The 115,343-nt window shown below is 44.2% G+C and carries 111 protein-coding genes (2 of these 111 running past the window's edge); 59 read left to right on the top strand and 52 right to left on the bottom strand.

What is annotated here, in order from left to right; translation table 11 throughout:
- The 4 genes from ACKLNH_RS08625 to ACKLNH_RS08610 all read left to right on the top strand — a co-directional run.
- Window positions 1-1,150 carry the 3' portion of a TldD/PmbA family protein gene (locus ACKLNH_RS08625; RefSeq protein WP_413111856.1) on the top strand. Its footprint begins 239 nt before the window's first position, so only the last 1,150 of its 1,389 coding nucleotides appear in the window; the start codon falls outside the window, past its left edge; it ends in the stop codon at window positions 1,148-1,150.
- Entirely contained in the window at window positions 1,147-2,490 is a 1,344-nt protein-coding gene (locus ACKLNH_RS08620; RefSeq protein ID WP_413111855.1) for a TldD/PmbA family protein, read from the top strand. The genes ACKLNH_RS08625 and ACKLNH_RS08620 overlap by 4 nt, the downstream gene beginning before the upstream one ends.
- A 229-nt stretch (window positions 2,491-2,719) precedes the next feature.
- Entirely contained in the window at window positions 2,720-3,253 is a 534-nt protein-coding gene (locus tag ACKLNH_RS08615) for a cytochrome b (RefSeq protein WP_413111854.1), read from the top strand.
- On the top strand, window positions 3,250-3,813 hold the full coding sequence (locus tag ACKLNH_RS08610; RefSeq protein ID WP_413111853.1) for a YceI family protein: 564 nt from the start codon (window positions 3,250-3,252) through the stop codon (window positions 3,811-3,813). Before ACKLNH_RS08615 ends, ACKLNH_RS08610 begins: the two co-directional genes overlap by 4 nt.
- A 44-nt stretch (window positions 3,814-3,857) precedes the next feature.
- Here ACKLNH_RS08610 and ACKLNH_RS08605 read toward each other — a convergent pair whose 3' ends face one another.
- Window positions 3,858-4,064 carry a hypothetical protein gene (locus ACKLNH_RS08605; RefSeq protein WP_413111852.1) on the bottom strand — a complete coding sequence of 69 codons (207 nt, stop codon included), beginning with the start codon at window positions 4,062-4,064 and terminating at the stop codon, window positions 3,858-3,860.
- A 243-nt stretch (window positions 4,065-4,307) separates the two neighbouring features.
- Between ACKLNH_RS08605 and ACKLNH_RS08600 the strand changes: the two genes are divergently transcribed.
- The 7 genes from ACKLNH_RS08600 to ACKLNH_RS08570 all read left to right on the top strand — a co-directional run bounded on the left by ACKLNH_RS08600 (window position 4,308) and on the right by ACKLNH_RS08570 (window position 10,224).
- Complete coding sequence (locus tag ACKLNH_RS08600) at window positions 4,308-5,789, top strand: SulP family inorganic anion transporter (RefSeq protein WP_413111851.1); 1,482 nt, start codon at window positions 4,308-4,310, stop codon at window positions 5,787-5,789.
- A 12-nt stretch (window positions 5,790-5,801) separates the two neighbouring features.
- Window positions 5,802-6,656: a universal stress protein gene (locus tag ACKLNH_RS08595; protein ID WP_413111850.1), complete on the top strand. Its 855-nt coding sequence runs from the start codon at window positions 5,802-5,804 to the stop codon at window positions 6,654-6,656.
- A gap of 80 nt (window positions 6,657-6,736) precedes the next feature.
- Window positions 6,737-7,666 (top strand): precorrin-2 dehydrogenase/sirohydrochlorin ferrochelatase family protein, encoded by a 930-nt coding sequence (locus tag ACKLNH_RS08590; RefSeq protein WP_413111849.1) that lies wholly within the window; start codon window positions 6,737-6,739, stop codon window positions 7,664-7,666.
- Window positions 7,667-7,728: 62 nt separating this feature from the next.
- Window positions 7,729-8,655, top strand: coding sequence for a polyprenyl-phosphate transporter (locus ACKLNH_RS08585; protein WP_413111848.1), 927 nt, complete (start codon window positions 7,729-7,731; stop codon window positions 8,653-8,655).
- Between the two features lie 136 nt (window positions 8,656-8,791).
- Window positions 8,792-9,220 (top strand): hypothetical protein, encoded by a 429-nt coding sequence (locus ACKLNH_RS08580; protein WP_413111847.1) that lies wholly within the window; start codon window positions 8,792-8,794, stop codon window positions 9,218-9,220.
- Window positions 9,217-9,801 carry an SCO family protein gene (locus tag ACKLNH_RS08575; RefSeq protein WP_413111846.1) on the top strand — a complete coding sequence of 195 codons (585 nt, stop codon included), beginning with the start codon at window positions 9,217-9,219 and terminating at the stop codon, window positions 9,799-9,801. Before ACKLNH_RS08580 ends, ACKLNH_RS08575 begins: the two co-directional genes overlap by 4 nt.
- Before the next feature lie 153 nt (window positions 9,802-9,954).
- Window positions 9,955-10,224 (top strand): Lpp/OprI family alanine-zipper lipoprotein, encoded by a 270-nt coding sequence (locus ACKLNH_RS08570; RefSeq protein WP_413111845.1) that lies wholly within the window; start codon window positions 9,955-9,957, stop codon window positions 10,222-10,224.
- Window positions 10,225-10,254: 30 nt separating this feature from the next.
- Here the strand turns inward: ACKLNH_RS08570 and ACKLNH_RS08565 are convergent, their stop codons facing one another.
- The 3 genes from ACKLNH_RS08565 to ACKLNH_RS08555 all read right to left on the bottom strand — a co-directional run bounded on the left by ACKLNH_RS08565 (window position 10,255) and on the right by ACKLNH_RS08555 (window position 12,942).
- Entirely contained in the window at window positions 10,255-11,124 is an 870-nt protein-coding gene (locus tag ACKLNH_RS08565) for a L,D-transpeptidase family protein (RefSeq protein ID WP_413111844.1), read from the bottom strand.
- Window positions 11,125-11,301: 177 nt separating this feature from the next.
- Entirely contained in the window at window positions 11,302-12,423 is a 1,122-nt protein-coding gene (locus ACKLNH_RS08560) for an acyl-CoA desaturase (RefSeq protein WP_413111843.1), read from the bottom strand.
- 96 nt (window positions 12,424-12,519) lie between these two features.
- Window positions 12,520-12,942 carry a hypothetical protein gene (locus ACKLNH_RS08555; RefSeq protein ID WP_413111842.1) on the bottom strand — a complete coding sequence of 141 codons (423 nt, stop codon included), beginning with the start codon at window positions 12,940-12,942 and terminating at the stop codon, window positions 12,520-12,522.
- 154 nt (window positions 12,943-13,096) lie between these two features.
- Between ACKLNH_RS08555 and msrP the strand changes: the two genes are divergently transcribed.
- The 3 genes from msrP (at window position 13,097) to ACKLNH_RS08540 (ending at window position 15,406) form a co-directional block, all read left to right on the top strand.
- The gene (msrP, locus tag ACKLNH_RS08550) at window positions 13,097-14,098 is read left to right on the top strand and encodes a protein-methionine-sulfoxide reductase catalytic subunit MsrP (RefSeq protein WP_413111841.1); all 1,002 of its coding nucleotides are present in this window, start codon (window positions 13,097-13,099) and stop codon (window positions 14,096-14,098) included.
- A gap of 17 nt (window positions 14,099-14,115) precedes the next feature.
- The gene (locus ACKLNH_RS08545; protein ID WP_413111840.1) at window positions 14,116-14,727 is read left to right on the top strand and encodes a protein-methionine-sulfoxide reductase heme-binding subunit MsrQ; all 612 of its coding nucleotides are present in this window, start codon (window positions 14,116-14,118) and stop codon (window positions 14,725-14,727) included.
- A 157-nt stretch (window positions 14,728-14,884) separates the two neighbouring features.
- Window positions 14,885-15,406 (top strand): hypothetical protein, encoded by a 522-nt coding sequence (locus ACKLNH_RS08540; RefSeq protein WP_413111839.1) that lies wholly within the window; start codon window positions 14,885-14,887, stop codon window positions 15,404-15,406.
- Between the two features lie 311 nt (window positions 15,407-15,717).
- Here the strand turns inward: ACKLNH_RS08540 and ACKLNH_RS08535 are convergent, their stop codons facing one another.
- The 3 genes from ACKLNH_RS08535 to nhaD form a co-directional block, all read right to left on the bottom strand.
- The gene (locus ACKLNH_RS08535; protein WP_413111838.1) at window positions 15,718-16,017 is read right to left on the bottom strand and encodes a hypothetical protein; all 300 of its coding nucleotides are present in this window, start codon (window positions 16,015-16,017) and stop codon (window positions 15,718-15,720) included.
- A gap of 312 nt (window positions 16,018-16,329) precedes the next feature.
- Window positions 16,330-16,962 carry a hypothetical protein gene (locus ACKLNH_RS08530; protein ID WP_413111837.1) on the bottom strand — a complete coding sequence of 211 codons (633 nt, stop codon included), beginning with the start codon at window positions 16,960-16,962 and terminating at the stop codon, window positions 16,330-16,332.
- 96 nt (window positions 16,963-17,058) lie between these two features.
- The gene (gene nhaD, locus ACKLNH_RS08525; protein ID WP_413111836.1) at window positions 17,059-18,492 is read right to left on the bottom strand and encodes a sodium:proton antiporter NhaD; all 1,434 of its coding nucleotides are present in this window, start codon (window positions 18,490-18,492) and stop codon (window positions 17,059-17,061) included.
- A 267-nt stretch (window positions 18,493-18,759) separates the two neighbouring features.
- Here nhaD and ylqF point away from each other — a divergent pair, with 267 nt between their 5' ends.
- A complete protein-coding gene (ylqF, locus tag ACKLNH_RS08520; RefSeq protein WP_413111835.1) occupies window positions 18,760-19,707 on the top strand; it encodes a ribosome biogenesis GTPase YlqF in 948 nt (315 codons plus the stop codon).
- An 87-nt stretch (window positions 19,708-19,794) separates the two neighbouring features.
- On the opposite strand, the gene ACKLNH_RS08515 is transcribed toward ylqF, so the two are convergent.
- Together ACKLNH_RS08515 and ACKLNH_RS08510 are read right to left on the bottom strand one after the other, a co-directional pair.
- The gene (locus ACKLNH_RS08515) at window positions 19,795-21,492 is read right to left on the bottom strand and encodes an SgrR family transcriptional regulator (protein ID WP_413111834.1); all 1,698 of its coding nucleotides are present in this window, start codon (window positions 21,490-21,492) and stop codon (window positions 19,795-19,797) included.
- Window positions 21,493-21,559: 67 nt separating this feature from the next.
- The gene (locus ACKLNH_RS08510; RefSeq protein ID WP_413111833.1) at window positions 21,560-22,579 is read right to left on the bottom strand and encodes a histidine kinase; all 1,020 of its coding nucleotides are present in this window, start codon (window positions 22,577-22,579) and stop codon (window positions 21,560-21,562) included.
- A 300-nt stretch (window positions 22,580-22,879) separates the two neighbouring features.
- On the opposite strand from ACKLNH_RS08510, the gene ACKLNH_RS08505 reads away from it, so the two are divergent.
- Window positions 22,880-23,353, top strand: coding sequence for a hypothetical protein (locus tag ACKLNH_RS08505; protein WP_413111832.1), 474 nt, complete (start codon window positions 22,880-22,882; stop codon window positions 23,351-23,353).
- Window positions 23,354-23,590: 237 nt separating this feature from the next.
- Window positions 23,591-23,947, top strand: a complete 357-nt coding sequence (locus ACKLNH_RS08500; RefSeq protein ID WP_413111831.1) for a DUF805 domain-containing protein — start codon at window positions 23,591-23,593, stop codon at window positions 23,945-23,947.
- A 58-nt stretch (window positions 23,948-24,005) separates the two neighbouring features.
- Here the strand turns inward: ACKLNH_RS08500 and ACKLNH_RS08495 are convergent, their stop codons facing one another.
- The gene (locus ACKLNH_RS08495; RefSeq protein WP_413111830.1) at window positions 24,006-25,187 is read right to left on the bottom strand and encodes an amino acid aminotransferase; all 1,182 of its coding nucleotides are present in this window, start codon (window positions 25,185-25,187) and stop codon (window positions 24,006-24,008) included.
- Between the two features lie 419 nt (window positions 25,188-25,606).
- Window positions 25,607-26,320, bottom strand: a complete 714-nt coding sequence (gene pdsO / locus ACKLNH_RS08490) for a sortase-associated OmpA-like protein PdsO (protein WP_413111829.1) — start codon at window positions 26,318-26,320, stop codon at window positions 25,607-25,609.
- 178 nt (window positions 26,321-26,498) lie between these two features.
- Between pdsO and pdsR the strand changes: the two genes are divergently transcribed.
- The 3 genes from pdsR to ACKLNH_RS08475 all read left to right on the top strand — a co-directional run bounded on the left by pdsR (window position 26,499) and on the right by ACKLNH_RS08475 (window position 29,945).
- Window positions 26,499-27,191: a proteobacterial dedicated sortase system response regulator gene (gene pdsR, locus ACKLNH_RS08485; RefSeq protein ID WP_413111828.1), complete on the top strand. Its 693-nt coding sequence runs from the start codon at window positions 26,499-26,501 to the stop codon at window positions 27,189-27,191.
- Complete coding sequence (pdsS, locus tag ACKLNH_RS08480) at window positions 27,191-29,332, top strand: proteobacterial dedicated sortase system histidine kinase (RefSeq protein WP_413111827.1); 2,142 nt, start codon at window positions 27,191-27,193, stop codon at window positions 29,330-29,332. The genes pdsR and pdsS overlap by 1 nt, the downstream gene beginning before the upstream one ends.
- Window positions 29,333-29,405: 73 nt before the next feature.
- Window positions 29,406-29,945 (top strand): hydrolase, encoded by a 540-nt coding sequence (locus ACKLNH_RS08475; protein WP_413111826.1) that lies wholly within the window; start codon window positions 29,406-29,408, stop codon window positions 29,943-29,945.
- Between the two features lie 49 nt (window positions 29,946-29,994).
- Here the strand turns inward: ACKLNH_RS08475 and ACKLNH_RS08470 are convergent, their stop codons facing one another.
- Window positions 29,995-30,417, bottom strand: coding sequence for a hypothetical protein (locus ACKLNH_RS08470; protein ID WP_413111825.1), 423 nt, complete (start codon window positions 30,415-30,417; stop codon window positions 29,995-29,997).
- 398 nt (window positions 30,418-30,815) lie between these two features.
- On the opposite strand from ACKLNH_RS08470, the gene ACKLNH_RS08465 reads away from it, so the two are divergent.
- A complete protein-coding gene (locus ACKLNH_RS08465) occupies window positions 30,816-31,976 on the top strand; it encodes an MFS transporter (RefSeq protein ID WP_413111824.1) in 1,161 nt (386 codons plus the stop codon).
- A 116-nt stretch (window positions 31,977-32,092) separates the two neighbouring features.
- On the opposite strand, the gene ACKLNH_RS08460 is transcribed toward ACKLNH_RS08465, so the two are convergent.
- The 3 genes from ACKLNH_RS08460 to ACKLNH_RS08450 are packed head-to-tail and all read right to left on the bottom strand — an operon-like array spanning window position 32,093 to window position 35,504.
- Complete coding sequence (locus tag ACKLNH_RS08460) at window positions 32,093-34,066, bottom strand: flavohemoglobin expression-modulating QEGLA motif protein (protein ID WP_413111905.1); 1,974 nt, start codon at window positions 34,064-34,066, stop codon at window positions 32,093-32,095.
- Between the two features lie 19 nt (window positions 34,067-34,085).
- On the bottom strand, window positions 34,086-35,126 hold the full coding sequence (gene gshB / locus ACKLNH_RS08455) for a glutathione synthase (protein WP_413111823.1): 1,041 nt from the start codon (window positions 35,124-35,126) through the stop codon (window positions 34,086-34,088).
- A 3-nt stretch (window positions 35,127-35,129) separates the two neighbouring features.
- Window positions 35,130-35,504: a MaoP family protein gene (locus tag ACKLNH_RS08450; protein ID WP_413111822.1), complete on the bottom strand. Its 375-nt coding sequence runs from the start codon at window positions 35,502-35,504 to the stop codon at window positions 35,130-35,132.
- Window positions 35,505-35,641: 137 nt separating this feature from the next.
- Between ACKLNH_RS08450 and ACKLNH_RS08445 the strand changes: the two genes are divergently transcribed.
- Window positions 35,642-36,547 carry a LysR family transcriptional regulator gene (locus ACKLNH_RS08445; RefSeq protein WP_413111821.1) on the top strand — a complete coding sequence of 302 codons (906 nt, stop codon included), beginning with the start codon at window positions 35,642-35,644 and terminating at the stop codon, window positions 36,545-36,547.
- Between the two features lie 459 nt (window positions 36,548-37,006).
- Here ACKLNH_RS08445 and ACKLNH_RS08440 read toward each other — a convergent pair whose 3' ends face one another.
- The 3 genes from ACKLNH_RS08440 to ACKLNH_RS08430 form a co-directional block, all read right to left on the bottom strand.
- A complete protein-coding gene (locus tag ACKLNH_RS08440; RefSeq protein WP_413111820.1) occupies window positions 37,007-37,336 on the bottom strand; it encodes a hypothetical protein in 330 nt (109 codons plus the stop codon).
- A 119-nt stretch (window positions 37,337-37,455) separates the two neighbouring features.
- On the bottom strand, window positions 37,456-38,520 hold the full coding sequence (gene rsgA, locus ACKLNH_RS08435) for a ribosome small subunit-dependent GTPase A (protein WP_413111819.1): 1,065 nt from the start codon (window positions 38,518-38,520) through the stop codon (window positions 37,456-37,458).
- A 283-nt stretch (window positions 38,521-38,803) separates the two neighbouring features.
- Complete coding sequence (locus ACKLNH_RS08430) at window positions 38,804-39,142, bottom strand: zinc ribbon domain-containing protein YjdM (RefSeq protein ID WP_413111818.1); 339 nt, start codon at window positions 39,140-39,142, stop codon at window positions 38,804-38,806.
- A 187-nt stretch (window positions 39,143-39,329) separates the two neighbouring features.
- Here ACKLNH_RS08430 and ACKLNH_RS08425 point away from each other — a divergent pair, with 187 nt between their 5' ends.
- The 3 genes from ACKLNH_RS08425 (at window position 39,330) to ACKLNH_RS08415 (ending at window position 42,204) form a co-directional block, all read left to right on the top strand.
- A complete protein-coding gene (locus ACKLNH_RS08425; protein ID WP_413111817.1) occupies window positions 39,330-39,830 on the top strand; it encodes a glycine cleavage system transcriptional repressor in 501 nt (166 codons plus the stop codon).
- 175 nt (window positions 39,831-40,005) lie between these two features.
- Window positions 40,006-41,928, top strand: a complete 1,923-nt coding sequence (locus tag ACKLNH_RS08420; RefSeq protein ID WP_413111816.1) for a RecQ family ATP-dependent DNA helicase — start codon at window positions 40,006-40,008, stop codon at window positions 41,926-41,928.
- 90 nt (window positions 41,929-42,018) lie between these two features.
- Window positions 42,019-42,204, top strand: coding sequence for a DUF2986 domain-containing protein (locus ACKLNH_RS08415; RefSeq protein WP_413111815.1), 186 nt, complete (start codon window positions 42,019-42,021; stop codon window positions 42,202-42,204).
- Window positions 42,205-42,347: 143 nt separating this feature from the next.
- Here the strand turns inward: ACKLNH_RS08415 and ACKLNH_RS08410 are convergent, their stop codons facing one another.
- Complete coding sequence (locus tag ACKLNH_RS08410; protein ID WP_413111814.1) at window positions 42,348-42,872, bottom strand: chloramphenicol phosphotransferase CPT family protein; 525 nt, start codon at window positions 42,870-42,872, stop codon at window positions 42,348-42,350.
- Between the two features lie 416 nt (window positions 42,873-43,288).
- On the opposite strand from ACKLNH_RS08410, the gene ACKLNH_RS08405 reads away from it, so the two are divergent.
- The 4 genes from ACKLNH_RS08405 (at window position 43,289) to ACKLNH_RS08390 (ending at window position 48,093) form a co-directional block, all read left to right on the top strand.
- Complete coding sequence (locus ACKLNH_RS08405) at window positions 43,289-44,500, top strand: MFS transporter (protein ID WP_413111813.1); 1,212 nt, start codon at window positions 43,289-43,291, stop codon at window positions 44,498-44,500.
- A gap of 365 nt (window positions 44,501-44,865) precedes the next feature.
- Complete coding sequence (locus ACKLNH_RS08400) at window positions 44,866-45,876, top strand: ABC transporter substrate-binding protein (RefSeq protein ID WP_413111812.1); 1,011 nt, start codon at window positions 44,866-44,868, stop codon at window positions 45,874-45,876.
- A gap of 76 nt (window positions 45,877-45,952) precedes the next feature.
- The gene (locus tag ACKLNH_RS08395; RefSeq protein ID WP_413111811.1) at window positions 45,953-46,846 is read left to right on the top strand and encodes an ABC transporter permease; all 894 of its coding nucleotides are present in this window, start codon (window positions 45,953-45,955) and stop codon (window positions 46,844-46,846) included.
- Complete coding sequence (locus tag ACKLNH_RS08390) at window positions 46,846-48,093, top strand: quaternary amine ABC transporter ATP-binding protein (protein WP_413111810.1); 1,248 nt, start codon at window positions 46,846-46,848, stop codon at window positions 48,091-48,093. The genes ACKLNH_RS08395 and ACKLNH_RS08390 overlap by 1 nt, the downstream gene beginning before the upstream one ends.
- A gap of 74 nt (window positions 48,094-48,167) precedes the next feature.
- On the opposite strand, the gene glgC is transcribed toward ACKLNH_RS08390, so the two are convergent.
- The gene (gene glgC, locus ACKLNH_RS08385; protein ID WP_413111809.1) at window positions 48,168-49,388 is read right to left on the bottom strand and encodes a glucose-1-phosphate adenylyltransferase; all 1,221 of its coding nucleotides are present in this window, start codon (window positions 49,386-49,388) and stop codon (window positions 48,168-48,170) included.
- Between the two features lie 562 nt (window positions 49,389-49,950).
- Window positions 49,951-50,811, bottom strand: a complete 861-nt coding sequence (gene yghU / locus ACKLNH_RS08380; protein ID WP_413111808.1) for a glutathione-dependent disulfide-bond oxidoreductase — start codon at window positions 50,809-50,811, stop codon at window positions 49,951-49,953.
- Between the two features lie 242 nt (window positions 50,812-51,053).
- On the opposite strand from yghU, the gene ACKLNH_RS08375 reads away from it, so the two are divergent.
- Window positions 51,054-51,320 (top strand): hypothetical protein, encoded by a 267-nt coding sequence (locus ACKLNH_RS08375; protein ID WP_413111807.1) that lies wholly within the window; start codon window positions 51,054-51,056, stop codon window positions 51,318-51,320.
- Window positions 51,321-51,450: 130 nt separating this feature from the next.
- Here ACKLNH_RS08375 and ACKLNH_RS08370 read toward each other — a convergent pair whose 3' ends face one another.
- A complete protein-coding gene (locus ACKLNH_RS08370) occupies window positions 51,451-53,046 on the bottom strand; it encodes an ABC-F family ATPase (RefSeq protein WP_413111806.1) in 1,596 nt (531 codons plus the stop codon).
- A 239-nt stretch (window positions 53,047-53,285) separates the two neighbouring features.
- Between ACKLNH_RS08370 and ACKLNH_RS08365 the strand changes: the two genes are divergently transcribed.
- Window positions 53,286-53,657 (top strand): hypothetical protein, encoded by a 372-nt coding sequence (locus ACKLNH_RS08365; protein ID WP_413111805.1) that lies wholly within the window; start codon window positions 53,286-53,288, stop codon window positions 53,655-53,657.
- Between the two features lie 85 nt (window positions 53,658-53,742).
- On the opposite strand, the gene ACKLNH_RS08360 is transcribed toward ACKLNH_RS08365, so the two are convergent.
- Window positions 53,743-54,078, bottom strand: a complete 336-nt coding sequence (locus ACKLNH_RS08360) for a 4a-hydroxytetrahydrobiopterin dehydratase (RefSeq protein ID WP_413111804.1) — start codon at window positions 54,076-54,078, stop codon at window positions 53,743-53,745.
- Between the two features lie 34 nt (window positions 54,079-54,112).
- A complete protein-coding gene (gene phhA / locus ACKLNH_RS08355; RefSeq protein ID WP_413111803.1) occupies window positions 54,113-54,895 on the bottom strand; it encodes a phenylalanine 4-monooxygenase in 783 nt (260 codons plus the stop codon).
- A gap of 169 nt (window positions 54,896-55,064) precedes the next feature.
- On the opposite strand from phhA, the gene ACKLNH_RS08350 reads away from it, so the two are divergent.
- From ACKLNH_RS08350 to ACKLNH_RS08335, 4 genes are read left to right on the top strand one after another with little or no spacing between them, the layout of a single operon-like run.
- On the top strand, window positions 55,065-56,183 hold the full coding sequence (locus ACKLNH_RS08350; RefSeq protein ID WP_413111802.1) for a homogentisate 1,2-dioxygenase: 1,119 nt from the start codon (window positions 55,065-55,067) through the stop codon (window positions 56,181-56,183).
- A gap of 25 nt (window positions 56,184-56,208) precedes the next feature.
- Window positions 56,209-57,186 carry a fumarylacetoacetate hydrolase family protein gene (locus tag ACKLNH_RS08345; RefSeq protein WP_413111801.1) on the top strand — a complete coding sequence of 326 codons (978 nt, stop codon included), beginning with the start codon at window positions 56,209-56,211 and terminating at the stop codon, window positions 57,184-57,186.
- A gap of 11 nt (window positions 57,187-57,197) precedes the next feature.
- Window positions 57,198-57,824: a maleylacetoacetate isomerase gene (gene maiA / locus ACKLNH_RS08340; RefSeq protein WP_413111800.1), complete on the top strand. Its 627-nt coding sequence runs from the start codon at window positions 57,198-57,200 to the stop codon at window positions 57,822-57,824.
- A 6-nt stretch (window positions 57,825-57,830) separates the two neighbouring features.
- On the top strand, window positions 57,831-59,840 hold the full coding sequence (locus tag ACKLNH_RS08335) for an acetoacetate--CoA ligase (protein WP_413111799.1): 2,010 nt from the start codon (window positions 57,831-57,833) through the stop codon (window positions 59,838-59,840).
- A 173-nt stretch (window positions 59,841-60,013) separates the two neighbouring features.
- Here the strand turns inward: ACKLNH_RS08335 and ACKLNH_RS08330 are convergent, their stop codons facing one another.
- On the bottom strand, window positions 60,014-60,427 hold the full coding sequence (locus ACKLNH_RS08330) for a VF530 family protein (protein ID WP_413111798.1): 414 nt from the start codon (window positions 60,425-60,427) through the stop codon (window positions 60,014-60,016).
- Window positions 60,428-60,771: 344 nt separating this feature from the next.
- Here ACKLNH_RS08330 and ACKLNH_RS08325 point away from each other — a divergent pair, with 344 nt between their 5' ends.
- On the top strand, window positions 60,772-61,413 hold the full coding sequence (locus ACKLNH_RS08325) for a LysE family translocator (RefSeq protein ID WP_413111797.1): 642 nt from the start codon (window positions 60,772-60,774) through the stop codon (window positions 61,411-61,413).
- A gap of 110 nt (window positions 61,414-61,523) precedes the next feature.
- Here ACKLNH_RS08325 and fusA read toward each other — a convergent pair whose 3' ends face one another.
- A complete protein-coding gene (gene fusA, locus ACKLNH_RS08320; protein ID WP_413111796.1) occupies window positions 61,524-63,548 on the bottom strand; it encodes an elongation factor G in 2,025 nt (674 codons plus the stop codon).
- Window positions 63,549-63,840: 292 nt separating this feature from the next.
- Between fusA and ACKLNH_RS08315 the strand changes: the two genes are divergently transcribed.
- From ACKLNH_RS08315 to ACKLNH_RS08290, 6 genes are all read left to right on the top strand, one after another.
- On the top strand, window positions 63,841-64,032 hold the full coding sequence (locus ACKLNH_RS08315) for a hypothetical protein (protein ID WP_413111795.1): 192 nt from the start codon (window positions 63,841-63,843) through the stop codon (window positions 64,030-64,032).
- A 566-nt stretch (window positions 64,033-64,598) separates the two neighbouring features.
- Window positions 64,599-65,579 carry a galactose/glucose ABC transporter substrate-binding protein MglB gene (gene mglB / locus ACKLNH_RS08310; protein WP_413111794.1) on the top strand — a complete coding sequence of 327 codons (981 nt, stop codon included), beginning with the start codon at window positions 64,599-64,601 and terminating at the stop codon, window positions 65,577-65,579.
- Between the two features lie 59 nt (window positions 65,580-65,638).
- Window positions 65,639-67,162, top strand: coding sequence for a galactose/methyl galactoside ABC transporter ATP-binding protein MglA (mglA, locus tag ACKLNH_RS08305; RefSeq protein ID WP_413111793.1), 1,524 nt, complete (start codon window positions 65,639-65,641; stop codon window positions 67,160-67,162).
- A gap of 10 nt (window positions 67,163-67,172) precedes the next feature.
- Window positions 67,173-68,198 carry a galactose/methyl galactoside ABC transporter permease MglC gene (mglC, locus tag ACKLNH_RS08300; protein WP_413111792.1) on the top strand — a complete coding sequence of 342 codons (1,026 nt, stop codon included), beginning with the start codon at window positions 67,173-67,175 and terminating at the stop codon, window positions 68,196-68,198.
- Between the two features lie 150 nt (window positions 68,199-68,348).
- A complete protein-coding gene (locus ACKLNH_RS08295) occupies window positions 68,349-68,735 on the top strand; it encodes a DUF2750 domain-containing protein (RefSeq protein ID WP_413111791.1) in 387 nt (128 codons plus the stop codon).
- A gap of 13 nt (window positions 68,736-68,748) precedes the next feature.
- Window positions 68,749-69,102, top strand: coding sequence for a HopJ type III effector protein (locus ACKLNH_RS08290; protein ID WP_413111790.1), 354 nt, complete (start codon window positions 68,749-68,751; stop codon window positions 69,100-69,102).
- Between the two features lie 98 nt (window positions 69,103-69,200).
- Here ACKLNH_RS08290 and ACKLNH_RS08285 read toward each other — a convergent pair whose 3' ends face one another.
- Window positions 69,201-69,479, bottom strand: a complete 279-nt coding sequence (locus ACKLNH_RS08285; protein ID WP_413111789.1) for a DUF4242 domain-containing protein — start codon at window positions 69,477-69,479, stop codon at window positions 69,201-69,203.
- Window positions 69,480-69,739: 260 nt separating this feature from the next.
- Between ACKLNH_RS08285 and ACKLNH_RS08280 the strand changes: the two genes are divergently transcribed.
- Entirely contained in the window at window positions 69,740-70,639 is a 900-nt protein-coding gene (locus ACKLNH_RS08280; protein WP_413111788.1) for a DNA ligase, read from the top strand.
- A gap of 92 nt (window positions 70,640-70,731) precedes the next feature.
- On the opposite strand, the gene ACKLNH_RS08275 is transcribed toward ACKLNH_RS08280, so the two are convergent.
- Window positions 70,732-70,926: a hypothetical protein gene (locus ACKLNH_RS08275; protein WP_413111787.1), complete on the bottom strand. Its 195-nt coding sequence runs from the start codon at window positions 70,924-70,926 to the stop codon at window positions 70,732-70,734.
- Between the two features lie 94 nt (window positions 70,927-71,020).
- A complete protein-coding gene (locus ACKLNH_RS08270; protein ID WP_413111786.1) occupies window positions 71,021-71,320 on the bottom strand; it encodes a DUF1840 family protein in 300 nt (99 codons plus the stop codon).
- Between the two features lie 970 nt (window positions 71,321-72,290).
- Between ACKLNH_RS08270 and ACKLNH_RS08265 the strand changes: the two genes are divergently transcribed.
- The gene (locus tag ACKLNH_RS08265) at window positions 72,291-72,830 is read left to right on the top strand and encodes a CBS domain-containing protein (RefSeq protein ID WP_413111785.1); all 540 of its coding nucleotides are present in this window, start codon (window positions 72,291-72,293) and stop codon (window positions 72,828-72,830) included.
- Window positions 72,831-72,940: 110 nt separating this feature from the next.
- Window positions 72,941-74,470, top strand: coding sequence for a hypothetical protein (locus tag ACKLNH_RS08260; protein WP_413111784.1), 1,530 nt, complete (start codon window positions 72,941-72,943; stop codon window positions 74,468-74,470).
- 376 nt (window positions 74,471-74,846) lie between these two features.
- Here the strand turns inward: ACKLNH_RS08260 and ACKLNH_RS08255 are convergent, their stop codons facing one another.
- From ACKLNH_RS08255 to ACKLNH_RS08215, 9 genes are all read right to left on the bottom strand, one after another.
- Window positions 74,847-75,494, bottom strand: coding sequence for a GntR family transcriptional regulator (locus ACKLNH_RS08255; protein ID WP_413111783.1), 648 nt, complete (start codon window positions 75,492-75,494; stop codon window positions 74,847-74,849).
- Window positions 75,495-75,547: 53 nt separating this feature from the next.
- Entirely contained in the window at window positions 75,548-76,066 is a 519-nt protein-coding gene (gene citX, locus ACKLNH_RS08250; RefSeq protein WP_413111782.1) for a citrate lyase holo-[acyl-carrier protein] synthase, read from the bottom strand.
- Window positions 76,067-76,111: 45 nt separating this feature from the next.
- Window positions 76,112-77,512: a citrate lyase subunit alpha gene (citF, locus tag ACKLNH_RS08245; protein WP_413111781.1), complete on the bottom strand. Its 1,401-nt coding sequence runs from the start codon at window positions 77,510-77,512 to the stop codon at window positions 76,112-76,114.
- Entirely contained in the window at window positions 77,497-78,387 is an 891-nt protein-coding gene (locus ACKLNH_RS08240) for an HpcH/HpaI aldolase/citrate lyase family protein (protein WP_413111780.1), read from the bottom strand. The genes citF and ACKLNH_RS08240 overlap by 16 nt, the downstream gene beginning before the upstream one ends.
- The gene (gene citD, locus ACKLNH_RS08235; RefSeq protein WP_413111779.1) at window positions 78,380-78,652 is read right to left on the bottom strand and encodes a citrate lyase acyl carrier protein; all 273 of its coding nucleotides are present in this window, start codon (window positions 78,650-78,652) and stop codon (window positions 78,380-78,382) included. Before citD ends, ACKLNH_RS08240 begins: the two co-directional genes overlap by 8 nt.
- 11 nt (window positions 78,653-78,663) lie before the next feature.
- On the bottom strand, window positions 78,664-79,572 hold the full coding sequence (locus ACKLNH_RS08230; RefSeq protein ID WP_413111778.1) for a triphosphoribosyl-dephospho-CoA synthase: 909 nt from the start codon (window positions 79,570-79,572) through the stop codon (window positions 78,664-78,666).
- Window positions 79,573-79,576: 4 nt separating this feature from the next.
- Window positions 79,577-80,446, bottom strand: a complete 870-nt coding sequence (locus ACKLNH_RS08225) for a nucleotidyl transferase family protein (protein ID WP_413111777.1) — start codon at window positions 80,444-80,446, stop codon at window positions 79,577-79,579.
- A 44-nt stretch (window positions 80,447-80,490) separates the two neighbouring features.
- Entirely contained in the window at window positions 80,491-81,759 is a 1,269-nt protein-coding gene (locus tag ACKLNH_RS08220) for a 2-hydroxycarboxylate transporter family protein (RefSeq protein ID WP_413111776.1), read from the bottom strand.
- A 468-nt stretch (window positions 81,760-82,227) separates the two neighbouring features.
- Window positions 82,228-82,506, bottom strand: coding sequence for a peptidylprolyl isomerase (locus tag ACKLNH_RS08215; protein WP_413111775.1), 279 nt, complete (start codon window positions 82,504-82,506; stop codon window positions 82,228-82,230).
- Between the two features lie 210 nt (window positions 82,507-82,716).
- On the opposite strand from ACKLNH_RS08215, the gene ACKLNH_RS08210 reads away from it, so the two are divergent.
- Window positions 82,717-83,262, top strand: a complete 546-nt coding sequence (locus tag ACKLNH_RS08210) for a YceB family lipoprotein (protein WP_413111774.1) — start codon at window positions 82,717-82,719, stop codon at window positions 83,260-83,262.
- Between the two features lie 107 nt (window positions 83,263-83,369).
- Entirely contained in the window at window positions 83,370-85,016 is a 1,647-nt protein-coding gene (locus ACKLNH_RS08205; RefSeq protein ID WP_413111773.1) for a P-loop domain-containing protein, read from the top strand.
- 154 nt (window positions 85,017-85,170) lie between these two features.
- Here the strand turns inward: ACKLNH_RS08205 and glgB are convergent, their stop codons facing one another.
- The 3 genes from glgB to ACKLNH_RS08190 all read right to left on the bottom strand — a co-directional run bounded on the left by glgB (window position 85,171) and on the right by ACKLNH_RS08190 (window position 92,386).
- Complete coding sequence (glgB, locus tag ACKLNH_RS08200) at window positions 85,171-87,378, bottom strand: 1,4-alpha-glucan branching protein GlgB (RefSeq protein WP_413111772.1); 2,208 nt, start codon at window positions 87,376-87,378, stop codon at window positions 85,171-85,173.
- Window positions 87,379-87,710: 332 nt separating this feature from the next.
- Window positions 87,711-89,891: a 4-alpha-glucanotransferase gene (gene malQ / locus ACKLNH_RS08195; RefSeq protein ID WP_413111904.1), complete on the bottom strand. Its 2,181-nt coding sequence runs from the start codon at window positions 89,889-89,891 to the stop codon at window positions 87,711-87,713.
- 53 nt (window positions 89,892-89,944) lie between these two features.
- Window positions 89,945-92,386 (bottom strand): glycogen/starch/alpha-glucan phosphorylase, encoded by a 2,442-nt coding sequence (locus ACKLNH_RS08190; RefSeq protein WP_413111771.1) that lies wholly within the window; start codon window positions 92,384-92,386, stop codon window positions 89,945-89,947.
- Window positions 92,387-92,790: 404 nt separating this feature from the next.
- Between ACKLNH_RS08190 and malT the strand changes: the two genes are divergently transcribed.
- Window positions 92,791-95,499, top strand: a complete 2,709-nt coding sequence (gene malT, locus ACKLNH_RS08185; RefSeq protein ID WP_413111770.1) for an HTH-type transcriptional regulator MalT — start codon at window positions 92,791-92,793, stop codon at window positions 95,497-95,499.
- Between the two features lie 16 nt (window positions 95,500-95,515).
- Window positions 95,516-96,214 carry a DUF4336 domain-containing protein gene (locus ACKLNH_RS08180; RefSeq protein WP_413111769.1) on the top strand — a complete coding sequence of 233 codons (699 nt, stop codon included), beginning with the start codon at window positions 95,516-95,518 and terminating at the stop codon, window positions 96,212-96,214.
- Here ACKLNH_RS08180 and ACKLNH_RS08175 read toward each other — a convergent pair.
- The 4 genes from ACKLNH_RS08175 to ACKLNH_RS08160 form a co-directional block, all read right to left on the bottom strand.
- Window positions 96,174-97,067, bottom strand: a complete 894-nt coding sequence (locus tag ACKLNH_RS08175; protein WP_413111768.1) for an alpha/beta fold hydrolase — start codon at window positions 97,065-97,067, stop codon at window positions 96,174-96,176. The genes ACKLNH_RS08180 and ACKLNH_RS08175 overlap by 41 nt on opposite strands.
- A 76-nt stretch (window positions 97,068-97,143) precedes the next feature.
- Window positions 97,144-97,740: a TetR/AcrR family transcriptional regulator gene (locus ACKLNH_RS08170; RefSeq protein WP_413111903.1), complete on the bottom strand. Its 597-nt coding sequence runs from the start codon at window positions 97,738-97,740 to the stop codon at window positions 97,144-97,146.
- A gap of 133 nt (window positions 97,741-97,873) precedes the next feature.
- Window positions 97,874-99,463: a BCCT family transporter gene (locus ACKLNH_RS08165; RefSeq protein WP_413111767.1), complete on the bottom strand. Its 1,590-nt coding sequence runs from the start codon at window positions 99,461-99,463 to the stop codon at window positions 97,874-97,876.
- 304 nt (window positions 99,464-99,767) lie between these two features.
- On the bottom strand, window positions 99,768-100,310 hold the full coding sequence (locus ACKLNH_RS08160) for an NUDIX hydrolase (RefSeq protein WP_413111902.1): 543 nt from the start codon (window positions 100,308-100,310) through the stop codon (window positions 99,768-99,770).
- 157 nt (window positions 100,311-100,467) lie between these two features.
- On the opposite strand from ACKLNH_RS08160, the gene yidA reads away from it, so the two are divergent.
- On the top strand, window positions 100,468-101,280 hold the full coding sequence (yidA, locus tag ACKLNH_RS08155) for a sugar-phosphatase (RefSeq protein WP_413111901.1): 813 nt from the start codon (window positions 100,468-100,470) through the stop codon (window positions 101,278-101,280).
- A 27-nt stretch (window positions 101,281-101,307) separates the two neighbouring features.
- Complete coding sequence (locus ACKLNH_RS08150; RefSeq protein ID WP_413111766.1) at window positions 101,308-102,027, top strand: class I SAM-dependent methyltransferase; 720 nt, start codon at window positions 101,308-101,310, stop codon at window positions 102,025-102,027.
- 43 nt (window positions 102,028-102,070) lie between these two features.
- On the opposite strand, the gene ACKLNH_RS08145 is transcribed toward ACKLNH_RS08150, so the two are convergent.
- From ACKLNH_RS08145 to ACKLNH_RS08135, 3 genes are all read right to left on the bottom strand, one after another.
- Complete coding sequence (locus ACKLNH_RS08145; RefSeq protein ID WP_413111765.1) at window positions 102,071-102,745, bottom strand: glutathione S-transferase; 675 nt, start codon at window positions 102,743-102,745, stop codon at window positions 102,071-102,073.
- A 140-nt stretch (window positions 102,746-102,885) separates the two neighbouring features.
- Window positions 102,886-103,239, bottom strand: a complete 354-nt coding sequence (locus ACKLNH_RS08140) for a DUF2750 domain-containing protein (protein WP_413111764.1) — start codon at window positions 103,237-103,239, stop codon at window positions 102,886-102,888.
- Between the two features lie 72 nt (window positions 103,240-103,311).
- On the bottom strand, window positions 103,312-103,557 hold the full coding sequence (locus tag ACKLNH_RS08135) for a DUF2960 domain-containing protein (RefSeq protein WP_413111763.1): 246 nt from the start codon (window positions 103,555-103,557) through the stop codon (window positions 103,312-103,314).
- Window positions 103,558-103,895: 338 nt separating this feature from the next.
- Between ACKLNH_RS08135 and ACKLNH_RS08130 the strand changes: the two genes are divergently transcribed.
- Window positions 103,896-105,038 (top strand): Preprotein translocase subunit SecY, encoded by a 1,143-nt coding sequence (locus tag ACKLNH_RS08130; RefSeq protein WP_413111762.1) that lies wholly within the window; start codon window positions 103,896-103,898, stop codon window positions 105,036-105,038.
- Here ACKLNH_RS08130 and hppD read toward each other — a convergent pair.
- Window positions 105,035-106,117 carry a 4-hydroxyphenylpyruvate dioxygenase gene (hppD, locus tag ACKLNH_RS08125; protein ID WP_413111761.1) on the bottom strand — a complete coding sequence of 361 codons (1,083 nt, stop codon included), beginning with the start codon at window positions 106,115-106,117 and terminating at the stop codon, window positions 105,035-105,037. The genes ACKLNH_RS08130 and hppD overlap by 4 nt on opposite strands.
- Window positions 106,118-106,236: 119 nt before the next feature.
- Entirely contained in the window at window positions 106,237-106,686 is a 450-nt protein-coding gene (locus tag ACKLNH_RS08120) for a GNAT family N-acetyltransferase (RefSeq protein WP_413111760.1), read from the bottom strand.
- Window positions 106,687-106,947: 261 nt separating this feature from the next.
- On the opposite strand from ACKLNH_RS08120, the gene ACKLNH_RS08115 reads away from it, so the two are divergent.
- From ACKLNH_RS08115 to ACKLNH_RS08095, 5 genes are all read left to right on the top strand, one after another.
- A complete protein-coding gene (locus ACKLNH_RS08115) occupies window positions 106,948-107,235 on the top strand; it encodes a DUF406 family protein (RefSeq protein WP_413111759.1) in 288 nt (95 codons plus the stop codon).
- Between the two features lie 170 nt (window positions 107,236-107,405).
- On the top strand, window positions 107,406-107,570 hold the full coding sequence (locus tag ACKLNH_RS08110; protein WP_413111758.1) for a hypothetical protein: 165 nt from the start codon (window positions 107,406-107,408) through the stop codon (window positions 107,568-107,570).
- 283 nt (window positions 107,571-107,853) lie between these two features.
- Window positions 107,854-108,837 (top strand): chemotaxis protein CheV, encoded by a 984-nt coding sequence (locus tag ACKLNH_RS08105; RefSeq protein ID WP_413111757.1) that lies wholly within the window; start codon window positions 107,854-107,856, stop codon window positions 108,835-108,837.
- 109 nt (window positions 108,838-108,946) lie between these two features.
- A complete protein-coding gene (locus ACKLNH_RS08100) occupies window positions 108,947-109,966 on the top strand; it encodes an adenosine deaminase (protein WP_413111756.1) in 1,020 nt (339 codons plus the stop codon).
- Window positions 109,967-110,058: 92 nt separating this feature from the next.
- The gene (locus ACKLNH_RS08095) at window positions 110,059-110,937 is read left to right on the top strand and encodes a LysR family transcriptional regulator (RefSeq protein WP_413111755.1); all 879 of its coding nucleotides are present in this window, start codon (window positions 110,059-110,061) and stop codon (window positions 110,935-110,937) included.
- A 41-nt stretch (window positions 110,938-110,978) separates the two neighbouring features.
- On the opposite strand, the gene ACKLNH_RS08090 is transcribed toward ACKLNH_RS08095, so the two are convergent.
- Window positions 110,979-111,542, bottom strand: a complete 564-nt coding sequence (locus ACKLNH_RS08090) for an antibiotic biosynthesis monooxygenase (protein ID WP_413111754.1) — start codon at window positions 111,540-111,542, stop codon at window positions 110,979-110,981.
- A gap of 216 nt (window positions 111,543-111,758) precedes the next feature.
- Between ACKLNH_RS08090 and opgC the strand changes: the two genes are divergently transcribed.
- Complete coding sequence (opgC, locus tag ACKLNH_RS08085; protein WP_413111753.1) at window positions 111,759-113,327, top strand: OpgC domain-containing protein; 1,569 nt, start codon at window positions 111,759-111,761, stop codon at window positions 113,325-113,327.
- 45 nt (window positions 113,328-113,372) lie between these two features.
- Here opgC and ACKLNH_RS08080 read toward each other — a convergent pair whose 3' ends face one another.
- On the bottom strand, window positions 113,373-114,707 hold the full coding sequence (locus ACKLNH_RS08080; protein ID WP_413111752.1) for a helix-turn-helix transcriptional regulator: 1,335 nt from the start codon (window positions 114,705-114,707) through the stop codon (window positions 113,373-113,375).
- 388 nt (window positions 114,708-115,095) lie between these two features.
- Here ACKLNH_RS08080 and ACKLNH_RS08075 point away from each other — a divergent pair, with 388 nt between their 5' ends.
- Window positions 115,096-115,343, top strand: partial view of a cation diffusion facilitator family transporter gene (locus tag ACKLNH_RS08075; RefSeq protein ID WP_413111751.1) — the beginning only. 649 nt of this gene lie beyond the right edge of the window; the window shows 248 of its 897 coding nt (coding positions 1-248); its start codon is at window positions 115,096-115,098; its stop codon lies beyond the right edge, outside the window.

Genomic DNA, 115,343 nt, shown 5'->3' with positions numbered 1-115,343 from the left:
TGCCTTAGCCGCAAATGAGAAACGTGGCGATCACACTGGTGCGATCAATTTCAGCCGTACCAATATTAAAAATAGCCATACTGTTGCTACGCCACTTAGCCATGGCACCCAAACCGACAGCAAAGTGGCGTATTTAAATGCACTAGATAGTGCCGCTCGCAACGAAGATAGCAAAATTGTTCAATTCCAAGGCAGAATCTTGCAACGTGAACAAAAGATTGAGATCTACAATTCGCTCGGTTTACATGTCACGGATACACGTCATTATTCCCGTATCGCAGCATCCGCGATCGCCAGCAATGGTAAAGAACAATCGATGGGCTATGAAGCGCCAGGGGCTCTCAATGGGTGGGCATTCCATCACATGCATGACCCCAAAGCGCTGGGGTACGCGGTAGCAAAGCAAGCATTAATCAAACTTGATGCTGCTCCTTGCCCGTCTGGAGAGATGCCAGTAGTTATCGGCAACGGCTTTGGTGGCGTGATTTTTCATGAAGCATGCGGACACCTGTTAGAAACCACTTCTGTCGCCAAAAAAGCCTCCGTTTTTCACGACCAGATGGGCGAAATGATCGCTTCCTCGGTGGTTAATGCCGTAGACGATGGGACAATCCCCCACGCATGGGGATCTATCAATATCGATGATGAAGGTATGCCGACGCAGCGTACCCAGTTAATTGAAAATGGGCGCTTAACCCACTTTATGGTGGATTATCTTGGTGGACTAAAAACCGGGCACTCCCCGACAGGTTCTGGCCGCCGAGAGTCGTATCGCTTTGCGCCAACATCACGTATGCGCAATACCTATATAGAGCCCGGCACCGATACACTTAACGACATGCTCGCAAGTATTGACAAGGGCATCTATGCCGTAAAAATGGGCGGAGGATCGGTTCAACCCGGCACTGGCGAATTTAACTTTGCAGTACAAGAGGCGTGGCAGATTGAAAACGGCAAAGTGACGCGCCCGTTAAAATCGGCAACCCTTATCTCTACAGGACCACAGGTGCTTAAAGAGATTAGCATGGTGGGTAAGGACCTTGAGTTGGCTGCAGGTATGTGTGGCTCGGTCAGTGGCGCAGTTCCGACAACAGTCGGTCAACCTGCACTGAAAGTAGATAATATTTTAGTCGGAGGCAATGACGCATGAGTAAAATTCCACTTTCTCCACAATTAGCATCTGCCATTGATTCAACATTGCAAGCTGCTGCAAATGCACAGTGCGATGCCGATGTCATTATTAATCAGCGTAAGCAATTTTCACTCAAAGCTGAAAATGGCGCACTCAGCGAATATAAAGTGACCTCATCCAGCGCTCTTGGTGTACGGCTACTTAAAAATGGCAAAGTCGCGACGAGTTATACTGAATCGTTATCACCTGATAGCATTCAACAAATGGTTGACATGGCACTTGAGAGCATGCCCTATACCGAAGAAGCGCTAGGTGAAACGTTGGTCGCAACAGACAAAATCACCACACCAAATTCGGAAATTTTCCTTGCCGATAATAGCACCGAAGCAGAGAAAATTGACTTAGCCCTCTCGCTGGAATCCGCAGTCAGAGAAGCGAACGGAAAGTCACCATATAATGGATATACCAATGATGAGTCCAATATCATCTATGCCAATTCTCTTGGTGCACTATGTCATCACCAAGCACGCACTTTCTCTTGCTATACGTCAGCGTTAGTTGAAAATAATACAGATAAAGCGATGTCGCTAAAGTCGATGACAGGACGTCAATTTTCAGATTTGCATCCGCAAACTTGCGCCGCAGATGCCATCGAACAAGCCAATGCATTGTTAGAAGGCAAGCCACTAACGACCAGTAAATATTCGGTTGTTTTTGACACTAACTGCCTTGCTGAAGTCTTTTCCGCATTTTCACTCTGCTTTTCAGGTGAAGCGGCGCGTAAAGAGACAAACCCTTGGCGAAACAAGGTGGGGCAACACACTGCATCCACGCTGCTCTCATTATCGGATGTTGACAGTATCGAGCAAGGGCTCGCAATTAAAGCCTTTGATGGTGAAGGGCTTCGTGCACAAACAACCCCACTGATTGTTGATGGCGAGCTTCAATCCTTACTGCATAACACCCGTACGGCAAAACACTTTGGTGTCGAGTCGACAGGTAATGGTGCTAGAGGACCAAAAAGTCGCTTGAGTGTAGGCAGTCGACACACTGTTATTTCTGCGGGTCACCAATCAGTATCTGAATTACAAAGTGGGCGCTATCTTTACATCGTGGACTTGCAAGGTGTCCATTCAGGCGCTGATGCCATTAGTGGCGACTTCTCGTTTGGTTGCGCTGGATTTCTATACCAAGACGGAGACCTCATGCAGCCGATTAAGGGGATTACCATTGCTGGAAACTTCTATCAGATGTTGAAGGAGATTGACGCTATAGGCATCGATCAACATCGTGCTGATGGCGGCAGTTTTTATAGTCCAGACATTCGTTTTTCTTCACTCAATGTCGCGGGTAGCTAGCCAATAGTCATGATGCGCAACAATAAGGCATAATCGCCTCTTTCACATAATCCCTTTCCCTCACAGTGGGTTGAGATGATGCTCTTAACCCACAACCTTCCCACTGGTAAGTCAGCCAATTGTTCAGTCTCAACAATTTAATTGAACATCTTATTTTAATTCTTTAGTGTTAAATTAGGTGATGAAGATGTAAACTAAGCGTTAGTTTATTTAAGCATTCGGAGATAACGTGGCACCCAAGCGCTATGACTTTACAACTATTTTGATCCACTGGGTATCTGCATTATTGGTCATCGGATTGTTCGCACTAGGACTATGGATGGTTGAACTCAACTACTACAGCAGTTGGTATCGCACCGCTCCACACTGGCATAAATCTATCGGCATCATAGTCGCTGCAGTTACCGCCCTTCGTTTAATTTGGCGGCTCACCCACTTAGCGCCTCCCATGCAAGGAAGCCGTTTGGTCGTCTTTGCTGCCAAGTTTGTCCATCACTTACTTTATCTATTGTTATTTACTTTATTTATCTCCGGATACTTAATATCAACCGCTGATGGCCGCCCAATCAGCGTTTTCAATTGGTTTGAGGTACCCGGAATTGGTTCGCTATTTGCTCAACAAGCAGATATCGCTGGCCTTATTCATTATTACACCGCGTGGTCGATGATCCTTCTCGTCGCTTTACACGCACTAGCCGCTCTTAAGCACCACTTAATTGATAAAGATGACACCCTTATAAAAATGTTAGGAGTAAAAAAATGATAACTAAAGCGAGCGCAATACTCGGTATAAGCCTTCTTACTTTACCCGCTCTAGCAGACGAATATGTTATAGATACCAATGGCGCGCATGCGTCTATCAGTTTTCAGGTCAGTCATCTCGGTTACAGCTTTATCAAAGGCCGTTTTAACGATTTCAGTGGCACATTTAACTATCTACCCAATGACTTTACCGCTTCAAGTGTTGAGGTCACGGTAAATACAACGAGCTTAGATTCAAATCATGCAGAACGTGATAAGCATATCCGTAGCGGTGATTTCATTAATAGTTCCAAATATGAAACTGCGACGTTTCGTAGTACCGCCATTTCTGAACTAAATGAAAACGACTTTACCATTGATGGCGAACTGACATTGCATGGAAAAACCAAGCCCATCACTATCGATGCCATCTTAATCGGTGAAGGGCAAGACCCATGGGGAGGGTATCGGGCCGGGTTTAATGGCTCAACGCGCCTTGAGCTAGCAGATTTTGATATCCCAGTAATGGGAGACTCTAGTTATGTATTGCTTGAGCTTCATATTGAAGGGATTAAGCAATAAGGACACGCTACGGAATAAGGTCTCATTGTATAATGAGACCTCCTTTACTCTTCCCACTTGAATTTTCGACGCTGCGCAAACTCATATGCTGAATGATCAATGACGTAATAGTCCTCTTCAAGGTAACAAAAATCACTCGGGTAAGCATATCCATCTGCAGGGATAGGTATACGCATGTCCGGTGCACTTTCAGCCTGTTCATAATCTAATAGGCGTTGACGTTGGCGATGGGTGATTTGAATGAATTTCATGTTTCATCCTACTGCATAATGGAGGTGTGCACAGTGTACCTAAATACCATGTTCCACTACGTCACATCAGTAAGACTGCCATTCAATTACCTTAAGACATAGCGTAAAACATACGCTACTGAGTTGTTGCAATAATGTTTGATATGTGCTGCAATCCCTGCCCGTATGATCAGTGAGCTTGATCACAATCTATTCATTACTAACGCCTCAATTTATTGATTGATTTTCTACATGGGAATTTGCATGCAACTCTTTAAACGACAAGAATGGTTAGGAAACATTAGGGGGGATATTCTCTCTGGTATCGTTGTCGCGCTCGCCCTAATCCCAGAAGCGATTGCTTTTTCGGTGATTGCTGGTGTTGATCCAAAAGTAGGACTCTACGCTTCTTTCTGTATCGCGGTTATCACGTCATTTGCTGGTGGACGTCCAGGAATGATATCTGCTGCAACCGGAGCAATGGCACTGCTCATGGTAACACTGGTAAAAGATTACGGTCTTCAGTATCTACTAGCAGCGTCTGTACTCACCGGTTTTTTACAAATTGCAGCTGGTTATTTCCGGCTTGGCGATCTTATGCGCTTTGTTTCCAGCTCTGTCGTTACAGGCTTTGTTAACGCGCTCGCTATTCTAATTTTCATGGCCCAGTTACCGGAACTAACTAATGTGACCTGGCACGTTTATGCGATGACTCTTGCTGGGCTTGGTATCATTTATCTGTTCCCATACATTAACAAAACAATTCCATCACCATTGGTATGCATTGTTGTTATGACCGCAATTTACATGATATTCGATTTAGATATTCGTACCGTTGGGGATATGGGTGAGCTGCCTGACACTCTCCCGGTATTTTTGTGGCCAGATGTCCCATTAACGTTTGAAACCTTACAAATTATCTTTCCTTACTCTGCCGCACTTGCTGTTGTTGGTTTGCTAGAGTCAATGATGACAGCGACGATTGTCGATGATCTAACCGACACCACCAGCAATAAAAACCGCGAATGTAAAGGACAAGGCCTCGCAAATATCTTTTCTGGCTTAATTGGAGGTATGGCAGGCTGTGCAATGATTGGTCAGTCGGTAATTAATGTAAAATCAGGCGGCCGTGGACGCCTGTCATCGCTATTAGCCGGTGTACTTCTATTAATCCTTGTGGTCTTTTTCAGTGGCTTTGTTGCCGAAATCCCAATGGCTGCTCTCGTTGCTGTGATGATAATGGTCTCTATCGGCACCTTCTCTTGGGACTCGGTGTTAAAATTAAAAACCAACCCGAAATCTAGCAGCTCCGTCATGATCGTTACGGTGGTAGTGGTTGTTTTAACCCATAACTTGGCATATGGTGTGTTTGCTGGTGTATTGCTTGCGTCGTTGTTCTTTGCTAACAAAGTGGGTCGCTTTATGCTGATTACCAGAGAGACAACCACGGATAATTCGCAAGTCACCTATACAGTAAAAGGCCAAGTGTTTTTTGCATCTTCGGCTAAATTCACACAATATTTCGACTTCAAGGATGCCGTCGACAAAGTGATTATTGACCTTAGTGCTGCCCATTTCTGGGATATTACATCTGTGACTGCATTAGATAAAGTCGTTGTAAAGTTCCGTCGAGAAGGTACCGATGTCGAGTTAATCGGAATGAATGAGGCCAGTGCAACAATTGTTGATCGCTTTGGTATCCATGATAAACCTGAAGAGATTGAAAAACTCTTTGGCAGCCATTAAACAGGGAAGCGTATGTCTAAAAAAATAATCGCGTGCATAGATGGCTCTGCATCATCTACTGCTGTATCTGACGCTGCATTATGGGCAAGTCAATATATTCAACTGCCGCTAACCTTTCTTCATGTACTAGATAAAGGAAGCGATACAACGACGCCTAACCTTTCTGGGACGATAGGCCTTGGCAGCAGAGAGACACTGCTGGAAGAGTTGACTGAGCGTGACGAAAAAAACAGCAAGCAAGCCCTGCAGCGCGGAAAAGATATATTGCAACAGGCCGAGAGACGCTTAATTGGTCACTGTAGAGTCCCTATTGAGCTACGCCAGCGCCATGGAGAGCTGATTGAAACTCTTGAAGAATTAGATCGAGATACTGGTCTACTCATCGTTGGTCGTGAAGGCAATGACATCGAACGTCACCCTGGGCGTCATATTGGGGCTAACATCGAAGCCATTATCAGAGAGAGTCATCATCACCCTGTTTTGGTTGCATTGCCAAACTTTGTCACACCACAAAAAGCAATGATTGCATTTGATGGCAGTAAGACCATGCAACAAGCACTTACAACACTACTAGCGACCAACGTATTGCAATCGCTCGAATGTCATATTGTGATGGTGTCCAACTCAGGGGCAACGCCGGAATTCAATGCAGCCGTCGCGCTATTAAAAGAAAGCGGCGTGACAACGGTTGCGCGAATTGCCCAAGGAGATGTCGATGCATTACTGACACAGCATATTGAGTCAGAAGGTATCGATCTTTTAATCATGGGTGCCTATGGCCACTCTCGAATACGCCAGCTTTTAATCGGGTCAACCACAACCAAGCTAATTAACAGCTCTGCCGTCTCTATGCTGTTGCTACGATAGTCATCGTTAAAGGGAGTGATTCCCTCTAACGAATAAATTTATGGATTAGCAACAATGCGAAACACCAGTAAGGAAAGAATATGGATTTTCTGCCAATTTTCGTCAATTTAACTCATCGTCCAGTTATCGTCATCGGCGGTGGCGAAGTCGCATGCCGTAAAGTCGACTTACTGCTTGCTGCCAATGCCAGCGTTACTCTGGTTAGTCCTCATTTGCACCCTTACCTTGCTGATTTACACCTGCAACAAAAACTCACTTACATTTGCGACGACTACCAAAAGAAGTATCTTATTGGTTTTTCGCAAGCTTGGATTACAACCAATGATAGCGCTTTAAATAAAACCGCCTATTACGACTGTCAAAATCTTAAAATTTTAGCCAATGTCGTTGATGACCCCGCGCATTGCGACTTTATTACCCCATCGATTATCGATCGCTCACCGATTCAGATTGCGATTAGTAGTGGCGGCGCATCTCCCGTGTTGATTCGCCATTTACGCGAGACTATCGAGGGGGTTATTGCGCATAATCTTGGCCAACTTGCTCATTTTGCCGGCCAACAAAGAGAGCATATAAAAAACGTTCTCCCTACTGTAGATCAGCGACGTAAATTCTGGGAACGATTTTTCCGCCATCCGGCAACCGAAAAAGCGCTCACGGACAGTGAACTAGAAGGCGTATTCAACGACCTGCTCAAAGAACCAGAACAACCTGCTGGCGCAATCTATCTCATTCAACATGGCAAAGAAACAGAGCAACTGACCTTACAAGCTATACGGTTAATGCAGCAGGCCGAATGTGTTCTTTACAGCAGTGAATCCGATTTTGTAACACTATGTCGACGTGATGCAGATAAAAAGCGACTTCCTGAACATCAGCTCATGATTGAGGCTAAAGTACTATCACACGAAGGCGTACGTTGCTGCGTGCTAACCCGCTCACAATCACTATCATCTCAACTTGGCAATTGTGATAATGTTATCATTGCAACAAGTAGTGATTTCAAGTAACTGAGTTCTTTTTTGAACCAAATAAATAGGTATAATAGCCTTTTAGATAAACTGATTTCATTATGCTTAGTCGACTTTTTTTATTTCTCAAAGGCATGGCCATGGGCGCCGCCGACGTCGTTCCCGGTGTTTCTGGTGGTACTATCGCCTTAATCACGGGAATTTACTCAACATTACTCGATAGCATACGTCGAATCACTCCAGAAATAATTTCTGTTCTTAGACAGCAAGGAATAAAAGCGGCTTTTTTGCACGTTAACGGACCGTTTTTGATTACCCTGTTTGCTGGTATTCTTACGAGTATACTGACCCTTGCTCGCTTCATTTCTTGGTTATTAGAACACCACCCTATACCATTGTGGTCATTTTTCTTTGGCCTTATCATTATTTCGGTTGTTCACTTAGCAAAACATGTTGCTTATTGTTCAGTGCCTAACATACTTAGTCTTATTGCGGGCGTTGGCTTTGCTTACTTGATCACCGTCGCTCACCCACTTCAATTGGAGCCGACACCGATCAACATCTTAATTGGCGGCTCTATTGCTATCTGTGCCATGATTCTTCCCGGCATTTCCGGTAGCTTTATTTTATTGTTACTTGGCTTATATACGCCAGTGATCACCGCCGTGAAACAATTTGATGTTAGTTTACTCTCGATATTTGCAATCGGTTGTATATTTGGCTTACTGTCATTTTCGCATCTACTTGGCTGGTTACTGAAACATTTTAAAAGCCTCACGATGATGTTCCTAATTGGTTTAATGATCGGCACACTGAATAAAGTATGGCCTTGGAAAGAAGTGACTAGTTGGCGTACTGATTCTAGTGGCGCATTAGTACCATTAACCGAACAAAATTTGTCACCTTTTACCTACGAGCAAGTTATCGCTCAACCAAGCCAGCTTGGCAGTGCCATTCTATGCTGTATCGCTGGAATTTTACTTGTTCTATTGTTGGAAAAGCTTGGAGAAAAAGTGCAAAGCCACTAACTTTTCATTAGGCGCCAATGATCTTATTGGCGTTTTTGTAACCGTAAAAATTTGATCTCAATAGATATAATTCTATAGCTACCATGATATGTTACATATAGTTAACATGATGAGCTGTTATTTACTGAGGTCTTTTATGCAATATGTCCGCTTTTCTCTTACCGTACTCTGCTTATTTGTCATCGGCTTCTATGTACCCCCTTATATTAAGCAACAATTGCAGCCTGCTCCACCGAGCCAGTTTGATTGTTATCTAGACGAACTGGAATGCAAGACAGCACAAATGCATATCACTCTCGCGCATCAAAGCTCAGCACAAAATAATGTAATCACCGTCCACACCACTCAAAATATCGATGCCGAACAGTTAGAAATAAAACTAACTGGGTTGAATATGGATATGGGGCAGTTTAATGTCTCTATCCCTAAGCTCTCTGGCAACACATTCCAAACCTCGCTCTGGTTTCCGGCTTGTACCCACGACGAGATGATCTGGGCCGGACAATTAGTCTCACCTAATGGAAATTTGGAACAACAAATCGCAATTAAGGTCGCTCGCCAATGAAAATAAAAACACTCATTCTATTTGTCGCGCTTTGTGCTGGGCTAGGCTTTCGTTGGTATCTTGAAGGAAGCAAAAGTACATTACCGTCGTTAACAACGTCTAACAATCAAGTTGTTTCCCTACAGAATACCGATGATCCCCGGCTTCGTATTGCCTATTTCGGTTTTACTCATTGCCCTGATGTTTGTCCTACCTCACTGGCCGTTTTAGCCGCGGCCCTTAACAGCATGGAGCCAGATAGTCGTCAACATCTGCTGCCACTGTTTATCTCTCTCGATCCAGAGCGAGATACACCGGAAAAAAGTGCTGAATATGCCCACTACTTTCACGATTTGATTATTGGTGCCTCAACGACTGTAGAACACACCAAAGAACTCGCAGAAAATTATGGGGTACTGTACCGTAAAGCAGAACTGAGCACTTCGTCGCTTGATTACGCTATTGATCACAGCTCTTTCTTTTATATTATCGGTCCAAACGGCGAACTCCTCGATAAGGTGCCGCATACCATGAACCCAGCAATGATCGTCAATAGCGTACAATCTCTTCTTCCTATGCACATAGAAAATTCTCATTTATAGGAAATAAGCTATAGTTATGAGACGAGTACGGATATATGACGACAATCCATGAACCTACAGGAATAACTGGTTCTATGATTTATCGTCTGTGTCATACTGTACAAACGTGGGTATGAGACTATCTAATCAATCCAAAGAAGCAGAGGTTCTATCATGAAAAAGACGCTTTCACTCCTTACTGTTGCAGCTCTAACAACGTTCGTAGTTGGGTGTTCAAGTTCAGACAATGTTCAGGCCGATAGCATCGACAACCTAAGCAACCAAGTTGCTGCACTTGCCGATAAAGTTCAGTCTCTTGAAATGAAGCAAGACGAAACATTAGCAGCAGCCCAATCAGCAGATGCATCTGCCCAGGCTGCAATGAAAGAAGCAATGAGAGCTAATCAACGTATTGATAATATGGCAACTCAATACTCTAAATGATACCAATTGGATCCTATCTATAAGGTGGTGCTAATGCACCACCTCCGTAATCTCTTCCGGGACACCAGACTGTAGACGAATCACCGAGCGTAATCTTGAAACAGCCTGCTTGTCTTCTAATTCTTTGACAACACCCTCTGGTACTGACAGCCGCTTAAAAAGGTGCTGCTCTTCCTCACTCTTTGACAAAGGCTGGTGTGCCTCCACATACAAAGTTCCATCCGGCTCAACCGACAACTTCAATGCGTTATTCATGATTGTTACCTTTGTGCCATATCCCACTTCATCGAATAACCATTCAATGTCGGGAGGTAGCATTCGTATGCACCCAGAACTGACGCGCATACCAATACCGAACTCTTTATTCGTACCATGAATAAGGTATTCCCCATTACCTTTGCCCAATCGCAACGCATAATCACCCAACGGATTTTCCGGTCCCGCTTCCACGACTAGCGGAAGCACAATATCGTACTTCTCTAAATACTCCTGCCGAATATTCTTGGTGGGTGTCCAAGTTGGGTTCTCAATTAAGCTCACTATACTGGTGACCATTTCCGGTGTTTCGCGACCAATCCGACCTATGCCTATTGGAAAGACATGAACACTCCTCTTCCCTTCAGGAAAATAGTACAAACGCAGCTCAGCAAGGTTAATCACTATACCTTCCCAGGGCACATCAGGTAGCAACATCTGAGTTGGAATGGTTAATAGATCATCTTCCGATGGCAGAAAGGGGTCGCTACCTTTGTTTGCTTCCGTCAATGCAAGAAACCCAACATGATATCGCTCAGCAATATCTGCCATACTCTCCTTCCCGTTTGGTTGATATGACTCTAATGTACCAACCAAGCGCCCTACTTCTGGTAATGGATATTCTGTTGCATAACTAGACCACATCAACAGCATCCCTACACTTGCTATCACTGCTCTATACACAACCAACCTCATATAGACACCATTATAAAACCGTAAAACTAGACCGCGCGAAGCGAGAAATATCCCAGCCCGGCACCAAACCATCAGTATAACGACCAACGTAATGACGTGCTGCAATAACGAGGCTTTTCGCATTAATTAGGCATACTTAGTGGTAAAACGTTTCCAACGTCGTCGTTGAACAGCAAGTTGTTTTTTTATGGCGACATATTGCTGCTCTAATTGGCAGTATTGCGATTTCAACTGGTTTTTTTTGGCTGCTATCAATGATTTTCGCGCAACATAGTGTACTGATATTTGCAGCAACAACTGCTCATACTCTTGTTGCAGCTGAATCAATAATCGCGTTGCTTTATCTTGCTGCTCTAACCGTACTCTAACTTTAACCATCGTCTGTTTTACACGCATTTTCTCGATTCTATCAGCCGGTGTACGTCGTAAATCACTAGCTAACGTCAAGCGGTGTAGTGTATTTATCAACCACTTTGTTGGGTCGAATTGCCACCAACGAAAGCCATTACGGTAATCATTTTCAAAGAGATGATGGAAATTATGATAGCCTTCACCAAATGTTAGCAATGCTAAAATCGGATTATCTCGAGCACTATTTCTATCTGTATAGGGCTGGCTGCCCCAGTAATGGGCCAAGGAATTAATAAAGAAGGTAGTATGGTGACTTAAAAACAGCCTAGCGACGCCAATAAGCAACAAGCTGCCCCAAATATCCCCAACAAGAAAGCCGATAACAAAAGGAAGACCAATATTGGTTAGTAGCACAAGTAGCAAGTAGTACTTATGTTGCCACTGTACAATAGGATCTTTAGCTATATCACGACAATTCGTATAATCATTATAACGCTCAGGCTCATACTCACGCAGCATCCATCCTATGTGAGAGAACCACAAGCCTCTTGAAGCTGCATAAGGGTCTCGCACACTGTCGTCAACATGCTTATGATGAACACGGTGATCTGAACACCAGTGTAAGATACTATTTTGTAGTGCAAAAGCGCCGCCTAACGCATAAATCACCCGAATAGCCACATGCGCATTGTAGGAACGATGAGACCACAAGCGATGGTAGCCAGCGGTAATGGACAAACCACATAAACAGTAACTAAAAGCAAATAAAAACCATAGTGGCCAACTATAGCCATATTGGATTCCATACCAAGGTACGAGAAGCAGCGAAACAATAAGCGTCGCGCTAAATAACGCTACATTCACCCAAATTAGCGGTGGTTTATGATTCATTTCCATCGAAAAGACTCGCTTTCAGCTTACACATGTAAGCCATAATACCCTCTCATAACAAAACATCAACACACAAATAGCGCAATTTTCACACCTCACAAATCAAAACTTGAATCTCATCCCTGCCTGCCCTTCAAGCCTAAACGCACTCTCTTTGGAGAAATAGTAGTGTGGTCCTGCCTCAGCATAAAATGAAACAAGGTCGCTATTACCCAAAGGCAGTTCTAACCCTAGCCCAAAACGAGCGCCAAACTGATAACGCTTATCATCGACATATTGCAGTCCAGTGTAGCCATAAAGTAAATCAAGTTGATGTGCTTTGATCAGGCGATCGAGCGGGAGCATAGCATCAGCTGACACACTAAACGTATCCAGCCCAACCGAGAATTTATAGTGAGGGTGGGCTTTAATGGTTAATCCTGATGAAGGCGAACCCAAATATACACCCGCATCAACGCCGTACATAGCGTGAGAAGAAAGAGGAAGCAATAACCCTAATGCGATAACTAACACACTTTTTTTCATTTGTGATCCTTACAACGAAATCAAACAACATTTTCAAAATGTCATATTGCACGCAAGATTCAAACGCAATTTTGAATAAAGATCAATAAATTAAACTATTTGTGTAAGACAAATCTACCTTGCAGGGTCTATTCACTAAATGGAGGAAGTGGACATGCTAATAAAGAATAAGCAGCAATGGGCGTTGAGTGAAAACGAAGCCACGCCGGAGCACATATACAAGCAACGTCGGCAACTCTTAAAAAAGCTGGGAATGTTAGCTGTCGCTTCCCCGTTTACATCAAGCGTGAATGCCAGTCTTTTCGGTTGGAGGGATGAACCAACCACGCCAACCTTTACGCGCACAATGCTCAATGCCAGCAGTAGCGATTCAGATCTAACGTTAACACCAGAAGACAAAATACTAAAATACAATAACTTTTATGAGTTTGGCACTGGTAAAGCTGACCCGGCAGAAAATAGCCAACAGTTTGTCGTCGATCCTTGGACGTTGAGTATTAATGGCCATATTAAGCAACCAGTTACTCTCGACTATGACGACTTATTTACACGTTTTGGCTTAGAAGAACGAATTTACCGATTACGTTGTGTCGAGGCGTGGTCAATGAACGTTCCTTGGATAGGCTTTCCTTTACGTTCTCTCTTAAATATGTGCCAACCAACGTCTTCAGCCAAATTCGTCGCCTTTGAGACGCTTTTCGACCCAGAGCAGATGCCGGGACAACGCGCCTATTCAAGCGGTGGAGGGATCAAATACCCCTACGTCGAGGGACTACGTCTTGATGAAGCCATGCATCCTTTAACAATACTGGCTGTTGGACTCTATGGTAAAACCCTTTCGCCGCAAAATGGTGCGCCCATTCGCTTAGTCGTACCATGGAAATATGGTTTCAAAAGTATCAAATCAATCGTAAAAATATCTTTGGTGGACAAACAACCGCCTACAACTTGGAACCAACTTGCACCTAATGAATATGGCTTTTATGCCAATGTTAACCCACAAGTTGACCACCCTCGTTGGTCGCAAGCTAGCGAGCGCTTTATCGGTGCTGGCAATCTATTTAGTAGCCGACGCCAATCCACCCTGATGTTCAACGGGTACGCTGATGAGGTCAGCGCACTATATCAAGGAATGGACCTAAAAAAATGGTACTAAAGATCAACAAGAATAAAATGCGTATACTAAAAGCGTTGCTGCATTGTATTAATATTAGCTTTGTGGCCTACATGCTCACGTTGGCATTTTCCGATAAACTCGGTGCAGACCCCGTACAAGGACTTAGTCATTTTACGGGTAAAGCCGCTATTCATGTTCTCTTCCTCACCCTGCTTATCTCTCCACTCAGCCAGTATTTTCGTATCAGTAATCTGATCCCACTACGGCGACCAATGGGCCTTTACGCCTTCTTTTGGGCAACACTGCATATCTCCGTTTATATTGGGCTAGATCTAAATTTTCAATGGCGCTTGTTGTTTTCTGAACTCACCCAACGAACCTATTTGATTGTTGGATTTATCGCTTTTACTTTATTAATTTCGTTAGCGATCACCTCCGTAAAATCAATACAAGTATCCATGCGCCAACACTGGCAAACGCTTCATAACACCATCTATCTCATTGTACTTTTAGTCCCTGTACATTATCTAATGTCAACCAAATCAGATTGGGTAACCCCCAGCGGATACCTTGTCGTTAGTATTGCCTTGCTAACATTACGGTGGAATAAAATCAAAAGGATAGTGAACAGATTCTCGTTTCGCCGATACCAGCATGATAAACTTTAAAAAGTTAGCTACTCTCAACGCATAAATAAAAACTAGGTAGACACGATTGATCCTTCAGCTCATAGAAAATAGCTTAGCCGTATTCGAGAGAGATTGTAGACAACTTTGCGAGCTTCATTATCCCGCAGTTCACAATCGCGGTATTAAAGACCGCCATTTGGATAAGACACTGGTGCGGCGCCTATATCAACAATTCACTGCGCAAGGTTTAACCGTGTCTGTATCACAATCAGCGCTCAACGGTAGTGCGTCACACCCTGTGTATTCTATCACTTGTAACAACACGACAATATGGCTTGTTTCGCACCAAATGATCAGTGCAAATAAAGCGAATCGCGATGCAATGTTTGAGCAATTGCAACGTATTAAGCCACTGATTAACGGCGACCAACACCACTATATCCTGCTAACTGCTGATCATTGGTTTAATCGCAGCATGGCCAGTAAACAGTTACCAGCATGGTGGCTCGGTGAACTACCACAGAACCTAGCTGACTATTTCAGGCAAGGAATTAAGCTGCAACAATGCAAGAGCTCGTTAGCAGAGCAGTTATTAAAGCAATTCGAATGGACGGCGGTAACTCAACATATTCGCCACCCACTGCCTCATAAAGAAAGCAATGAAGCTGCACGACGCTACATGTTATTCACTACCATTATTTCGACTTCAAACGCCTAATTGCCCATCTGCCTTTCAATAACAGCCAGTATTTGACGTCGAATACTGTCATAGAAAACCCATCGTTACATAGCCGTTCATTAGAAAACTCAACCGCGATCTCTATTGTATTACGATAATTTTTACTACAGTGATAGTTCTCACCTATTCCAAAAGGAGTGCGAACCATGGCAAAACGTGTATCGAATAAAAAACTAAAGCAAATGATAAAAACGGTAAAAGAAAATAAGTAACCGCAGCGTTGACAGGGGCTCAGCACCCCTGTTAACTTATTTTCGATACCCAAAGCGTCGCCATTCAATTCTTCTTCGCTATAAATCTCGAAGTAAAATTTCTAGCTCCTCTTCTGCATACTCAATAAGACGCGCTAACTCTCGCGCATCTTCATTATATAATCCTAAGTTCCAGCACTCAGTTTTGCCCGAGTCACCGTAACACACTAAATCTGTCATACCGTCATGTACTTTGAATGCGATATGCTCAAACTCGGCATCAATACTACGATGCTCCTCTTCTATCTCGACAGTCAACAGGCCAGTGGGAATAACATTCACTACAGCATGCATCTCTGGGTTACCTGGCAAAGTAAATTGCCGACGTTTTGCCAACATGACTGTTCTCCTTCACATAAATGGGTACCATTTAAAGCGTAGTTAAGCCATATTCATCACGCTGCAGAAATGTGAACATATTCACACTAAAACAAAGATAAATAACGTAATGTTTTGAATATTAAATGTTTTTTAGTTGTAATTTTTTGCTATATAAAAGGAGGTAATATAATTCTGAATTATATATAGTTTGAATCAATGATTCTTCTCGCCCCCTTTTATCAGACTCACGGGAGTACTTTATATGCCACGAGGCGCTCATTGTAAACCATAGTCTCCAGCACATGCTAATATTCTAATCATATCTTTCACTCAAAATCTATAACCTAGCATAAGGTGAGACATCCCTAAACGTAACTTCGTATCACCATCACGTATTCGACTAGCTGAGCTAAGGCGCAATGCCACATCCCAAAAGCCATAACTTCCCACTAGCGCAAAATGACCCGCCATACCGACGCCATCGAAATTAAAACGATAAGTGTCTCCATCTTCTGCCACCTTGCCATGCAAATTAACATATTCGGCACCAATACCTGCCTGCGCTCTAATTGACTTACACCCATGGCAAGATTGTCTACTCCCCCATTGATAAAACAACACTGGCTCGGCAACAACCGAAACACCTTTTACATCTCCGGAATAACTTCCCCCCGTCGATGAGCTAACATCATTCTTTAATGTTGTTGCAATTAGCTGAGTGTGATAACCCCAGGCACTTTCCCCAAAAAAATGTGGCTGTTGCTTTAGCCCCAGCTGCAACATAATATTGCTATCACCTTCAAATTTTCTCTTGCCATTAAAATCAGGGTTACTTAGTTCCAATTCGCCACTGCTTGCTGCTACACCAACATATATAGTAGGCAGACTAAACTCGCTCCCTGATTGCGCACTAGCGCTAAATGCGTAACACCCAATCCATAATAATGGTAAAACACGCTTCATCACAAAATCCATTTCAATATTGCACTGATTACAATCTACAATAAGTACACGCGAATTTTATGTGGTGAATTGTAAATATCAGAACTCGATCAATGATCAAACAATAAAAAGTGATGCATTTAACCACAAGTGGCACAGGATGCTGGCAAAATAACCTAAACCAATAACGGGCAACCAGCGCAAATGCCCCATGAACGTATACTTTCCATGCGCCGCTCCCATTAGCGCAACCCCCGCAGCCGACCCTACCGATAACAGGCTACCACCAACCCCGGCAGTTAACGTTACTAACAACCAGTTCCCTAAGGTCATGGCTGGCTCCATAGTAAGCACTGCGTACATGACTGGAATATTATCGACAATCGCCGACATAATACCAACCAACACATTTGCCCAAACGGGATCCCATTGCGTGTAAATGACATCTGAAATGGCACCTAAATACCCAAGTAAGCTCAACCCTCCCACACACATCACCACACCATAGAAAAATAGTAATGTGTCCCACTCGGCATGAGATATACGTCGAAACACATCAAATGGCACGATAGACCCAAGACGTTTTAATGCCGCTTCATCATTATTTGCTAATGCCCTTAAACGCTTTTTCGCCAGTGAGCTGGGTAAGGTTTTACGCAGAAAATAGCCAAATAACTGCAAATAGGCCAGCCCCATCATCATGCCTATCACTGGAGGGAAATGAACCAACACATGAAATGCAACCGCTGTAGCGATGGTCAATAAAAAGAGCCCGACAATTCGCCTCGCTCCCCGTTTTAGTTCTACATGCTCATGTACAACTTCAGGGACGCCTTTGGGAACAAAGCGACTCATAATAATCGCAGGGATGAGATAATTCACAATAGATGGGAATAACAGCGCCATAAATTCACTAAACGTCACATGGCCAGCTTGCCACACCATTAACGTCGTAATATCCCCAAAAGGACTAAAAGCGCCCCCAGCATTCGCGGCGATAACAATATTGACACAAGCTAGATTGATGAATTTTTTCTGTTCACCAGCCACTTTCATTACCACAGCACACATCAATAAAGCCGTCGTTAAGTTATCAGCAATGGGTGAAATAAGAAACGAGAGCACCCCAGTTAGCCAAAATAGACTATGGAAGTTAAAGCCTTTTCCTACCATCCATGACTGAAGCGCATCAAAGATGCGTCGCTCTTCCATTGCACTGATATAAGTCATCGCCACGAGCAAAAACAACAGCAATTCAGCATATTCCAGTAAATTGTGTTCTAGTGCTTCTGTCGCCTGCTCGCTCAGACCAGCAGCATTAAAGGTTAACCCAATTAAAAACCAGATAATTCCCGCAGCAAACAGAACAGGTTTGGATTTTTTTAATTGTAAATACTCCTCCCCCATGACAAAAACATAAGCAATCGTAAAGATAACCAAACAAGCAATACCAACATTACTACGGGTATAGTCAACGAGTACCTGTGCATTCACCGCGCTCGAATAGAGCGCCAACAGTGTACTTCCTCCCCATATCAGGCTAGGTTTCATCCTGTTTCTCCAAATGATTTACTCAGCTACCATTAACTATACAACGACTATTTATCGCACACGGCCATTGTTTACTTATTTGTGAGGTGAATGACAACGAATTGTTCATTAGGATATTGAGCAACTCAGCGTAACGCCTAGAAGATCACGAAGCTGCCAATACAACAGCAACAAACTCTAGTACAATAGTCATTAATTAGACGAATACTTGCAGTGCTGTATTTTCAGAGCCCAAAAAGACTGCATAATATTAAGGTTATTTTTCAAATGGTTAACAACACAATTCAATGGTTTCCGGGCCACATGCACAAAGCGCGTAAAGAGATCGAAGAGGCGATTCCAAAAGTGGATGTCATCATCGAAGTGCTTGATGCGCGTATTCCCTTTAGCAGTGAAAACCCATTGATTTCATCGTTTCGTGGCGAAAAGCCCGTTGTAAAAGTACTTAATAAGCGTGATCTCGCCGATCCTGAATTAACACAACTATGGATCGATCACCTTGAAAAAGAGCAAGGCGTAAAAGCTATCGCCATCACGACAGAGAATCAAAACGAAGTTCAAATGATTCTAGATCTCTGCCGCAAGCTGGCCCCTAATCGTGAAGTGATGGGAAAAAATATTCGTACCATGATTATGGGTATTCCGAATGTTGGTAAATCAACCATTATTAACATCTTAGCAGGCCGAACAGTAGCAGTCACAGGCAACCAGCCAGCGGTGACACGTCAGCAACAACGTATCAACCTCCAAAACGGCATTGTTCTTTCTGACACTCCCGGCATTTTATGGCCTAAGGTTGAAAACCCCCACAGTGGTTTCCGGCTAGCTGCAACTGGTGCAGTTAAAGATACAGCAATGGAGTATCAAGATGTCGCTTTCTACACTGTTGAATATTTGGCCCAAGCCTACCCTGAAAAGCTTATTGCCCGTTACCAACTTGAAGAGCCATTAGCAGACACTGAAATTGAGCTTTTGGAATCAATTGGAGAGAAGCGTGGTTGTAAACGTGCTGGTGGTCGTATCGACCTACATAAAGTCTCTGAAATTCTTATCAACGAACTACGCAATGGCACCTTAGGGAAAATTACCTTAGAGCGTCCTGAAATGATCACCAAGGAATTGGTCGAAGTCGCTTTAGATAACGAGCGTAGAGCTGAAGAGAAAGCACGTAAGAAAGAGGAACGCCGTAAGCGCTACCTTAAAAATAAACGTTAATTTAATGCGGTATAGTCCAAAGGCCATTTTTATATGGCCTTTTCTTATTGGTCATTTTTTATCATTCGATACCGACACACTCACTTATTAATGAGTGGTATCAACCCAAGCTGAAGAAAAATCAAACCATCCCATACTATTCGTCTCAACCCCTTTAACGGAGTGACCTGCATCCACTCCGGCCCATGTGTGAAACAACGGTAAGAGTACGCGACCGCTAATCAAGTTATTGATAATACTTTCCGCCGGGCACAACGCGTCCTCACCACTACGCCATGAATTTAGTGCCAAAGAGGCTTCATTATAGACACCGTCAGGCACTGCACGACGAATGTGATTATTTTGGAATAACCAATCAATAATCATACTAGGATAACGCGAAACTAAATTGATCCCACCAAGCCATAAGTCAACCTCCTCCCCCTGACTAAGGTGAAAATCAACATAACTCATTGGACGCAGTCGGCATGACACACCATCCTCTGACAATAGCGATTGAATCAATCTGGCCATCGCTTTGAATATCGGATGGCTCTCGACATAAGCCAAGCACAACTCGCTAATATTTTCAGGTGGCTGCGCATATTGAGCTCGTGCCGCCTGATGAGTCCAACCTGGCAAAAACCCGTACGCTGGAATCATTTGGAAAAAATTCGCATCTGTTCTTTCGATTCGGCGATGTAACTCCAACGGATTAATTCGATTAACTAAATACTCTTGCCAACGAGGATCAATACACACACCACTGCGTTGATTAATGACCAAGTAACTGCACCCTTCATCTAAACGGGAGTAGCGTGTTGACGTTGCCACACCATAGGGTGGCGTTATTGACTCTAGGGTCTCCGGTTTCAGCTGACAGGCATTGATTGATTCCAATACCCAGATTTCAATTTCATCAATCAAGGCACGAAAACCAAAATAACTGTCAAATGCCTCTAACTTTAACCGTTGAGAATCACTATATGCCACCCGATATGGACCCGTTCCTATTGGAATAAAATCATCGTCATCCAAATTTTTTGCCGGCAAAATTACCGCCTCTATGGAGGCCAATGCCTCAATAAAGTGAACATCAGGCATGGATAAATGCACATCTAGCACATTGGCATAAGATGACTCAATATGATCAATATGCTGGAAAAGAGGTCGTGAGGACAAGCGCCTTAGCGACTGAATGTAATCTTCTGCCATTACCCGTGTACCATCATGAAATCGCACCCCTGGACGCAAAAAGAAGCGCCATTGCATTGGCGATAACATGCGCCAGTGATGCGACAAGTCTGGTTGAATGGATGATGACTTTTCACAAAATCGAGTAAGCCCGTTATAGACTTGCCTCGCTAAATGATGTTCAGAACGACGCATGGGTATCAGCGGCATCAAGGTGTTCAATGGGCGATAGTAAGGCAACCTTAATACTTGTCGACCTGCATAAGATGCATAACCTAGTTGTGAAGAGATGGCGGCGGCAAATTTCTGTCGATCGTTCTCTAGCAATGTCAGTGCTTTTTCAAACTTCCCTTCTTGGATGCTAGCTACAACATCAGCCTGAATAAGTGCTTCATCAGTGACTAAAAAACGAAGCTGAGATAACTTTCCACGGCCCACTGCAGGAGACCAGTCTATCCAATTCTCGTCACTTAACTTGCCCATCACCATACGGACGTTACGCCGAGTACATTGAAGTACATCAACCAATTCACTAACGGTCACATCTGAATCATGCCCCTGATAATGATGAAATAGTGCTTGAAACTGCTGCTTAAGGCGAGAACCACTCATAAACTGATACAACGACTTAGTCTATTAAATTGACCTCTAGTGTAACGTGTTCTGTTTATCGCGCCAATTAAGAATCATATTTCCAAGAAAGCCTAACAATGCTTCCTCCTAGAGGCGCTAAATCTGTTTCAAGCCGACCTTTATCACCATAAAAGCCCGACAATTTCCCTTGCAATAGTAGGTAGTCATCTATATTCCTGCCTTCCATAAAGCGCTGGGCTAGTCTCGTATCATCACTCTCAATAGTGACTTCAATGCGATCAAACTCTCGTCTAAACCGTAAAAACAATTGTCTATTCGTCTCTGCATTATCATGTTGTAACAGCACACTTTCTATTAGGGGATACAGCATATTAGCAGGCAAAAAGTACATCGGAGATAGATTATCGTCTACCTCGATGTGATATCGAAAATTCTGTTGTGTCTGTATTTTGTGGATATCCAGATATGTTCTTAAAAAAGCGACTTCATTGCGCAAAGTGACTCCATACTCTGACGTCGATTGCGTGATGCGCAATAGGTCCATTGAAAATGCACTCAATTGTTTTATATAGTCGGGTTTCATTGAGGCTGAAGTATAAATGCTATTAAATATACGATATAAAAAGTCTGGGCTTAATGCCGTTTGAGGGGATGTGCTTTGCTCTTTTAGTAAGCGCCGTTCCAAATCAATTTGAACCAATTGATGTCGCTGCACTTCTGACTCTAGCGTGACGGCTTGTCCCTTTAAGTAGAACATAAAGCTGACAATACCGGCAAAAAATACCGCTAGCAAAATTATTGGTAGAAAGCGCGACCAATCAATCATCGATTCTCGACCATAAACCCATAAAGCCGCATTAGTACTTCCGATAATGATACCGAAAAGGCTACCAACAAGTTGGTGTTGGAACATATTCCAGTAAGGAAACAGCAACCGCACCACAGAGTTCATAAAATAGAAAGAGAGACCATAACCACATGAGATAGAAAAATGCCGGATATAGTCACCGTCATAAATTAGATAGCTCAAGATGCTCGCTAGCAAACAGGCGACTGTTACAATAAGCGCTCTTTGGTGCGACAAATAATAAAAGAAATTGGTCATTTCCCCTCCAAAACAATTATTCTATGTTGTGGTACAGCAAAGCCCACTGCCAATACAGCAACACCTATCTTTTGAATCACGCCGCAAAGATCCTTTAGCCATTGAATATAAATGGAAATAAGTCACCCATTAATTGACAGCATTTGCACTCGTCTGCTAAATGACATTGAACAAAATAACACCGCACGGCCTGACAAACTTCGCTTTCTGGAGCAAGTTCGCGTAAGGTATCAACCAGCACGTGGATTTTCTGGTTCAATGCACAGCATAAATACCGAAAGCTAAAAATAAGGCGACACCATGCAAACAAAATTTACGCTTTTAGAGCACGCCCGCAAGACTTGGATGTATTCTCATGTGGAAGAGGCTGAGTTCCCAACCCCTGAATCTATCGCGGGGCTTAGCTTATATAAAGCGTACAATGCGCCGAGCGGTGTCAAAGGCGATCTGAACAAAGCGTTGTCTCTATACGAAGTTGACTGCCACCCTCTCACCATTCGATACGCTAGGCTCTTTTCCGAACAATGGGATACTGATGACCAAGCGTTACTTATTGAGTACTTAACCCAAATAGACAAAGACAACAGCGGTAAAGCCAAACTCTACCTCGGCTATAAAGATGGCGCACCGTCTGCGTGCGGAATGATCTATGGTGACGATAGTGACTATATTATTGCCGACGTCTATGGCCGCTCAGACGCAGATGCAAATAGTTTAATTAAACAACTCACTGAACAAGAGTCTCGACGCCGAGTCTTTGCAGAAGACGATTAACGGTGACCAGAACAAAATAGTTCGTACCGTTGTATCTCTTCTTATCAGTTCATATCACGCAAAATGCGTGATATGAATCCCACGGCCTTAGTTATTATCATGTCATGTTGTTTATTCTTTTATTACACTTAGCGGTGTTTCAATCGATTAGAGCAAGAATCGAATTGAGCCAACAGACGAAGAATATGCACTTCACCAAATAACAAACAGTGATAGACACATCAAAGAGGTAACAGGATGGAATGGTATCTAGCGGTACTCAAAAAGTATGCCGTATTCACGGGAAGAGCAAGACGCAAAGAATATTGGATGTTCTTTTTAGTCAACTTAGTTATTACGCTAGCGTTAAGTATTGTCGACAACCTGATTGGTTCGCAGCTGCTCGGTAGCGTTTATAGTCTTGCTGTGGTTATTCCTACGATTGCTGTCACCGTGCGCCGCATGCATGATACCGGACGCAGTGGTTGGTGGGTACTAATCGGCTTTATACCATTGGTGGGTTTACTGGCAATTCTCTTCTTTGCTGCCGCAGAAGGCACACCGGGCAGCAATGACTATGGCCCAAATCCGAAAGAAGAAGGTGTCTTGTCTTAAGGCAATCTAAAAATAAAAAGAGTGCGTCGCACTCTTTTTATTTTGACTGATGTTTAACTTACGTGATGACATCAACAATCGCTTGCGCCAACAAGGCCAATTTATCTTCTTGTAATCCAGCAATGTTAATACGGCCATCACCGACCATGTAAATGCCGTGATCTTGTCGCAACGCGTCAATCTGCTCAACCGACAACCCAGTATGCGAAAACATCCCTTTATGTTTTTCTATAAAATCAAACCTATTCGTGCCTAACTGGTGAAACTCAGCGACCAACCCATGCCTTAAGGACACTAATCGTTGCTGCATCTGAGATATCTCAGTATGCCAGACTTGTGTCAGTGATTCGTCACTCAGGACTTCAGCAACTAATGCTGCACCATGATCAGGCGGCATCGTATAGGTCGAACGAGCTAGCTGTAATATGCGCCCTTTACCTATTTGCGCCGATTTTGCGTTTTCAGCAACTAAAATAGCGGCCCCGGTACGCTCACGGTATAGTCCAAAGCTTTTAGAGCATGACGTCGCAATAAACATTTCTGGAACCCGTGCTGCCATATAACGTAGACCAGCGGCATCTTGCTCGATGCCATCGCCAAAGCCTTGATACGCGATATCAACAAATGGAGTAAATCCATTTCCCAATGCCATATCCGTTATTGCCTTCCATGCTGCAAATGACAAATCTGCACCCGTTGGGTTGTGGCAACAACCATGCAGTAACACAATATCGTTAGGCCCCAATTGTGCGATAAACGCCAACATCGCAGCTTCATTAACTTGCATAGTTTCAGTATCGAAGTAAGGGTAGAAACCCACGTCTAACCCCGCGGCTTCCATTACGGGCTGATGGTTCACGTAACTTGGGTCGGACAACCATACTTTCGCGTTGGGTTGTGCTTGTTTTATTAAGTCCGCCAACATACGCAGCGCGCCGGAAGCGCCTGGGGTTTGCACCGCAGCAGCTCGCTCACGACTATCTCCATCACCAAGCACCAGCTGCATCATTGCACTATTAAATTGTTCGTTGCCAGCTAGGCCAACATAGGCTTTTGTTTGCTGTGTTGCCATGACTTTTCGTTGTGCTTGCGCGATCGCCGCCATGATCGGTGTCTCTCCCTGTGCATTTTTATATACACCGATCCCTAAATCCATTTTTTGTTCACGCTTATCTGCCCGGAATGCCACCGTCAACGATAAAATGGGGTCCAATGGTGCCGGAGAGAGATTTGACAGCATAGTCATTATCCTTACTGAATTAACCGATATTACTTGTGTTTGTGCAATGTACATAACACTGCCGCACAATTCCTTTTTAGTTTGCACAAGTTATCATTCATTGCCTAACGATGCATCAATTTATACGATTCGTTAACTTACCCCAAAACAAAATCACCACATCGTTAAAGCAAGTTAAACGCCACCATCATCAAAACCAAACTGCATCGGTGTAAGTTAAACAATACGCTTTCTATCTTCATGAGCATACCCACACAAATAGGCACAGCAAAGCGCCACTCATAAAATAACACGGTAAGTTGACGTTCATGTTTATTGTCAGCCCTCACGTTGCCGGAAAATTAAGGGCCAACTGCATGAGAATAAACCCCATAATGATAACAGGTACTACCCACGCCGCTGGCTTTGAATTCATGTACCTACTCCTTTGCCATCGAATATACAACAGGAGCGACGGTGACCCTGCGGTCGTAGATGTTATTTTCTAACGATGGTTCCGCCATAACGGGTAATGTGTCTCCAAATGCATCAAGAGTTATCTGCGATGGGGACACGCCACGCTGAATGAGATAATCTTTAACTGCGTCAGCACGTTGTTGGGACAATTCAAGATTGAAGTTGGGGTCACCAACACGATCAGCATGCCCTTCCACCAACCACTGCATGCCGTCTGATTCAATGATTAACTCCGCGATACCATCGAGTTGGGCCAAATAATGGCTCGCAAGCTCTGCAGATCCTGTTTGAAACTGCACATTTACATTAATTGACGCTAATTGTTCAGTTTTAGCCTGCAATGTCTGCACCAGACTCATGTTAGTACGTCTCTCTTCCATATACTGACGACGGTACGCCGCTAATTCTTCCGTCTCCGCCTCTAAGGTAACAATATGATTGCGTTGTTGATCGCTTTCTGCACTCAAACCGGTTGCTGTCCCTACAATCCCACCAACCATCGCCCCAATTACAGCGCCTGCTGGTCCACCGACAACCGCGCCAAAAGCGGCACCAGAACCAAGGCCGATAAGTTGATGCGACTCTGTGGCACTTTCTGAACTGGCATATGCTGGACTCATCACCAATCCTGAACTAACCATAGTTGCGATAAGTGTTGCTTTGATTACGTTGTTCATTGTTATCTCTCCGTTGTTGTTTTCTGCTAACTATTAAAACAACGCAATCTGGCAGCACAGAGGCAGAATTGTGGCAATTAGGCGATCAATTGTGGCAATAATGTGGCTTTTCTTTCTCTCCCCTTTTTCTGCGGCATGAATGAGGTATAGTTTGCTTCATAACAGAGAAAGGATCCCCATGAAACATATCGTGATTGTTGAAGATGAAACGGCCATTCGTGAGAACTATATTGATGTATTGACTCGCCAAGGTTACCGCGTCACAGGTTTTGCCACACGGCACGACGCATTAGTCGCATTTGATAATGCACTGCCTGATTTAGCCATTATTGATATCGGCCTCGCCGACGAAATAGATGGCGGGTTTCAGCTATGCCAGTCTCTGCGCGCAAAATCAACAACACTGCCGATTGTATTTCTTACCGCCAGAGACAGTGACTTTGACACCGTATGTGGTCTTCGCATGGGCGCTGACGACTACCTAACAAAAGACATTAGCTTACCTCACTTAATGGCGCGCATTGCGGCACTATTTCGACGTAGTGAGCTCCAAGGTCAACTCTCTGTCGAACAAGATATTTTACAGCGAGGTGCACTCTGCGTTGATCGAAATAAAATGTTAGTGCACTGGAACAACACCCCAATCGATCTAACCGTGACAGAATTTTGGATGCTCTATGCGTTAATAAAGCGCCCTGGCGTGGTAAAAAGCCGCCAAACTTTGATGGAAGAAGCGCATGTGGTTGTGGACGACAACACCATCACCTCGCACATCAAGCGGATCAGGAAAAAGTTTAATCACGTCGATAGTAGCTTTAATCATATCGATACTGTTTATGGCATGGGCTATCGCTGGCAGGAGCCAACATAATGCGCATCAATCTACGGACAAAAGCACTGTTGATCTGTAGTTTTCTCCTACTACTTCCATGGCTCGGTTATCGCTATATTGCCGAAATGGAAACAGTATTGCGCAGTGGGCAAGAACGGTACCTACTGGGAACCGCGCAAGCACTCGCCACCGCATTACATGAGCGTCCTCAGTTATTCAATACCAGCGCCAGCTTTCAAGCACAGATAGAAAAAGGTAAAGATCTGTACGCGTATGAATTAAATCAACCCATTGTTCTCGACGGCGACCTCAGTGATTGGCGCGTTTACCGCTCGCATTTTCAACGCTATACCCGCCGCCATGTACAATACTCCCGTTACCCCTATAAACAAGAGGATTTTGCTTTTGAGCACATGCTTGGTCGTTATGGAGAGCAGCTGTATGCTGTTTTTGATGTCACCGATCCAACCCTTGTTACCCGCCGCTCAAACAGCTTACGTATTGATCGCAACGATCACCTTATTATCGCCATGACCTCCCCCGAGGGCGAGTTCAAACGATTTGCAATACCAGCACAAAACTCAGGCTGGGTCAGTGCGTTCGAGTTTCAAGATGACATCAGTATCATTAGCCAGTTAACACCAGCACCTTATATTCAAGGTTATTGGAAAAATACAGACTCTGGCTACCAATTGGAGATCCGCTTTCCTGCTGAGATGGTTGGCAATAAATTAGGTTTTGCTTGGAATAATGTCACCAGTAGCTTTAATCGTGACATCGAGACCGTGATCGCCACCAGCAGTGTGAATAACGCTGGCAAACTAGGAAGCTTAGTGGTTCCCTCCCCTGAGATAGATCGCATTCTGAAGGGAATGACCCACAATAGCGTCTCTCTTAAAGTCGTTGACCGTCATCGACGAGTACTTGCGAAATCGGGCAGCCTTAATAACCCTAGCGGCCTATGGGAAGACAGTATTATTGCAGCCAATCAATTGAGCCTTATCGATCGCTTGCTACAACCTATATTCCAACTGCTGCTCCCGCCCATAGAAAATGAAATAGCATCCATTGGTGATGATGCTCAACTAACAGGACTCCATGTTACCCAAGCACTTGAAGGGCGTTCATATATACGTTGGCAACGCAGCAACGCAAATGTCGCCCCTATATTATCCGCTGCGCACCCTGTCTGGGTTGACGGAGAAGTCATGGGTGCAGTAATAGCCGAAGAAACGGGTCAAGGCATACAACAACTCACCACACAAGCGCTACGAAAACTCTTCAGTCTTAGCAGCGCCGTTGTTCTTTTGGGTCTAGCCACACTCCTGTTGTTTGCCTCTCGCATATCAAACCGTGTACGACGTTTGCGAGATAACACAGAGCAAGCTATCGATACGCACGGCCGTTTAAAAAATAAAATTGAATTGGACACCACCAAAGATGAAATCGGTGATCTGTCTCAAGGCCTAAATATCATGTTAGAACGTTTAGATGGCTATCATCAATATTTAGAAAATATGTCATCTAAATTGGCTCACGAACTGAGGACACCTGTGGCGGTAGTGCGTTCATCGCTAGAAAATCTCGCATTTTTTGACACCGAGCCTGCGAATCAAGCCTATATACAACGCGCCCAAGAAGGGATTAGCCGATTAAACACCATTCTTACCCAGATGACAGAAGCAACGCGAATTGAACAGAGTCTCGAAAACATGGAGGCAGAATATTTTATACTTAACGATCTGATTGAAGGCTGTACACATGGCTATTCATTAGCATACCAAAATGTTAACTTTGATGGACAAATCACCTCTTCACCGTTAAGAGTTAAAGGCTGTGCTGACCACATTGCACAGTGTTTAGATAAAATCGTCGCTAACGCCTGCGATTTCCACACCGTCGGCACACCGATCACAATCAACCTGTCACAGACTGGCCAATTCGCCTGCATTAGCATTAACAATCAGGGGCCGAATTTACCTGAAGAGATGAAAGATCAACTGTTTAACTCAATGATATCGGTAAGAAACACGCCGAATAGAGACAAGCCACATCTTGGGCTCGGGTTATATATTGCAAAACTCATCGTGCAATACCACAATGGATATATCCATTTAACAGACAATCAGAGCAGCCAAGGGGTAACGGCGACAATCAGCATTCCCCTCGACGATCACTAATCTTTTAATCAGCAAAGCGGGGCGACTGCGCTAGAGTTTAGTCATGCCCCCTTTTCTCACATGGAAGCAACGTATGACAACGAATACCAATACCGCACTCGTCATCGTCGACGTTCAAGGAAAATTAGCTCAATGCATGCATAACAAATCAGAGCTATTTAACAATCTGTCTATTCTCGTACAAGGTGCCAAACTACTCGACATCCCCATACTATGGGTAGAACAAAATCCAAACAAACTGGGGCCGACGATCGATGAGATCGCCATTCACCTCGACGCTCATACGCCGATCAGTAAAATGTCTTTTAGCTGTTTTCAGTCGGAGACTTTTAGCCATCAATTAAAAGAGCTTGATAGAGAGCATATTCTGGTATGTGGTATTGAGTCACATATCTGTGTTTACCAAACGGTAACAGATCTCTTCCAAGCAGAATATTTAGTCGAAGTGGTGGCGGATGCCGTATCGTCACGCCAAGCTTATCAGACTGAACTTGCCTTAGATAAACTACGTCACATGGGTGTTCCTATGACCAGTGTAGAAATGATTCTTTTTGAATTAATGAAAAGCGCTGAGCATCCACGTTTTAGGGAAGTTCAAGCCCTACTCAAATAGCATAAAATAAACAATGAGCGCATGCGCTCATTGTTTATTTTTCATTGGGCTACTGTGCAAAGTTAACCTTTTCAGTAAAAGGGAATATCGCCTCACACTCGTCAGTATTGCAAACGTATGATGTTTGCACATCTCCGCAAGTCATACTCCCTGTCATGTCTGCTCTAACGCGCCATTGACAGCTGGTAGCCATACGGACAGTGCTTCCTTCAACGTAGCAGGACAACTTGCTCGATTCCTCAGTTTCGCTTGGGTCTGCAAATATAAAGAAGCGTGCAATTTTTCCTTTATCAATACGTAACTGACTCACATCACATTGCTTATGGCCCACCACAAATTGCCTGATTTCAATGGTTTCGGCACTCAGCTCTTGAGGCTCTGTCGAATGATGCGTTCCTAAGCCCGCACTATTCACCTGTGCTGCACCCAGAAATAATAAGCTCAACACCATGCCATAACGATATTGTGTCATTCTTGTTTCCTATTTATCTCCATTTAAACAGAATAAAGAGAATATTTTCGCCAAGTAAATTATATTCGTAAGTGTTAGAAGCAAGCTGCGTGCGCACGTAATTTACAAAGAGAATTATTAGCATATTTTCGACTCAACTCACAGTTAGTGGCATCACCTCTTTGCTCTAAACCGGACCAAAACTGCGCAACACCCCGTTAAGGGATTGTCGAGAATGGGTTATACAGAACCTTCTTCATAGCTTCAGAAAGCCTGACCAAATCTCGATAAAGACCTTTTGTCGTAACGAGTAATTAATTTTGTTTTACCCAAAAACAATAAACCTTCATAGTCACGGCGAAATTCACCATGCTTCTTCTTTTGTTTTTAATACCACGATAATCTTGGAGGTAACACTAGTGACAAATACGACTGATCTCGCAATAAAAGTTGGCTATAAAGTGCCTGTTATTGCGTTATCACTTTATGCTGTTGCATCAGGCTATTTAATGAGCATTATCCCCCTGATGTTGAGTAACTATGGTATTGATGCTAACAACGCAAGTTGGTTAGCAAGCGTATTTTATCTGGGGTTACTGATAGGAGCTATTGTTATCGAGCCTGCGGTCAATCATATTGGCCACCGCTTGGCGTTAATTGCTTGCTTAATACTATTGATCGCAACCATTGTGTTCCTGCCTCTCGCACCTTTTGCTTGGGTATGGCTTGTCACTCGCTTTATTGCCGGTATCGCCGTTGCTGGTGTATTTGTTATTGTTGAATCTTGGTTACTTGTTGGTGATGAAGACAATAGAGCAAAACGCCTTGGGTTATATATGGGCTCTCTTTATGGCGGCTCTGCAATTGGACAACTTGGTATCGGCTTTTTCGGCGTTCAGGGAAGTATTCCATTCATCATGATACTCTCCCTGTTAGCGATGGCGGTTCTGGTATTACTGTTTGCGCCAGCCTCACAGCCAACAACCTCCCATTCAACGGCTTTACCACTAAAGCAACTCGATAAGTTAAACCATACTGCGATTATTGGCTGTGTTGTATCCGGATTACTGCTAAGCGCGGTTTATGGATTAATGCCTGTTGAACTCACGCATCGTAACGTCTCTCAATCACAACTCAGCACATTGATGACGTTGGTTATTCTAGGGGGTATGGCTGTACAAACATTGGTTCCGGCATTAATAAAAATTGTTGGCCGGACACCTCTGATGGGACTTTTTTCTTTACTTGGCGTATTTGCTGTTGGTCTTATGATCTTAAACGATGCATTGCACGTCTTATCAATTGGTATCTTCTTACTTGGTATGGCAGTCTTTGCTCTTTATCCGATTGCCATCAATCTAGGTTGTGACAAATTGGATGAGAGCCAAATTGTCTCTGCCACACAGGTAATGCTGTTTTGTTATAGTATCGGATCGGTAGCGGGCCCTGTGATTGCTAATTGGTTTATGAGTAACGCGCAAGGCCTGATGGCTTATTTTCTTGCAACTATGATGACAACAGCAATCTATATGTTGATTACGAGCATTCGTGCCAAGAATCATTTGGCGTCAGGTGAATAGTTGGAATGAGCAGTCCTACTATATCGGTTTAACTTACGTGGTAGCGTTTAAATTAAAGCCAGAAAAGCATTTCTGGCTTTATATGGGCATCACACCAGCAATCTATTAAAAGAGCTCTAAACGGTTCTTAACGAGCCGATTAAATAATCGAGTTGGCTGGCTGATGGTATGGCGTGGCCAAACTCGGTCGGCATAAATTGTGGTTTGTTCAACCAACCACGATTCATCAACTCATCAATTAGATCATGGTAGCGAAGGCTACATTTTCCGACCAACAAGTTATCCAAATTTCGCTGATTCTCTATGTTCAAGATGTGTAAGAACCCTTTTAAATATAAATGATCTTTAGTGAACCCTCCTCCCCGATAGACTCGGGTCGTAATGGCAAATGCGTCCTCTTTATCAATGCCGAGCTCATCCACTAGATAACTATAAGTGAAATAGAAGTTTTGCTCCTTAAGCATAGAGTCTACCGCGAGTACACGTGTCGCCAATGTATTAAGACGTTCGTGAGATAAATACCCCGAGCGGTACTCAGCAAGAATAGCTAACCCTTCTTGAGTCATGGTGGAACCAGGTAGACCAAGCCGAAAGATGTTCAAGGGCTGACTTTTTGCATTGTGGTTAGTTGCCATATGCACGCCCAACTCATGTTGCAACAAGCGCTTCACCTCAGTATCGGTAAACTGCGATTTCGCATTGACTAGCACCGCCAATGGCGTTGCTGTGACCATCGCTCGAGCGGCAATTGTCTTAGAGGTGCTAACTCTGCACTTCATTCCCAACTGTTTGGCAGCATTCGTCAGTTCTTGCACAGCTTGTTGAGCATCCAGTTTGGTACTATATTCTTCCGGCAGTAGCTTGGCATAAAGCAAAAAATTGGCATTATTAATATCGACTCTGTCTGGGCGACCGTGATAACGCAAAGCATTATACAAAAAGGTTTCAGTGCCAACAGACGTCAGCAAATCCATCTTGTCGCTCAGCTTTTGTACCATATCCCCGTACAGATGACGCATATCGGGATCAGAAATACCTTCAATCGGCAATCGATACAACTTTTGCTTAAACTCATTGACTTTAATTGGCAACTGCCGATAGCGATAGTTTGGTTTATACCGGCTAGGCGCCATCTGAAAGCGCTTGTATTCCGTGGTAATATTTATCGGCGTCACATATTTTAGCGTTTCAATCTTGCTAGCTAATCTATACAACTGTGCATCAACAGATATCAAGTGCGGTTCGATTGAAGAGCTCAACATATCCGCTTTTCTAACACTGCGTTTCTGACTGTGATTGCGTTGCAGGTAGGCGCTGGTCTGGCTAAACGCCTCTTTTAGACCAGATTGCAATGCTTCAAGCACTAACGGAAACAAGACGCCAGTCTCTTCTTCCATAAAAACTTTTTTCACTTCAGTGGGCAACACCAAGGTTCGGTCAAAGTGCGCATTGGTGTGTGATATCAGGTAACCACGTCCTTCAAACACCCCATCAATCTCAGTCGTCGTCGTGATATGAGGCAGTCGTATCTTACCTAGCTCCCGACAAAAGCGTTTTACCGCGCCATTCCAACGCTCCATATCAATCTGGGCAGTGCCCAAATTAAAAACTGGCGCATCTGCTCTTTGGCGCTTGTGATTATATGAATGCATATCGAAAACCACTACGCTATCGTGCAATGACTCAAGCTTGGTAATGATCGCTTCATAAATGGTGTAAAACGCATTGTGTTTGCGATGACTTTCGGCTCGATGCGCAGGGCTAAGCGGCTTCTTCCATACTAAACGGCTCCATGCAGAGCGATAGTAGGTGCTTAGCGCCAATGCACGATTAAGGTCGTACTCGAATCGCGAGTCGAGCCCAATCATAATAATCGGTTGAGAGGCGATCATTGCATCAGTGTGCGGATCTTCCTCAAAATAGCGCTCTTGCTCGTTCAATACACAGCGACCAGCCAGTTCAGATCTCAAACGAGAACCAGCATGAATCGCCGTACAAACAACAGGAAGATATTCTTCTATCTTAACGAAAAAACCGGCACCAGAGACTTCACCAGAGAATGGTTGCCCTCTTTGAATCAATGCAAGCATCTCTTGCACTGTGTATTCATTATGGATCAATGTGAGAATTCTCTACTGCCGTTCGGAATGCACTCTTACGCTGTTGAAGCAGATCTTTTGAGTGAACGATGTTCTCAATAAAATCTATCACCTGGCGCTGCAAACGAACACGGTTAAGCTTGTTGATACGCATAATGCCACCCGGGCTCAATACATTAACTTCAACCAGTTTATTGCCGATCACATCAAGGCCGGTGAAGTAAAGCCCATCTCGCACCAATTTAGGACCAATCGCCGCACACAGACGCTTCTCTTCCTTAGTGATACTATGTTTCACCACAGTGCCACCAGCATGAACGTTTGAGCGAATCTCCCCCGTCGCAGGCACACGTTTCATCGCACCAATCGGCTCTCCATTAAGCATCAAGATACGCTTGTCACCCTCTTCGGCCCCTTCAATGTAATCCTGTAAGATCACGTAATTGCTCTGTTCTCCTGCGCCAATGTAAAAGTCCAGTAATGAGCGGAAGTTTTGACGCGCGTTTTTCTCGATAACAATCACGCCATGACCACCAAAACCATTAAGTGGCTTAAGTATCATCTTTTCGCTATCACTTTCCTCAAGCACACGTTGCAGGTAGTCTCGGTTCTTGGATACATGTGTCGCGGGAATAAATTCACTCGCCGCGCCCCCCATGCTCGCCGTATAGAGTTTATTGTTCGCTAGGCGCAGACCTTCCAGATCATTGACAATTAATGTGTCATCTTTGATCGAATCAAGAAAGTTAAGCGCAAGGTTATCCAACGGTGGATTAGCACGCATAAAGATGACATCAAACCCCGCCATTGGCAGGCGTACTTTATTGAACTCCGCATGACGGTAGAAGCTAGGGATCTTTTCAGGTACTTTTTGCCTTCTTTTAAGCACTTGGCAGAAGCCATAGACCGTACTATCACGAATCGTTAGTCCACTCGTCGTGGTTAAAGCCACTGTATGCCCACGAGCAGCACACTCATGAACTAGACGCAGTGTAGTATCTGTCTCTGGACAAACTCTTTCCCATGGGTACATTAAAAAACAAATGTTCAACGACTATTCCTCAACTTCGAAGTCAAACGCATCCCTTGCAAATTGGTCTAAACTAGCGCTTCCCTTCGCTGGTATTTTCTTACTATTTAACGTGTGAAACTGTTTACGACCACGAGAAAGCTCAATGTATTTCAACCACACTTTTTCTAGTTTGGTATTCGCATTTTTGTGATCTATTAACGTCTGCAAAAAGTGATTTTCTTCTGCATTCTCTGGCTCTAAATTGCCTAACTCTAGCGCTAACATTGTTTGCCCATAATGCGTGAGCAGATCCGCCTCAACCAGCGTGAAGTCTCCTGATTTGGCAAACCCTCTTGGGAATGCTTTATTGTCACAAAATCTACCTTCACCCATGCGCATTTGATGAGAATCTGTCATGTTAACCTCGTCAAAACAGGAAATAATTAGATCGTTGGAAATTAGTCCTAAAACCAATATTTGAAAATCAAATAATTTTTGTCGTCTCAACAACAAATTGTTGTTAATCTCCATAATTATCACTCTGAGAGTCTGTTATGGACGTAAAAGTATTTAAAACCTTTTTAGAGGTAGCAAACCAAAAACATTTTGGACGAGCGGCAGAGAGTCTCTACATTACTCAAGCAGCTGTTAGTGCTAGGATCAAACAACTTGAAACGTTCTTTGATACTAAGCTCTTCACTCGCGACCGAAATGCAATCAAGCTGACTTCAGCCGGTGAACGTTTGATTGGTTATGCAGAAGTGATGGTGACAACACTTGAACAAGCAAAATTCGAACTTTCTCTTGATAAAGACAAAGCACTTCAGCTCACCCTTGGTGGAACACCAAATTTATGGGATGGCTATTTACAACATTGTTTGAGCATAGTCACCGATGCGTTTGATGGCTATGGCTTTATCGCTGAGGTGCAATCACCGAGACGCCTTTATCGCAACTTGTTAGATCGTACCCTTGATATGGCCTTTGCATTAGAGCCAATTAAAAGCGACGACCTTTCCTGTTGCCATATCGCAGATCTAGAGCTGGTTCTCGTTTCAACGCAGCAGTCCAATGACATTCAACCGTTTGCCCAACGGTATATATACGTTGATTGGGGCACCAGATTCACCTCTGAGCATGCAGAACGTCACCCATCCATTCCGGCGCCTTATATGCGCACATCAACTGGACGGATTGCGCTGGAGTATATTCTAGAGAAAGGGGGCGCTGCATACCTTCCGAAGTCAGTCATAGAGCCTTTTATTACAAGTGAACAGTTATTTGTAGCAACAGATGTCGAGGAGTGGCGCCTGCCGATTTACCTTAGCTATCGTAAACAGAGCACATCGATAGAGGCGATTAAAAAGGTAGAAGAACTTATTGCGAGCATCGGTCCTTCAACAGCTTTCAGCCTTATCCAAGCAGGAGAAAGCATCAGTGCTAAATCAGAGGACAGCTGATCCATTTTAGATTTTTCCCTTTTATTTCAAAAGGTAAATCATGATTAGACAAAACCAGCAAGATATACGGGAATACTCAAAATAATTGGAACAAAAACGAACTTAGCACTCTCCTGAATTCAAACTGACGGGCAACGTCAGGTATGAGTAGAACTATTAGGAAAACGTGGCTTTCAGGTTGTCGTAACTACAGGTAAAACGTCGCCCAATAGCTAGAGCATTTTCAACGCATTGGCTTTCTACTCTGCCACCATCATGACAGTTTTTGCATCAGGGGTGCCATGGACTAGCTTAACCATACTGGCATTAGTGTTTGCCGTAACCCGATTGCTTACCCCCTTTTTGTACATTGCCAATATCGCAACTGCAAGAAGCATTGTGGTTGTGATTGGGATATTCTGTTGCCTCTACATGCTTTCTTTACCGTTTGAGCTTTGACAGTTAACACTTAGAATGCCTTTAAGGCTTTCCCGCTATAATCCCTGCTCGTCGGCGCGACAGTTCTTCGGTCATCATTTTCGCAGTGACATGCATATCGTGGCGTTCTAGGTTAATCATTAATTGTATGCGCAGTTCTTCTGCGCGCTTGTCCAACTTGGTCCATTTAGGCGTTTCTGGTTGCAAGACGGCGAGTTGATGGTAGCAATCAATAATGGCATGAAAGAGTTGCGCCTCGAAACTAGTACGCTTTAACGGTGCTTTATCACTACTCTCGTCAATTTTCCCTTCTGCTTTTCGGCGGTTCCAATCCTGAATTTGATTCTCAGCGATTACGTCAAAAATACTCATCACACGCTCCTGTGTTGTATCGCCTTAACTCGTGTTGAGTGAAAGCAGAATATCCATTAAGTCTATATGATTTAGCCGCTATTACACAAAAAACCCGGCACATGGCCGGGTTAAACTAACTAATAGCCTTTTTTACGCTGTCGACTTGCCGACTGAACAGAGCGGTAAAACTTTCCTAATGATTTATCATTAGAACGTAACTCTGCCAACGATGCTCCATTTCGAGCTTGCTCGCGTTGCAGCTTAAAGTAGTTGCGCACCCGTCGTTCATCCAGTTCATGTTTACTCAATGCGTCTTGCACTGCACACCCTGGTTCAGATTCGTGACTACAGTTGCCAAAGCGACACTGCTTCGCGTATTGCTCAATGTCAGCGAACGTCTCTTTCACCCCATCGGCGCAATCGGCCAATTGCAACTCACGCATGCCTGGGGTATCTAATAATAATCCACCTTGTGGCAATAAGTGCATAGAGCGCGAGGTTGTCGTATGGCGTCCTTTACTGTCATCTTCTCGAATCCCCCCGGTAGACAAACGTTCGTCATTCAGTAAGGTATTCACTAGTGTAGATTTACCTACACCGGATGAACCAATAAAAGCGACAGTGTTGCCTTTTCCACACCATGATGCCAAGCACATCACCGATTGCGGATCTAACGCATTCACACTCTCCACCAACAACATAGGATCCAGTTCACGCAGTTGTTGTGCTTTCTCTTCTGCATCGTCGCAAAGATCGGCTTTGGTTAATACCACAACCGGCTCAACTCCAGCTTCTCGTGCTAACACAAGATAACGCTCAATCCGGCTCAAGTTAAAGTCATCATTCAACGAACTGACAATGAAAACTGTATCGACATTCGCTGCAATCAGTTGACGTTCTACTTTCGCGCCTGCCGCCTTACGACTGAACAAAGAGCTGCGCTCGAGTAGACGCTGAAACGTGCCTTCATGTTCCAACACCACCCAATCACCAACGGTCATTGCAGGAAGATGTTTGGTTATCTCTAGTTCAAATTCCCCTTTTTCACTCACCATCTTATACCCACTGCGATGATGAGCGATGATACGAGCCAAAAAGTTTGAGTCATAGTCGGCTAATGTTAACTGTTGCTGAAAGTAGGCTTTCCAACCTAAAGAAGAAAGCGAAGTTGAATGTGATAACGTAATGTTCTTTTTACTCATTTTTACTACCCTGAACCTATTAATAAATAGGGACTGTTTTTAACAGGGTCATCGACCCCAGCGGAGTAACGCCGGGCTTCACACACGCACTGCAATGATATCAGTTAGTAACGCGGTGCTGCCGGACGGGTTTTGAATACAATCATTTTATCTCTCCTAGCTAAATTATTGGCGTTGGAAAAGTAACAAAGCGCACGCTGCATTGCAATTACACGCCGACTGATTAAACGCAATAAACAAAAAACAGGGCAAGTGCCCTGTTTTTTTATATCTCACTCTCTGATTACGCCTTCTTGACGAACTGAGATTTGAGCTTCATAAAGCCAATGCCATCAACCTTACAGTCGATGTCATGGTCACCGTCAACCAAACGGATATTTTTCACTTTGGTGCCTACTTTAACCACAGATGAAGAACCTTTTACTTTTAGATCCTTAATCACGGTTACTGTATCGCCATCTTGCAGTAGATTGCCAACCGAATCTTTAATCACTCGCTCATCTTCAGCGCTATCCGCACCATCTTTTGACCATTCATGTGCGCACTCTGGGCATACATACATGTTTTGATCTTCATAAGTGTATTCAGAGTTACACTCAGGGCAATTAGGTAATCCAGACATAAATTAAGCCTTGGTTAAAGTCTTCTAAAGGCGCAATTCTATATCAAATATCCATTCGGCGATAGCCATTGAGCAAAACTGTACATTCATCCGATATATGAACAACATCACTAATGGTCTTCTTCTCTTTTGCTACAGTTATAATAAGTTTGGTTATATCTGAATCATTGCGCTTTAGGGGGAAACGATGAATAAACAATTCACCATTACTATCGCCGGCAACGATAAAGCAAAACAGTTAAATGCACTCGCAGCAATCACTCACCAACACGGTGGCAAGTGGATAAAAAGTAAAATTAGCCGCCTCGATGAACAAATCGTGGGAATTATTCGTATTGATGTACCAGAGCAGTCGTATGATTCCCTACAAAACAAATTATTGACTGAAACAGAGTGCCACGTCCGTGTTATTGATAGTGCAGCCATTACGCCCGAGCAATCTACACCAGCAACGCTCAAAATTGAATCGCGCGACAGACCAGGCATTATCCACGATCTCACTCAAGCGTTGGATGATTTTGGCGTTCAACTGCATACAATGGAGAACCATCGCATCTGTGTACCCGATGCTGGTCAAATGGTATTTTTTGCAGAATTAGCACTTGATATACCGCAATCACTCGATAAAGAACAGCTAATTAGAATGATTGAAGAGGTAGAGCCCGACCTAAAAGCTGAATTGGTCTAACATAACACTTAAACGTTGTGTCTTGTGGCGCAACGTTGCTTGTTTCATATGATACAGCTTAACGCTTACGCTTTACCGACTTTCCCCCAATAACAAGCCACTTTCCTTCACTGAAGATCACGATTTTCCTGTATTATCTCAACAATATTTATGCAGTGCAGGATGATTGGCTCCAATGATTGAACAAACACTTAATAGCGTATTTGGTTTTTCCCAATTAAGGGGCGGACAGCAGGCAGTGATTGACCGGGTTATTCAACATCAATCCTGCGCGGCCATTTTTCCTACGGGCTCAGGTAAATCTTTATGCTATCAGTTACCTGCTCTGCATCTTCCTCATCTAACGCTGGTTATTTCGCCGCTACTTGCGTTAATTAAAGATCAACTGGAATTTCTTCATCGCAAAGGCATTGCAGCAGCCAGTATTGATTCAACCAAGCGTCCAGAGGAAATACAACAGATCCTCGCCGCTGTCGCGTCTGGCGAGATTAAAATTTTAATGATCTCGGTTGAACGTCTAAAAAACGAGCGATTCCGGCACGCTATTAGTGCTATTCCTATTTCACTATTGGTGGTAGATGAAGCACACTGTATCTCAGAATGGGGCCACAATTTCCGTCCAGATTACCTCAAGTTGCCACAATATCGTGACAGCTTGAACATCCCACAAGTTTTGCTGCTCACCGCAACCGCGACACCAGCGGTTATTGATGACATGAAAAATAAATTTGCCATCAATGATGACAATGTTGTGGTCACTGGGTTTTATCGTCCAAATCTCGAACTCACGGTTGTTCCATCGGCACAAGACAAACGAGCGCAACTAACTAACCTAATACTGGCGGCCCCTCAGTCACCAACGATTGTCTATACCACGCTGCAACAAACTGCGGAACATGTAGCAGCTCACTTACAACGAAGCAGTATTCACGCTGCCAGCTATCATGCCGGAATGCCGAGTGAACAACGGGAAGCCATCCAAAATCAATTTATGGCGGGTGATATTGACTGTGTTGTCGCTACCATTGCGTTTGGCATGGGTGTCGATAAGGCAAATATCCGCCGAGTGATTCATTTCGATTTACCCAAATCGATGGAGAACTATAGCCAAGAAATTGGCCGAGCGGGTCGAGATGGACAACCTTCCCAATGCACCGTGTTAGCTGATAGGCAAGGCATTACCACACTGGAGAATTTTATTTTCGGTGATACCCCAGACCTAATGGCCATTGAATCTCTGTTAGCACAAGTTCCCGATAAAACGTGGCATATCAAACTCAATCAGCTCAGTACAGATACCAATATTCGCGGCCTTGCGCTAAAAACACTGCTGGTCTATTTGGAAATTGAGGGCATCGTTGAACCCGGCTATAGCTATTATGCTGAATACCGTTTTAAAACACATGTTCCATCTAACGAAATTATTCAACTCTTTGCAGGAGAGCGACGTCAATTTGTTGAACATCTCTTCAATGCCTCCCCCAAAGCCCGCCTTTGGCATCAAGTCGACTTCGAGTTACTTTGGCAGCGCTGCAATGGAGAACGTAAACGTGCAATACAAGCACTGGAGTACTTTGAGCAGCAAGGGCTAATCACGCTAGAAGCAAAACAGCTGACTGACGTCTACCACGTTCGCCAAGCAGAGTTCGATCGCAGCATAATAGCCCAACGCCTATTTGATTTAGCACAAACGAAAGAGACAGCGGCCATCGAACGCATAGACAATATGTTGGCATTTTTTGCTTCTTCACAATGCCTCTCCTATCAACTCGCCGATTACTTTGCCGACAAACAGCTACAAAAAAATCCACAAGGCTGCGGACATTGCAGTGTTTGCCTTGGCCAACCAGCTCAGTTACCACTTCCTCCTGCGCTCGCACTGCCCAACAATCAACAACTTAATGACTGGTGTGCTCCCTACATCGCGGCCGTGCAAGGTGTGGTTAGCAATAGCATGTTAGCGCACTACTTGTGTGGCTTATCTAGCCCAATCATTACCAAAACCAAAGCCCGAAAAATGGCCGGCTATGGGGCGCTAAGCAATGTGCCCTATCGTGATGTACTCGCCAGTGTTGAGCAATGGCGTCGTGACGCTTAAATCTCAGACAGAGAAAGCAGAACAGCGAGAAAAGTACTTGAGGTTCTGCCTTAGCATGGCACAATGCGCACCTCAATCTGGAGAGTAAAGATGAACCGTAAGAAAAAAATTAACGAAACGCTGCAGAAAAAGCTTAAGAAGAAAAACGCCAAGATACATAAAAGCAATAAGCCTCGCTATATCTCTAAAGCCGAGCGAGCCAAAATGGAAGCGGAACAAGCAACTGCAGATTCAGCCATTGAAAACGAAACAAGCAGCGACGACACACAAGCTTAGTCGCTCAAGCTCGATCTAGATTTACTCATATCTAGTGAAAAAGCAGATTGCCAAAACAAATGATTGGCAATCTGCTGTCGTAACTCAATAACTATTTCAGTAAACAGTTCCCATCAATACCAAGCACAGCCAGCACGAACTGACTATCGTTGCTTCAACCAATCATGTAACCTCGCCGCCGCTTCGGCTGGAGAGAGGCAACTGGTATTTATCGACGTATCATAATGCATATGTTGGTGAACTTGAGGAAACTCCCATTTAGCCAACCCAATCGCCCTATCTCCCCGCGCATGCTCACGGGCTTCACATATCGCAAGATCACACTCCACTTGAACTCGAACCACATCGAAACCAGACAAAATAAGGTTCAATGCGTCTACTTCTGCTTTATCAATCCACGCGTTGTCAATAATTACCCGACAGCCCGTCTCCAGCAGTGCACGCACACTATGATGATAGCCTTTTACCAATTGCGCATAATCAAAGCCATCACGTTCTATCGGTCTCCCCGCCATCATGTGTTGAAGATCGCTGGGAGGCAGCGCATAAAGCACACTATCAATACTAAAGTTTAAATATTGATGATTCAGTAACTCCTGCAGTTCCTTTGCTAAACTGGTTTTTCCTGAGCTGCCTGTTCCATTGAGTAATATCACATCGGGGTACATTAATGCTTCCTTTCTGGTTTAAACGTATCGTGGCATATAGAACGCAGTTTAAACAATCACCGACTCAATTAACATTTGGTGACCTTTTTTCTCGACCGACCCCATACTCCCCTACTCGTCACGTTACTCAGCGACCAATCTATTACCCCAGCGCATGACTTATCTGCAAATATATCATTTGCCGCATAAGTGACAACTTAATACACTTGCCGCCTCTTTAATGCAGGTTTTTGTCATGTTCAGCCAAACACTTTTTGCTCAACTTTTACGTATGCTTCTATTACTGCTGCTTTGTTTAGTCGCAGTACACCATAGCAAGCCTGTACTCAACGCACTATCGAGCCAAGCCGTTTCTAGCGGCTGCCATTCGCTCGATCACCACTAACAACCTATTTGCAAATAATTAGGCGCTTACTATGAGTATTTTCCGTTTTCCTATCTTAGTATGGCTCGGCATTGGTATATTGATTATCAGCCTTGGCATAAGACAATCTTTCGGTATTTTTATGATGCCGGTATCTGAGCATTTTTCATTAGGCAGAGAGTTTTTTAGCCTAACCATCGCTGTGCAAAACTTGCTATTTGGGGTATTTCAGCCCTTTGTTGGAATGGCAGCAGACAAGTATGGCGCAAAGCGAATTATCGCCCTCGGTGCATTGGCCTACGCCCTTGGCCTGTACTTAACCTCAATCACCACAGTCTCTTCTATGCTGTACCTATCCTTAGGCGCATTGGTCGGGCTTGGGTTGAGTGCGACCAGCTACGTGATTATTCTCGGCGCCGTTGCGAAAGTCGTCCCCGCAGAGCACACTGCAAAAGCCTTTGGCTTAACCACCGCTGCTGGCTCTTTTGGCATGTTTGCGGTTATCCCCGGCGCACAGACCCTACTAACACAATTTGATTGGCAAACCGCCATGCAAGTCTTTGCGCTAACCTGTTTTGTTATGGTTGCCTTCTCGGCTTTTATGCGAACACCAAAACGCTCTACAGGTCCAAACCAACCACTCGAACAACAACAAACTTTAGGGTCAGCATTAAAACAAGCATTTAGTCACCGTAGCTACTGGTTAATTCATATGGGATTTTTCGTCTGTGGCTTCCATGTAATGTTTATCGCGACCCACTTACCGAGCTACCTTGCCGATCGTGGCCTACCTGCGAATACCGCCGCAATGGCACTGGCGTACGTGGGTATTTTCAACATATTTGGTTCTTATTTCTGGGGACTAATGGGTGACAACTACAGTAAACGTCATGTGATGTCTGCGCTGTATGTGATCCGCGCGTTGGTTATTGCCGCCTTTATTGTGGTACCTCTAACACCAACGACATCCATCTTTTTTGGCGGGGCGATCGGTTTTTGTTGGTTAGGAACGGTACCACTGACTTCCGGTTTGGTTCGTCAAATCTTCGGCGCGCAGTACATGGCAACACTTTACGGCTTGGTTTTCTTTACTCATCAGGTTGGCAGCTTCCTAGGTGCATGGTTTGGTGGAAGAATCTACGACCACTATGGTTCATATACGCCAATTTGGTGGATGACGGTTGTGATGGCGGTACTTGCCGCTCTCATTCACTTGCCGATCAATGAAAAACCTGTCAATACCGATCAGTTGCAACATGCATAACGTGACGTTTGCATAACGAAATACAACAACGAAAAAAAGTGCCAATGATTACACCATTGGCACTTTTTCAACGAAAAACTTCTCCTTGTGAGTTAAGCGCAAAAATCACGACATCGAAAATTTAACTCTCATCGTATCAACCGTGTCGCCTCAATTTTGCACAAACAAGTGCATTATCACCACGCTCAATATATCGCACATTTGATCAGCGCTCCCAGCAGAGCGTATCTAATTGAGATACAATACAAAAAAGGGAGTTACCTCCACTGCAAATGTTAACAAGCGGTAACAGTAATGGCATTTAAATTTGTAATGCCATCGATATTTCATATACTTAACAACGAATTCTGATATGGAAGATCATTATGAAATACGTTACTAGGGCGCTATTAATTTCGTCCCTATTTGCAACATCAAGCCTACAATATGCTTCTGCCAATGAATGTGGCGCAGTCACCATTGCCGACATGAACTGGAATTCTGCCTCTCTCATTGCCAACATTGATAAATTCATTTTGCAGCATGGTTTCGGCTGTGATGCCGAACTGGTTCCGGGGGATACACAGCCGACAGGCGCGTCAATGGTATCTAAAGGTCAACCTGATATTGCCCCAGAATTTTGGAGTAATTCAATGCGTGAAGCGCTCGATATGGGCGTGAAAGAAGGCCGTATTCAGTATGCGGGAACCACGTTGACAGACGGTGGAGAAGAAGGTTTTTGGGTTCCAGCGTACATGGTTGAAAAAGACCCTACCCTTGCCACGATTGAAGGTGTGCTAGCCAACGCCGAACTATTCACCCACCCAGAAGATCCGAGTAAGTCGGGGTTTTATACCTGCCCTGCGGGCTGGAACTGTCAGATCTCTGCAGGCAACCTCTTTAATGCTTTGGGCATGGAAGCGGCAGGGTTTGAAGTGATCGATCCGGGCTCTGGTGCCGGACTCTCCGGTTCTATCGCAAAAGCGTATGAACGAGAAGAAGCTTGGTTTGGCTATTATTGGGCACCGACAGCCGTGCTGGGCAAATACAAAATGGTAAAAGTCGACTTCGGCAGTGGTGTTGACGAAACGCTGTTTAAAGAGTGCATTAGCCAAGAGACGTGTTTGGATCCGAAACCCACTATGTATCCGCCATCAATTGTTGAAACTGTCGTAACAGACAGCTTTGCAAAGCGGGCCCCCCAAGCGATGGCGTATTTCGACAGCCGCGAGTTCACCAATGCCCAAATGAACACCTTGTTGGCATGGATGGAGCAAGAACAAGCAGACGGTGAATATGCTGTTGAGTACTTTATGAAGGAATATAAAGCGACATGGTCAGCATGGCTAACCCCTGAAGTCGCCACCAAAGTACAACAAGCCGTCGACGAGCTATAAACGCTTCTTCACATTTATACGATTTCGCCACGCCTGTTACTTGAGGTGTGGCGTAGTTAAAGTCAAGGAGCAATAAATGACTACCGCTAGTTGGTTGAGTGAGATACCTCAACTAGACCGAAAACAATTACTCGATATTCGCAAAACACTTGATGGTGCCTATCGCGACTTCTCTCGTGAATACGGTGATACTATCGAGTCCTTATTTGATCCACTACTTAGTTTTCTTATTTGGTTCGAAAAGCTACTACTGACGAGTCCATGGTGGTTGGTTTTAGGTACTCTTGTTGGACTCGCCTACCTCGCCAGTCGTTCATGGAAACTCAGTGCGTCGGTTGGTATTGCATTTTTCCTCATCGGTTTCTTCGGTATGTGGGATAACACGATGCGAACCATGAGTATTATTCTGGTCTCTACCCTCGTTGCCATCTTGCTCGGTATTCCCACCGGCATTGCCATGGCACAGTCGAATAAAGCGCGAGCCATCATTACACCGATATTAGATATCATGCAAACCATGCCCGCGTTTGTCTATCTGATTCCGGTCGTTATGCTGCTAGGTATCGGTAAAATCCCGGGCGTTATCGCCGTGGTTATTTATGCCATTCCTCCCGTTATTCGATTAACGGATCTCGGTATACGCCTTGTTGACAAAGAAGTGCTGGAAGCATCGACCGCTTATGGCGCAAGCCCAACGCAACGCCTGTTCGGTGTTCAAATACCGCTAGCAATGCCAAACATTATGGCGGGAATAAACCAGACCATTATGATGGCCCTAGCTATGGTTGTTATCGCCTCAATGATTGGCGTAAAAGGTTTGGGGCAGCCTGTTCTAAAATCTATTACTAATCAATATTTTACCTTAGGACTACTGAATGGGTTAGCTATTGTCGCTCTGGCTATCATCTTCGACCGTGTCACACAAAGCTATGCTAAAAGGACACAAGCACACTTAGGAGGACGGGAATAATGACTCAGCCTCAGCCAATTATTGAGATTAAAAATCTCTATAAAATCTTCGGTCCTAAAGACAAATCTTACTTGCAAGCGGTAAAAGAGGGAGAGACAAAAGACGACCTACTCGCAAGAACGGGGCATACGCTAGGGCTACAAAACATCAATCTTTGTGTTTATCCCGGGGAGATATTCGTGATCATGGGTCTATCTGGTTCAGGCAAATCGACACTGATACGGCACTTTAATCGCCTTATTGACCCCTCTGAGGGAGAGATTATTGTCGATGGATCTGATGTTATGACACTGTCAGATAAGGCGCTTCGCGATTTTAGACGGCATAAAATGTCCATGGTGTTTCAACGATTTGGGCTACTTCCGCATAAAACCGTCATAGACAACGTTGGCTATGGCCTCCAAATCCAAGGGTTGAACAAAACTGAACGATTAAACAAAGCTAAGCAGTGGATTCAAACTGTCGGCTTAGAAGGCTATGAAGAGCAATACCCTAGCCAACTATCTGGTGGGCAGCAACAACGTGTAGGGCTTGCTCGAGCGTTATGCACCGATGCTGAAATTCTATTAATGGATGAAGCGTTTTCAGCACTCGACCCGTTGATTCGTAGCGAAATGCAAGATCAATTAATCGAACTACAAGAACGCTTACATAAGACCATTATATTTATCACTCATGATCTAGATGAAGCATTGCGCTTAGGTGACAGAATCGCCATTTTAAGAGATGGGGTTATTGTGCAGCAAGATAAGCCCGTCGACATCTTACTCCACCCCGCGGATGACTATGTTGAAGCCTTCGTTAAAGATGTAAATAGAGCAAGAGCACTCACCGTGGAAACGGTAATGCAACCGCCTATTTCGCGCATTACTGCCGAAACATTAGGAGAGGCACTGGCACAAATGCGTCGCTCTTCAGAGGACTACGGTTACGTTGTCACTGACGAAGGGTACCAAGGTGTGATTACTCAAGAAGCGTTAGAGCAGGTAAAACAGGCGGATTATCATAAAGAAATCCCTGATAAAATGTTAAATGATGTACCTGCCGTTAAATGCGACGCCTTGCTTGAAGCAATCATTCCTGAAACGCTAGACAGTGACCACCCTTTGCCTGTCATTGACGAAAAAGGAGAGCTACAAGGACACTTGTCTAAAGCTACCCTTGCTGACGTTCTGAGTGACAATTCTGCAGCAGAGGCAGAAGAGACCAACAACAAATCAGATGTGGAGAGAAATGGTGCGGCATAGATGGTGAATGGTGTAAATCTCGGTTTGCACCATTCACTTTTTTCAACGATATATCAACTTATTACAACGTCAAATTAAGAAAATTCATAGCCCTCTGGCACTACAACAATGCCTTTGTCTGAAATCGTAAAACGGGCTCTATCCTCGGCCAAATCGTAACCAATTTTCGTTCCTGCCGGCACAGTAACATGCTTATCGATAATACAATTTTTTATCTGTGCACCCTGCTCTATAGTGACATTATCAAACACTATCGCATTGGAAACTGTCGCCGCATCTCTAATTTTAACCTGTGGGAAAATAATCGATCCTTGTACTGCCCCGCCCTCAATCAACACGCCATTGGAAATAATTGAGTTAATAAATATTCCCTCATTGCCGTTTACCGACGCCACTGTTCTGGCTGGAGGTTGTTGCGCTTCATAGGTTCTTATTGGCCATTCTGGTTGATAGAGGTCAAGAGGCGTTTCTGTACAGAGTAAGTCCATATTCGCCTGATAAAACGAATCTAATGTACCCACATCTCTCCAATACGAGTCCTGTGATACTCGCCCCTCTTTTCCGCCGAACTGATAGGCATACGTTGCTTCTCTATCAATGAGCTGAGGAATAATGTTCTTTCCAAAATCATGTTCTGATTGAGGCTGAGCCGCATCCGCCTCCAACATCTGTTCTAAGATATCTAATGAAAAAATGTAGATCCCCATTGACGCCATTGCCTGGCTTGGGTCGTCTGCCATTGGCTGAGGGGACGCCGGCTTTTCAGCAAATGACCTTATCCGTTGTTCAGAATCTGCCTGAATAATGCCAAATGATTTCGCCTCATCGAGCGGAACAGGCATACACGCAACGGTTAATTCTGCACCAGTTTGCTTATGTTGTTCTAGCATTGGTGCATAGTCCATACGGTAAATGTGATCGCCCGACAGTACCACGACATATTTTGCACCGCTACGAGATAACAGGTACATATTTTGATAGATCGCATCTGCGGTACCACTATACCAATGTTCTCCCTTTAACATCTGGGGTGGCACAGTGGTGACATACTCGCCCAACTCTGGATTAAAGACGGACCAGCCATCGCGTAAGTGCTTTTGTAATGAGTGAGATTTATACTGAGTTAGCACCAAGATACGTCTTAAACCTGAGTGCAAGCAGTTCGTTAGGGTGAAATCGATAATTCGATACTTCCCCCCAAAAGGTACGGCTGGTTTTGCGCGACGGTCTGTCAAAGGAGAAAGCCGAGAGCCCATTCCACCAGCCAACACTACCGTGATCACATCCTGTTTCATTGTCTCTCCTTTGCTCTTAGTGAGTTAAATACGCCATTGATAGAAACAAAGCAAATTTAACGCCAATGTCGTCACACAAAATAATTCAATATAAAGTGATGATAGTAATTAACTTTTACATGGTAAAAAAGAATAAACCGAAAACCTGCACCACTAAGCATTAACCCATGCCCCGATAAGAAGCAGGCTTAAAGCCAAACCTGCACCAAAATGATGCATCGCAAACCATTACGTTTTTAATGGCATTTGATGGTAATAAACGGAGAGGACATAACACTTAATAAAACCGACAGAGGCTAGCTCACTGATGAGATTAAACTATTAGTCTTATCACGACTCACTGCCCTTATACAGTTCACTAAGTCGAGACCACATCTAGAAAATCAAAATATCACTATTGATTTAAGGCGTATCTTCAGGAGTAATAACCATGACCTGCCCATTTAGCAGATAAGTTATCCCATGACCAACTTCTACGGCTAGGGGAGCAACAGTCATGAAGCCGGCACTGAAAGAGTGTGGAATTAGCAAGCCAATATTACCACACTCCTTACGATAGCTTTTATTCAGGTCGTTTTGCTAACACCTGATCAATATCTTGTGCCGAGTGGCGCTCTGGCACTTGTTCCCACTCCTCACCAAAGGAGCGATTAACGATACGTCCTCGCTGCACCGCTTCTCGAGACTCAAGCAGTTTGGCCCATCGAACAACATTGGTATAAGACTCGACTTGCAAAAACTCAGCGGCGTCGTACAACTTGCCTAACACTAGATTGCCATACCAAGGCCAAATCGCCATATCAGCAATGGTGTACTCATCGCCTGCAACATAGGTATTACCTGCTAACTGCTTATCTAGAACATCAAGTTGGCGTTTTACTTCCATCGCAAACCGATTAATAGGGTATTCCTGTTTTTCGTCAGCATACGCGTAAAAGTGACCAAATCCGCCACCTAAAAATGGTGCCGAGCCTTGCGCCCAAAACAACCAGTTAAACGTTTGAGTTCGTGCAACACCACTGCGAGGTAAGAACAAATCAAACTTCTCTGCTAAATGCACGAGTATTGATGCTGATTCAAATACATTAACATCGATATCACCCGATTTATCCACCAGAGCTGGAATTTTTGAGTTAGGGTTAACACCAACAAACCCTGATGAGAACTGGTCAGACTCACCAATGTTAATAAGAAACGCATCATACTCAGCGTCTTTAATTCCAAGTGCAAGCAGTTCCTCAAGCAGAATAGTCACCTTTTGGCCGTTAGGGGTACCCAGTGAGTATAATTGCAACGCATGTTCGCCGACTGGCAACGCTCTATCAAATCTTGCACCAGATTCAGGGCTATTGATATTGGCCCATTTATTACCACCACTGGCATCATTTACCCATACTTTGGGCGGGACGTAGTTATTTTCCATCGTTCATTAGTCCTTTAGAGTTAGACACTGTTGAGCTTTCTATACTCAGAGTGGATTTAAATAGACAATAATTCAAGCACCAAACCAGAGTAAGCAGACCTAGGCAACAATACAGCGTCGATGACATCAAGCATTCGACCTTGCGCACTAAGCATTAAAATATATACATCGATGCACTAATTGACATACATATCAATTTCTGTGATCCTGCAGATGTACCGCACTAAAACAATGTACTTAGAATGAAGAAGATACTCATTGCAGCAACCCCCGAAGTCCTGACTGGTTTTTTCCAAAACGGCCTACATATAGACTACCCTATCTACTGTCAATTCTGTTACCAAGATGCAAAATTCCCACTCGCATCAGATTGTAAAAATATGAAACCTATTCAGTTTTTAAATGGAACGCTTGCAGCGACTCAGGTTGGTACCACGCCTTCAATGAGTCGACAAGACAATACACGCGCAAAGAGAAAACTCACTCTAAATCAAACCACGCCTCGGTAAACCCATTTGAATGACACACAGATCAAACCAACCTGAAACACTTGACACAAAAAAATCCGAGACCAAAATTGGACTCGGATTTTTTATTAAGTGCTCAGTACACTTATTGCTAAATCATCGCAATAAATGTTTATTCTTCAATGCCGCGAGACTTTAGGAACTCACTGTAAGTACCACGGAAGTCATTAATTTTGCCGTCTTTGATTTCCAAAATTCGGGTCGCAATAGAATCTACGAAAATACGATCGTGACTGACGAAGAACAACGTGCCTTTGTATTTCTCTAACGCCGTATTCAACGATTCAATCGACTCCATATCCATATGGTTCGTTGGTTCATCCATTAGCAAGATATTTGGTTTATGCATCATCAGCTTGCCAAGTAACATACGGCCTTGTTCACCACCAGACAGTACACCGACTTTTTTCTTGATGTCGTCTTGAGAAAACAGCAAACGACCTAAGAAACTACGTACAACCTGTTCGTCATCGCCTTCATTTTTCCATTGTGACATCCACTCAAATAGATTGAGGTCTTCTGCAAAGTCAGACGCATGATCCTGTGCATAGTAACCAATGTTACTATTTTCAGACCACTTATACTCACCGGTTTTCGGCGCTAAGTTGTCAGAGAGTGTTTGAAGTAACGTGGTTTTACCAACACCATTCTCGCCAATGATAGCGATACGCTCTCCTACCTCAAATAGTCCTGTGAAATCAGACCAAAGTACATCGCCATCAAAACCTTGTGATAAGTTCTCAACTTCTAATGCATTACGGAATAATTCTTTCGACTGCTCAAAACGAATAAACGGGTTCTGGCGACTCGACGCTTTTACTTCTTCTAATTGAATTTTATCAATTTGCTTAGCGCGCGATGTTGCTTGCTTCGCTTTTGAAGCATTTGCAGAGAAACGTGCAACAAACGTTTGTAGTTCAGCTATTTGAGCTTTCTTCTTCGCGTTATCTGCAAGTAGACGTTCACGACTTTGTGATGCTGCCATCATATATTCGTCGTAGTTACCGGCATAGGTACGCAGCTCACCATAATCAAGGTCAGCCATATGTGTACATACTGAGTTCAAAAAGTGACGGTCGTGCGAAATGATAATCATGGTGCAGTTACGTTCATTTAACGTCTGCCCAAGCCAGCGAATGGTATCAATGTCCAAGTTGTTCGTCGGTTCGTCGAGTAACATGATATCTGGATTCGCAAACAATACCTGTGCCAATAGCACACGTAGTTTCCAGCCTGGAGCGACTTCACTCATTAAACCAAAGTGCTGCTCTAACGGGATACCTACTGATAGCAAGAGTTCACCAGCTCGAGATTCTGCGGTGTAGCCATCCATTTCAGCAAACTCTGTCTCTAGGTCCGCCACTTTCATGCCATCTTCTTCACTCATCTCAGGCAGTGAATAGATACGATCGCGCTCTTGCTTAATCTCCCACAACTCTTTGTGGCCCATGATAACAGTGTCGACCACAGAGAACTCTTCATAAGCAAACTGATCCTGATTCAACTTGGCAATACGCTCGTTAGGATCTTTTGAAACATTACCGCTCGTTGGTTCCAGTTCACCACTTAGAATCTTCATGAACGTCGACTTACCACAGCCGTTCGCCCCGATAAGACCATAGCGGTTGCCTTCACCAAATTTAATGGAGATATTCTCAAACAGCGGTTTTGCGCCGAACTGCTGGGTAATGTTTGCGGTGGTTAGCACGATGATGACCTTTCTTTAGAAACCAAAAGCGCGAAGACTATCGAGATAAAGCGATGAGTGCAAGAATTATCCACCGCGATACGTCATAATCCGCTTCACCACTAAGTAATATAAGGTCTGACTATGTCAGGTCACCGTTAAAAAAACTCTGGCTGCGACATAGATTCCAGCAACAAAAGAAATAATTAAGGCAAACCATAAAGCGCGCGTTAACTAAGTACATAACATGGAGAACAACGATGAAAAAAACACTACTAATTGCCGCTCTATTTACTTCAGCAACCGCTATTGCGGCTGATAACCAAGTTTACCGCTGTGAACATAACGGGGTAGAAAGACTCATTGAGGTTCGCTACCCTGAAGGCACCACTGTACCGTGCGATGTAAACTACACAAAAGCCGATGGCAGCCAAGTTCTATGGAAAGCAGCAAACACTGAAGGTTACTGCGAATCAAAAGCTGCCGAATTTGTAAAGAAACAACGTGGCTGGGGCTGGAATTGTCAGTTGGATATGCCTGCTCCGGTTCAACTGCCTGAAATAACAGATGAAATTGAAGCCGTTGAAGTTGAAGCGATTGAAGTCGAAGCCGTTGACGAGCTAACAGAGTAAACCACACGCAACGACAATGAATAAAAGCCTAACGCCGACACGCATTGCAAGTCGGCGTTATTTTGTATACCACTACTTTTTACTACTAATCCAATGCTAAGCTATCCACTTTAGCGGCGCAGACAAAATCATTTAAGTGCAGTCCTTTTATCGAGTGACTCCACCAGGTCACCGTTACTTTCCCCCATTCCAGTAGAATCGCGGGATGGTGAAATTGTTCTTCGGCGAGGTTCGCAACCTGGTTGGTAAATGCGAATGCTTGTTTGAAGTTATTAAACACAAACACACGCTCTAACTGGGGAACCCCTTCTCGCTCTATAATCTGCCATTCAGGTAATTGAACCAACAATGCTTGTTGTTCGTTCGCTGCCAATGCGGTTGCCTCTTTTCCGCACGCTTCACACTTCAAATCATTTAGCATCGAGACTCTCCTTTGGGTTACTTTGATTTCACATTTAAATTTGCTTCACGTTAAATAACGGGTGAAACAGTGGCTTTGCTTGTGCTCTTACCACATCCGCCATTAGATCTCGCTGACTCAGCGCGAATAAGTCATTGATGCTATCTAGGTAATAATATATTGGCTGCATAATGTCGATTCGGTATGGGGTACGAAGTACACTTTCAACATCAAAAGGATGGCGCTCGATACCTTCTCCCTCAAGCGCAGAGATCGACTCCCCAGGTGATGACAGTATTCCCCCTCCGTATATTTTCATCTTGCCATCTTCTTTCACTAAACCAAATTCAACGGTAAACCAGTACAAGCGTGCCAAATAGACCCGTTGCTGATGGGTTGCCTGGCTACCCAGCCGTCCGTAAGCGTGAGTGAATGATGCAAAATCAGGGTGCGTTAACATCGCGCAGTGGCCAAATATTTCGTGAAAGTAATCAGGTTCTTGCAAATAATCGAACTCTTGCCGCCTTCGCAGGAACGTCGCGACCGGAAATTTTTTCTCAGCTAGCAATCCAAAGAAACGATCAAAATTAATGAGTGCAGGTACTGGTTCACAGCACCACCCTGTTGTCTCCTTAAGGACACGATTTACATCTGGCAATTGCGGCACCTGATCCACTGACAACGCAAGACGAGACAAACCATCAATATAGTCCTGACACGCACGACCCGATATCACACTCATCTGGCGCTGTACCAAATCACGCCATACGCGATGTTCATCGTCGTCCCATGCAACGTAGCCATCGCTATCAACGGGTTTTGAATGGTATGTTGACATCTCGTTCTCTGCAGTTGTTCTACCTACTTCTAAGCCTAACTAGCACTAACTAACTTGCCACTCAGTAAAGCCCACTTTGCATCATGCGTAATGTAACAATATTTTTACATCGCGAAATGTGAGCTATATTTCAATCAGTAGTTCGCACGGCTTGGCACAGGAGCTTTATATGCGACAGCGATTTCGTTTTCCTTTGAAACAAGGCATTACCACTAACCAGGCACATTGCGACCTACCTGAAGGCACGTATGAAAGAGAGTGTGGGCGTGATGGTTTTTTTGGTCCGGCCAGCCATATCTATCATCGCCATATGCCTACTGGGTGGACAGACTGGCATGGGCCACATCGTCCACGCGCGTTTGATTCTCGCCAACTCCATGTGCAAACGAACAGTTTTTGGCAAGCACCGATTCTGTTATCTAATTCAGCACTGAGCATACGGTTTTGGCACTGTGCCCAACCCATGACTCACCTTGTTCGCAATGGAGACGGTGATGAATTGCTCTTCATCCACCAAGGTGAAGGCGAACTATATTGCGATTATGGTCAATTGAGCATCAGTGAGGGCGACTATGTGGTTATTCCTCGAGGAACCTGCTGGCGCCTCTATCCATCATCGCCCATCACATTAATGGCCATTGAAGCCACCCATCGTGCCTTCCAACTCCCTGATCGTGGGATCGCTGGCGAGCATGCCATCTATGATACTGGCGTATTAGTAACCGCAGAGATTAATGCTCGATTTCTTGAGCAACAGCGTGATGATCACCCGTGGGAAATCCACTTAAAAGCGCGCAATAACGTTAACATTATCTGTTATCCCTTCAACCCTTTAGATGCAATCGGTTGGAAAGGAGAAGTGACGGTATTTAAGCTCAACTGGCGCGACATCCGCCCATTGATGAGCCATCGCTATCATCTTCCCCCTTCGGTGCACAGCACTTTTGTCACTGACGATTTTGTTATTTGTACTTTTGTGCCGCGCCCCATTGAACAAGACCCCGGCGCACTTAAAGTGCCGTTCTTTCACAGCAATGATGACTTTGATGAAGTGATCTTCTATCACGCTGGGCAATTCTTTAGTCGCGACAACATTGATGCTGGCATGGTGACATTTCATCCTTGCGGTTTTACCCATGGGCCCCACCCTAACGCACTCTCTTCGCAAGGAAAAAAACTCGCAACCGATGAAGTGGCTATCATGATCGACTCAAGAATTCCTCTGGATGTATCTCAACATGCTGAAAATACAGAGAATATTGACTATTGGGCCTCATGGAAAAGCTAATTTACATTGTAAATAGAGGATCATTATGAAATTTGCCTCATTAAATCATGGGCGTGATGGACAGTTAATCCTTGTCTCAAAAGATCACGCCTTTGCCACTTATATCAATGACTTAGCACCAAACTTGCAATTTGCACTTGATAATTGGTCGCTATTGGAAAATGACTTACAACACCAATACAAGTTACTCAATATGGGAAAAATTCCCCAATGCTTTAAGTTTGATCCTACTCAATGCCACTCACCGTTGCCCCGCGCTTTCCAATGGGCGGATGGGAGCGCATACGTTAATCATATCGAGTTAGTCAGAAAGGCCAGAGGGGCTGACATGCCACCGAGTTTTTGGCGCGATCCTTTGGTCTATCAAGGCATGTCTGATGGGTTCTTGCCACCTCATGCTGATATTCCACTGCTTAACGAAGCATGGGGGTTAGATTTTGAAGCTGAAGTCGCCGTTATAACTGACGATGTCCCACTAGGCACGCCCGCTTGTGACGCTGAACAACATATAAAATTGTTCATGCTGGTTAATGATATTTCGCTCCGCAACCTTATCCCCACCGAACTCGCCAAAGGGTTTGGATTTTTCCAATCCAAGCCGGCTTCTGCGTTCTCCCCAATTGCAGTCACCCCTGACGAGCTTGGCACCAGTTGGCATGATGGCAAGCTTCATCTTGAGCTTGAGGTTTACCTGAATCAACAACTTTTTGGTCACCCTAATGCTGGTAAAGATATGACGTTCTCTTTCTTTGATTTGTTAGCCCACTGTGCAAAAACACGCGCTTTAGGGGCGGGAACCATTATAGGATCGGGCACCGTGTCCAATGTCTCTGCTAACGTCGGTTCTTGCTGTCTTGCCGAACAACGCATGCTAGAAAAGCTCAATGATGGTGATATTCGTACCCCGTTTCTTGGTCATGGTGATCATGTCCGCATTACGATGCACGATGATCAAGGTATGCCTATCTTTGGTGAAATCAACCAAACCGTGATTCAACAGTGAGGTGATGCTTTATGATCTTGTACGATTACCCTCGCTCATCTGCTGCATTTAGAGTGCGTATTGCGTTGAATTTAAAGAACATTAATTATGACCGTGTCGTCGTATCGTTACTAGAGCAAGAGCAACATGCCACCGACTTTGCCCTGTTAAATCCAAATGCATCGGTACCCGTATTACTAACGGATGAAGGAGCAATCTCGCAATCGATGGCGATCATTGAATACCTTGAAGATATTTCCCCCTCACCGTCACTGTTGCCATTTCATCGCTTAGACAAGGCTAGGTGTCGCAGTATCGCCCAACTGATTAGCACCGATATTCACCCTCTAAACAACCTTAGGGTACTCAACTACCTCAGCAATACATTGCAAATCAGTGATGAGCACAAAATGACGTGGTATCACCACTGGATCGCACGAGGATTTGCAGCCATCGATAAAATGATTCATAGCAACCAAACACCATACTGCTGTGCAAACACACCCACCGTTGCTGACGTTTGCTTAATACCACAACTCTATAATGCTCGTAGGTTCCAGTTGGATCTAACCCCTTATCCCAAACTGCTCGATATCGAATCGGCTTGTCTTGCACTACCCGCTTTCTCTGATGCCCATCCAGATAATTTGATGGAGTAGCACCCAATGTCAGCACCACTTTGGACACCGAATCGCCAGAGAATCACCCACTCGCAACTGAATCAATTTATGGTCATGCTCAGTGAGCGCCACCAGCAATTATTTCACGATTATCACCAGTTGCATCAATGGTCTGTCGAACACGCTGACCTATTTTGGAGTGATGTTTGGGACTACTGTAACGTTATCGGCATTAAAGGCGACACTTACACAACATCTGGCCGTGCAAAGTATGGTGAGCAAGTGCGTGCAAGGGATACAGAATGGTTTCCCCACGCCTCGCTCAACTATGCTGAAAACCTTCTAGCGTCTGCCACCCAACACCCCACTGACAGCGCAATCATCTTTGAAAATGAACATGGCGAATCCGTCACGTATTGCTGGCAAGCACTTTACCAACACGTGTCGAGTGTGCAGCAATGGCTACTCGCACAAGGGGTGAAACAAGGCGATGTGGTCGCTGGCTATTTACCCCACAGCCCCTACGCCGTTATCGCTATGCTCGCCACCGCCAGCCTTGGTGCAGTTTGGACATCTACATCGCCTGACTTTGGCGAACGTAGCGTCTTCGAACGTCTAGGACAAGTCAGACCAAAGGTGTTATTTTGTTGTAATGCTTATAGTTTTGGCCATAACGTCCACTCAATGGCCGAAAAGAATAGCGCTATTCTTGCTGAGCTCTCATCTTGCCAAGCGGTATGTGAAGTGACTTATATTGCAACACACTCAACATTGGCGCAAACCGATGTTGCCTCATTACACCGTTATCACTATATAATTTGGGACGCGCTGCTGTTGCACTACCCCCCGCAACCGCTTGGCTATGTCCATGTCCCATTTAACGCACCATTGTTTATTCTCTATTCGTCTGGCACAACCGGCAAACCGAAGTGCATTACACACTGTGTGGGCGGTACGTTACTCAATCACCTCAAAGAGCATCAACTTCACTGTGATATAAAGCCAAATGATCGCGTTTTCTATTACACCACATGTGGTTGGATGATGTGGAACTGGCAAGTCTCAGCGCTGGCGTCCGCAGCGTGCTTAGTTATCTATGATGGACACCCACTACTGTCTACCGATACCTTGTGGTCTTTAGCTGAACGCCATCAAGTCACATTATTTGGAACAGCAGCCAAATACCTCGAGAGCCTAGAAAAATCCCATTTCGTTCCCAATAAAATATTTGCATTAAACAAGCTAAAAACCCTCTGCTCGACTGGTTCGGTTCTTCACCCCCATCAATTCGATTTTGTTTATCGGGCAATAAAAAACGACCTTCATCTCGCTTCAATTTCTGGTGGCACAGATATTTGCGGCTGCTTTGTATTAGGAAACCCTATATCGGCAGTTTATCAAGGCGAGTGTCAGGGCGCTGCACTTGGCATGGATGTTGATGTATTTGACCAAGATGGCCATCCGTGTCAACAAACGCGTGGAGAGCTTGTCTGTAAAAATAGCTTTCCTAATCAACCGATCGGTTTTTGGGGCGACTCTGGCGAGCAGTACCATAATGCGTATTGGAACAAGTACAATGGCGCGTGGCATCACGGCGATGATGTGTGTTGGACCATACATGGTGGCATGACTTTTTTTGGCCGCAGCGACGCGACCCTCAACCCAAAAGGGATACGCATAGGTACAGCCGAAATCTATCGCGAAGTTAATGCCTTAAAAGAGGTGGTTGACAGTGTCGCGGTTGGGTTACCTCACCAGGGCGATGAGGATATTATTCTCTTTATTCAACTCAGCCCTAATACCGTATTAGACGAAAATCTAGTGACAAAAATCACTCAACGTTTAAAAACAAACTGTTCTCCTCATCACGCACCAGCGAGCATTCATGCCATCAGCGACATCCCCCGAACCAAATCAGGAAAGATCGTAGAGCTTGCAGTAAAAAAAATCCTTCAAGGTCAAACCATTGATAATATTGGGGCCATCGCAAACCCTGAAGTACTAGAGGAAATTAAAGCGATTTACAGGAAAGATAACTCACTTCCGTTTGAATAAAGATGTCGGAGGGCGGTGAGCGACTTAACCATCTTTAGCTCTTAGATCGCCCTCTCTATCGATCTATAGAGTTGGGAGTTGCGTTCAATCGCTTCCTTAAACGCGCTTGAGCCCTACGCGATACGTTAAGTAGGGCTCTCTTGTCTTCCAATAATCGACCGAGCAGTGCAGCGCTATCGACGAGGCGGACGTCCACGAGATGAGCGATTTTTAAATGCAGATGCGGCTTTAGCCTGCGACTTCAGAATAGAATCAACGGTTAGCGGCATCGGTTCTTTAGGTTCAAGACCATGAGGGAAAGTACGCGCTCTCGGCGGCAAGTCATATTCTTCGGCACTCGCTCGTGGCATGCGCTTAAAGCGATAGAGGTAAAAATTCTCTAGCTTTTCTCTCGCCCATTCCGTTTTCTTTAAATACTTCACGCTACTCTCAATCGAAGGCTTAGTGTTAAAGCAGTTAAAACGCATTGCTGTATCTAGAATGTCCCAGCCATAAAAATCCACCAGCTCTTGCAACATAGTCTCAAGCTTTAGCCCATGCAGTGGGTTGTTTTGTTGCAGTTCGATTCTTTCTTCATCAGTCATCATTTTGCGGTGTTACTCATTAAAGTGCGGAGTTGAGTAAAGTATACAGTGTCAATATATCTAAAGCCACGATACGACAATTTTACTAAATCTCCTGGTAAAAGTATCCATCGGTACGCAAGTGCAAAGATGGGCAAGTGTAGTGGTTCAAGCTTTCGCATTCACATTGATGTAAATAACATGAAAAGCCACACTTCCGATCAAACTATATTGCTCGCCGGCAACAAACTAATCCCCAGCTAGACCGCAATCGATAGTTCAAAAACCCGCCGTACAACCGATAGTGCTTGCATGTATCTATTTTGACGCTAGAATCCAGCGTTTTATTTGCTTGTGCTCGTGAGAATATGCTAGATCCTTCTATTTTACCTATCTACTTAGCCGCCGTCGTTGCGCTACTGTTAATTCCCGGGCCAGATATGCTACTGATTACTAGCTCCAGTTTAAGCTATGGCAGAAAAGTAGGCATCTATGCGAGCTTAGGCAATGCAACATCGGGGCTTATTCTCACTTTCGCGGCTGCGCTTGGGGTATCCGCCATGATTGCCATGAACAGCATGGCATTAAGCGGGTTACAAATCGCCGGTGGGCTCTATTTGTTGAAAATGGGCTGGGATTGCCTACGCACAGAGCCAAGTAACACCCCTGAACTAGAGCAAGAAAGCAGTATTGCGGCAACACTGTATCGACGGGCTGTAATTAGTAACTTGCTGAACCCAAAAGCATTGATGTTTTTTGTGCTTTTTCTTCCGCAATTTGTCTCTCACCATATTGCCGCATCGTCAGGGCAACAGATGTTGGCATTAGGACTCATGCTTAATGTTATGGGTTTACTCTTTAATCTGCTCCTCGTCGCGATGGTCGGGTCGCTCGGAAAACACCTATTACAAAATGAACGTTTTCGAACCAATCAACATAAGTTAATGGGCGGCGTCTTCTTTATACTCGCACTCTGGCTATTGGTTTCTCAAGTCCCGGCTCTTAACTAATCGGCATGACGCGTTGTTTTTATATACTACTGTGTGAAAAATAGAAAAGGGCCAGCTAATTTAGCTGACCCTTTCTCTTTTTTACTGTCTATATTTCTGTTTTTTAATACCTATATTGCTGAGCGCTGCTCCTGACAGACGTCTTGTTGCACCGTTGGTGGTGCCGCTTCGTAATGGCTAAATTGCAAACTAAATGAGCCTTCTCCGCCAGTCATAGCACGCAACTTACGTGCATAATCTTGCAGTTCATTTAACGGCGAGCGCGCTTTAATGCTCGAAAAGTTGCTGCCCTCAGGAAGGGTTCCAATAATAATTCCCCGATTAGCCGATAAGTCTCCGGAAACATCACCCACCGTTTCTGTTGGTATTGACAAGCTAATATCAACAATAGGCTCCAGTACAATCGGTGATGCTGCATTAACCGCATTCAAGAAAGCTTTTTTTCCGGCAATCACAAAGGCGATCTCTTTCGAGTCAACCGAATGATACTTACCATCAAAAACGGTTACTTCAATATCTTTGATCGGGTTTCCAGATATTGCACCTTCCTCAAGCGCTTGCCGAACCCCCTTTTCCACCGCTGGAATCAGTGCGGTTGGAATTGCGCCACCAACTACTTTGTTAACGAATTTGAAGCCTGCTCCCCTCTCGAGTGGGCGTACTTTTAAATGTACTTCTCCAAACTGGCCCGCTCCACCGCTTTGCTTTTTGTGACGATAGCTTCCTTCCGCTGACAGAGTAATCGTTTCAAAATATTCTACACTCGGTTGGGACGTATCCACTTCCACTTTATACACCAACGCCATTTTTTCCAAGGCGACTTTAAGGTGGAATTCACCCTGACCGCTAATGATCGTTTCATTCGTGCGAACACGATGTTCAATCGTCAACGATGGGTCTTCTGCTGCAATTTTACCCAAGACTTCGGATATTTTTTGCTCATCACCCCGTTTTTTCGGTTTCACAACCAAGCTGTGCATCGGGTTAGGAAATGCTAAGGTTTGCATCACCACACCATCTTCGTCATGTGAATCATGGATGACGGAATCAAAATAGAGATCATCAACCTTTGCCAACACACATAAATCGCCGGCTCTTGCCTGACTAATTTCTGTACGCTGCTTTCCTTGCAATTGATACAAATGACCAACTTTAAATGCCTTATTGCTCTCCCCTACATACAGTTGGCTACCCGCGTTAATTTCGCCTTGGAATACACGGATATAGGCCAGTTTGCCCAAATAAGGGTCCACGCTAACTTTATACACATGGGCCACGACGTGGTCGAGTGTTTCACAATCGACAGAGATAGACTTATCATTTTTCTCTAGTAGTGGTGGATTTCCTTCGGAAGGCATTGGCATTACATCAACTAATGTTTGTAGTAATAACTCTTCCCCCGCGCCACTTTGGCCAGAAACAAAGCAGATTGGAATAATGTGCCCAGTTCGAAGTGCTTCTTCAAAAGGCGCGTGTAACTGCTGCGGTGTCAATGCTGAACCTTGTTCTAAATACAGCTCCATCATCGCTTCATCGACTTCAATGACCTGGTCAACTAACCGTTCATGTAAGCTTTCTACATCAAATGCGCAGGTGTCTGTCCCATACTCTGGTTTAAAATAGCAATCAACAATAGCGTCGCCGTCGGGTGTTGGCATATTGACGGGAAGACAGACTGAGCCAAATCTCTGTTCAATCTCTTGCAGTAATGCCATTACGCCGCCCACACCAGTATCGACTTTATTAACCACGATCATCTGGCATTTTTTACGCGCTTGAGCAAAGTGAAACAGTTGTTCAGATAGCTGAGTTATTGGCATCGATAGATCAAGAACCAATGCTGTCGTTTCTACTGCAGGGTAAATACTTAACGCGCGGCCTAGCAGTTCAGGCAGCCCTGGCGTATCAATAATATTAAGGCGATGATCGCACCACCTCATTGTAACAGGCGTTGATTCAATACTGTGATGATAACGGATAGATAAAGGATCGAAATCGGTGGTTGTGTCCCCTTTCTCGACGCTTCCTAAATGTGTTTTTGAATGGGATGTATACAGTAAACGCTCTATTAAGCTCGTTTTGCCGACACCACTTTGGCCAACAAAAGCAATATTGCGGACGTCATTAATTGACATAGCTATCTCCTTAACAAACTCAGAATATTTTAGGCATTATTCATAGTGGCGGATAATCCGCCCGCTCGTCTTCCAAGTCATTTTTCGGATAGCTCGTCTCAAGGCGCCCCCTTTTATTAACGAATTATAGTTAAATTGGCTTGATTCTCAGAACTTTACTGTGAACCACTTCATAGCTTGCAATGATGAGACATTTACAAGTCACAAACCAACAAAAAAAGCACTACATTTAACCAGCGAGATGATGTCACCTCTCTCTGATGTCGTTTGAAACTCAATGGCAGGGCAGAATATGAACAAGCATGATAAGTTCGACCAAACATTGACCAACGCCGAACGGAATAGTATCGATACCGAATATGACCGTTGGCCTATTAATTTCGAGATTCCTTTAGCAGACTTTTGTAATGACGGTTTAGGACTATCAGCCGATGAAGAGCGCTTGTCTCGACGAATCAATGCCGCGCGCCTAACTGGGTGTTAAACAACGCACCTACAACACTGATTTAAAGTGGAGTCATAGGCATTGTAGTTATTAGGTAAAAAAAAACCTGCCGTTAATGGGAAGGAGTCCGGCAGGATGGTTAGGAATAGGTAACTAAATGATTTAAAGAAGATAAAATGCCTTATTTATGAATATAGCGCAATCAATAATCAAACAAAGTAGAGCCAGTCTACGTTTTTTGTCGCTAGACTATGTGGTTACAAAAATAAACCAGCCCCCCATCACACTAATCATTCATTTCTCACCGGTCGGCAGCGCATAACCATTCACGTCTAGAATGTCACATTGTAAACGATACCAATCGCATCGCATTGGCAGCGCCAGCATAACCATTAAAAAATGCGAATTAATAGCAATAGTTACCAGAAGAAACTTAACAGTAAAGTAAATTCACCTAACCATCACATCTGCCTCACGTTTTTAAAACCCTGAGTTGTAAACGTTATCAATATGCTAATTTGGTCACATTAATCGTTAAAGCCATACAGTAATTTACTTGACGCATACCCTACAGCTATCCATTAATGGAAATCAGGAAAATAAAAATGAACAAAAAAACCATCCTTGCAACACTTCTTGCTGGACTTACCTTTGCTGGTGCTGCGCAAGCTAAAACGACGTTAGGTTTCACTGTCTATAAGTATGATGACAACTTTATGTCTGTTGTTCGTCAAGCGATCGAATCTGAAGCTGCAACAGATTCAGACGTTCGATTACTAATGAACGACTCACAAAACAACCAGTCAATGCAAAATGACCAAATTGACGTGCTTTTGGCTCGTGGTGTAAAAGCATTGGCGATTAACCTTGTTGACCCAGCGGCAGCGCCTGTTGTTATCAATAAAGCGAAAATGGATGATGTGCCAATTGTCTTTTATAACAAAGAACCAAGCCGCGCAGCGCTAGACAGCTACGATAAAGCATATTACGTCGGTACTGACTCTAAAGAATCAGGCATCATTCAAGGTGATCTCATCGCTAAGCACTGGGGTGCGAACCCTGAGTGGGACTTAAATAATGATGGCATCATCCAGTACGCGCTACTAAAAGGTGAACCGGGTCATCCTGATGCAGAGGCTCGCTCTTCATATGTCATTAAAACGCTAAACGATGTTCACGGCATTAAGACAGAACAACTGCATTTAGATACTGCTATGTGGGATACCGCAATGGCAAAAGATAAAATGGATGCGTGGGTTTCTGGTCCAAACGGCAGCAAGATTGAAGTCGTGATTGCCAACAATGATGCAATGGCAATGGGTGCCATTGAGGCACTGAAAGCTGCTGGACGTACTGACATTCCAGTCTTTGGTGTTGATGCATTGAGTGAGGCACTCGCCCTTGTTCGTGCTGGTGAACTGCAGGGTACAGTATTGAATGATGCCAACAACCAAGCTAAGGCGACATTTGAACTAACTCGGAACCTAGCGAACGGCCTAGCTGCCGATGAAGGAACTGAGTGGAATATCGTTAATAAAGTGGTACGCGTGCCTTACGTAGGAGTTGATATCTCAAATCTAGACTAATCCATTAACAAAACAGGGGGAGCAATCCCCCTGCACTCCAAGCTAGGGTTAAGAAAGTTATGACTGCAGTTTTAAAGCCAAAGCAAGAAAATGAATGGCTATTGGAAATGACAGGGATCAGTAAGTCGTTTCCTGGTGTAAAAGCCCTTGATAAAGTATCTCTCAAAGTTCGTCCCCACTCTATCCATGCTTTGATGGGAGAAAACGGTGCTGGAAAATCGACACTGCTAAAATGCCTCTTCGGTATTTATGAAAAAGATGAGGGCAGCATTCAGTTTTTGGGCAAAGATATAAATTTCAAGTCCTCTAAAGAAGCATTAGATAACGGCGTTTCCATGGTTCACCAAGAGCTGAACCAAGTATTACAGCGCACAGTCATGGACAATATGTGGCTCGGGCGTTACCCCAAAAAAGGGGTATTTGTTGACCACGATAAAATGTATCGCGATACAAAAGAGATCTTCGACGAACTAGATATAGAGATCGACCCGCGCGATAAAGTCGCCTCACTCTCTGTTTCGCAAATGCAAATGGTAGAGATAGCCAAAGCATTCTCCTATGATGCAAAAATTGTCATTATGGATGAGCCCACATCATCCCTGACAGAGAAAGAGGTTAATCACCTTTTCACAATTATTCGCAAGTTAAAAGATAAAGGCTGTGGCATTGTATATATCTCCCATAAAATGGAAGAGATTTTTGCACTTTGTGATGAACTGACGGTACTGCGCGATGGGCAATGGGTAAAAACCTGTGCCCTCGAAGGCTTAACCATGGATCAAATCATCTCAATGATGGTCGGCCGTGAACTCACACAACGCTTCCCTCCGAAAACAAATACACCCAAAGATGTCATTTTGCGGGTCAGTAATTTAACTGCGCAAAACCAACCCTCGATACAAGATATCAGTTTCGAACTGCGCAAAGGCGAGATTTTAGGCATTGCTGGTCTGGTTGGTGCGAAGCGTACCGATATCGTGGAGACAATCTTCGGCATTAGAGAAAAGTCGGCAGGAGAGATTTATCTGCATGACAATCTAATGCGTAACAAAGACTCCCATGAAGCCATTCAAAATGGCTTTGCTTTAGTGACAGAGGAGCGTCGTTCTACAGGAATCTATGCCAACCTAGATGTTACTTTCAATTCTTTAGTTGCCAATATTGAGCGTTACAAACAGAAGTCTGGGCTGCTCAGTAACAAAAAAATGAAAGGCGATACGCAATGGGTTATTGACTCCATGAGCGTAAAAACACCGACTCATCAAACCCATATAGGGTCACTGTCCGGCGGAAACCAACAAAAAGTCGTTATCGGTCGCTGGCTACTGACTGAGCCCGAAATTCTCATGTTAGATGAGCCAACACGCGGTATCGATGTCGGGGCAAAATTTGAAATCTATCAACTCATACTCGACCTAGCGAACAAAGGCAAAGGCATCATTATTATCTCTTCTGAAATGCCAGAACTTCTCGGCATTACTGATCGAATTATGGTCATGAGTAATGGACGCGCTGCCGGCACCGTTGTAACAAACGACACCAATCAAAACGAAATACTGAATTTAGCATCAAAGTATCTGTAAGGAATGCACAATGGACTTAGCTAAAATTAAGCCGCCTAAAGGCTTTAAGCTCGCAAACTATGTCAAAGAAGGTGGAATTTATGCCGTCCTCTTTATTCTATTAGCGATCATTATTATTCAAGAACCGACTTTTCTTAGCTTAAGAAATCTAAGTAATATCCTTACTCAGTCATCGGTTCGTCTTATTATTGCACTTGGTGTGGCTGGTCTTATTGTTACCCAAGGAACGGATCTATCGGCTGGACGCCAGGTCGGATTAGCCGCCGTCGTATCAGCAACCTTGCTACAATCAGTCGACAATGTTAATAAGGTTTTCCCTAACATTGGTGAAATGCCGATTATCGCTGTCATTATCGTGGTCTGTGCTATCGGTGCGGTCATCGGCCTTGTTAATGGTATCGTTGTCGCCTACCTGAAGGTGACGCCGTTCATTGCAACGCTCGGCAGTATGATCATTGTTTATGGCATTAACTCTCTCTATTTTGACTCTGTTGGTGCTTCGCCTGTCGCTGGCTTTGATGCGCGCTTCTCTGAGTTTACACAAGGCTTCATTCGATTTGGTGACTTTAGGCTGTCCTATATCACCTTCTATGCGATAGCTGCCACCATTTTTGTCTGGATATTATGGAATAAAACGGTCTTTGGTAAAAACCTGTTTGCTGTTGGTGGTAACCCAGAGGCGGCAAAAGTGTCAGGGGTAAATGTTCCACTTACCCTACTTAAAATCTATGCCATGTCAGGCGTCTTCTATGCTTTCGGCGGTATGCTTGAAGCAGGGCGAATTGGTAGTGCAACCAATAACCTCGGCTTTATGTATGAGCTAGATGCGATTGCAGCCTGTGTTGTTGGCGGCGTTTCGTTTGCTGGTGGTGTAGGTAGCGTTGCTGGCGTCGTCACTGGTGTATTGATCTTTACCGTTATCAACTACGGCATGACCTATATCGGCGTTAGCCCATACTGGCAGTACATTATTAAAGGCAGCATCATTATCTTTGCTGTCACGCTTGACTCTATGAAGTACGCAAAGAAAAAGTAATCGTAACCTACCTCCTGTTTGGGCCAGAAATGGCCCTTTTTTGTTTCAAGTTTGCTCGGTTACCAAAGATAAAACAAATATTACACGACGCGCCTGCTACTTTCTTATATCCTTGCTCTAAATATCAGATGTAAGTAATAGGAAAAGCCCATGACCCCTGATCAGGCGACTATCGATACCGTTATAAAATATGATGCGGAAAAGCGCTATCAACACCTTATTCAAGAAGTCGTAGCTAACAACAAAATTTGGATTTTAGTGGACGAGCATGGTTGTGTCATGCTGAATACAGAAGATGAAGACTGTGTTCCTGTCTGGCCACACGAGGTCTATGCCGAAGCTTGGGCAACTGGCGAATGGGATCACTGTAAACCTGAAGCTATTTCGCTCAACAAATGGCGTAGCCGTTGGACTAATGGTCTGCTAGATGATGAACTGGCGTTAGTCGTTTTCCCTGTTGGCGAAGAAGAAGGCCTAGTCATCTATCCAGATGAATTTGACTTTGAATTGCAGCGTAAATCAACCCAACGACGTTAAGAGAAAAGACAACATGGAAACGTTAATTAGTAAGCTCCGCCAATCACCAGATTCCATTAGTTTCGATGAAGTGATGCATATAATCCAGCAGCATTATGTCTATACGCCTACCGCCTTTTCTAATGGCAAAGGAAATAACATCATCGTTAATGTGGCGGGTACCAATGAAGGGTCATGCCGAATATTTGCGTTTGCTAAACTAAACAATCTAACAGAAAGCGAAACGTTAGCTTGCTTTGGTCATCACTATCGAGATGATGTACTAAGAAACCCTGAGGGTAGCGATCACAGCAATATTCGTACCTTTATGCGTTTCGGTTGGGCAGGGATCTCCTTTGCCGGGAATGCACTATCACCATTAACATGATGCAGGCCTAAGCATTTCGATCATATGTATTTAACTAACATATGATCGAAAAGCCCCAACAAATACGCTGGGAACCCCGAGTAAAATCGTGACCAAAATTAAACCGTTTCTGCCATCGTCGGATCAATGACCGACTTTACTTCATTGACCTGACTAACTGGAAATTCACCCATTTCTGCATGCTTTCTGATTAGGGATTCATCTTCTGCAATAAAAACGCAGTAAATCTTATTTGGTGTCACAAAAGTCTCAAGCCATTGAATTTTAGGCCCAAGAGCATCGAGTACACTGCATGACTTTTGAGAAATACCCTGTAATTCTTCGGCTGAGAGCTCCCCGGCTCCTTCAACCTCTCTTTCTATCACATATTTAGGCATAACTTCCTCCTTAGGAATCACGTAAAGTCTAGCTCAAAAGCATCACTTTCGTCACACAAAGTGCCGCCCATTGGGGCACAACAATACACAGTGGCAAAGTTAACACTCCTTCCATTTCTCACCCCTTTCAACCATATCAGTTTCATAGCACACTATATTCACACGCAATTTTGTCAGCGTCCTAGAACAATACTTTTACACGTATAAGCAAAACTGACAGCCTTTTAATTACCCTTTCCCTCACAAAATTTGGTGTGGACATGTCATTATCCGTTAACGGTATTATCAGGCTTAGCCGTCTTGCCGGGCTCATTTCATTAGCGCTCAGCCCTTTTTATACCATCGCGAGTTCAGCCCCGAATATCATGCAGTCTCGAGCACTGACCAAGGCCGATTTAAATACCTTGAAATTTGATAGCGATAGCGTGAGTGAGTACTTAATCAGCGAGAAGCTAGATGGCATTCGCGCTCACTGGACTGGCAAAAACCTGCTAACTCGTAGTGGTAAGATCATTCATGCGCCAAGCTGGTTCACCGCAGGTTTTCCTTCTGCTGTAACATTTGAAGGTGAACTTTGGCTTGAACGTGATAGTTTTCAATCTGTTAGCAAAATCGTTCTGGATAAAAAGCCGAATAACCTGCATTGGAAAAACGTTCAATTTCGAATATTTGATTCAGCTTCAATAAAAGGTGGATTTGGCTATCGCTATCAGCAGTTAGTTACTACGGTTGCTGATATTCAGTCACCCTATATTAATGTCATCCCACAGCGACGAGTTGATGATATTAACGAACTGACGCAAATGCTAATTCGCATTGAAGATATGAATGGAGAAGGACTAATGCTGCACCATCAAGACAACGTATACCTTGCAGGTAAAAGCCATGATTACTTCAAACTAAAGCAGTATCAAGATAGTGAAGCGACGGTTATTGGCTACGAGGGAGGATCAGGGAAGTATGAAGGGAAAATGGGGGCTATTTGGGTACTCACCGTTGACAATATCAAATTCAAAATAGGTACTGGGTTTAGCGATACTGATAGAGCGTCGCCTCCGCCCATAGGGAGTATTATCCAATTTCGCTATAACGGACTCACCGACAGCGGTATTCCACGTTTTGCTCGCTATCTTCGTCAACGAACCACACCCGACAGCTAAAGATTAAATTTACACAGAATCTAAACATCCAAAAATAAGGAATATACCAGGCATAACAAAAGGCTCAACATGACGTTGAGCCTTAATCTCTTTCAATGGTCGTCATCTGGTAACCGTCCTTCTAACGTATATGGTCCCTCGTTGTGATTGCTGTCAAACACATTGGCGTGTGACTGACGCAATTTTTCTATTTGCATCTCAACTGCTTCCGCCTTCTCATAATCACCTTCTGCAAAGGCCAAGTAGGCTTGCTGCTCTAAGTCAGCAATTCGTTCCGCATTACTCATACCAGCCCCCATGTATTGTTGATACACCAAACAGCAACGCTATCACTGAGAGTGTAGTGGAATACCTAAACAGAGGTCAAACGGCAACCGGAAATCATTCCCACACAACATCATCACCTTCTTTTACCGCACACTGCAACATTTCAATCAGTGGCCATGCCCTTTTATCTAGGCCAACAACAGGCTCGCTGCTATCTTCGTCATCACTTTCATCAACTTCCGGTGAAATGTAACACTGTAACGCATCCTTTAGGCAAGATAACGCCTGCTGAATATCAGCCCCTCGTAAAATACCGGGTACCCTAGATGTTACATTCATCATCGCCATCAAATCTGTTGCTACATCATCAAACATGACGACATCTGCGTGGTGTTTACTTTTGAACGTTATCACTGCATCTCTCCCCAAAATGTATCGTTCATCACCAAGATAACTAAATAGACACTAATTATTATGAATGACGACCAGCCTATCTGCTAGTCAACCTGATCGCTTTATTTAATGCAATGCATAATTTCGAATACTCTACCCCCTTCTTTGACAAATCCGACGTGTACAATGACATTATCTTAATATGTAGCAATTCTAAGCACGATAGAAAGTCAAAAGTATTATTGAACTTACTCACCACTGGCTTACAAAAATAAATTGCTGTGTCGTTATTTTATGCTGTGTCCTTAATCATAAGTACGTTAATTTATTGTTTGAATACCCAACGTCATCACCATGAAAAATCCATATTTACACAGTAAATTATGCACCTGCAATAATACGTAATGTGTTACGATATATCGACGTTAGCATGGCTAAAACAACCAACACCACGACCAATGTAACGCCTTGCAAGCATTCGTCCGGATAATGCGATTATGCTGACAGAAAAAAAGATTGCAGCAATTATTGTTTGAAATGCTTAGTCTCTTTGCTGCTATACCTCATAACTTGCCCCAAAAGATACTATCAATTTTATTGATAGGCATTAATGGCGAAAATAGCATCAGTATTTAGTGCGTGATAATGGTTATTTCATCATCACGATACTACTCAAACACTAACATAGTTTCGTCTCATTCTTCCTTCTAGCGCAAGCTGAACAGCATATCTTCGCTTGAACTGATTGAATATTGCACCACAATTGGCATAGCAGCGCCCCTGTAAACTACAGGAAGGAATAAGTACCTTAGACCTTACTACTTCACACGCTGAAACATTGAATATATCAAGTATCAAAATAGATGATTACCTACATAAAATATTTGAATTATCCTTCTGTCGACGTACTCCTTATCATAGTTGCAGCAGTATTAGAGCCTGCATTTATTCAATGTCATTTAAAAGACGATGAAAAACCAAGGAGTTCATTATGAACAATGCGCTTACCGTCGGCGATATCGCCAACCTACAAGCCCCCACGCTGCGTGTAGATACTTCCCTACCCGCTGCGATAGATATTTTATTAGGCCACAAAATTAATGGGGCACCAGTTTGTGATACAAACGGAAGCTTAATCGGTTTCCTATCAGCCCATGACATCATGGTTGAGTTCTGGTGCAAAGATCATCAACTAGATAATTCTGTTAAGGTCGGCGACCTGATGAAAACAAATGTTGCAGTTATTGAAGCTTCTGAGCGTTTGAGTGATGCCTTAGAGTACTTAGCGTTAGACATGAAGCAACTTTACCCGACTACCGATATGGGCTACGCAACAGAAATGACAACACTTTCTGTTGAGGAGCGGGCTAAATCAATGAAAGTCAGTAAACCGCAGATCCTTCCGGTTCTCGATAAAGGCCAATATGTTGGCGTGATTTCTCGTCACGAAGTATTGAATGCAATTCGTCTTCTATTTGATGGTTCAGCCAATCTTTCAATCGCTGATATCGTAACAGCGAATACCGCCTAATTTACCACTAGTTTACATCACTTACTTTCAGTTTCATTTGCCAGAATAGACATTCACCGCAGAGTTACCTAACTGTGTAAGTAAGAAATAATATTATATTTGGAGTTATAATGGAGCAAGTCTTTCACCTATATGCTATTAACCATTTGTTTATAGCATTAGTCGTATTAACAGTTATGGTTTTGGTAGCACGTACTATTGTTGCGGGCACAAAATACTCATCTCTACTCGTCATTGTCGTATTTGGTTTATCGTTAGGTGCACTTTTTGTAGAAAGTAATATGACAACACCTGGCCTCAGTGAATTTCCCGTTGTTGTATTAATAAGCCAAACAACTGTTATCGCACTTATTGCTTCTTTCTTTGTTGGCGGCCAAGAAATAAAACGATTACTCTCCAAGCAGTCGCTTCAAGACGATAACTTCTTTACCCCTTCCACCAAAGAGTTGGTGATGGGAACAAGCAGCACTCAATTAATCTTTATCATTCGCGGTTTTTTGCTCCTTGTGGGTATTCAAGCGGTCGATGTCATGGTTTCAGGGCGAGTTAATGGCGCACTTTTGGGAGAGTCATTCCCACTATTTGCTTACATTAGTTTAGCGCTGTCCTTTATTTTGATTGACCGACGCGCTCAAGCATCAAACAAAGCGCTTTATGTACGTAAAGGCGTGGTTGAGGCATTAACCATCATCCTTGTACTAAATCTATCCTTGAAGATGTCAAGTGCAGTCGCTTCAATTATTGGTCTACCGCAAATCTTCTTCGCCATGGTTCTCTCGTCTAGTCTAGGCATGCTTCTACCTAAGTGGAAACTAGGTCCAACGATGAATGCCCTATTGTTTGCTGGTATCCCTCTGGTGCTGTCTGGTAGTTTCTTAGTGGGCGGTTCGCATATGATTGAAGCCTTTTCCATCCCAGGTCTACAAAATGTTATCGTTTACGGTTTTGCAGGCCAAGTGTTTTGGATGTTCGGTGGTCTATGCCTGTTAGCCTTCGTAGGAAAAGCTAACTCTCTCCAGAATCTTGCTCCAGGTATGGCTGGCGGTCTATCGCACTCAGGTTTAACCGGTGCATGTACTGCAGGTGATTTCGGCGCGAAAGCCGCGTCTCGTGCACCAATCATGATCAATATTCCTTTCGCGGGTCATATCTTTGTCTTTACCATTCTTGCGGCTAGTGCTGAGAAAGGTCAGCTAATGGTTGAATGGACCCTGCCTCTAATTGCTGCGGGCATAGCGTGTGTCGTGCTTGCACTGAAAAACCTGCGCAAAGCAAACGGCTGCGAAGCAACCGAAATTAAAGGCTTAATGCAATTTTCGCTTGGCTGGCAGATTGTCGCTGTATTTGGTAGCTTTACGCTCCTAGCCCTTGCTGGCATGTCATTGGAGCATGCATCTATGTCTGCTTCTTCTGGTCTGTCGCATTTCGGTTTATATGCTGCAGTACAAGAAGGGATGTTTGGCGCAACGGCTGCAAGCTTGATCACGTTCACATTCGCAATGACGTTCTTAGTCCACCCTCTTGTCTTTGGCATGTTTGGCAAAGCAGCAGAAAACAATGGGCGTATGTCTGAGCGAGGTATCGCAGGATTAGCACTATTTGGTTTAATTGGTATTTTGTATGCCATCGTGACTATCTAAGCTAATTTGATACGGCAAAAGTGAATCTCACGAGACGTCTTTGTCACTAAAGTTATAAAAAGGCAGCCTTGCCTAGGTAACTCCTATCACTTACAGTGTTTGGAGCAAACTGGATAGCGAGCTTTGCTTATACGAACGGTCCTTGATTTGGACCGTTTTTCATTCAGTCAGAATAAGCCATCTAGATAAACAGACCACGCCGCTGATTTCACCGTAAACTAGAGTGGCATTATAAGAGCTTAGTCATTCTCGAAGTTTGGCGGCGGCATACAACAGCGATACGAGTCGAATAAAAGATGGGAAACAAAGCCCACCTGTAACCACTGTTGCTAACAAATCGTCCGTTAGCTGCTCTTTGAATTCGGTCTATCTTAGGTCACTTAATCAAGCTCATAAAACGATGTTTACCTTGTAAAATATGATCGTGCATTGCTTTGGCAGCTCGCTCACAATCACCACCAACTAAATAATCGATAATTTGGCAGTGTTCATCGGTCGAGTCATTTACAGAAGTACTTACCTTAAAACTACGTAAACAACTAAGGGTTTGTTTTTTATTTAGGTCATCCAATAATGCGACTAACAAAGAATTATCACATAATGAGTAAATAGCTCGGTGGAAATCCCAGTTTTGCTGCATAGCATCGCCAGGACGGTCGTTATTAAAAGATTCAATCATTTCCTGATTTTTTCGCTTTAACTCCTGAGCAATTTTGGGGCTTACATTTAATGCCGCCTGCTTAACCGCCATTAGTGCTAAATGCGCCCTTAAATCAAACATCTCAAGAGTTTCGGTAAGGCTGTAGTCACGCACAAATACCCCCTTATGAGGCACAACTTGCACCACACCCGCCTGCTCAAGTAACTTAAATGCTTCCCGTATCAATCCTCTACTATGTCCAAGTTCTTGAGTAAAGCGAACTTCTTTGAGGTGCTCACCTGGTTCAAACTCCCCAGAAAATATTCGCAATTCCAAATCGGCTACCAACGCCTGTAAGCGAGTCGATTTTTGTTCTGCAACCACCCTAACCCCTTTTTTAACAGTCACTTTTTAGCAACTAATATATCGCGATGGGATTAGATAGCAACCTGATTTAAGTTATTCGTTATTACGTCCCAAACCTCATCAAAACTATGATTACGGTTGCGAACGCACACTGCTGCCACTTGCTCACACAACATGCAATATCTGGGTGGTAAACTAAGCTCACTTCGACCAACGGTAATACCTTTACTGTTTACCAAATCAAAATCCGCCAGACGCCCTAAGGGGTCCTGCTGTTCAATCTCAACAGTCAACCGTTTCAACTTTGCGCTGGGCGATGAAACTACCCACATAATGTAGCGCCCGTCAGCTGAATCCGCCTCTACTTTAGCCGTTACCTCAATATTTTCATTATCTAGTTTAGCTTCAAACTGCTGGGATAAACGTAGTAGTGCAGATTGGCTTTGCGGTGGGTTTTTATTCGTGCCCGGAATATTTAGCACTAAACAAATGACACAGGAGTTATAACGTTTAGCTAAGGCTAAACGTTTATTCCAACGCTGTTCTCTGGCGTCTAAAATAGCTGAGACAATTGTTTTTTCTTGATTCATTCATCCTCCAAAGATGCCGGTAAACCTATGTTTACCGGCTTTAATCTAGCAGTAAATCTGATCAAGGATAGAACCATCACGGTACTCGACCGTAGCAATATGCTGCTGACCCTGTTTGCGTAGTGCAGGCTCTCCTGCAATCATCACGGCTTTTCTGCGTAATTCCTGCATCGTAAATACTGGCAGACCTGCATCACGGCACATCATTGCCAGCTCCGGACGGCGTGGGTTCGGAGTAATTCCATACTCTGTAATCAGCAGATCAACAGTGTGCCCTGGTGTACTAATCACCGACACCTTATCGACAACGATAGGTAAACGAGCGCGTAACAATGGTGCGACAATAATCGTTAAGTCCGCACCTGCGGCAGCGTCACTGTGACCTCCAGATCCCCCAATGAGAATGCCGTTCGAATCGGTATGGACATTGACATTAAAATCGGCATCAATCTCAGTTGCCCCTAACAGAACTGCGCTTAACCCTGCAGTAAAACAAGACTTACGTTGTGGGTTAGCATATTGGGAGGCCGTAATTTCATGATGGCGATTATTCCTAGCCAACGAGTTTACTGCCGCTAAATCAAAACATTGAACATCATAAATATCTTGAAATAGCCCTTCTTCCAACATCTCGACAAAGTAGCCTGTTATACCACCAAGTAAATAGCCCCCTTGCACCTGAAGCTGTTGCATGCGCTCTCGAACAAAACTCGCTGCAGCTAACGAGGCACCTCCGGCCCCTGTTTGAAAATTGAACCCATCTTTAAGCAACCCAACGGCTTCAATACTTTTTGCCGCATATTCAGCAATTACCAACCCAACAGGGTCTCGAGTAACTTGTGTGGTTCCAGACACAATACCGGCTGGATCACCAATACGATCAACGTTGACCACACAATCAATGTTAGTATGTGACAGCGATATATGCTCTAAAGCGTGATCAAGTAGGTTATCCGTTATTGCCACCACGTATTTAGCATGTTCGGCGTCTGCTTGTGGGTACCCTAAAGAGCCACAAGCAGAAGGTCCCTGAGACCCCGATGCATTACCATGAACATCAACCGTTGGTGCGGCAATAAATGCAACGTCTATGGCTAATTCACCCGACTCTATTGCACGGGGACGTCCACCATGTGTACGGAACATCACTGGCTTCTTCAGCACTCCTTGTGATACCGCTTGCGCCATTGGGCCGCTGATATAGTTAGTATCGATTCCTGTCACCACACCTTGCTGAGCCATCTCAACTAATACACGATGGGCACTAAACACAGAGCTTAAAGCTACTTTTAAGTCTTTTATCCCTAAAGCCGCAATCTCTTTCATCACTAGCTCAACTACATAATCGCCATTACGTAGGTGATGGTGAAACGAAATCGTCATACCATCTTCCAAGCGGCTAGCTATAATGGCTTCACGAAGGGAGGAAATTAATTTTTCATGCATTGTGAGGTCCTTTCTGCACTTTCAACGCTATTTAATATACGTAGAGCACGCTTCACAATGGGACCATCAACCATGGCTCCATCAACAGAAAACGCGCCTTTCTTATCACTCTCAGCTTGTTTCATTGCGATAATGATACGCTTTGCCCAATCTAGCTCTTGCTCTGAGGGGGCGAAGACCTGATTGACAACTCGAGTATGTAACGGTGAGATTAGGGCTTTACCCGTAAAACCCATCTGTTTTGCCAGCTCAGCGTCCTGCCGTAAGTTGTCCAAATCATCGATAACAGTAAAAGGTGTATCGATAGCATCAATACTGGCCGCTCTTGCTGCATTCACTACACGACCACGTGCATAAGCAATCTCCTCACCACTTAAACTGCGTTTAGCCATTAAATCTGCCGCTAAATCTTCAGCCCCTAACAGTAAACCTGTCACCCTCGTGTCACTGCACGCTATCTGAAAAGCATTTTCAACGGCAAGTGCACTTTCAATAATGGGTAGTATTTGTGTTGAATGTAACTCTAATCCTAAACGCCGCTCTTCTCCAAGAAGCACTTCGCTGACTTGTTCAACCACGTGGCAACTATCGCACTTAGGTAACAGCACTGTGTCGACCCCAGCTGAAACCACAGCCCTAATATCGTCTTCCCAAAAAGGTGTATCAAGGCCATTGATGCGGACTATACGCTCCAAACCTGCACATTTCAGTGTTCGATAGGCTTCGCGAACCAAAATTCTGGCTGCATCTTTCTCGCTTTGACTAACCGCATCTTCAAGGTCGAAAATAACGGAGTCTGCACCAAGTACTGGTGCACTGATCAGCATTGCCGGTGTATTGCCAGGCACAAATAACACGGTTTTACGCTTAAACATGATCACCTCCAGCCCGAATAATTGCCGCTTCAACTCGCGCCCTTATTACGCAGTCTAACGCACCTTTATCTTGTATTTTTATTCTGGCAGCGCTCACACCAAATTCAGCACAGACACTATGTACTGTCGCTTTGATCGCCTCACCAAATTGTGCAAGTACAATACTATCGACCTCAATATCAATCTGATTTTTTGCTGGGTAAACCGAAACGAAACAATCGTTTGACTCTAAGGAGCCAACCATTGTTGATTGCACTAATTTCATTTTGAATTCCTTTATATAACGCCTTCAGGCCAAGCCTGATGCTCCATAAGATAAATAGCACTACTCAAAGCAAGTAGATCTGCGCAGCCGCCAGGACTAAGACGACGCGCTAAACATTGCTGTATCAATAATTGATAACTTGCCAATCCACTTGAACTAAAAACCGAGCCTTGTGATAAGACATACCGAGCTTGCTGTTGCAGCCAACGTAAACCTTCAATTCCGCCTCGGTGAAGTACCGTTGTATCTTCAACTTCTGCCATTAGGCTCAGTAAAGTGTGTTGCAAACTACGCTCAAGGTTTCCACTTTGCATTAATCCGACCTGTAAAGCTGGGAGGGCATAATATATGACCGAAGGTAACCCCCCCTCCACTTCACCACGGATCCCCTTAACACCATGCTGTTTAAATAAACGCTCACCGTAGCTGCGAGGTTCAGCATTGTTTTGTAATTCGCGTTCACAGAGCCCGAGAGTCATCTCCGAAATACCTTCTGCAATATCGAGGGCATAAATCTTCCCGGTTTTGGCTGATTTTTGAGCAGCCGCAGCAGCGGCGAGGCTTCCAACAAATAGCATGCCTCGGTGAGTATTTACTCCTCTTGTTGCAAGCATCAATTTCTGTTCCCAAATCGAACCGTATTGCCTTAAAGCTTCGAACAGGTTGCGGTCACATATTTGAGCTTGCTGCCCGATTTGTGCCGCTTGGTAAAATGCCGGCAGCATCGCTGTAGATCCTGAGATAAAGCTATGAAAATTCATATCATTGTGGGCACCTTGACTCTCTGGGCAAACCAAACCAGGTTTGCTACTACACGCAACTTCGTGCAATACGCCTTGATGAAGCAAACTCGCTATATGCCACGCCTGAGCATTAAACTTAGTAGTGACTAAAAGCTGAGTTGTGCTTAATTCTTCCATACTCTTACTCCTTTCCATGCAGAACCTCTACAGACTGAGGCTTAGCTGATATAGGCTGAAGTGGTACTGAGTAGCTGGATAAAGCACGTTGGTACTCCTGCATCGACTCGCCAACTTTCCCTTCTATAACAAACACTTTTTTAATATTCAGACCCAGTACAATGCGCTCACAAAAAATAGCAGCAGCAAGCTGGCTCTGTACTAAAGCGTGATTGTCTCGGCCGCAGAAGTAATCTGGAAAAAAATCGGCGCTGAGTACATATGCTGAAGGTGCAATTAACTGACAGTTAGGCAGATCAGCACAAGCTTTCTCCAGTTGTTGAAATTGACCAATATCTGTCTCTCCCTCAGCCCACAATATTAATTGCTCACAAACAGATGAAGCCTGCTCAATGACACTAAAAAGCGCAGGGCAAAAGTCAATTGTTCGTATTCTTAGGGCTGCTAAGCTTTTACCATTCAAGGGCAATTTCTGCTGCAAACCATCAAGCCAAGAGTCAATATCAGGCCAACCATATTCAAACATCGAAGCTTGGCCACTATTTGCAACACAACTAAAACCCAACCGTTCAAACTGACGATTTTCAGGCTTACTGAACAAGAACATTTGATCGTAGCCAGCATTAATAGCAGACTTAAGTAATTCCGTTATCAAGCCTCCGAGTAATTGCTGACCTCGGTATGCCTTCGCGATACAGATACCCAATAACAACTCTCTTCGACGATGACCAACAGCTACCATCTTTGCTCCATCAAAAAAGCCAACGGCGATATCTGGATTTTCTATCGGCAATAACGCTTCACTTTCAAGTAATGCGGCGGCATCATAGAAGTCTTGCTGAGTATTTAAAGTTCGAAGAAAAAGTGGCTGCATGCCGAACTCCTCATAGGCAGGGAGCATCGCCCCCTACAAATACGCTAAAACAGGAAGGGAACCGTCAAGCCAACAATCACTAGGATCATCGCGCCACCAATTCGAGATGATATTTGCGCGAAAGGAATAAGCTCCATACGGCGTGCTGCCGACAATACCGCGATATCACCAGTGCCACCCATATTTGCCATACATAAACCCGCACAGAGTGATGATTCGATAAAGTAGAAACCGACCAATCGACCGCCAAGACCAGCGCCAACAATCGCACCTACGATAACCGAGATAACTAACAATACGTTTTCAAGTGTTAAAGCGTTAATGACCATTCCTAAGTCGGTATAAGTAACACCAACGCCAACGAGCAGAGGCGTTGTTAGGTATTTGGCCATGAACGAAAACCAAGTAGCACAAGCATCTTCGATTAATTTAGGGAAGAAGTTACCCACTTTAAGAATTGCAACAGTAATGATCATTAAAGCGTAATAGTGAACACCCGGAACGATCAAGTTAAGTAAGCGCCCGACGAGTAACAATGAGCAAGCCGTAAATATCCCAATAGCCAATGCTTTTAAACTAAGCTCTCGATCATCACTTTTAACGTCATCAATCTGCTGAGATACCATAAGCTGACCGTTGCCCGTCAGGGATGGATGCTTATTCCCTAAACGGTATAGCATTCCACCCGCAACAATCGAGGCGACGTTACCTAAAGCCATTGCCGGGATCAGCAAGGACAAGATTTCATCTGTTTCCATTGAAATCGCTTTATTAAAAATTTCAGCAATGGGTAAAGCACCGGCACCTAGGCCGCCTCCCATAATTGGATAAGTTATAAAGGCCACGCCATTACCCGCACCATAACCAATAATCATTGCGACGAATCCGCATAGCAATACCGCAAATAGTAAACCCATGATAACGGGAACGGCGAAACGTACACCGGCTTTAATGAGTAATTTTGAGTCAATTCCTAAGATCGACCCAACGACCAACGATGCAATGTAAAACGTTAAAAAGCCTCCGCCTTTCATAAAGCCATCAATTACGACTTTAGTGGTGTCAGGCATAATGCCCCAATACACCAAGGCAGCGCTTAAAAACATACATACGATAGGCCCCCCTCCTAAATAGTCCTTTACAACTGGTGTACGGTCTCCTAAGTGTTCGAATAGGTAACCCAGCGACATCATTATCGCTAGGCCCCCAACTAGCCCACTGGGTAGTTTTCCTAACAAAGCGGCACTGCTACTGATTGCCAGAAAAAACATAAAATACGGAAGAGGGATCTCTTTTATATGAAACTTGTTCATGAAAGTAACTCCTTTACTAACAACATAGTATTGAGGTGAACGTAAGGATATTGAAGTACAAAAATATAGATTGTCCTACAATCCATGTTGCATCAATAATAATTGTTAGAAAGTTGTATGTCGATCACAGTAAAGGTATGGTTCGTAGTTGCATCACAAACCAATCTCACATTGATAACTCGTGCAGCAGAACTCAAATGGGTCGCTAGGGTCTTAAAAAACGTGATTTCATGAATAAATGTTTGTGTAGAGCAACTAAAAATAACGAAGGAACAATGAGTGAATGCATACTCAGGATAGTTTATGGCTTTGTTACATAAACCATTGAGCTAGCAAAAAAAACGCTCAAGCATGGTGCTTGAGCGTTTTTTTATCCAATCGTAGAATCATGCTACTGATCAGAGACTTAACTATTGGGCATTAGCCTTATATGGCTACTTTTAAGTGTAAATTGTATGCCATTGCGCATTAGGTACGCCAAAGCACCTTTACGATATGCCACCCAAACTTGGTCTTGACTAGTTGAGGTGTGATGGTTTCACCTTGGAAGACCGCTTTATCGAATTGCGGCACCATCTGGCCTTTGCGGAACTCCCCTAAATCACCACCCTTTTTACCAGATGGGCAAGTGGAGTGTTTACGTGCAAGGTCTGCAAACTTCTTACCTTTCTTTAGCTGCTTCATAATGTCTTCAGCTTGTTCTTTGTGTTTCACCAAGATGTGAAGTGCGTGGGCTGTTTGTGCCATATTGCTCTAACCTGTCAAATACTCTAATGCGCCGAGTTTACCACTCAGCCCTACTCGCGCCAACCAAGCCATAATGTCGCAGTTACAAAACTGTCTTGAAACTGGGTCAGCAACCCTCTGTATATCAGCAAATACTTGTTGCTAAATACCATTTGTTCAAACTCATACAACATCATTTATCAGCGATAGAATGAAATGATCGGAGGCTCTATGTTGCGCTTACTCTTAACCACCAGCTTGTTTATCTTTTTAAATGGCTGTGCCAGCTACACTGTTACCGAAAATGATATTCAGCGTTATCTCAATGACAACACAGGCTTTGAACGTTCAGTTGGCATTGAAGGCATTGCAGTTGCTCATCTCACCTTCGACAATGTCGATGTTGGTATAGGCCGCATCGCATCAGACCGTGTCAATTTAGAAACCACGGCGAAGGCGTCAGTTGAGATCATGGGATTACCGAATCAACAGGCTGATATCAAGGTCAACATGAGTGCGGTACCCTATTACGACAAAGAAGAAGGGGCAGTTTTTCTCAACTACCTAAAACTCGATGATGTCGATGTTAATCCTGATACTTTTGATATATTCAGTAACTCACAGCCATTAATGCCACTGGTGACTTTGGTCGAGCAACTATTATCAACCCGCCCTATCTATCGCTTAAGTGACGCAGATTTCAAGCAGTCCTTATTGAAAAAGTCCGAACCAGAACTCCAGATTATAAATAACAAAATTAAGATACATTGGCAGTAACAGCAGACAAGAGACACAGCCAAACAGAGGGGGATGTCATTCTCCCCTTACTGGTTGATTCATATTAGGGTATGATGCGCGCAAAATTGCACTCACTGAGACGAGCTATGGACGTTCTTGAACATAAACTAAAAAAAATTGATCGAAAAAACTATCGCAGTTACAACAGCCTCAAGGGCGATTATCAGTTTGTCGATTTTAGTCTGCACATTGATACTGTTCAGGCCGACCCATATGCCCCGCCTTGTCGAGTTCGTGCGCGCCGCAATTGGTCGCTAACCGACCTTGCATGGTTGAAAGAAACCTCGTGTGATTTCCAGCGCGCAGCACGTGACTACCTAACACGTCAGTTTGCCGCCTTGGTACAACAAGATAACCATATTAGTATCGATAAACCCGGGCAGACAGTGCTAGATCGCACTTCAGTGGTGTTTGATGATGATGCTATCGAATTACGTTTCCGCCTCGATCTGCCAGCCGATGGACGAACGATTATTGCGAAACAAGCGTTAAATCTGATGACATTTACGCTGCCGAAAGTCATCCGCAAAATAACACTGGCACGTGAGCTAGATATTGATGCCATGACCGCGCATTGCCAAACTATCGAAGATCAAGTCGCACTGCGTGAACAACTTGAACAACATAACCTCACTGCTTTTATTGCCAATGGCAGCATTTTACCGCGGCTAGCGGGTAATGTAGACCTGCCCTTAGACGAAGCACAGCCTTTTGTTAGCCCTGATAACTTAGCGGTGTCACTCTCAACGCCACACAGCGGTGAGATTGTTGGCATGGGCATAAGAAAAGGCATTACATTGATTGTAGGTGGCGGATTCCACGGCAAATCAACATTACTGAATGCGATAGAACAAGGGATCTATGATCATGTGGCCAACGATGGTCGACACCGTGTCGTTACAGAAGCCAATGCAGTGAAAATCCGCGCTGAAGATGGACGCTGTGTTCACCAGCTTGACCTGTCTCCTTATATAAACCACTTACCGATGGGCAAAGCGACAGATAGCTTTTCCACGCAAAATGCGTCTGGCTCCACCAGCCAAGCAGCGTGGTTGCAAGAGTCGCTAGAAGCTGGGGCAACCTCGCTGTTAATTGATGAAGATACCTCAGCCACCAACTTCATGATTCGCGACGAGCGTATGCAAGCACTGGTGGTTAAAGATCAAGAACCAATTACACCGCTGATTGATCGTATTCAACAACTGCGTGACCAATTAAACACGTCAGTATTGTTGGTGATGGGCGGTTCAGGCGACTACCTTGACATGGCCGATACGGTTATTCAGATGCATGATTACCAGCCTGTTGATGTGACAGAAAAAGCCCGTGAGGTTATTGCTCAGCACCCAACACAACGCCAAACAGAAACGGAAGATACACTGCAAAAACCACGCGCTCGTCAAATTAGCAGCGGAATGTTAAAAGGGCTATTAGAAGACGGAAAATTCCGAATTCAAGCTAAAGATAAGAGTGCACTACGTTTTGGCCGTGAATGGATAGATGTTAGCGCGATCGCGCAACTGAACGATGCAAGCCAACTAAACACTATTGGCTGGCTATGGTTTCAACTAGCCCAACAAAAAGGGTGGGTAAAACACCCTGCAAGTGCCTTTGAAAAAGCATTGCATACCGACTGGTATCGTATGATGCCAGCCTGGGGTGATCTTGCTAAGCCGCGTGCCATTGAAGCAATGGCGGTACTTAATCGTATGCGTAAAGCTGAATTTAAATAATGACCGTTATCGAGCTAAGAGTGGGTCAAAATAACGCAAGTTGATACGGTTCATGTCGTATGTTTATTGACATAACGACAACAAACAATAAAACGGCTCGCTATACCAGCGAGCCGTTTTTTCATCTATTCAATCACGAATTAGAACGCAACAATCAGCGTCGATACTTATAAAACAGTGTTGCCAATGGCGGTAAGTCAATGTACACCGACTGTTCAAGACTATGCGATTGTTCTGCGTACACCGTTAAGCTTGGTTTTACCGTTGCATCACTTCCCCAGAACTCCGCGCTGTCAGTATTCAACAATAAATCATACTGCCCGTTATCAACAGGTACACCCAACTGATAGCCAATGCGAGCGGTCGGCGTGAAGTTAGTAATGACTAAGACTCGATTTCCGGCATCATCAAAGCGTTCATGTGCCAAGATACTGTGCTCTGCATCATTTTGCTCACGCCACTCAAACCCTTTTGGATCATGGTCACGCTGATACAAAGCAGGTTCGCTGCAATACAGCGTATTTAGCGCTTTCACCAGTTGCTGCATACCGTAGTGCTTATCGTATTGTAGCCAGTGCCACTCCAACTGCCCTTCATGAGCCCATTCTGCCGTCTGGCCTATTTCAGTTCCCATGAAATTAAGCTTTTTACCGGGTTGCCCATACATATAGCCCAGATAAGCGCGAACATTGGCAGCTTGTTGCCACTCATCGCCCGGCATTTTGTGCATGATGGAACCTTTACCGTATACCACTTCATCATGAGACAGTGATAAAACATAGTTTTCACTGAAGGAATAAATCAACGGGAAGGTAATGGTGTTGTGATGATATTTACGGTGAATCGGGTCTTCCTTCACATAGCTAAGGCTATCGTGCATCCAGCCCATATTCCACTTAAACCCAAATCCTAAGCCATTCATAGAGGTCGGCTGAGTAACACCAGGAAAAGCGGTAGATTCCTCCGCTATGGTCATCGCATTAGGGTAATGCTTATAGACTTCTTCATTAAACCAGCGCAGCAATGAGATGGCATCATAGTTCTCATTGCCACCATCATGGTTAGGGATCCACTCACCGTCATTACGCGAGTAGTCAAGGTAGAGCATCGACGCCACCGCATCCACACGTAAACCATCGATATGAAAATGCTCTAACCAGTACAAGGCATTTGAGATAAGGAAGCGTCGAACGTGATCGCGACCATAATCATAAATATAACTATTCCAATCATTATGCCAACCACGCCGTGGATCAGGATCATGGTATAGCGCTGTGCCATCAAAGTTCGCTAGGCCATGCTCGTCGGAAGGAAAATGAGCGGGAACCCAATCTAAGACAACGCCAATTCCAGCTTGGTGGCATTGATCAACAAAAAACTTAAAGTCATCGGGCGTGCCATAGCGGCTGGTTGGTGCGAAAAGGCCAATCGGCTGATAGCCCCATGAACCGTAAAAGGGATGCTCTGAAATAGGCATCATTTCAACATGGGTATAGCCCATCTCAACCAAGTACGGTATTAATGTTGATGCCAATTCCCGGTAAGAAAGAAATTGACCATCGTCACCACGGCGCCACGAGCCAGCATGCAGCTCGTAAAACGACAATGCCTCTTTGTGCTTGTGTGTTACTGGGCGATCTTGCCACGCTTTATCTTGCCACGCATACGCGCGCTGATCATATACAACCGACGCAAAAGACGGGTATTGTTCCGCCTGATACCCCCAAGGATCCTGTTTATGGGGCAACCCCTGCCCATCACGATCTTTTAGCTCATATTTATACTGAACACCTGGAGATAATTCAGGAATAAACAATCCCCATAAGCCGTTATCTAAACGTTGCATCGGATGGCGACGACCATCCCACTCATTAAAGTTACCCACCACACTAACAGACGAGGCGTTAGGTGCATACGTTAAAAATCGAACACCGGTAACTGGTTGTCCTTCACGAATTAATGTAACTAACTGGGCACCCATTTGAGTGTGCATGAGGTGTGGTGCATATAATGCATCAACAGAAGGTAAAATGTCATGAAATTGGTATGGATCAACAATCGTTTGTATAACGCCTTGCCAATTAATATGTAAACGATAAAAGCGAGCTGAAAAGTCCATTTTATCCGTAACGATAAAGCAACTTCCTTCCTCACGCTGCATCGGATACTGACAACCATCTAAGGTTTCAACTACGACGCCATCAGCACCAGGAATAAATACCCGCAATGCTGCAAGACTATCCTCATAGAGCGGACCAATAACTGCAAAAGGGTTATTAAATGCCGCTTCTTCTAACTGCCGTAAGTGTGAATTATTCCCTTCGAACTTTGGCGGGAACGCTATTTCTGATTCGTAATGCATAACACCCTATCTAATCCTGAATGACGTCTAATAGTCCATTAATCATTGATGCCAATATGCGACCATTGGCACATACTATGTAAAATACCACCCTCCATCGCACATTGACATATTCATTTGCCACTTTTCCATAATAACAAGTAAAGATACCAACACGGGATGCCGAACTTCGTGCTTTAGCATTAGCATTAGCATTAGCATTAGCATTAGAGATAATATCAACAACGTCATGCACCATCCGTACTAAAGCTCACATTACAGATCGAAGATAGAACGAATAAAAAAGCCGACACAATGCCGGCTTTTAATATGCTGTTATACCTTGCACTTATTTAGTTAGATGCCTGCTTGCGCACATCAGTTAACTTTCGCGTTAGCGCTGTAATCTCTGGTTTGGTAAAAATATCTTCCAAGTTGTGAGATAGCTTACGGCGCCAGTTTGGATATTCGTCAACGGTACCGGGAATATTCACCGGCTTATCCATCTCTAACCAATCTTCAAGCTGCAAACTCAGTAGTGCGCTTGACCCCGCAGCCAAGTGTAGCTGCATCGCATCACTAAGATAACGATCCATTGGAACATATTGTGCATTGGACCCAACCCCCTCGGGCAAATAACCATGCCAAGCAATACTATCTAGAATTTTTTGCTTACTTTCCGCTCGAGAGTTAAACAAGCCCTGCAATTGCTCATCATCAGGATACAGGCCCAGTTCCGCGCCCATTTTCAAATCATCGCAATGCCAGAAACCGCGCAGCGTAGGCATATCATGTGTGCAAAGGGTGGCCATCGACTGTGGCGCATAATGAGCTGGAGAAATAAATCCTCCGTCCTCTTTCGACGTTTCGAAAAAGAACACTTTATAAGAGTGAACCCCGCCATCCGCAAGCTGATCAACAATCTCATCTGGAACCGTTCCTAAGTCTTCACCAATGACAGTACACTGATAGCGATGACTCTCTAAAGCAAGAATGGCCATTAAATCTTCAACAGGGTAGTACATGTACGCCCCTTCTTTAGCTGAGTCACCCTTAGGTATCCACCATAAACGCAGCAAGCCAAGAACATGATCAATACGCAATGCGCCGCAGTTACGCATATTGGCACGCAATAGATCAACAAACGGTCGATATGCACTCTCTTGAAGAAACTCAGGGTTGAGCGGTGGTAGCCCCCAATTCTGACCTAACGGCCCCAAGATATCTGGCGGTGCTCCAACACTCACATCTTGGCATAGCGCCCCATTGTCTGCCCACGTTTCAGCACCCGAGTCACACACGCCTACCGCTAAATCGCGATATAAGCCCATGACCATACCTTTCTCTTTCGCTAACAACTGCACTTCTTCTAGTTGGGTGTCAGCAATCCATTGCAGATACATGTAAGTCTGCACGGCTTGGTCGTTCTTTCTGATGTATGTCTGCACTTCCTGATTATTGAAGTGACGGTAATGCTCTGGGAATACAGGCCATCCCCATACAGTATCATCTTTGGCTTTCAGCTCAGTATGCAAAGCGTCAAAGGCGGCTTGTTGTAATAGGCTGTCGCCCCCTTCTTGCACAAAGCGCTTAAACGCTTGAGCACGTGCCGTGTTTTGCTCAAGGTGGCGCGAAGTGAAGGTATCAAATAGCATAGGTAACACTGCCATCTTCAAGGCTGAAACTTCAGAATAATCCACCCATGCCGTGTCGCGAACTTGGCGAAGGCGCGTTTGAAATTCGGCACTGCCAACCAACGTTTGCGCATCCAAATTTTGTGCAAACTCAGGCACGGAGCTCACGTCAATATACATTAAGTTCAACCAACGGCGTGAAGATGGGCTGTACGGGCTCGCCCCTTCGGGGTTGGCTGGGAACAACGAATGAATCGGGTTCAAGCCGACAAAATCACCACCTTGCGCTGCGATTTCGGTGACCAATTGTTTTAGATCACCAAAATCGCCGATCCCCCAGTTATGCTGAGTACGAACAGAGTACAATTGAATACTGGTTCCCCACAGTTTCTGCTCATTTTCTAGTGCTTCTTGCTTATAACAAGCATTCGGCGTAACAATCAGCGTCATCTCATAGGGTGCTCTGCGACGCTTTCTATGTACCAATAACTTGTGGTAACCAAGGGGTAAATCTTTAGGTAAAGCAAACACTAAATGGCCATCATCTTTTCGGCCATCGCGAACAACTTGAGCTTGCAGGTAGCCTTCAATGCGCTCACCTTGTTCAGTCGTCAACTGCCAACTGAAGTCACTAATTCGTGCGCTCACACCTAAACAAAGTGAAATATGTTTATCATCGGTCTGACGTAGAACGCTTACCTTACCAAGCACATCTTTACGTCGTTTTTTGTTAGACGACTCAATCAAGGTTTCATCATTGCGAACATCATAGCCTAGCGCTGCAAGGAGTTTACGGATGGTCTCATCAGACACATGTGCCTCATCTCCCCAGGCACTAATATAACTATCTGTCATCCCAGCCGATGCCGCGATTTTCTTTAATGTTTGGTTATCTTTCATCGCTTTCTCCGAAAGCGGCCTTGCGACCGCTTTTTCTTCTTTATTTTTATTGCCTAGCGCTTCACGGCTTCGAGTTTCCAAATGTTATTCACATAGTCGCGAATACTACGGTCTGAGCTAAATTTGCCGACCAATGCAGTATTCAAGATAGCCATACGAGCCCAATTATCTTTGTCTTGGTAGGCGGCATCGATACGTTCATGTGCTTTGACATAATCCGCAAAGTCAGCCAAAACTAAGTACGGGTCTCCTCCTCCTAGTAAATTTTCACGAATAGCATTTAACTGGCCCACATGCCCTGGCGTAAATTCATCACCAGCTAACAAATCAATTGATGCACGTAATAAGCTATCCGCATTATAGTAATCGTAAGGGTTATAACCTTGCGCTTTCAGCGCCATCACTTCATCAACCAATAGACCGAAAATAAAGATATTATCGTCGCCAACTTCTTCACGGATTTCGACGTTCGCCCCATCCATCGTACCGATAGTCAATGCACCATTTAGCGCAAACTTCATATTACCGGTACCAGACGCCTCTTTACCTGCAGTGGAGATTTGCTCAGACACATCGGCCGCTGGGAATAGAATTTCAGCCAAACTAACACGATAGTCCGGTAAGAAGACGACTTTCAATTTGTCCTTCAAACGGGGGTCGTTATTTACCTTGTCTGCGACCTTATTGATGGCAAAGATGAAGTCTTTTGCCAGTGCATAACCCGGCGCGGCTTTAGAACCAAAGAAAAAGACACGTGGGTGCATATCAAACGATGGATCATTAATCAAACGATGGTAGAGCGACAAAATATGCAGAAGGTTCATATGTTGACGCTTATATTCATGCATACGCTTAATTTGAATATCGAAAATGGCATTGGTATCAAGCGAGATCCCCATGTTCTCTTCAACCCAATCAGCCAAACGTTGCTTGTTCTCTTTTTTAATGGCCATAAAGCGACGCTGAAACGCTTTATCATCAGCAAAATCAGTCAACGCCGACAGTTTGTCTAGATTAAGCGGCCAATCATCACCCACTTTTTCGCTCACCAGAGCCGATAAACCTGGGTTACAGAATTTAAGCCAACGACGTGGTGTTATACCATTCGTCACATTTTGAAGACGACCTGGATAAAGCGCATCAAACTCTGGGAATAAATCACGCTTCACCAAATCAGAGTGCAGAGCGGCAACCCCATTCACGGCATAAGAACTCACCACGCATAAGTTACCCATGCGTACCATACGCTGCGGACCTTCTTGAATAATCGACAGCTTACGCTTCTTCTCTACATCACCCGGCCACTTGTCTTCAACAACTTGCATGAGACGATGGTTGATTTCGAAGATAATTTCTAAATGACGTGGCAACATCTGCCCCATCAGTGCTTCACTCCAAGTTTCAAGCGCTTCTGGAAGCAAAGTGTGGTTAGTGTAAGCAAACGTCTTACTGCTCACTTTCCACGCCTCTTCCCAACTTAAGCCATGCTCATCAAGCAAAATACGCATCAATTCAGGAATGGCAATCGTTGGGTGGGTATCGTTTAACTGGATTGTTTCCAGTTTCGACAACTCATCAATACGGTTACTGGCAAGATGACGACGTAGAATATCAGCCACCGAACACGCACAATGAAAGTACTGCTGCATCAAGCGCAATGCTTTGCCTTGATCATGATTATCGTTTGGATAAAGAATTTTAGTTAGATTCCCTGCCTCTAATGCTGGAAATTGTGCACCAACGTAATCACCGTCGTTAAAACGTGCCAAGTTAAAAGGCTGTGGCGAGCGACACTCCCAAAGACGCAATGGGTATACGCTGTTGTTTTCATAGCCTACGATGGGTAAATCCCAAGCGACACCTTCAACCGTCAACGCTGGCACCCAACGGCGACGTACGTTGCCATTTTCATCGGTATACGCGTCTACTTGGCCGTATAAACCAACTTGCTGGGATAACTCAGGGCGTACCACTTCCCATGGGTAACCTTCTTCACCACGCCATGCATCAGGTGCTTCTTGCTGACGTCCATCAACAAATGATTGTTTAAACAAGCCGTACTCATAATGAAGGCCATAACCTACTGCTGGAAACTCTTGCGCCGCTAACGAATCCATAAAGCATGCTGCTAGACGCCCCAAACCACCATTACCTAGCGCCGGATCGCGTTCCTCTTCTAGCAGATCAGTCAGGTTTTGCCCTAACTCTTCCATCGCTAGCGTGACATCTTCATACAGGCCCAAGCTGATCAAGTTATTGCCTGTTAAGCGGCCAATCAGGAACTCCATTGACAGGTAATTAACACGACGACGTTTCTCTTCGTTTAACTGAATTTCCGTATCAATCAAGTTGCCCGTGCTAATTTCAGCCAAGGCTTTACCCATTGCAAGATACCACTGACGACTGTTCGCGGTTTCAGGTGTTGCTGCATAAGTTGTACGCAGATGATTTTTCACCGTACGTTGAAAAGCATTTTTGTCAAAGGTCGTTGTCATTGTTCCGTCTCACTATTAGACATTTCAAAACTGTATTTATATTGCCCTTTGAATATGACAGAAACATCCTCCTACGGGATCGCTCAATAGGGAGTAGCAGATGGGGCGTAGGGGGGGGGATTGGCCCCAAAAGTAGATGATCCTCTACTTTTCCTTTAAAAGCTCACACAAAAATAGACACGAGTTGCATATTAGCGAGGGAATATTCTGCCGATGCACCGGTGCAGTGCGAACCAAAAAACAGCACAAAATTGCGCATTTTGTGACAAGGAGCAAACTTCCTAGGAGGAGTTTTTTATTCCTTGAGCACATTTACGTACAGTGTATTGAAATTGTGCGCACATGCTTGGCATGTATGCTCGGGATGTTTAGGGATAATAACCCCCAAAAAAAGTAGTTATATTATGTGGATACCTTCTAAACTGACCCATCCGGCTCGGTTACACAACGCAATACTCCGCCCCCGCCTATTGGAATGGCTGGATAACGCAAGTTTTTATAAGCTTGTTCTATTTCGTTCGCCTGCTGGCTATGGGAAAACGACACTCGCCTCACAATGGCTTCAGCAACATAGCCATACTGGATGGTATAACCTAGATGACAGTGATAACGACACCTTCCACTTTGCTAACTACTTTATACGAGCTTTAAATAAGGCAACGGATAATGCAGCCAGTAACATGCAAACCATCGTCGAAAGACGGCAATTTGTTAGCTTGCCTGCACTGTTTAGTCAATTATTCTCTTCACTGCAGGAGTATCAACAACCCACTTACCTTGTGCTTGATGACTACCATTTAATCCATAACGACGAAATACATGAAGGCATCCGCTTTTTCCTCAAACACATGCCCGACTGCATTACCCTCATACTGACCAGTCGAACCCTTCCGCCACTTAATACTGCTAACTTACGTGTTCGAGATCTGCTAATTGAAGTCAATGTGCAAGAGCTTGCTTTTGATCACGATGAAACCGTCCGCTTCTTTGAACAAAGGTTGAAAAATGAAATCGAACCGAAGCAGATCGAACAGCTACACCAGAAGGTGGAAGGCTGGCCGTCAGCGATGCAATTAATCGCGCTCCATGCACGACAACAAAAACAAGGACTAAACCATTTTTTCGCGTCGATGAGTGAGTTTAACCGTACCCACCTTTGGGACTACCTAGCTGAAGAAGTGTTCGACGAGCTAGATAAGGATACCAAACGCTTTGTTTTGCAATGCTCAGTACTCGATATATTTAATGCAGACTTGGTCATTGAGCTGACAGGACAAGAAGATGCATTAAGCTTACTCGAGTCTCTTAATCGCAGTGGCCTTTTTTTAAACTCGCTAGAAGACACGCCTGGCTGGTTCCGTTTTCATCATATGTTTGCTGAGTTTCTAGAGCATCAACGCGCAGGATACCCCGCACTCAATACCCAGTTGTTGCACCACAAAGCGGCGGCGGCATGGCTTAAACAGCAGCGGCCACTGCAAGCGTTGAATCATGCAAAAGGCTCTAATGACGAGTCGCTTTTGGTGGATATTCTGCTTCAATTTGGCTGGCAAATGTTCAATCATGGCGAGCTCACACAGTTAGAAAACGCCATCGATTCGCTCCCTTCGGACACCTTACTGTCTATGCCTAAACTGGTGTTGTTACGTTGTTGGTTGGCACAAAGTCAACATAGATACAATGACGTAAATGAGATGCTTCATGAGTCGTTTGCCTATTTCCAGCGCAATAACATCGCTATCGATGATGCCATGGAGGGGGAATTTAATGCCTTACGAGGTCGTGTTGCCATTAACCAAAGCTCACCGCAAGAGGCCATCTTGTTGTCTCAACAAGCTTTGGGGCAACTACCATCAGATATGTATCGAGGCCGTATCGTTGCCACATCAGTGATTGGCGAAGTGCACCACTGTTTAGGTCAGCTCGATCGCGCTTTACCAATGATGCAACAGACAGAAAAAATGGCGCGTCAGTACAAAGTTTACCAGCAAGCCTTGTGGTCAATATTACAGCAAGCTGAAATCTTAGTCGCGCAAGGGTATGTACAAGCGGCATTCGAACTTCTAGAAAATGGCAAAAAAATCGTCGATGATCACCAGCTCACCCACGAGCCTTTGCATGAGTTTCTATTGCGTTTGCAAGCACAAATTTACTGGTGCTGGAATCGGTTAGAAGAGGCTGAGCATTGTGCGATTCAATCAATTCAGGTTCTTTCTCACTACAACGAAACTCGCCGACTGCATGCTTACTCTATGCTGGCTAAAATCGCGCTTCTGAGAGGCGAGAGAGACAAGGCCGAGCGATATATCAATTTATGTAGCGAGCTAATAGCCCTAGAAGACTACCATATCGATTGGCTAGCCAACGCTAACCAAGCACAAATGATGTTCTGGCAACAAACTGAAGATACTGAGGCTATCGCCAACTGGCTTACGCTAACGCCTAAACCGGACAGCGCAGTTAACCACTTCGAACAATTGCAGTGGCGCAATATCGCTCGCGCACAAATGCTCGTTGGCCATTATGACAAAGCGAGTCAAACGCTTAGCATGATGCAGCATGAGTGCGAGAAGCTCAAATTAATGACAGATCACAATAGAAATCTCATTATTGAAGTCATGCTAGCCAAATTAGTAGGGGATGAGACACAGGCACTCACACTGCTTCAGCAAGCCGTTACCCTTACAAATAGCACTGGCATGGTCGCAAATTTCCTGATTGAAGGTAAGCCTCTACGCCTGCTTCTGAAAAAACTGCTTGATAAAGGTATGTTATCAGAGTTAGATAAACATAGAGTTCAACATCTTATTCGTGAAATGGAAGCAAATGAGCGAAGCAATACGGTACATTTTGATGAAGTCTTTATCGACAAACTTATCTCGTTACCGAATGTCCCAGAAGTCATCCGAACAAGTCCGTTAACACAACGTGAATGGCAGGTCTTAGGCCTCATTTATGCGGGATACAGCAACGAACAAATTGCCACTGAACTCGATGTGGCTCCAACGACAATAAAAACCCACATTAGAAACTTGTACCAAAAGCTGCATTTAGCTAATCGTCAAGAAGCCATAGCAATGGCTGAGAGTATTCTAAAACTAATGGGGGTGTAGCTCAAAGGAGGAGAGAATGCAGGAATGGTGTCCAGGCCGAGTGTGGTTCGTTGACCAAGCCTTATCATGCTGGGGAACACCTATCGGCACTCGCATGACGGTAATAAAGCTCGCCAATGAACAACTTTTTATTCACTCCCCTGTCGAGTTGACCACTGAGCTGCAACTCTCTTTGTCCAAACTTGGACAAATTGCGTTTATTGTTACCCCTAACCATCGCCACCATCTCTTCCTCGCTGAGTGGTGGCTAGCTTATCGCGATGCCTACTTCTTTTCTCCACCACGTCTGGCACAAAAACGCACCGATATCACCTTTGATGATGCGTTAGGCGCAACCACCGCCACACAGTGGAAAGGAGAACTACACCAAACCTTATTACGAGGTAATGATTTATTTGAGGAGGTGATATTCTTTGACCCCCAATCAAAAACCTTGCTTCTAGGTGATACCTTAGCCTGGTTGCATAGTCGCCATCCGTTAACTGCACTGGTCGGTTTGTTGAACGGTTGCTACACCCATCCAGCGATGCCTTACTACCTACGCCATACATTTAAAAACAAACGCCAGCTCCGCCAATCCATTCAAGAGATACTCTCTTGGCCTTTTGAACGGATCATTCTTTCTCATGGACAAGTGATAGACAGTAATGCAAAACACCACTTCGCCAATGCATTTAAGCACATACTGTTTCATCCACAGCAGGGGCACGATTAACAGGTAACTGTGTTAACCATCGCGTGGTTAGTGCAAATATCTCTTCACTTTGCAGAATACGGCCATGCCCACGTCCCTGAGTTGCCACTAACTCCACATGTGCCAATTGGCTGGCAAGCTCACTATGTGGGTAGCTCGCATAGCGATCGTTCGTATCATGAATAATACTCACTGGGCGGCCGCCCTTCTCCAATCGTTTTAGCGGGTCAACCGACTCAAACGGTAAATGATATTGCTTTCCTAGATCATCAATAACGGCCTTAAACGCTCTCATTGAATAACCAGAGCGATGTACCGTTTGCATCATTCCTTCCGTGTAATTTAGTGCTGGTGCAACCAATAGTAGTGGCAACGTCTCTGCCAACTGATGACGGCTCTCAATGGTACTTACCGTCCCCATACTGTGTGATACGATGCCAACACAACGCGGAAAATGATCTAACAATGCCTCCGTCACCGCAATAAACGCTGGCAAGGATGCACGAACACCATGGCTATTGCCGTGACCAATGTGGTCAAATGCAACCGCTTGATAGCCATTTGCGACAACAAATTCCATTAACGGAAAAAACTGGCTCGCCGCCCCAGACCAACCATGACTAAACAGCACTGTTGGCCCCTGACCAAGACTATAAGTGGTTACCTGCCCTTCACTGGTTGCTAACGTTGCTTGTTGCAAACCTTTTGGCTGTTCAACATCTCGCGTCATTCTCACCGGTGTTAAAAACACCTTTTTTGCGATTTTTGTTGCGTGCCGAGGTGCAACCGCATGGTGGAGCTTGGTCACCGCCCCCACCATCAAACGTCGCAATGACTTTTTACCAGGTTGCTCAAAATAAATTTTACTGCTCATATCTTACTTCCCCCCCCGCAGAACGACCGTGCTTTTATTAAACATTAAGTCACCATCGCCATTAAATCAAAACGCACTACTTGCTCTTAAGCCAAGAGGAAAACGCTACATCAACCTCTGCCCAAAACCGTTCACGATTACCGCCTTCCATCGCCATTGAAGCAAAAAATTGACTGCTCAGGTAAATACCGTAAATTCGATATACGGCTTGCCAACAGTCTAAATCAGAAGAAAACTCACCCTGCTCAACACCCCGCTTAAACTGACGATACAAGTATTCTAACCAATGGCGAGTTAGTCCTTCTAACGCCACTTGCACGTCATCGGTATGTGGATGAAGTTCACGCCAACAGTTAAGGAACATGCATGAACCTTGCAGTGATTGATTCCATTCTAGCCAGTGTTGAAGCAACACTCGCAATTTTTCTTCAACTGAATTGTGTGTCTGACAACGCGCAGGTTGCACAACACGCTGCGAAAAAATCTGTCCAGCATATTCAAGTACGCTGATCTGCAAATTATCCTTAGATTTAAAATGCGAGAACAATCCACTTTTTGACATACCAACTAGATTTGCCAGCCCGCCAATCGTCAGGCTTTCTAGCCCATATTCACTGGCATGCTCAAATGCGACATTTAAGATGCGTAAACGGGTCTCTTCTGCTTTCGTTATCATCTTCAGCCCATTAGAACAAACGCTAATACATCATATTAAGCACGAACGTGCTTTAATTCAACCACAAAAAGGGAAGCTTTCGCTTCCCTTTTGTTTGTTTCACTACAATGGACAACAAAACAATCGCTATCTAAGCAATGCCTTGCTCTTTTGCCATACGCGATGCAATCTTTGGCGCTTCCCATAAGCACGGCAACAGAATGAACGATACTGGCACGGCAGTAATGACAATGAAGGATTGTAACGCTGTAATTCCGCCCTCGCCCATCGAGATCAAGGTAATAGCGGCAACACCCATCATAATACCCCAGAAAGAGCGCACCATAGCGTTCGGCTCTGTTGAACCCGTCATCACAACACTGATGGTATAGGTCATTGAATCACCCGTTGTAACAATAAACGTGGTGGTCAAGATCAAGAACAACACCGAAATGATCATTGGGAACGGTAACTGACCCGTTGTAGCAAGTAACACGGCTGGCAAGTTGAATCCTTCAAAGGCCGTTGAAATTACCCCTGGGTTATCCAGTTCAAACGCCAAGCCACTACCACCAACAATACTGAACCAAAAACAAGTGATCAGAGGTGCGGCAATGCTAATCGAAAAAATTAGCTGGCGGATAGTACGGCCACGAGAAATACGCGCAATAAATATCGCCATCATCGGCCCATAACCAATAAACCATCCCCAGAAGAAAACAGTCCACCAGCTCAACCAACCTGTATCGCCACGGAACAATGCCATTTGGAAGAAATTATCCAGCATGCCACCAACACCTTGCACATAACCATCAACAATAAAGCCAGTTGGGCCAAACAACAAAATGTAGCCAATCAATGCTGATGACAAAATAATATTGTAACGGCTAACAATTTGAATACCTTTGTTCACACCACTCAGTGCAGACAACGTATACATAGCGATAGCAAATAGAATGACAAGGCTTTGAGTAAGGAAAGTATCTTGAAAGCCAAATAGCGCGTTCAATGCATAGCTAATTTGCAAGCCTAAAAAGCCAATTGGACCGATCGTACCCGCAGCAACAGCAATAATGCTACATGCATCAGCAATGTTACCGATACGCCCATTAATCGCCTTGTCCCCAAAGATAGGATACAACAGCGTACGTGGCTTTAACGGTAATCCTTTATCATAATGCAAATGCATTAAAACAACAGATGAAAGGCAGCCTAAAATGGCCCATGCAAGGAAACCCCAGTGCATGAACGATTGAGACAATGCGTTAAACGCCATTGTTCGCGTATCAAGCGCACTATCCGCGTAAATCGGCGGAGCAGAGACAAAGTGAGCAATAGGCTCAGCAGCGGCCCAAAAAACGCCACCACCAGCCAACAGTGTACAAAGAACAATCGAGATCCACTTGAAAGTCTCGAGTTCTGGCTTAGCCATAGCGCCAAGCCTAACATTACCGGTTTTGCCAAACGCAATCGCCAAACCAATAATAAAATTCAGTAGTAATAAAACTTGCCAAAAGGCACCAAAATAGTGTGTCGCATAGCCAAAGCCAGCATTTACAACTGCACTCAATGCAGATGAGTTGGTCAACGCCAGAAGAATAAACAGTGAAAGAAAACTTCCACTCAGCAGGAAAACAGGATTTCTTAGTTCTAGCGCTTGGATAATAGAGGGTGGGTGAATGGCAGAGTAGTCCGCATCTTGAACAGATGAGGGGTAGGTAGCGGTTGTCAAATCAGACATGTATTAGTTCGCTTTTTTAAGGGCTGTGAGCCGTGCATTTTCCTCACTTGTTACAATAATTCGTGAGGACGATCACACACATACTAACATAGGCCGCCCCCAAATATAACCGTTGGTAGGATAAAGCGTCTCGTTTCCATCAGTTTTGGAATAAAAACACAACGGGGATGCAATGCGCATATTGGACGTAAGCCACTAATATCATTCTAATAAATCTATTTCACCTCTCCGGTCATCATTCATCTAAGACTTTTTTAAAAATAAAGTCCTTAGATGTCTAAATGTATCAGTATCTACACATAAATCAGGCAACGTAACTCAATTTACCGACTTGAGAACAAACGCGTATCACCTCTTTTAACAAGAAAATTTCCCGCTCCACCGATAAGCCCTTTTTCTCACTATTGGCCAACGTGGCTTCGTTATGAGCAATCGCTTCTTGAAGTGTAAGCCAAACAGGGTGCATGCCGTTTTTGATCTCATAGCTCTCAAGCTGAGTTTCACCTAGATCGTCATCAATATCACAGAAGAAACAATATGAGAGCATATGAACTGTATCAAAATCGGGTTTATGCCAAGGACGGTATTCCTCATAAACACCCAATGGGGTGATATTTTTCACTCCTGTCGCCCCTGTTTCCTCCATCAGTTCACGAATAAAGCCAGCTTCTATCTGCTCACCATCATCGACCCCTCCCCCCGGCAGGCTATAGTCATCGTAACGCTGGGTGTATAATAGAAGAATCTTATCATCGCGTATAACTATGGCTCGGGTTGCTAGGCGCGTAAAAACACGCCCTTGTTCGCCCGCCACCTGAGGGTGGATGGCTGTCTTAAGGATCGGCATTTGCTCTGGTGTCATTAAAAGGGTCCTGCTAGATGAATAACAGCCGGTATAGTACCAATAAAGACTCAAAGCTCAACCTTACTAATATAGCTATTTACATCGTTTTTTCTATGCACTTGTTCTACAATGCGCGTTGTTATACACAACAGGAATTATGATGTATCGCTTAATCGCTTTAGATATGGACGGCACCGTCCTTAACCCTTCACACGAAATCAGTCCGCGCAACAAACAGGCGATTGCTCAAGCTAGAGACAAAGGTATCTACGTCGTTTTAGCTTCTGGTCGCCCACCAGAAGGGTTAGCTAACTATTTAGCCGAGCTAAATATGAACACTGAGCGTGATTTTGTTCTTCCTTACAATGGCGGCCAAGTAAAGCACATTCAAACCGGTAACATCATTCGTAGCTATGCCCTCTCAGGCGAAGACGCCAAGGCCCTTGCAGGGTTAGCACGCGACTTAAACCTTAATATTCATGCGTTCAGTGAACAGCATGGATTGATTACACCCAACAGTAATCAATATACCGATCTAGAAGGGCGCATTAACGGGTTAGAGATTAAAGTGATGCCATTCGACGCGTTAAGCGATGATGATGTCATTCAGAAAGTCATGTTTGTTGATGACGAGAGCATTCTCTCTCCAGCCATTGAAGAGCTACCTGCTGAGCTCTATGAACAATTTACGGTAGTGCGCAGTGCACCCTTCTTCTTAGAGATCTTAAATAAGCAAACTAACAAAGGACTTGGTGTTGCGGCGCTAGCAGAGTACCTCGGTATTGCACAAGAAGAAGTGATCTGTATTGGTGATGCAGGCAACGATGCCCACATGATTGAATACGCTGGATTGGGTATTGCCATGAGCAACGGCTCAGAAGAGATAAAACAGCTCGCCGACTACATTACTGCCAGCAACGCTGAAGATGGTGTGGCATTAGCAATAGAGAAGTTTACCCTCAATCACGTCTAATCATACCGTGGAAATAGAGAAAATAATATGAAATCAGATATGTACTCAGTATTCGCTAGTAAATATGACAACGTAATTCAAGACAATATTTACAATGCAAATCTAGAACGCCCAACACTCCAAGCAATGCTACCTGCACTGCTTGATCTTGATGTGATTGATCTAGGCTGTGGTTCTGGTGTTTATACGCAGTATCTTCTTGCCCACGGAGCCCATAAAGTCACCTGTATCGATTACGCTGAGGAAATGGTTCAGCTGGTAAAAGAAAAAGCTGAACAAGCAGGGGTAAGCGAAAAGGTTGTCGCTTATGCACAAGATCTTTCTCATGGAATACCGCATGAGCCTAATGCGAGCGCCGATCTGATTATCTCTCCGCTAATGGTGCATTACCTCAAAGATCTTCGCCCATTGTTTAGCAATGTGTACCGTGTGCTAAAAACGGGCGGCACTTTTGTGTTTTCAACTCATCACCCATTTGCGGACTTTGAGTGCTCGAAATCAGGCAATTATTTTGAGCGCGAATTAGTGCAAGAGGAGTGGGATACGGTCGGCGAGCCTGTACAAGTGACATTCTACCGCCGCTCACTAACCGAAATCACCAACGCATTGACCCAAAATGGCTTAGTCATAACGCAAGTTTCAGAAGGTGAGGTGTCTGATAAGGTTAAAGAGATAGACCCAGAGCGTTATGAACACTTATCAAAGAATCCAAATTTCATTTTCTTTAAGTGCCAGAAACTCGCTTGATTCACAGGCGACTCTGCTACAGCGTCATGCCGAAGTTAGTCGCTTAAACATAACCAAAATTAATGTTTTCTCGATTGTCTAACCAAAGCTCATGCTTTGCCATTACCTTTGAAAACATCTGGCTCTGCAAATAACCATTTAGCCATTCGCGCAGCCTCGGATAGGGGCTTTGCCGAAACCATGCCTTATCAATACGCGCGAATTTACGTAAAAAGGGCAATACCGCGATATCCACTAAGCTTTCATGACTAGAAAACAGAAAGGGATACTGTATTAAACGGCTTTCAAGTGACGCTAAGTAAACTTCACAAGCATGGCGGCATTCATCCTCATTTTCATCGTGATAACGTTTAGCGCAGCCATATGCATTTAATGCTGGAATGAATTCATGCTCAAAACGAGCAATAAAGGTCATCATTGCTGATAACGCCTCATCGTCATCTGCACACAAAAGGTTATCAGGATCATTTAGCGATAATGCCCAAAGCATCACTTCCAAACTCTCCTCTATCACCTTCACTGTGTTAGAGGATCCATTCTCTTGTAAAACTAAAACGGGTACGCTTCCTTTAGGAGAAACCAACAACATCTCTTTGGGTTTATTGCTAAGCGTTATTGCGCGGATTAATACCTGTTGCTTGGCTTTAAAAATAGCGATACGTGCCCGCATTGCATACGGACAGTTTTGCAGCGAATAGAGTATCGGTGTCGTTGTCATGTGCACTTTGCGTTGCAGGATAGGCCTTATTTAAGGCTAATCCATTCAAACCATCATGAACAAATATTTTAAAGGAAATATAAAACAAACTAAAAAGGGAAGCCTTCGCTCCCCTCTTTTAGCAACCTACCACATTACAATTAAAGGTAACCTTTCGCTACATCGGTAGGTTCCATTTCTTTACCTTCAAGCTCGTTATTCCAGTTCAAACCAACCAGAACACCATCTTCTGCCAGCGTGATCATCCAATCTTCAACAAACACATCTAATGGGATCTCTGTTGGCGTGAATTCAGTCCACTCGTCGGCACACTGGGCTTGGGCTTCTTCTTTTGAAGACCAAAATGGCATTACTTCAGACGACTCAAACTCACTGGAATCGACAGACAACCATCCTTCATCTTCATTACAAAGACCCCACACGAGCTGTGTTACTTTAGTTTGCTCAAAAAACAAAGCTGTGTTCTTTTCAATGTCTGTTGTTAAGCTTGACATAGTTCTCATCCGTTCATGAATATAATGTTGTTAAAATATACAATCAAACCTGTATAAGATCAGATTGCTTGATTATTTTTCCTTTGGAGCTAGCGTTATCTGACTAAATCCCAAATCACTGAAATAATTATCACGATAGTTACGAACAGCTTTCGTATCTCGTGTGGCCATCTCTAGTTGCTGCTCCATTTTAAGGAACCCTTGGATGTCAAGGCCTTCCGCTGCAGCCGCTGCCTCTTGAATCGTCCTATATTGCTGATAGCTAAAAGGGATCGACTTTGTTTCATCTTTATACGTGTAAATAAGCGTACGAGCCATACTATACCTGCTCTGTCGTGTTTTCCTATATTCTACACATGATAACGCGATAACACTGCTGATTTTGAGATAATTCGCCCTATTTATTGGTCAGTATGATTAAAATTAATCACTGCCTAACATTATGATGCAACATTTTCCCCAAGGTTATGCACAGAAACAGTGGATAACTCCACGCTAAATCAAACCTAGCTTGTACAAAATGAAAGCATAATGTTTTAAATTTCAGCAGTTAAATCAATTTTGAATGTTTCGCATGGAGCTGTCGCTTTAAGTTTTTATAATGGCAACACATCACCAATGGCAATGCACTGCCAATAACGCTTAGGTCTTCCATCATGCAAAGCTCTATACGAGTCACCCGCCGCCCCAAAGGACGATTAGCATTGGCTAGCGTCTACAGCTTCACCGGCGCGTCGATACTTGCCTCAATCATTTTTTCTCTTCTGCTGTTTTTGTCGTTAGATGACAACCTAAGCATGAAAGTACTTTTCGGCAGCCTCGCAGTTATCTTCGAACTCGGTAAGTTCTTTGCTTGGTATGAATATGGCGAACGCCGTGCCCACGGCAATATGGCAGGCTCAATGGTCGCGCTTAGCTTTTACGCGGTTCTTGCCATTATTTCCATTGGTGGCAGCATTGGCGGAATCAACAGCGCCACCAATACCATTGCACAATATGCGACGACAGAAGAGAATAGATTCACCAGTTTTGACCGCCAGATTGACGCACTTGAAGCTCAAATTGCGTTAAATAACCAAGCGGCAGAGCGTTATATCGCATTGGATCGCTTAACTACAGGGTTAGCTAGAATACAAAAAGAAAACAGCGAATTACAGCAAGAGATCCTTGCTATTGCTACTCAGCGTGACACTCTGCCCATACGACGCCAAGAATCTGTTCTGGGCTTAATTGACGGATTAGCCAATAGCCTAAACCTTAGCTTCAGTGCCGCTAAACTGGGTTTAGTTATCTTCTTATCTGTTCTGCTCGACCTGTTTGCTGCTTTTTTCGTTGGTCTCATTGGTGAAGAGTTGAGGTTCCGCCACGGCTACGCCAACAGTGAAGCTGCCTATACCTCACCACATGCAGCGACCAATGTGAAAACATTCCACTCAAGCGACGAGGCCTCTCACCCACTCGGTGACATGCTCACCGCCCCAAAAGCCGCGCAAATAAACGAACTACCACATGAAAGTAGCTCACCTTATGCTGAACCTTCAACAACAACCGAGTTCCCCAGCACTGCAGTCATGCACAAATCTGCAGTATGGCTACCCACACACGATGACCTTACACAAAACGTTATTCATCTGATTAGTACCGCCCAGATTCCGTGTCAGAAGAAAGCGGTCGCCGCGCACTTTGCCCTTTCAGGCGATCAGGTTGATGAACTTTTCTTTCGTCTACTCGAGCAAGGTTTGGTCGAGAAAAAACCCAATCATCATTTTCAATGGAAAGGCCAACAGCAAGCCGCTTAATCTTCATCCGTCGGTCGTAACACTCCGCGCTTAATCTGATCCTGTTCAATCGACTCAAATAGGGCTTTGAAATTTCCTTCTCCAAAGCCCTGATTCCCTTTTCTCTGAATTATTTCAAAAAACACCGGGCCGATAACGGTGTCCGTAAAAATCTGCAGCAACAAACCACTCGCATCACCATCAATCAATATCCTTAACGCTTTTAACTGATCGATAGCCTCGTTATGCCCAGGTAAACGCTGCTCCGTTAATTCGTAATAGCTGTCTGGGGTATTCATAAAACTCACGCCGTTTTGCTTCAGTTTACGTACAGTGGCGTAAATATCATTGGTGCTGAGTGCAATATGCTGAATTCCCTCACCTTTATATGCTTTCAGGTATTCAGCGATCTGCGACTTATCATCATGAGATTCATTAATCGGGATGCGTATCTTTCCGCACGGCGAGGTCATGGCCTGCGATAGCAGTCCCGTCATCTTGCCTTGAATATCAAAATGACGAATCTCTTTGAAATTGGCGATCTGCTCGTAAAATTGAGCCCACTTGGCCATATTGCCACGATAAACATTGTGCGTGAGGTGATCAATCGAGATTAAGCCCACACTTGCTTCACCCAAACGGCGATCAATATCATCAACGTAGACAAAATCAATATCGTAAATTGACCCATTATCATGGTATCGGTCCACAAAGTAGAGGTAAGCGCCACCAATGCCTTCAATCGCAGGTATTGAAAGCTCCATCGGACCAGATTGATAGGGCATTCGCTTTGCCCCTTTAGAGATGGCATATTCCATGGCAACAGAAGCATCGTGAACACGAAAAGCCATTGCATTAACACTGCTGCCATGTTGCGTAGCAAATTGCTTAGCCTGACCACAGGTTTCACCGTTTATGATGAAGTTAATATCACCTTGGCGATACAACCAAACAGCTTTGTGGCGATGTTTAGCAATGAGCGCAAAACCTAACATTGTAAACAACTGCTTTAGATCCTGAATACCAGAAGCACTCAACGCAGTGTATTCAACAAACTCGAAGCCATCGGTTCCAAGCGGATTAAACTCTATCGATTGCATAAAAAAACCTCCATGCCATTACAATGGGTTTAGGCATGAAGGTCGTATTTGTCATATCTCAACCATTCTTTTCTTTGATTGGCTGTAAAGGAGCACTGTCACTCAGTGTTTACGCATAGTTAAAAATGCACGAGCTGATACCAAGGCATCGCCCTACCTATATAATCCTTGTCGTGTCGGGCAACACTGTAAAAGCCCTGCGCATGAAATAGCTCTAATGCTGGGCGATTAGAAGCCGGCACATTTACCTTGTAAACACCAAACTCATTAATCGCGTAGTTTATCAACCGCTTGGCCAAGCCATTTCGTTGGTAACCCGGTAATACGGATAACAGAAACACTTGCTTATTCGCAAGGCCAATAAGCCCTAAAATTTGCTGCTTCTCGTTTCGAATCGCATAGCACTCTAAGTTTGGAAGGTAATCTTGCAACAACAGGCGACGGAAAGACATGACCTCTTTTTTATCCTGCCACTGCGCTTGTTGTTTAACAGATTGAACCCACACCTGAACAGCACAAGGGTACTCAAAAGATTGTACCTGACTAATTGTTAAAACTTTCTGATTCATGACGCCCCCTTACAACTGTTATTGTTTAGATTAGCGCGAATTGAGGGGTGAAATAACGGAATAGCCCTTCAATTCTTATTTTTGTGACTATTTTTATATGTAGAATCAAACGTTACACAATTTTACATCAATGCAACACATGGCATTGAAACTGGTTAATCAGCACTTGAATAATATAAATAATACACATGTCATTGCAGTGGTAGCTCTTAACGAAGCAACACGATAAAATGGCACTAAGTCTTCCAAAGGAATATTAAAATGATAGATAAAACAAATGAATTAGAAACATGCGAAGCATGTGGTGTGAGCGCAGAAATGGGCTTTATCATCAAAGAAGGGGACGATATTGCCAACGTCTTCATTACAGCCCCATCTCAAGAAGAAGCAGTTCAAGAGCTGAACAAATTTGTTGTGCTAGCAAACGAAGTCAATGAACGCGTCACCGTACAGTCAGCTTATGTTGACGGAAAACTGAACGCCAATATTCAATTCGAATGCAGTGCGGAAAAGCTCATCTTTGAACTTCGTAGCCGCTCAATTCGTTAATTGCTGAACCGCCGACAAAAGGCAGCAACCTAACGCTGCCTTATTTTCCCTCACTATCTCTTGCCCTAAATAGCCAGTTGCAACCATGCGAGACATGTTGCATAGTGGGTGTATTGGAATTTGCTATATTTATAACTACCCCAATTAGTCACCAACAGAGAGTCAGGACGATGAATAGTGAAAAAGCGAAAATAATTGCTAACTGGCGCCCCGAGAATAGTCGAGAAGCCGATGCCATGAAACAGTTTTTACTTCAAGAAATGGGCGTTACCATCGAGCACCACCAAGGGGGAACGGGTAAACAAGGCATGCATACCGGAAGGAAATTTCGCTAACCCTCAAGGGTATAATTTAATGGCGTCATACGTGCGCCAAATATCGTGCCATTTTGCACCATTACTCTGTGTCAGCAAGCACTGCTGCTGACGCATCTATCACCATTCTACGTCACATCCAATGACACTCTACATAGACAAGTCGGCTCTGGCGCATTACAGTATTTGGCCCAATAAAACAAAATGTTATGCATGGAAGTAACCACTCTCTAAGAACGGATTTCTACAATTAGGATTTCCGGTCGCTGAATAAACTAGCAAGCCATTTTTGATGTGACCAGTTATGAGCTATAAAGACGATCTAAGCAGTACGATATTAACCGAAAGCGGTACCAATGAACTCGAAATCATTGAATTTCATCTACATAAAATACTTCCGAATGGAGAAACTAAAACCTGCCATTACGGCATTAACGTCGCAAAAGTGCGCGAAGTGATACAAGTTCCAGAAACGACGGACTACCCTAACGCCCAAACTCATATGATTGGTGTTTTTTCATCGCGCGATAAACTCACTCCACTTGTTGACCTGGCGGGTTGGTTACGTGTTCCTACTCGCGACAATAACGACAACAAATTTGTTATTGTTACCGACTTCAACAATATGACGAATGGTTTTCTCATCGACAGCATCAGTCGTATTCACCGTATCTCTTGGGAACAGGTTGAATCTCCAAGCCAGTTCTTAGAGTCAGGAGAGCAAGATTGTGTGGTTGCTGTTGTACGTCAAGACAAACGGCTAATCATGATCCTTGATTTTGAAAAAATCATTGCGGATATAAACCCTGAACTTAGCATGGAAAAATATGATATTAACACTGACAGTGCCGTTGATCGCCATCAGAAAACCATATCACGCCGAGCGGGGAAAACTATCATGGTGGTGGACGACTCTGCCTTCATTCGAAGCCTCATTGAAAACACGCTGCGCTCTGCCGGATACAATATTATATCGGCACGAGATGGAGGAGAAGCGCTTGAGAAATTAATCGAGTTTGAACGCATCTCTAAGGATGAAAATAGCCAAGTGACTGAGTTGCTTGACGCTATCGTCAGCGATGTTGAAATGCCCAAAATGGATGGTATGCACCTGCTGAAGCGACTACGTGAAAATAGCACTTATCAAACCCTTCCAATTGTCATGTTCTCTTCATTAATGAGTGATGACAACCGCCATAAAGCTATGCAGCTTGGTGCTAACGACACAGTTACCAAGCCAGAAATTGGTCGACTTATCCCGATCATGGACAATTTAATCTTCGATTAATCTCATTGACCAACGAGCTAAACCCTATGGCTTAGCTCACCTAAATTCCTCACACTATTTGGGCCATTTGTAGCTATATTTATCTGCAAACAATCAAAAATGGTGTGACATGGAATCTTTTCTTAAGCAAATGCCTAAAGTTGAACTTCACTTACACATTGAAGGAGCAATGACGGCAGAATTAATGCTCCAGTTAGCGCACAAAAACAACATTATTTTGCCCTACCCCACACTCAGTGCGCTAGAAGAAGCTTACAAATTTGATTCCATGGACGATTTCCTAGAACTCTATTTTCTAGGTTGTCAGGTACTGCAAAGCAAAGAAGACTTCTTTACCCTGACATGGCACTACCTCAGCCAATGTGCTGAGAATAACGTTATGCATTGTGAAATTTTCTTTGACCCCCAAGCCCACATATCCCGAGGTGTTACACTAGAAACTCAAATTGCGGGGATCAGCGAAGCCCTTAAAAAAGCAGAAAATGAATATCAGATCAGCCACCAACTGATCGCCTGCTTTCTCCGTGATAAGCCTCAGCCACAAGCGATGCAACTTCTTGAAGAACTCGCCAACTATCGAAACACTATCCATGCAATCGGATTAGATTCGACAGAACCCGGTTACCCTCCGCTACTGTTTAGAGAGGTGTTCGCCCGCGCTCGTCAACTGGACTTTAAAGCCGTTGCTCATGCCGGTGAAAGCGCAGGGCCTGAGTACATCTGGCAGGCGCTAACGCAATTACAAGTTGATCGCATCGACCACGGCGTTAGTGCAACGCAAGATAGCACGCTCGTAGAACATCTCTTAAATCATCGCATTCCCCTCACTATGTGCCCAATATCTAACGTCAAACTTGGTGTGGTGGATAACATTGCAGAGCACAATATTGCCCAGTTGCTACGCCAAGGCTTATGTATCACCATCAACAGTGATTCACCCAGCTATTTTAATGCCGACATCTTCGACAACCTATTAGCAGTGCAGCAGGCTCACCATTTAACCCATGATGAGCTCGGCCAACTAACCCTTAACGCAATTGAAGCAAGCTTCGCAACGACAGAGCGCAAAGCCGATATGATTAGCATAATGATGAGTTACCTTGGTCATGATGATGAGTTTGCTGATTAGCGCAAAAATACGCCGACAATGAGTTGACGGTATGTCTGGAAAATCCTTTAAAATTCGGTATCCTGTGATTAGGCAAGAGAACAGGACACCCGATGAACCTATCACAGGTAGCGGCTTTTTGCCGCATTGCAGATACTGGCTCAATTTCAGAAGCGGCACGTCAACTCGAGTGCAACCGCACCAGCCTTAGTATGGCCATTAAAGCCTTAGAGAAAGAACTCGATGTGGCACTTTTTGTGCGATCCGGAAACAAGGTTATGCTCTCTGAAGCGGGTAAAGCCATTTTCAAAGACTGTGAAAACCTCTTGGTGACCGAGTCACGGATCAAGCAAACTTGTTTACAGGTATCTGGCGAATTTAATGCTGAGGTATGGATAGCACGAGACGACTCACTGCCTGATGATCTTTGGCAAGACCTATCCCATCAACTAAATAAGCGTTTTGCAGCAACGTCTTTCAACATCGTATTGGCATCAAGTGGTGATTTGGCCAACTTAGTCGAAACACAGCAAGTCGATTTTGCTTTTGGTGTTGATTACGAGCGCATTGATGACCCTCGCATCGTCTCGCAACCTATCGGTAAAATTCGAATGATGTCTGTCTGTAAAGCTGGCCACCCTCTGAGTAAGAAGCGCCGAGTTAGCGATGATGATCTACGTAATGCAATGCAAGCCTCAATCGCATACCTTAATGAAAAAGATAATCCCGAACTTCAACCGTTCTCTCGCAAATACATCGGTTTCTCCAGTTTTGATTACATGCTCAACACGATCCAAACTGAAGATGCATGGGGAGTATTACCTGAACCACTGATACGTCACTTACTCCGTCAAGAGACCCTCGCGGTGATCAAACATACTTATGGTTTAACCCAAGAAGAGTACTGCATGTTCTCATCTGCCGGCATGCAAGAGCACCCTGGGATGACGTGGTTAATCGATAAGCTAAGCGACTACTTGTTTGATTTTTAGTCTGCCAAGCTAGAAGCATGCAATACCGACCTGAGCTACGTTCATTTATGCTTAGGCTTCGCTTTGGAATATAAAAAACTATTACATACTTTGGTCATCATTGGCATAACAGCATAAGTCATTAAAGCAACAATAAATGGACTCGTCGCGAAAAATATCAAGTACCTCGGTAAACTAGCAAAGTACTGACCGAACAGCAGATCAAAGATCATTAATGTGGGCGCAATCGCTAGATAGGTCACTATCGCCATTTTATACCTTGGCGGCGGAACAAAATCACTCGAATTAGAGACAACAAACCAGCGCTCCATACCGGTGAGTGATATAGGTTGTGTTGCCTTTTCGATCACTTGATCAATTTTTTTGATCCAAAAATCCCGCTCCTCAGAGGCCGTCCAGTGATCCAATTCTTTTTTAGATAAGAACCTAAAAACAATGATATAGCGGTTCTCTCCCTCAGGGTTGATGACATCAGTGCCCAGGTAACCAGAATACTTGCTGGATGCGTCAATAATATTTTCAATATAGCCTTTAAACTCTTCCAATTTTCCTGGCAGCACCTTTCTATCTACTACCACTGATATTGAGTTATATTTGTCTTCCATGTTTTATATCCACTTTACCAACATCAAATAAACGCTATTCACTTCATCCTCAATAAATGCACCAAACAATGATCTAGGCATTACTCGTTACTGATCGCTCATAGTTTATACCAATGATGAATATAAACACCGCAACAGTCAACAAGCGCACATTCGGTCAGATCTTTCATTTTCCTTGCTACACAATCAATTTGTCTATTAATTAAGGAGAAAAAAATGAAACGAATCCCTGCATTAGACAGCATTCGCGGTTTGCTGCTCGTACTGATGACAATTAACCATTTAATTTGGATTAGTGGCGGGCGCTCTATCCTCCAACTTTTTACTCAACAGCCCCTAGGACAATTCGGCTCTGCGGAAGGCTTTGTGTTCATTTCTGCGCTTTTAGCGGGAGCCATTTATAGTAAACCATCGCTTACATCGTTAGACGTTCGTAAAAAGGCCTTCAGCCGTGCTTTTACCATTTACCGCTACCATTTGCTTTGTTTGCTTGCGGTATGTGGTTGGGTGGTTTTCTGTGTATATAACCTACCTTCAACACGTCACCTGATGGGACCGAATCTACCCAATATACTCGTAGCACCCCTTGAGACGTCCATTCTTAGTGCGCTTTTAATCAACAAACCGAACTACTTCGATATTTTGCCGCTGTACGTTCTATTCATGTTGATACTCCCCGTTGCTATCGCTGCTTACCGCCGTGGGCTTATGTGGCTGGTCTTACTCATCAGTATTGGCATCTGGCTAGCAAGTGGTTCCATTAGCGATGCCATGCTCTTACCGCTGTTTAAAGCGATTTCACCCGAGATGCAAGTTCAAACGGGTTACTTCGACCCCTTCGCGTGGCAATTACTATTTATAGCAGGCTCTGCACTCGGTTATTTGCAACACAAAGAGAGTTTTTCTTGGCGTCATCCTGCCTTGACTGTTGTAGCGTTGATCATTGCAGCACTGCTATTTGTCGCTCACCATGGTGCTTTTGCGCAGTATGGTATTCATCAAGGTGTCCTCTACTCGCAAGCCAGCAAACCCGAATTAGGTTGGTTACGCTTACTAAACCTTGCCACTTGGGTTTACCTTATCGCGTTGATTATTGAATCCTATCCCAAAGTACTCGTATTTAGACCCCTCAGTTATCTAGGTCGTCATTCGCTTCATGTGTTTAGCTGGCAAGCTGTGCTGATTTATGTCGCCGCCCCATTCCTTAATGAAATACGCTACGAGGCCGTCTATCTGATTGCCGTTGCTCTTTTAACCGCGACTCTGTGGATACCCGCATGGCAACGAGAAAGCAAATCCACTGCCGCCACTCAGCAGCGTAATCGACTGCTCACCGCCACGGCATTTTTAGCGCTGATTGCAGTAAATTTCGGACTGGTTAATTCCCCCGCACCAACCGTCGATAGCGCTGGTGTCAACACCGGACCAATGCCATTAACCATTGAAATAAAGCAGCTGGTCGATCAAACCTCCCCGGTGTTTGTCATGGTGTATGACGAGAAAGATGACCTAATGGGTGGAGCAAGTGTGCATGCTCGCCCTTATTCGGTGGAAGAGGTGACACAAGGTGTGACAATAGAGGAGCTAGCAGCAGGGCACTATGCCATATTTGCCTTCCAAGATACTGACCAAAACATGACGCTCTCGTTTGGTGCAGGAGGTATACCCAGCGAAGGGTTTGGTTACTCCAACGATCCACTGCTGCAAGGCATGCCTACCATGGATCAAATTAAGTTTGCCCATAATGCGCCGCAAACCCAAACGATTCGAATGAACAATTTCTAATCCAAGGTAGCCCAGATAATCTGTTCCGACTGGGCTACGACTACGCTACCGCCCTCTACGTCGCCTCACTGGCGTTAATAACTGAAATGCAAAACGCTGCTCGTCAATGTGAAGAGAGCGAATAATTTCTTCGCCTGAAGCGATGTAGAGTTTCGAATGATGATGTAGCGCGTGATACAAACGCTCAACACCATTTTCAACTGCGTTGATATCATCCCCCTGCCAATCCGAAACGAGATACATTCCAGATAATCGCTGATACTCTGTACTTCCCTCATCAGAAAAATAGACCTGATAGTGCGCCTCTTCACTTTGAGACGGGTCACCAAATAATACTAAGCCATTACTCTGTAATGCGACCTGCTTTAGTGCCTCAGGAAAGTCACTGAACAATGTTGACAAACGTCGGGAGCCAACATGTTTTTCTGGCGAAAGCATCATGACTTTAGTGCTGACGGGAACGGTCATGCTTACCGCGTCTAACAAGGTGTGCTTACCAACAATGTCTTCCGCACTCTCAACATTTTCTGTCTCACGTACAGGAAACCACATTCGCAACGAAACATTATCTTCAGCCAAAGACCAATAGTACGGCGGTTCCATTATTTGATATTTTTGCTCCTCATAACATCGTGTGGCCAAATAGAAAAAGAAGGCAGAAATATAACCAGTATCCGGCAATTCAATGCTCGTCATCCTTCGTTTTGGTAATCTCACTTCAAACATGTCAGCAGGAATTGGGGCTTCTTCTTCAACCGGAAAGCCCAATGCAAGCGGGAAGCTTGCACTCGCATATTGATAGTGCTCAACAAACTCGAGTACTTTTAATGTGGACAAATTAAACTGAGCAGCATAGTGCTTAGTTAAAAATTTCGCCAATACAGACTGAATTCTAGCTTCAATTACGACGGGATCCCTCTTTACACTGCAAATCCGAATTGCATAACAGGCCCAACGCATAGCAGGGTGCTCTTCATCGCGCATGTCTAACGCTCGAATTACCGACAGCTTATCCAGCATCGCCTTGTCGATAGGCTGACAAGCCAGCCTTTTTGCCCACAATGGCTGGTTTCGTATATTTTTCGGTGCCACCATTGCAAACCGTTTAAATGCTCGGGCAAACGCCTCTTGTGATTCAAAACCATATTCAATCGCAATATCGAGAATACGTAGGTTCGTTGTAGCGATTTTCTCCGCCGCGAGGCTCAACAGCCGATAACGCTGGTATTGGCTAATCGTCAGCCCCGTTGCCTGCTTAAATTGGCGTTGAAGGTATGAACGCGACAAGCCACTACGAGCGGCAATCAACTCAACAGACAGAACATCAGGTAGGCTGTTTTCTATCGTTTGAATAACGGAAAGTATGGAAGTTGTCGTCATCTGTGACCATGCGGAAAAATAGTGGTGTATCGACTCAACAAAATACCTTTAGATATCGGTATTTCACACACAAAGCGGCATGCTTTGCGAGTGACATCTCATCAGCATCCGTTATACCAATTTTCTCTCGCTCCCTTTACTGATAACGTTATCCGCCGTGTTAGCCGCTCAAGGTAAGCCTACATTCCTCACCCGCCAAGCTCATCCATTCAGTGACCCCACTCAGTGACCGTCAAAAATATTGGCAGCATTATTTATATGTAATTAATTGATATATAAGAATAAACATATGATCGCCATGTTGGCTAACGTTTGAGCAACAGATAGGATTTGTAATAAATCGGCCAGCACTTAACAATGTGAATGTGTTCATTATCGAAGATATTTTATGTGTGCCAGAACAAGTAACAATGAAAAACAAGTGCTTACCTTTTCAGCGTTCTTAGCCTCGCTGTTTGCTATTGGGGGTCTTTTGCTCGGTTTGTGGGTGGGGTCGTTAGTTATTCTTTTTGATGGCGCCTACTCCTTAGTCAGCTTACTGTTAACTTTATTGTCGCTATTGGCCTCTAGATATATTCAAAAACCTTCGGATGCCGACTTCCCTTTTGGACGAGCCATAATTGAACCTGTTGTTAT

The sequence above is a fragment of the Thaumasiovibrio clandestinus genome (assembly GCF_047250365.1).
Taxonomy (GTDB): Bacteria; Pseudomonadota; Gammaproteobacteria; order Enterobacterales; family Vibrionaceae; genus Thaumasiovibrio.
The sequence above is the reverse complement of the archived record's forward strand: the minus strand, read 5'-3'. Positions and strand labels throughout refer to the sequence as shown.

Excerpts from the sequence above, each read along its gene's own strand:
- ACKLNH_RS08620 (WP_413111855.1), top strand. The coding sequence starts at position 1,147 with ATGAGTAAAATTCCACTTTCTCCACAATTAGCATCTGCCATTGATTCA.
- ACKLNH_RS08610 (WP_413111853.1), top strand. The coding sequence starts at position 3,250 with ATGATAACTAAAGCGAGCGCAATACTCGGTATAAGCCTTCTTACTTTA.
- ACKLNH_RS08605 (WP_413111852.1), bottom strand. The coding sequence starts at position 4,064 with ATGAAATTCATTCAAATCACCCATCGCCAACGTCAACGCCTATTAGAT.
- ACKLNH_RS08600 (WP_413111851.1), top strand. The coding sequence starts at position 4,308 with ATGCAACTCTTTAAACGACAAGAATGGTTAGGAAACATTAGGGGGGAT.
- ACKLNH_RS08595 (WP_413111850.1), top strand. The coding sequence starts at position 5,802 with ATGTCTAAAAAAATAATCGCGTGCATAGATGGCTCTGCATCATCTACT.
- ACKLNH_RS08590 (WP_413111849.1), top strand. The coding sequence starts at position 6,737 with ATGGATTTTCTGCCAATTTTCGTCAATTTAACTCATCGTCCAGTTATC.
- ACKLNH_RS08585 (WP_413111848.1), top strand. The coding sequence starts at position 7,729 with ATGCTTAGTCGACTTTTTTTATTTCTCAAAGGCATGGCCATGGGCGCC.
- ACKLNH_RS08580 (WP_413111847.1), top strand. The coding sequence starts at position 8,792 with ATGCAATATGTCCGCTTTTCTCTTACCGTACTCTGCTTATTTGTCATC.
- ACKLNH_RS08575 (WP_413111846.1), top strand. The coding sequence starts at position 9,217 with ATGAAAATAAAAACACTCATTCTATTTGTCGCGCTTTGTGCTGGGCTA.
- ACKLNH_RS08570 (WP_413111845.1), top strand. The coding sequence starts at position 9,955 with ATGAAAAAGACGCTTTCACTCCTTACTGTTGCAGCTCTAACAACGTTC.
- ACKLNH_RS08565 (WP_413111844.1), bottom strand. The coding sequence starts at position 11,124 with ATGTGGTCTAGTTATGCAACAGAATATCCATTACCAGAAGTAGGGCGC.
- ACKLNH_RS08560 (WP_413111843.1), bottom strand. The coding sequence starts at position 12,423 with ATGGAAATGAATCATAAACCACCGCTAATTTGGGTGAATGTAGCGTTA.
- ACKLNH_RS08555 (WP_413111842.1), bottom strand. The coding sequence starts at position 12,942 with ATGAAAAAAAGTGTGTTAGTTATCGCATTAGGGTTATTGCTTCCTCTT.
- msrP (WP_413111841.1), top strand. The coding sequence starts at position 13,097 with ATGCTAATAAAGAATAAGCAGCAATGGGCGTTGAGTGAAAACGAAGCC.
- ACKLNH_RS08545 (WP_413111840.1), top strand. The coding sequence starts at position 14,116 with ATGCGTATACTAAAAGCGTTGCTGCATTGTATTAATATTAGCTTTGTG.
- ACKLNH_RS08535 (WP_413111838.1), bottom strand. The coding sequence starts at position 16,017 with ATGTTGGCAAAACGTCGGCAATTTACTTTGCCAGGTAACCCAGAGATG.
- ACKLNH_RS08530 (WP_413111837.1), bottom strand. The coding sequence starts at position 16,962 with ATGAAGCGTGTTTTACCATTATTATGGATTGGGTGTTACGCATTTAGC.
- nhaD (WP_413111836.1), bottom strand. The coding sequence starts at position 18,492 with ATGAAACCTAGCCTGATATGGGGAGGAAGTACACTGTTGGCGCTCTAT.
- ylqF (WP_413111835.1), top strand. The coding sequence starts at position 18,760 with ATGGTTAACAACACAATTCAATGGTTTCCGGGCCACATGCACAAAGCG.
- ACKLNH_RS08515 (WP_413111834.1), bottom strand. The coding sequence starts at position 21,492 with ATGAGTGGTTCTCGCCTTAAGCAGCAGTTTCAAGCACTATTTCATCAT.
- ACKLNH_RS08510 (WP_413111833.1), bottom strand. The coding sequence starts at position 22,579 with ATGACCAATTTCTTTTATTATTTGTCGCACCAAAGAGCGCTTATTGTA.
- ACKLNH_RS08505 (WP_413111832.1), top strand. The coding sequence starts at position 22,880 with ATGCAAACAAAATTTACGCTTTTAGAGCACGCCCGCAAGACTTGGATG.
- ACKLNH_RS08500 (WP_413111831.1), top strand. The coding sequence starts at position 23,591 with ATGGAATGGTATCTAGCGGTACTCAAAAAGTATGCCGTATTCACGGGA.
- ACKLNH_RS08495 (WP_413111830.1), bottom strand. The coding sequence starts at position 25,187 with ATGCTGTCAAATCTCTCTCCGGCACCATTGGACCCCATTTTATCGTTG.
- pdsO (WP_413111829.1), bottom strand. The coding sequence starts at position 26,320 with ATGAACAACGTAATCAAAGCAACACTTATCGCAACTATGGTTAGTTCA.
- pdsR (WP_413111828.1), top strand. The coding sequence starts at position 26,499 with ATGAAACATATCGTGATTGTTGAAGATGAAACGGCCATTCGTGAGAAC.
- pdsS (WP_413111827.1), top strand. The coding sequence starts at position 27,191 with ATGCGCATCAATCTACGGACAAAAGCACTGTTGATCTGTAGTTTTCTC.
- ACKLNH_RS08475 (WP_413111826.1), top strand. The coding sequence starts at position 29,406 with ATGACAACGAATACCAATACCGCACTCGTCATCGTCGACGTTCAAGGA.
- ACKLNH_RS08470 (WP_413111825.1), bottom strand. The coding sequence starts at position 30,417 with ATGACACAATATCGTTATGGCATGGTGTTGAGCTTATTATTTCTGGGT.
- ACKLNH_RS08460 (WP_413111905.1), bottom strand. The coding sequence starts at position 34,066 with ATGCTTGCATTGATTCAAAGAGGGCAACCATTCTCTGGTGAAGTCTCT.
- ACKLNH_RS08450 (WP_413111822.1), bottom strand. The coding sequence starts at position 35,504 with ATGACAGATTCTCATCAAATGCGCATGGGTGAAGGTAGATTTTGTGAC.
- ACKLNH_RS08445 (WP_413111821.1), top strand. The coding sequence starts at position 35,642 with ATGGACGTAAAAGTATTTAAAACCTTTTTAGAGGTAGCAAACCAAAAA.
- ACKLNH_RS08440 (WP_413111820.1), bottom strand. The coding sequence starts at position 37,336 with ATGAGTATTTTTGACGTAATCGCTGAGAATCAAATTCAGGATTGGAAC.
- rsgA (WP_413111819.1), bottom strand. The coding sequence starts at position 38,520 with ATGAGTAAAAAGAACATTACGTTATCACATTCAACTTCGCTTTCTTCT.
- ACKLNH_RS08430 (WP_413111818.1), bottom strand. The coding sequence starts at position 39,142 with ATGTCTGGATTACCTAATTGCCCTGAGTGTAACTCTGAATACACTTAT.
- ACKLNH_RS08425 (WP_413111817.1), top strand. The coding sequence starts at position 39,330 with ATGAATAAACAATTCACCATTACTATCGCCGGCAACGATAAAGCAAAA.
- ACKLNH_RS08420 (WP_413111816.1), top strand. The coding sequence starts at position 40,006 with ATGATTGAACAAACACTTAATAGCGTATTTGGTTTTTCCCAATTAAGG.
- ACKLNH_RS08415 (WP_413111815.1), top strand. The coding sequence starts at position 42,019 with ATGAACCGTAAGAAAAAAATTAACGAAACGCTGCAGAAAAAGCTTAAG.
- ACKLNH_RS08410 (WP_413111814.1), bottom strand. The coding sequence starts at position 42,872 with ATGTACCCCGATGTGATATTACTCAATGGAACAGGCAGCTCAGGAAAA.
- ACKLNH_RS08405 (WP_413111813.1), top strand. The coding sequence starts at position 43,289 with ATGAGTATTTTCCGTTTTCCTATCTTAGTATGGCTCGGCATTGGTATA.
- ACKLNH_RS08400 (WP_413111812.1), top strand. The coding sequence starts at position 44,866 with ATGAAATACGTTACTAGGGCGCTATTAATTTCGTCCCTATTTGCAACA.
- ACKLNH_RS08395 (WP_413111811.1), top strand. The coding sequence starts at position 45,953 with ATGACTACCGCTAGTTGGTTGAGTGAGATACCTCAACTAGACCGAAAA.
- ACKLNH_RS08390 (WP_413111810.1), top strand. The coding sequence starts at position 46,846 with ATGACTCAGCCTCAGCCAATTATTGAGATTAAAAATCTCTATAAAATC.
- glgC (WP_413111809.1), bottom strand. The coding sequence starts at position 49,388 with ATGAAACAGGATGTGATCACGGTAGTGTTGGCTGGTGGAATGGGCTCT.
- yghU (WP_413111808.1), bottom strand. The coding sequence starts at position 50,811 with ATGGAAAATAACTACGTCCCGCCCAAAGTATGGGTAAATGATGCCAGT.
- ACKLNH_RS08375 (WP_413111807.1), top strand. The coding sequence starts at position 51,054 with ATGAAGAAGATACTCATTGCAGCAACCCCCGAAGTCCTGACTGGTTTT.
- ACKLNH_RS08365 (WP_413111805.1), top strand. The coding sequence starts at position 53,286 with ATGAAAAAAACACTACTAATTGCCGCTCTATTTACTTCAGCAACCGCT.
- ACKLNH_RS08360 (WP_413111804.1), bottom strand. The coding sequence starts at position 54,078 with ATGCTAAATGATTTGAAGTGTGAAGCGTGCGGAAAAGAGGCAACCGCA.
- phhA (WP_413111803.1), bottom strand. The coding sequence starts at position 54,895 with ATGTCAACATACCATTCAAAACCCGTTGATAGCGATGGCTACGTTGCA.
- ACKLNH_RS08350 (WP_413111802.1), top strand. The coding sequence starts at position 55,065 with ATGCGACAGCGATTTCGTTTTCCTTTGAAACAAGGCATTACCACTAAC.
- ACKLNH_RS08345 (WP_413111801.1), top strand. The coding sequence starts at position 56,209 with ATGAAATTTGCCTCATTAAATCATGGGCGTGATGGACAGTTAATCCTT.
- maiA (WP_413111800.1), top strand. The coding sequence starts at position 57,198 with ATGATCTTGTACGATTACCCTCGCTCATCTGCTGCATTTAGAGTGCGT.
- ACKLNH_RS08335 (WP_413111799.1), top strand. The coding sequence starts at position 57,831 with ATGTCAGCACCACTTTGGACACCGAATCGCCAGAGAATCACCCACTCG.
- ACKLNH_RS08330 (WP_413111798.1), bottom strand. The coding sequence starts at position 60,427 with ATGATGACTGATGAAGAAAGAATCGAACTGCAACAAAACAACCCACTG.
- ACKLNH_RS08325 (WP_413111797.1), top strand. The coding sequence starts at position 60,772 with ATGCTAGATCCTTCTATTTTACCTATCTACTTAGCCGCCGTCGTTGCG.
- fusA (WP_413111796.1), bottom strand. The coding sequence starts at position 63,548 with ATGTCAATTAATGACGTCCGCAATATTGCTTTTGTTGGCCAAAGTGGT.
- ACKLNH_RS08315 (WP_413111795.1), top strand. The coding sequence starts at position 63,841 with ATGAACAAGCATGATAAGTTCGACCAAACATTGACCAACGCCGAACGG.
- mglB (WP_413111794.1), top strand. The coding sequence starts at position 64,599 with ATGAACAAAAAAACCATCCTTGCAACACTTCTTGCTGGACTTACCTTT.
- mglA (WP_413111793.1), top strand. The coding sequence starts at position 65,639 with ATGACTGCAGTTTTAAAGCCAAAGCAAGAAAATGAATGGCTATTGGAA.
- mglC (WP_413111792.1), top strand. The coding sequence starts at position 67,173 with ATGGACTTAGCTAAAATTAAGCCGCCTAAAGGCTTTAAGCTCGCAAAC.
- ACKLNH_RS08295 (WP_413111791.1), top strand. The coding sequence starts at position 68,349 with ATGACCCCTGATCAGGCGACTATCGATACCGTTATAAAATATGATGCG.
- ACKLNH_RS08290 (WP_413111790.1), top strand. The coding sequence starts at position 68,749 with ATGGAAACGTTAATTAGTAAGCTCCGCCAATCACCAGATTCCATTAGT.
- ACKLNH_RS08285 (WP_413111789.1), bottom strand. The coding sequence starts at position 69,479 with ATGCCTAAATATGTGATAGAAAGAGAGGTTGAAGGAGCCGGGGAGCTC.
- ACKLNH_RS08280 (WP_413111788.1), top strand. The coding sequence starts at position 69,740 with ATGTCATTATCCGTTAACGGTATTATCAGGCTTAGCCGTCTTGCCGGG.
- ACKLNH_RS08275 (WP_413111787.1), bottom strand. The coding sequence starts at position 70,926 with ATGAGTAATGCGGAACGAATTGCTGACTTAGAGCAGCAAGCCTACTTG.
- ACKLNH_RS08265 (WP_413111785.1), top strand. The coding sequence starts at position 72,291 with ATGAACAATGCGCTTACCGTCGGCGATATCGCCAACCTACAAGCCCCC.
- ACKLNH_RS08260 (WP_413111784.1), top strand. The coding sequence starts at position 72,941 with ATGGAGCAAGTCTTTCACCTATATGCTATTAACCATTTGTTTATAGCA.
- citX (WP_413111782.1), bottom strand. The coding sequence starts at position 76,066 with ATGAATCAAGAAAAAACAATTGTCTCAGCTATTTTAGACGCCAGAGAA.
- citF (WP_413111781.1), bottom strand. The coding sequence starts at position 77,512 with ATGCATGAAAAATTAATTTCCTCCCTTCGTGAAGCCATTATAGCTAGC.
- ACKLNH_RS08240 (WP_413111780.1), bottom strand. The coding sequence starts at position 78,387 with ATGTTTAAGCGTAAAACCGTGTTATTTGTGCCTGGCAATACACCGGCA.
- citD (WP_413111779.1), bottom strand. The coding sequence starts at position 78,652 with ATGAAATTAGTGCAATCAACAATGGTTGGCTCCTTAGAGTCAAACGAT.
- ACKLNH_RS08230 (WP_413111778.1), bottom strand. The coding sequence starts at position 79,572 with ATGGAAGAATTAAGCACAACTCAGCTTTTAGTCACTACTAAGTTTAAT.
- ACKLNH_RS08225 (WP_413111777.1), bottom strand. The coding sequence starts at position 80,446 with ATGCAGCCACTTTTTCTTCGAACTTTAAATACTCAGCAAGACTTCTAT.
- ACKLNH_RS08220 (WP_413111776.1), bottom strand. The coding sequence starts at position 81,759 with ATGAACAAGTTTCATATAAAAGAGATCCCTCTTCCGTATTTTATGTTT.
- ACKLNH_RS08215 (WP_413111775.1), bottom strand. The coding sequence starts at position 82,506 with ATGGCACAAACAGCCCACGCACTTCACATCTTGGTGAAACACAAAGAA.
- ACKLNH_RS08210 (WP_413111774.1), top strand. The coding sequence starts at position 82,717 with ATGTTGCGCTTACTCTTAACCACCAGCTTGTTTATCTTTTTAAATGGC.
- ACKLNH_RS08205 (WP_413111773.1), top strand. The coding sequence starts at position 83,370 with ATGGACGTTCTTGAACATAAACTAAAAAAAATTGATCGAAAAAACTAT.
- glgB (WP_413111772.1), bottom strand. The coding sequence starts at position 87,378 with ATGCATTACGAATCAGAAATAGCGTTCCCGCCAAAGTTCGAAGGGAAT.
- malQ (WP_413111904.1), bottom strand. The coding sequence starts at position 89,891 with ATGAAAGATAACCAAACATTAAAGAAAATCGCGGCATCGGCTGGGATG.
- ACKLNH_RS08190 (WP_413111771.1), bottom strand. The coding sequence starts at position 92,386 with ATGACAACGACCTTTGACAAAAATGCTTTTCAACGTACGGTGAAAAAT.
- malT (WP_413111770.1), top strand. The coding sequence starts at position 92,791 with ATGTGGATACCTTCTAAACTGACCCATCCGGCTCGGTTACACAACGCA.
- ACKLNH_RS08180 (WP_413111769.1), top strand. The coding sequence starts at position 95,516 with ATGCAGGAATGGTGTCCAGGCCGAGTGTGGTTCGTTGACCAAGCCTTA.
- ACKLNH_RS08175 (WP_413111768.1), bottom strand. The coding sequence starts at position 97,067 with ATGAGCAGTAAAATTTATTTTGAGCAACCTGGTAAAAAGTCATTGCGA.
- ACKLNH_RS08165 (WP_413111767.1), bottom strand. The coding sequence starts at position 99,463 with ATGTCTGATTTGACAACCGCTACCTACCCCTCATCTGTTCAAGATGCG.
- ACKLNH_RS08160 (WP_413111902.1), bottom strand. The coding sequence starts at position 100,310 with ATGCCGATCCTTAAGACAGCCATCCACCCTCAGGTGGCGGGCGAACAA.
- yidA (WP_413111901.1), top strand. The coding sequence starts at position 100,468 with ATGTATCGCTTAATCGCTTTAGATATGGACGGCACCGTCCTTAACCCT.
- ACKLNH_RS08150 (WP_413111766.1), top strand. The coding sequence starts at position 101,308 with ATGAAATCAGATATGTACTCAGTATTCGCTAGTAAATATGACAACGTA.
- ACKLNH_RS08145 (WP_413111765.1), bottom strand. The coding sequence starts at position 102,745 with ATGACAACGACACCGATACTCTATTCGCTGCAAAACTGTCCGTATGCA.
- ACKLNH_RS08140 (WP_413111764.1), bottom strand. The coding sequence starts at position 103,239 with ATGTCAAGCTTAACAACAGACATTGAAAAGAACACAGCTTTGTTTTTT.
- ACKLNH_RS08135 (WP_413111763.1), bottom strand. The coding sequence starts at position 103,557 with ATGGCTCGTACGCTTATTTACACGTATAAAGATGAAACAAAGTCGATC.
- ACKLNH_RS08130 (WP_413111762.1), top strand. The coding sequence starts at position 103,896 with ATGCAAAGCTCTATACGAGTCACCCGCCGCCCCAAAGGACGATTAGCA.
- hppD (WP_413111761.1), bottom strand. The coding sequence starts at position 106,117 with ATGCAATCGATAGAGTTTAATCCGCTTGGAACCGATGGCTTCGAGTTT.
- ACKLNH_RS08120 (WP_413111760.1), bottom strand. The coding sequence starts at position 106,686 with ATGAATCAGAAAGTTTTAACAATTAGTCAGGTACAATCTTTTGAGTAC.
- ACKLNH_RS08115 (WP_413111759.1), top strand. The coding sequence starts at position 106,948 with ATGATAGATAAAACAAATGAATTAGAAACATGCGAAGCATGTGGTGTG.
- ACKLNH_RS08110 (WP_413111758.1), top strand. The coding sequence starts at position 107,406 with ATGAATAGTGAAAAAGCGAAAATAATTGCTAACTGGCGCCCCGAGAAT.
- ACKLNH_RS08105 (WP_413111757.1), top strand. The coding sequence starts at position 107,854 with ATGAGCTATAAAGACGATCTAAGCAGTACGATATTAACCGAAAGCGGT.
- ACKLNH_RS08100 (WP_413111756.1), top strand. The coding sequence starts at position 108,947 with ATGGAATCTTTTCTTAAGCAAATGCCTAAAGTTGAACTTCACTTACAC.
- ACKLNH_RS08095 (WP_413111755.1), top strand. The coding sequence starts at position 110,059 with ATGAACCTATCACAGGTAGCGGCTTTTTGCCGCATTGCAGATACTGGC.
- ACKLNH_RS08090 (WP_413111754.1), bottom strand. The coding sequence starts at position 111,542 with ATGGAAGACAAATATAACTCAATATCAGTGGTAGTAGATAGAAAGGTG.
- opgC (WP_413111753.1), top strand. The coding sequence starts at position 111,759 with ATGAAACGAATCCCTGCATTAGACAGCATTCGCGGTTTGCTGCTCGTA.
- ACKLNH_RS08080 (WP_413111752.1), bottom strand. The coding sequence starts at position 114,707 with ATGACGACAACTTCCATACTTTCCGTTATTCAAACGATAGAAAACAGC.